This is a genomic window from Paraburkholderia sp. AV2, from assembly GCF_054968425.1.
Window position 1 is genome coordinate 1 of record NZ_JBANLK010000030.1, and the last position, 87,185, is coordinate 87,185.

Below are 87,185 nucleotides of genomic sequence, written 5' to 3' on the forward strand. Positions count from 1 at the left end.
CGAGCTGCGCGGGCGTGAGCTGCGCCATCTTGTTGTAGGCGCCGCGCAGCTTGAACGAGAACACGGGCTGGTTGTCCTCGCGCTTGAGCCAGACCGTGTTGGACAGGCGCGCCGAGAGGTTCGGCGCGCGTTCGAGTTCGGTCTCGCGCGCCACGTCGTAGACGCGCGCGGTGAGGATCTTTTTCAGGTAATCGTACTGGCCGGTGACGACCGTTTCGGTTTCGACAACGGCAAAGCCTGCTTCGGCTGACATGGATGCTCCTGGGCTAGTTCTCGTTTTGTCCAGGAGGCGGAAACAAAAAACCCGCCTCTTGGGGCGGGTTATCGTCGCTGCTGTCAGACGTGCACTAACCCACCATTCGATGAATGGTGCTAATAATCAGTGCAATACGGAAGGGACGGCAGTTCATGGACGACAGCATCGCCTGGGGAGCATGAATTTGTCAATCATCATGGCTTCGAGCGCATCGTACTGAATATCTTTATTTACGTATTAAACAATACATTTTCGCGTACAACTTGGTGATATGACGGGAAAACAATCGCTACGGCCCCCAAAAATCTTTCCGACTTGATCCGATGCTTGCCGATTCGTGAAACATTCTAGGAAATAGGCACTATCCATTTGATTTCTATGGAGAAACTTCGCATCTGAAAAGATACTGCCATGTTTCACGGATTCGACCCCGGGGACGATTTCACCGGAGTCGGCGAGCCTTGGCGAAAGGTCTCCGAGCGCGGCAGCCCTGCCCTACCGTCAAGCCCATATCAGGCGCGCTTACGCGGCTTCCGGTGCATCGATCTCGGACGCCCACTGCTCGATTGCGGCTTTTACCCGCTCGGCCAACCGCTGCTGGTCGGCAGGAGCGATACCTTTGAGACTCAGCTCCGCACGCCCGTCGCCGAATAACTTCAGCTCGCCTAGCGCAACCCCGTCCCGGCGATTGAACTGGACACGTGACTGGTAGTGCGTGCGGCGCGGGCCAATACGGCGCGCACCCGCCTCTGCGGAAGCCGCGGCCTCAAGCTTGCGAACGCTGGCCTTGCCTTCGACGACCTGCTGTAGCCAATGCTCCGCGACCGTCGCCCCGGCACGATCGAAAATAAGCTTGATGTTGTACGCGTGACCCAGACCCATGGCATCGCGATGTTGCGCCATGCGCTGAAGCAGGAACGGCGGGAGCGACGTCAGCGAAATCACCTTGCTGATGTGTTTCGGATCCTCACCGACCGCCACCCCCAACTCCACCTGGTCGACGTAAACGCCATCTTCGAGCAGTTTCTTCCACGCGAGTGCGTCGTCGAACACCGTCTGCTCTTCGCGCTCCTTGTTCGCATGGTAGGCGCGCAGATAGAGGTTCTGGTTGTCGAGGCCTTCGCGGATGTCCGCTTCGATCGTCTTGTCGCCTCGCGAACGCGCGGCCCGGATACGCCGCTCGCCGTCGACGATCACGTACTTGCCGGGAAACTCCGCAAGACGCGTGACCAGAATCGGCGTGATCTGGCCTTGCTTCTCGAAGCTGTCGGCCAACTCGTCGATCGTTTCTGCGCTATAGAAGGCGCGCGGATTATAGGGATTCGAAACGACGTCTTCGACCGCTATCTGTCGAAGCGCATGCGATGGTGCCTGCACCTCGTCGACCTCAGGCTGCGTGACCGTACCGGCGTCGCGCTGCGCGATATTGACAACGTCGGCTTCGGCTAGGCGCTCTCCGGCCGAAACACGTTCGGCCGCCATGCCCGCGCGGACCTTGCTGGTGAAATTGAGCTTAGCGGCCATCTGCAACCTCCTCTTCTTGTACGAGCGCGATGATTTCGTTGTAGACGGCGTTGATTTCGTCCTTTGCGATCTTGGTGCCGCGCACACCACGGACGTCGAAGACGGTGCGACCGAGCGCGGCGGTCTGCCGATAAAGCTCCCGCTGCTTGATCGTCGACGACAGAACACGGACATTGCTCTCCGCGAGGATGGCACTCATTTGCGTATGTAGCAGCGTCTTCGAATTCGATTTATTTAGCAAAATTGCGAACTTTCCGGCCGGATTGGCCACGCGAGTGCGCTCGACCAACTCCATCATTCCTTCGCTACTCCAGATGTCGATAGGTGAAGCGTCGGTCGGAATGACCGTTGCGTCGGCAACAGCCAGTACGCGGGCGGTGGTTAGATCGTTGATGTTTGGGGGGCAGTCGACAATGACGACGTCGTAGTCGTCAGCGAGGGCGGCGACTTCCGGCCCGATCATTTTTTCAAGCTTGTGGATGCTTCCCACCCGGAACGGTAATGGGCTTTCCGGCCCAGCCGCAGCGCACCAGCTCATGCAGGATTGCTGGCCGTCGGCGTCTGCAACATAGACTTTGTATCCTTCGGATTGAAACGCTCCGGCCAGATTCATTGTGGTGGTGGTTTTACCCACCCCACCTTTTTGGTTCGCTACGGCAATGACCAGTCCCATTCGGCTCTCCAAGACAGATGTTCCAAGAGCTGTCGTCCCTGTGTGCGCTCTCCACGTGGAGACTTCAGCGAAGCACCTCGAAGTCTAGCGGGAAGTTAAAGTAAATTCTAGGTTTTACCTCGATTTTGTTGTCTGCTCACAACCTTTTGATCAACTGGACAAGATTTTGCTCATTTCCATTACGGCTTTTTGTTAATCAAACAGCAGACACAGAGTGTTCCTCGCTCTCCACGTGGAGACTGTGAGGCCACGTCTTCTAAACCATCAATGGTGGCTAATTCCGCGTTTCTCTAATCGGGAAAAGCCTTCGGCTCGCGAATGTACGTCTGTACTCAGCCAAAGCTGATCAACAGAGATTCAACGCAGTCACGCAGAATGAACAATCGCCTCATACAGAGCTTTCTCCACGTGGAGATATGTACTCGGTGCTATCGAGTCTACGAAATATGCGGCAGCCCAAGCCACACAGGCTGGCAGCCTATGAAGCGATTCTTCGTACACACAACGTTAGAGGGAGCGAGGCTTCACAAGTCTCCACGTGGAGACTTGTGAAAGGCAAACAGCCGAACCAAGGAAGGGGAAGAAATGCCGTAAAGGTCGAAGTTTGAGATGATGTCTGCCGGTGTCGGATAACTGAAACCAGTCAGTAGAGCAGGGGGCGTGTTGCCGCATCCATGGCTCACTACAGCGTCCACCGTCGAATTATATTTTCTTGGAATAATAGATAAATTCGGCTAAATCCCGGCGTAATCCAATCTGGCAGGAATAGTTAACGACCAGCAGGGCTGGGTGCCCAACCTCTCACTCGAAACGCGCTTTCAGCGCAAGATCGACATCCGCTGCCGAAAGCGCATCGGCCGCGACCGCTCCTTGCTGTCCGTTCAGCAAAAACTCGAGAAGATCCGCCGCGGTCGGCTGTCCCCAGGTGTCCAGCACGACCCAGCGGAAGAAGTTCGTCGATGCCATCTTCGAAGGCACCTTCGTCGTCGACACCTTGAGCTTGTCCATCCCGACCGTCTCGTTGTAGCGCTTGATGAGCGCCGTTTGGTCGTCGTACTCGAGCTCGTTGAAATAGGAACGCGCCTCGGTGATCTTCGCGGCGATATAGCGATCCTTCACTTGATCCTGGCTTTCGCGTGCCTTCGCCGTTTCGGCACCCGCACCGACAGCCGCCGCATTCGCGCCCGGCAACTGGTAGCCCTGCATCAGCGCCTTGCGGAAATACGCGGCCACGTTTGCAAGCGGTGCCGCGTTCTTTTGTGCAACACGCGCTGCCGTGTAGGCCACGGCCGTCCGGATCTTCTCTTCGCCGTACTGTTTCAGCAGCCGGCGCGCCTCGGAAACCGGGATACTGAATTTCGACATCTCGCCGATCAGCACGGTCTCGTTTGCACGCAATTCCTGGGAGGAATCGGTCTCCGGCTTGCGCGTGACGCGAAACTGCAGCGAGACGACCGAGCGTCCCACCTTATGTTCGATCAATTCGAAGAGATGATCCGAGATCTCGTTGACCTCCTTGATGCACGGCACCAGCACGCGGCTCTTGAACTGCTTGTAGAGCTTGTACGACTGCGCCGACGTATCCTGGCCGAGAATCAGATCGCGCAAGGTCGCCAGCGGAAAGCGCGCTGTCATGCCGACGGCTTCGTAGCGCACGACGTTCTCCCACAAGGCAAGCGAGTGCGCCTTCCTGAACTGCCGCGTGATCCGCATGTCGATCATCGCGTAGATCTCGGGGTTCAGCAGTTCGCCGCGAATCTGTTCCGAGAACGTATAGCGCAGTACCGAGCGCTCGAGTTCGGCGCCCGCGAGCAGACCGGATGCCTTCCAGATGCTGCGCTTGTCCTGGGTGAGGTAGTCCCAGTTGACGACCGTACTGATGAGCGAGTTGATCGTCTCTTTGACGTACTCGGTGTTGTTGCTGTTCAGATCGACGTCCTGCGAGAGGGCGGAGATGGTGATTTCAAACGACGACCGGCCCGGCTCCAGCGAATCCTGACGGATGGCGTTCTTGATCAGAGAGCTGAACATCTTGCGCTGCTGGAGGCTGATCGACCCGGACTTCGGTGCGATGTGAATCGCCGGGACGGCCTTGCGGAAGAGATCAGGCGGCTGGCCTTGCTGAAATACGAGTGCGCCTTGTTTGTCGGCGTCGCCGGCATCGGCCTTCTTTCTTGCCATATGACCCACGGTGTAAGGGAACCTGATCGGTTGGTAACTGTATACCAAGCGATCAGGTGACTCAAGGGTGCATTCTATTCGGTGCTGTCACACGACAGCCGGACACGTAGCAGTTGACAGCCCCGCCTGCATCGCCCTGAACGCACCTGTCGATGCCCTCCAAGGCGATGCGCAAGTCTCCCATAGCACGGGACCTTTGGATTCCAATCACCCAACAAGACTCCCATAGATGGTGACCTGAAGAATAAGAGTGAGTGCTCACATACCAAGATGAAACACGACAATGATGGAAAGGTACCCGCTTATGGGATAAATCGCCATCAGGCAGTTGTCCACAGACCGGCGAGTCGATGACCGGAACGATATCCCATTCCCGGTGACCTTCGAGACACCCCATAACCAGCTACCTAAACACTGCGCCGCCGGCGTGAATACAGGGACCTGCCGGGCATAAAACCCCCATAATCGGTAACCTTCAATTTCTCCCATAATCAGATACCAATGAATCGGCGTGCGGGGCAAAGGGGCTCCACGAAAGGACACGGCCCTTGTCGAGCCAAGCGACCTTTCCCACGGATCCAGGTACGCTCCCATAATCGGTTACCCAGAAATACCCCCATAACCAGTGACCAAACCAGCCCGTTCATCCTTGGGCCCGGACTCCCAATCGTCCCAAATTCCCCATAAACAGGAACCTGACTAGCGTCCCATAACATGCTACCTGGAGCGAGATGGGCCATTGATCCCATACACCGAGACCTTTCTCCCATATCCACGACCTCAAATTCCCATCGTTGGCTACCGGTTTCCCATATCCACAAACCCGAACTCCCATACGAGGTAACCGGAATCCCACAAGAGGGCACCCAATCGCCCGGAAAGCCTTACCAGGCAAGGCTTTGAGCCTGCTAAAGGTTTACTAAAGTAGTTAAAGCGTTGAAGTAAACACAGAAACCCGTGTTCGAGGAGAAAGAAGTCTCCCAAAACCGGTACCCTATAGACAAGTAAGTGGTCACCAACTTCCCCGGACCCCATAGCTGGCTACCATCCCCATCCGGCGGGGGTTACGTGACCTCCTGCTTTTTGGCTTGATTACGCGAGATGCTGAGGATCTACATTCAGTTAGGTGCGCAACCCTATGATCAACTGAAGAAATGTGCTCTATGGTTGCCAGCTATGGGAGCTCGGGAAGGCAAAAGGTCACGGGTTATGGGAGAACCTGCGGCTCTTCGCGGAGTGCACCGAACTGTTGCTGCCCGCTCTCGGATCCCAAGATTCCTTGCTGAATTGAATCCATCAATCCATCGAAGGCGTGTCGCTCGCAGAGCGACAAAAAGTTTCCCATACACGGTTACCTGGCTCAGGTCACCAAACATGGGAACCAACAGGATGATCTGCTGGAGTTCGGATCCGAGGCCAGCGCCAATTCAACTGGTGCACTGCAGCGGGTGCTCAGGTGACCTTGCGCAGGTCCACCGTCCAACAGGTCCAAAATCACCCTAAGAGCATGACGTCTTCCGTCGGTGGTTACTCACAAGGTATCCCCGGCTGACCGAAAATTCGACAGACTCATGTTAGCTATTCGTAAAAAAATAACCTGGTATTCATCGTACTGATGCCGTTGCCGTCGCAAGTCCCCACTATGATTGGCCGTTAAAGGCAGTGTTACGTCCGTGAACCTGCCGTAGCACGGAACACATATAGATAAGCCTTCGGGGATCGTCATGTCAGTCAGCACCTTCGGGCCGCCGGCGCCTTGCAATGGCCGGGGGCGTCGCGTACGCCTCGCCGCGATGCGCCCGTCGGTCTCCGCAGCCCGGTGCGAGCGAGGTTTGCGATGAGTCCACCCGGCTGGGCCACTGGCAAGTCCGGCAAGTTGGTGCCCGTGCCGTCGCGGCATGTCGCCGCAACTGCGGGTGTCTCCCGCGATCGCTGGCAGACCACCACGTTTCGGTGGTTCACCGCGTACGCGGCGATCTTTTCGCTGTCGTTCATGGCGCTGCTCGGCGTGATCGAATATTCGGTGACCCGCGCGATGGAGCGCGAAACCGATAGCGGCCTGCGCTGGCAACTCCGGTACTTCGATTCGCGCCCCGACGATGCCGTCGCGGGCGCAATCGGCGAGCGTCTTAAACGCGAGGAGCACCAGCATAACTTCTATGGCCTGTTCGACGGCGCCGGCCACTGGCAGGCCGGGGATATCCGCATGCTGCCCGAGGGTCTCAAGCTGGAGCGCTACGGGCACACGTTCGAGCACAAGATCGGGCAGTCCCTGAGCGTAGACATCGGCGACGACCGGCCCGCGCTGCGCGTCATGGGCGAGATTCGTGCGAACGGATCGGTGCTCGTGGTGGCCCGCACGCTTTCGGATGTGCACCATGTGCACGACGAGCTCATGAAAGCGATCTTCGGCGGCGGCCTGCTTTGCCTTGCCGCGAGCCTCGGCGCCGGGCTCGTGCTGAGCATGCGGCAGATCCGCCGTGTGGCGGAAATCCGGCGGGTGACGGGCCGCATTGCGAGCGGCGATCTCGCCCAGCGGTTGCCGGTGGCCGGCCGCGACGAACTCGATATGCTGTCGCACCTCGTGAACCGCATGCTCGACGAAGTGGAGCGCCTGATGGGAGAGGTCAAGAGCGCCTGCGACGGCATCGCGCACGACCTGCGCACGCCGCTCACGCGTCTGCGCCTGCGCCTCTCGACGGCTGCCGACACGTTCGAACGCCGCGGCGAACCTGGCGTCGCGCAGATGCTGGTCGGCGCGCGCGACGAAGCCGATTCGGTGCTCGGCCGCTTCGCAGCGCTCCTGCGCATCTCCGAAATCGGTGCGATGCAGCGGCGCAGCGGCTTCGGGTCCGTCGCGCTGCCGGACCTCGTCGGCGAGCTCTACGAGCTTTATGCGCCGCTTGCCGAAGAGAAGTCCATCGTCCTCACCTCGTCGATCGCGCCGGCCAATCCGATCCATGCGGACCCGGAATTGCTGTTCGAGGCGTTCAGCAATCTGCTCGACAACGCGATCAAGTTTGCGCCCGAGGGCGGCCATGTGGACGTGGTCCTGCGCGCGGGAGAAGCAGGATCGCAACTGGTGGTCAGCGACGACGGGCCGGGTATCGCGCCCGACGAACGCAGCGCGGTGCTCGGCCGCTTCTACCGCAGCGAGCGCACGCGGCACCTGCCGGGCAGCGGGCTCGGTCTTGGCATCGTCCTCGCGATCGTGCGGCTGCACGATTTCGAATTGTCCATTGGCGGTGCAGACAAGGGGACGGTCGTGACGATAGACTGCTGGCCGCACCATACCTAGCCGCTCATAACAACCTGCCGATGAGAGTCCTGCTGTGCTCCTCCTCCGATACGGAGCGAGGCTACCTGCATAAAGCCCTGAGCGAGAGCCTGAACAGCGTCGAGATTGCCGACAATCTTCACGACGCGGCCTACCTTGCCTCGCAAGAGCCCTTCGACGCGATCCTCCTCTGCACGCCGGGCGCCCAGACGCCCGAGGGCCTTGCCGAGGCGCTGGCCGCGTTTGCGCAGTTGCCCGCGGCCCCGGCCATCATCGTCACCCTGATGCGAGCGACGCCGGCCGCCTGCGCGCGGCTGCTGCGCGCAGGCGCCGACGCCTGCTTCGTTCAGCCGTGGTCGATCCTCGAGATCCAGGAGCGCATGCTGGCCCTGCAGCGTGCCACCCAAACGCCGACGGCCCCCTTGCCCGTGCGCCTCGACCCGTTGACGCGCGATCTCGTCGAGGACGCCCAGCGCATCTCCCTCACCACGCGTGAATATCTGCTCATCGAATGCCTGCTGCGCTACGTCGGCGCACCGGTCGCCCGTGACCATCTGATTCGCTATGCGTGGCCCGAGAAGGGCGATGTCGAAGCCTCCAGCGTGAACCTCGTCGTCTCGCGGCTGCGCCGCAAGCTCGGCGCCGAAGGTGCGCGTACCACCATCGAGACCGTCAGTCGCTACGGCTACCAGCTCGACGTCCGGCCGCCAGAGGCGTTCGGGCCACAATCGTAAGGGCAGTGCAGGCCTTCTTCTCCGGATACGGACGCTCGTTCCGTCCGTCTGGGGACTTGCGTCCCTCAAAATTTAAATTTATTTTCATGAAAGAATCGCAGAAATCGGGCGAGGCGACGGTAAACTCGAAATTTCTGAAAGGTCGTGCGGTCGGCACGACGGAGTGCGAAACGGATGAGCCAGGTGCGCGTATTGACGGTGGAAGACGACGCCGTCACAGCCAATGAAATTGTCAGCGAACTGAAGCAGCGCGGCTACGAGGTCGACTGGGTCGACAACGGCCGCGACGGCATGGCTCGCGCGCTGAGCGACGACTACAACATCATCACGCTCGACCGCATGTTGCCGGGCGTGGATGGCCTGTCCATCGTCACGGCCATGCGCACGGTCGGCATCCAGACGCCGGTGCTGATGCTGAGCGCCTTGGGCGACGTGGATGAACGCGTGCGCGGCCTGCGCGCGGGCGGCGACGACTACCTCACCAAGCCTTTCGATCCTGAAGAACTGACGGCGCGTCTCGAAGTGCTGCTGCGGCGGCGCCAGGCGGCTACCGTCGCGCGCGAGACGGCGCTGCGCGTGGGCCCGCTCGAACTCGACCTGATTTCGCGCAAGGTGCACCGTGACGGCGAGGAGGTGACCTTGCTGCCCACCGAGTACCGCGTGCTCGAATTCATGATGCGTCACGCAGGCAAGACCATTACGCGCACGATGCTGTTCGAGGCCGTGTGGGGCTACCACTTCGATCCGGGCACCAATCTGATCGACGTGCACATGGGGCGCCTGCGCAAGAAAATCGACCCGCCGGGCGTGCCGCCACTGATCCAGACGGTGCGCGGCTCCGGCTACATCATCGGATAACGCTGCGTGGAGAGCCGCTCTTCCGCCGCGCCGCCGGTCCGTTCCGGACGGCGCTGGTACACCACGACGTTTCGCTGGCTCATCGGTTACACGGCGCTCTTCGGCATCCTGCTCATTTCGCTCGTGGGTTTCGTCGCGTGGACGGCAAACGCTTCGATCGAAGACGACACCGACTCGATTCTCAAGTGGCAACTGATCTACTTCGATTCGCTGGCCGACGAGGCCCTGCCGGGCGCGATCCGCGAGCGCCTCGAACACGAACACATGCACGCGAACTACTACGGCCTCTTCGCCCCGGATGGCCAGTACGTAGCCGGCGACATGCTGGTGCCGCCGCCCAACCTCACGTTCACGCGTACGGGCCGCACGCTTCACCACACCCTGCGGCTGCAGTCCGGCGGACCGTCGCCTATCGTGCGCGCGATGGGCGAGGTGCGGCCGAACGGTCTGCATCTCGTCGTGGCGCGCGACATGACCTATGTGCTGCGCATTCGCCAGTTCGTGATCCGCACGCTCGTGGTGGGCGGCGCGGTGGCCATGCTCGCGGCGGTGGCGAGCGGCTTCGTGCTGGGCATGCGGCAGATCCGGCGCGTGCGCGAGATTCGCAGTGCCACGCTGTCCATCGCGCGCGGCGATCTGGCTCAGCGCTTGCCCGTGGCGGGCCGCGATGAGATCGACATGCTTGCGCAGCTCGTCAATCACATGCTCGACGAAGTCGAGCGCCTGATGACCGAGGTGAAAGGGGCTTGCGACGGCATCGCGCACGACCTGCGCACGCCGCTCGTGCATCTGCACGCCCTGCTCGCACGCGTTGCCGAACGCGAGAGCATGAAGGGCGACGCGGAAGGTGCGGGGATGCTCGAACGCGCCCGCACCGAAACCGGTCAATTGCTCGAACGTTTCCGCGCGATGCTGCGCATTTCCGAAATCGGCACGCTCAAACGGCGCGGCGGGTTTGCGGCGGTGGACCTCAAACCGCTGATCGCGGACCTCGCGGACCTGTACGAACCGCTCGCGGAAAGCCGCGAGGTGTGCTGGAGCGTGAAGGTCGAGCCGGTGCCTGAAATTCACGGCGACCGTGCCTTGCTCTTCGAGGCGTTCAGCAACCTTATCGACAACGCGATCAAATTCGCGCCGCCCGGCGGCGCCGTGCGCGTGACCTTGCGCGCCACGAAGCAGGGACCGCTCGTCGAGGTGGCCGACAACGGCTCGGGCATCGCCCGCAGCGAGCGCGCGGCCGTGCTGCAACGGTTCTATCGCGGCGACACCGTGCGACATCTGGCTGGCTCGGGGCTGGGCCTTTCCATCGTCGCCGCCGTGCTGCGCGTACACGACTTCACGCTTCACATCGACGACGCACCCGACATGGACCGCGCAGGCGGCCCGGGAACGCGCATGAGCGTCGAGTGCTGGTCGAGCACGCTGGCCTGACAATCAACCGGATGCAAGTTCATGCGCATACTGCTTATTTCCCCCTTGCATGCGGAAGGGGCCTGGCTGCAGAAGGCGTTGCAGGAAAGCGCCCACAGCCTGCAGCGCGCCGAGGATCTGCGCGACGGCCTCTTTCTGGCGAGCGAAGAGCCATTCGATGCGGTGATCGTCATGGCGCTGGACAGCGCGTGGCTAACGCCGCTGCTCGACATGCTGCCGAAGCTCGTGAAGGCGACGCCCGGCGCCACGATACTCGCCGTGCTCGGTATCGAAGCCGGTGCCCACGCGCGATCCCAGGTGTTGCGCGCCGGCGCGGATGCCTGCTTTCGTTATCCGTTTTCCTTCATCGAAATGCACGAACGTTTGCTTGCACTGATGCGCACGGTGAGCGCCGCGCCCGTTTCCGCATCGGCCAAAGCGGCTACGGCGAAGAGCGCGATTCCGCAGCTCGATGCCGGCACGCGCGAGATTGTCGAGGGTACGCATCGCGTCGAGCTGACGCGTCGTGAATATCTGTTGGTGGAGTGCCTGCTGCGCCATCCCGACACGCCGGTGCCGCGCGACCAGATGATCCGCTACGCGTGGCCGGACAAGGACGAGATCGACCCGTCCACCGTCAATCTCGTTGTGTCGCGCTTGCGCCGCAAGCTCGAACGCGAAGCCTTCGAAGCGCGCATCGAAACGATCAGCCGGTACGGCTATCAACTGACGTTGCCTAAACCACATTGAGGAAGATGCGCGTGCTCAAGGTAACCGTTTGTGGGAACTGGCCAGAGGCTTTTCTCACCGAGGCGTCGGTTCGCAGAAAGCCCTTGTCTGGCCTTGTCCGACTCGCTTGAGGCTGGTACTACGCCGATCAAATGGTCGCTTGTTTTACGGCCACAGAACTTAGGCTTGCTTGGGACTTTGCTGCTTGTCGTAGAGCGTGCGAGCGGCGCGCACCAACTTGAGTATCTTCTTCGAGTCGTCAACGCAAGAAGCAACGTCGCGCGGATTGACGGGATCGGCGATCTCGTAGTCTGCGTTCTTGCGGGCTTTCTTCAGAGTGGCCAGACTTCTGGCCGCCTGTTGTGCGTCGGTACGGCCGGGTGCCGCCGCTTTTCCCCACCTTGCCAAACTATCGATGATCGCCTTGTGCGTTTCTCCGTGGCTAAGCTCGGCCTCGGTTGCTGCAAAGGGAAGCGGCACGCTATGACGACTTGCATGCAACGCGCCGTAGTATGCACGCGAGATGGCGCTTCGCCGATCAGCCTCCTTGCACGGCTCGACGAGCAAGCGCTCGGCGGTCTCGATAAATTCCTCAGGAGACACGTGCGTCCTCCCGCTCTTCAGCTACAAGGCCAATGCAAAACGACCCCAGAGGTAAATCGTCAACCGCGTCGAACAGGACAGGGGTCAATTCCTCGTCCAGCCGCTTCACTTGCTCAAGATCACCTCTGATTCTGACCATGATATAGATCGATTCCTCTCCGGGAGTCGTATCCGAATGGCAGGTCGTTCCAACCGAATGGACGCGCCGGTCATGGAGAAACGAATACAGCGCCGTGTGCAGCGTCTCAATCGTCGACAGCGAGACGCCATTGCGTTCAGCCATGGCGATGAGTTGTTTTTGCGTCTCAAGGTGAGGGAACTCTTCATCAGGAGAACGTTGTGCCAGCACGTCCGCCAGTTCAAGAGTTCGCTGCCACCGGCCTGCTTGCCAGTTGGCCCGCATTGCGAGACGCCAGATCGCGAGGTCGGTTGGGTGCGTATTTGCCGCACGCTCGTACATGTTTGCGCTTTCAATACAACGCTCCACACCGTCGAGCGTAGACGCGTAATTTTCTTCCACAGTCGCCCCCGTGTCGTAGCGCATGGCTATGCCGAACTGTTCGTCCATAGTGGCGTCATCCCACCGGATGGCCGCCACTATGCCGAGAACCTGATGGGCCAGAATGGGATCGACGGAAATGCCGTTCCTGGCGGCTCGCTCGAGGCGGGCGAGGGTAAACGGGTCGAGGGAGTCCCAATCGTTGTGCACAAGGGACGACAGTTCGTCGAATGCTTCTTCGGCGACAGATTTTGCTCGTGGAGCGACCATGAAGTAGAAATTCTTATTCCGCGCAAAGGCGCAAACGCACGTTGGATTCCGTGGATAACGCGAATACTAACATTTTCGATGAAAATCAAATCTTTTTGTGCACCCGGGCGTCTCCGCCGTTCGGCTAATCTCGAGTGCCCCACAAGCCGGAAACGGAACTTGTATAGCCTTGCGTCCCCGGTGACTTCATGCTCACCTCCAACTCGGGCACCGTCTCGACGAGCTTGCGCTGAGTCTTGCTGTCGACACATTTGCGAGCCGCGCCGATATAGCACTGCATGCTCGGCGTTGATCTCTCCGTGCGCACCGATTCCAGAAGTTGCAAGTCATAGTGACGCTCGTATCGGACAGCCGCAGATCCCTCGAGACGCATGACATCGTCGTGCTGGGTTTGCGAACTGCTACCGCGTGCCGCTTGCGGGGACGTTACAGCGCGCGGTCGAACGAGGCTTGTCGATGAATAGCACTGGAATAGCACGGTGCCTCTTCGAAGCCTTATGCAGCGGAAAAAGTAACCGTTTGTGGGAACCGGTTACCTTTTCGTCGTTTGCTATGCGTAACGTGTCCACAAAAAACTAACGGCACGCGAAGCGCATGCCGTTCTCCCTGATTGTTGTCTGTCGCTTCGCGTACTGGCCGTTCAATGCGCGTACACCGTCGAGTTCAGATACGCAAGCTGGCCATCCTGCTCGGCCTGCACGAGTTCCTGATAAACCTGCGCGCGGGTCTTCTGCGCGACCGGTTGGCCATACGGCTGCGCGGTTGCATTCGCTGCGACCTGCGTGGCCGCGGCCGGTTGGGCGAGTGGGGTGCCTGCGTTGGCGCTCTGGGCGAATGCGGACGTGGTCGTGGCGAGACCGGCGAGTGCTGCGATGATCATAAGGGTCTTCATGTTGCCTGTTCTCCAGTAACGAAATCGTTGGCCGGTAAGCGAATGCGATAAATCGCATCCCGGTATTGGAAGCATAGTGAGGCGGCACTATCGAACCGGAAGCAGGAACATGAATAAAAATTTAGAGACAAAACTGAGATCGTTCGGTGCCCGGTCAGCACGTTGCAGGCCCTGAGTTTCAAGAAGGATTACTGATTAAATCGATGCTAAAAAACGCGCCGGCAGGCGGCGCGTCCTGTTAGCCGAGCAGATAGCCCGACCCGCGTATCGTGCGGATCAGCGAGGGCTCTCCGGGCGTATCCACGCGGTTGCGCAGCCGCCCGACGTGAACGTCCACGAGGTTGGTGCCCGGATCGAAGCGGCCGCCCCACACGCCCTCGAAGATCATCGTGCGCGTGAGGACCTGGCCCGCGTGGCGCATCATGAATTCGAGCACGCGCAATTCCGTGGGCCGCAGGCGCAGGATCTTGTCGCGGCACGTCAGCTTGCGTTTGACGAGGTCGAGTTCGAGCGGGCCCACGCGCAGCACCGTTTCCGTGGAGGTAGGGCGCGAGCGGCGCCGTACGAGCGCTTCGAGGCGGGCGGACATCTCGTCGATGGAGAACGGTCGCGTGAGATAGTCGTCGCAGCCGGCGCGCAGGCCTTGGATACGTTCTTCCACGCCGCTCGTGGAGCTCATGACGAGCACGGGGGTTTCGATGCCGACGCCGCGCATCGTCGTGACGATGGTCAGACCGTCCAGGTCGGGCAGGCGCCGTTCGAGCGCGATGACGTCGTAGTCGCCGGCCATCACCATCGCGATGCCTTCGCGTCCGGTGCGGGCGACATCGACGGTAAACCCGGCGGAGGTGAGCGTAGGGATGACGCTGTGTTCGGTGACGGCGTCGTCTTCGATGGTCAGGAGTCTGGGCATGGTGATCCAGGTTTCGTGACGGTGTTACAGAGGAAAAGGCATCAGGCGACGGCGCGCAGCGGCACCGGCGAGCTTTGCGCGGGGTTCGCGCGGAACTGTTCCACGGCGAAATCGATGAAGCTGCGCACCTTCATGGTGAGGTAATTGCGGCCGGAGTACACGATCGAGATGTGCTGCAGGCCGCCGTTGACGTCGTACTGGTTGAGCACCGGCACGAGCCCGCCGCGCGCAATGTCGTCGGCCACGACGGGTAGCGGCAGCAGCGCGATGCCCATGTCGGCCAGCGCGGCCGTGCGGACCATGGCATAGCCGTTCGCCGTGAGCGGACCGTTGGCGCTCACGCGCTGCGCGCCTTCGGCATCCGAGAACTCCCATGCGCGCGGCGCGTCGGAAACCGCGAGCAGATCGTGCTGCGCGAGATCGGTGGGCGTGCGCGGCGCGCCCCGGCGCGAAAGATACGCGGGCGAGGCGACGACGATTTCCTTCACGGACGCGATCTTGCGGCTCACGAGCGAGGCGTTGACCGGCTGGCGGTCGGTGGCGAAGCAGACGTCGAAACCGCCCTCGATCATGTCGATATGCGTATCGTAGGCCGTGATGTCGAAGTCGACGCGCGGATTCGACGCGCGATAGGTGCCCAGCAGGGTAGCGAGCCCCGAATTGGCGAACACCGCCGGCGCGGCGATGCGCAGCACGCCGCTCGGATCGCGCGTGGCGCGTACGAGCTCCGATTCGACCTCGTCGAGCTTTTCGATCACGGCGCGGCAGCCGTCCAGGTACAGCCGGCCCGCCTCGGTAAGCGAAAGGCTGCGCGTCGAGCGGTTCAGCAGGCGCATGTTCAGATGCGCCTCGAGCATGCCGACGCTACGCGTGACGGCCGCCGCGGACATGCCGAGCTGCTTGCCGGCAAGGCTGAAGCTGTTTAGATCGACGACGCGTGTGAAGACGCGCATGGCTTGTAGCTGGTTCATCTGCGAGTCCGTAGTGTTGAGGCAAATGCGAGATCGAGCAGCAAGCTGGGAACTCGCCGCACCTGTCCGGGCTGCGCTCGCGTCCCATCGTGCCTCGTGCGCCGGCCTAGTTCGGCAAAGCGTGCGGATCCTGAACGGCTGCCGCCTCCTGCGCCTCGATCGCCGACTTGAGCCGTTGCATGCTTTCCGTGGGGATCGCGAATCCCGCCCAGCCGAGCCCCGTGTGGCGGAAGAACACCACGGTGCCGTCGAAGAGCGGGTTGCGCTCGGTGTACCAGCTCGGGTCCATTTCGATCACGTACTGATGCGTGCGCAATAGCTGCTCGGGCACTGCCGGACGCATTTGTGCGCGCAGCTTCCCGAGTTCTTCGATCAGGCCGTCGACATCCGCCGCATCGAGCAGCGCCGCATTGCCGTTCACATTCACGCAGACCGCGTGCTCGCCGTACTCGTTGACGAGTTCAACCGACATCGGCTTGGACATTCGCCATTCCTTGCAGTCCTGAAACTGCAAGGATTATCGACGGGCACTTGATGTCAGTGTTTTAAGATGTCGTGCGCTGAAAATGAATAATTATTTAATAAATAACAAAAATCCTTCAATTTCTTTCAAAAACTTTTCTTCTGGGTGCCTTGCGAGGCGGGGGCCAGCGGGGAGATGTAGTGCGGAGGGAGTTCGAGAAGCGCTAATTACATGAAAGGGGTTTCATGTGGCGCAAGGAAGGTATGGGCTGGATGAAAAAACGGCGAATGCCCGCGCCGTAACGCATGGCATTCGCCGTTCGTGGCGATCGGGAACGATCAGAACTTGTGGCGGATACCGACCATTGCCATGGTCTGGTTGTTGCCCACTGCGTCGTTGCCGAAGTCGCCCATCGAGGCCGTGGCCGTCGTCAGAGTAGTGAGGCCACTGGTCGAGTTGTAAGCCACCGTGTTGCCCGATGCGTGCTGGTAGCCTGCGAGCACGTAGACGTCGGTACGCTTGGACAGGAAGTAGTCGCCGCCGAGGCTGACCTGGCTGTAGGCAGCGTTGACACCGTTGCCATAGCCCTTCGTGTAGTCGTAACCGACACCGAGGATCGCAGCCGGCGTGACCTGATAGTTCAGGAATGCCTGTCCGGTGTTGAAACGGCTGGTGCCTTGAACGTTCGCACCGGTGCTGTTCGTAAAGCCGTAGTTTGCGTATTCGACGTTGCTGTACGCGATGCCGAACGTGACCGGGCCAAACACGTAGTCGCCGGCAGCACGGATGATCTGCTGCGAGTTGGCGCCGCGGAAGCCGCCAGTGATCGCCTGCGAATCGAACTGGGCGCCAGAAACGCCTGCACCCGAGTTGAACGTATCAAACGTCGAGTTGCCGCCGGCGTTGTTCGCGCGGAAGTAGCCAGCGCCGAGGCCGAGCGGACCATGGTTGTACGCAGCCGCCACAGCGATCGTCTGACCCGCGCCGGTGCTGCCAGGCACGCCGCCGAACGCGTACATTGCGCCGATCTGCAGGCCGGCGAAGTTCGGGCTCGTGTACTTGACCGAGTTGTTCGTACGATAGCTGTTATCGTAGTTGTCCATGTCGCCCGGGGTGGCGAACGTCGGACCGAACGCACCGTCGTTGGTGAGCGGCTGGATCAGGTCGATCAGCGGGTCGTACTGGCGACCCAGGGTGAAGGTACCGCCCTGGTTCGAATCAAGGCCGACATAAGCCTGGCGACCGAACAGACGGTCGCCCTGACCGCTCGCACCGGTATTGACATTGAAGCCGCTTTCGATCTTGAAGATTGCCGAGAGGCCGCTACCCAGATCTTCCGTGCCCTTCAGGCCCCAGAGGTTCGGCGAGAGGTTACCCGGCGAGAGTTGCCACGTGCCGCCCGACTTGCCGTCGGCACCCTTCTGATGGCTGAAATACGCGATCGAGTCGTCGAGCGCGCCGTAGATCGTGACGCTGCTTTGTGCATGGGCTGCAGTTGCTGCGAAAGACGCCAGCGCAGCTGCGGCGAGAGCGATTTTTTTCATTGACGGATCTTTATAGTGAGTTGCGGTTGTCAGTGAGAGCTTCATGAAATTGCGGCCCGCCCGGCGAGCCGAATTCAGCGGGATTATCCGTAGATGCCCTGGTTGGTCAAATTCTAGGACCGGAAATACTGAATTTCAAGAAACGAAATCGCTCGATTGCCCCGGCGGGCGGGGCGTGCACGCCCATGCTGCGCACGCCCTTGTTGTTTTATCGCCACGACCCGCCGGGTCATTTACATCAGAAAATCGTGCGGAGGCCACCTGCAGCGATGTAGTTGTTCGTCTGGTAGTGGTTCGTCCAGTTGCTGAACTCGGCGCCGTTGTACTTCGAGAACATGTAACCGGCATACACGTCGGTGCGGTGGCTCAGGTGGTAGTCAGCCAGAACCGAGTATTGCAGCTGGTTGCCGCCGTACTGGTTGGCATTGCCCATCTGCTGCGTGTCATAGAAGCCAACTGCCACGTCAAACGCCGGCGTGATCTTGTAGTCGCCGCCGAAGAAGTACACGTTGTTGACCGACGTGAAGCCCTGGTTCGATACCGTACCCGAGTAGCCGAAGTACGAAACCGTCGAGCCCGGAACGTCCGGATCGCTCGGCGCACTGAGGATGTAGTGCTCGTAGCCGCCCTTGACGGTGAACGGACCATACGAATACTTCGCGGCGACCATGAAGTCTTCGTCGTTGGTGAGCGTGAGCGAACCGACGTTCAGGCCGAGCGCGGCGCTGTTTGCCGCATTCGCGCCGGTCAGGCCACCAGAGTGGAGAGCATCGCGCGCCTGGTAGTACGTTGCCTGAAAGCCCATGCCGTAGGCTTCATAACCGAGGTTCGCGCCGAAGGTCGAGCCGTCGCCGAACTTGCCGGCGATGCCGCCGAAGCTGTACGAAAGGCCGAAATTAAACGGCCCGTAATGGTTCACGTACTTGATGTTGTTATCCGTCCGCGAGCCTTCCGTAATGCCGCCTGCCGAATACGAACCCGAAAAGCCGAGGGGCGAGAACAGCTGCGCCGCGAACATCGGGTCGTAGTTGGTGATGGTGTCGTAACCGAGCGTCGTCGTGCGGCCAAGCGAGATCGCACCGTATTGATCCTGCTTCAAGCCAACGTAGGCGCCACGGTTAAACAGCTGGCCGCTGAGTGCCGAGGCCACACCGACCGTGTTGTTCTGGCCGGCGAGCGAGCCTGCAGCGTTGTTGATGCTGCCGGTTGGCACGTTGATCCCCGATTCGAGGTCGAAGAACGCGCTCATTCCGCCGCCGAGGTTTTCGTTTCCGCGGATACCCCAGCGCGAATCCGAAATACCGCCGTTGAACATGCCCCAGACCGGGTTCTTGAAAGCCGTGCTGACCTTGTTGACCGGGTTCACGGTAGCCGGGAACGTGGCGCTGCCGTTTGCGCTATGCTCGACCACGCCAACCGCGACGTCCAGAATGCCGTACAGCGTCACGCTATTGCTGTCGTCGGCGTGCGCGACGCCTGCGATCGGGCCCAGGGCCAGGGCTGCTATCAGGTACTTCTTGTTCATGGAAACGATGCTCCTCGTTTTGAGTGTGGCTGAGTGAGAGAATTGCTGAGGACTATTTATTAGTGGTTGGACTGAACGAATCGCGTGGTTCGGCTGTCCGCGCCGGGGAGAACCTTCGGCGACGTGAAATATAGCCAGGGCTTTCACTGGTAAGCAGATGAAATCGACTGAAATTCAGTTTTTCTGAATTTGCGTTGTGTCACTTCTACATTGTCATATTTCTGATATGTAACAACAGGGCCCTGGAAACGTTTCCGTAAGAGGGACGTAAAGGGCTTGTCGGGCCGGTGGCGCAAACCTTTGCGCGCTTTTTGCTTGCGGCGGCAACAGCATGACCGGATACGGTTGCCGCAACCTTGACCCATCCCGACCGACCGGCGTGACGTCTCTGGAACGGCAGATTCGGAGCGATCGGGGCAACTTATGTTAGGGATTTATCAGCCGGAACTCCGTGACGCCCGGCAAGAAGGGCGCTATGACGAGGCACGCAGCATGCCGTCCTGATTCGATATGATTGTAACGACAGTTGTCACGATCGTTTCATCGGTATAGGATGAATGCAAGTAAACCAGCACGGTTTGATGTGCATTGCACAAATTCGCACTCCAGCCTATGTCAGACGTCTCAATGAACTCTCTTGTCGTGTTGCGGGGGGCGCCTGCCGGGCAACCTGCGCACATGGCGCGCAATGTCGGCGTACCGTTCGACGCCGCGTGGGTCGAGCCCCTGCGTGTCAATCTCGCCGCCGTCGAGCGGCGTACCGCCACCCTGGGCACGCGCCGCACCGTAAAGAAGGACGCGCAAGCCGCGTGGCTGCTGAAGGCCGTGACCTGCATCGACCTCACGACGCTCAATGGCGACGACACCGAAGGCCGCGTGCGGCGCCTGTGCATGAAGGCGCGCCACCCGGTGCGCGCCGATCTGCTCGAAGCGCTCGGCATGACGCCCAATAGCATTACGACGGGCGCGGTGTGCGTCTATCACCGCTTTGTGGCAGCCGCCGTGGACGCGCTGGCGGGCAGCGGCATTCCCGTCGCCGCCGTCTCGACCGGGTTTCCGGCCGGCCTGAACCCCCACGAGCTCAAGCTCCGGGAGATCGAGGCTTCGGTGGCGGATGGGGCGGACGAAATCGACATCGTCGTCACGCGCGAGCATGTGCTTACCGGCAACTGGCGCGCGCTTTACAACGAGGTGCGCGAGTTCCGCGCGGCGTGCGGCGACGCTCACCTGAAGGCGATTCTCGCCACGGGCGACATCGGCGTGCTCTCGAACGTCGCGAAGGCCTCGATGGTGTGCATGATGGCCGGTGCCGACTTCATCAAGACGTCGACCGGCAAGGAAGGCACCAACGCGACGCTCGACGTGTCGCTCGTGATGGTGCGCATGATCCGCGAGTATCGCGAGCGGACGGGCGCGCTGGTGGGCTTCAAGCCTGCTGGGGGCGTCTCGAACGCGAAGACGGCGCTCGCCTATCAGATCCTCATGAAAGAGGAGCTGGGGCGGCCCTGGCTCGAACCCGATCTCTTCCGCTTCGGCGCGTCGAGCCTGCTCGCCGACATCGAGCGCCAGCTCGAACATCACGTGAGCGGACGCTACTCCGCCTTCAACCGTCACCCCGTAGCCTGAGCAGACAACACCGATGAGCGTAGCCGAGTATTTTCGATCGATGGATTACGGTCCCGCCCCCGAGGACGATCAGCCTGTGCGCGCCTGGCTTGCGCAGCACGACGCGTCGTTCGGGCACTTCATTGACGGCGCATGGCGCGAGAGCGCCGGCGGCGCGCGCTTCGAGGCGCGCGAGCCGGCGACGGGCGAAGTGCTGGCGAGCATCGCCCAAGGCGACGCGGCGGACGTGGACGCAGCCGTTGCCGCGGCGCGCGCCGCGCAGCCCGAATGGCAGGCGCTGGGCGGCGCGGGCCGCGCACGGCACCTCTATGCGCTCTCGCGCATGGTTCAGCGCCACAGCCGGCTTTTTGCCGTGCTCGAAGCCCTCGACAACGGCAAGCCGATTCGCGAGACGCGCGACATCGACGTGCCGCTCGTGGCGCGTCACTTTCTGCATCACGCGGGATGGGCGCAGCTGCAGGACAGCGAATTTCGCGAGTGGTCGCCGCTGGGCGTGATCGGGCAGATCGTGCCCTGGAATTTCCCGCTGCTGATGCTCGCGTGGAAAGTGGCGCCCGCCATCGCGCTCGGCAACTGCGTGGTGCTCAAGCCCGCCGAATACACGCCGCTCACGGCGCTGCTCTTCGCCGAGCTCGCGCACCGCGCCGGCCTGCCGAAGGGCGTCCTCAACGTCGTGACGGGCGACGGCCGTACCGGCGCCGCGCTCGTCGAGCACCCGGACGTCGACAAGATCGCGTTCACGGGCTCGACCGAGGTGGGGCGGCAGATCCGCTCCGTTACCGCGGGCTCGGGCAAATCGCTCACGCTGGAGCTTGGCGGCAAGTCGCCGTTCATCGTCTTCGACGACGCGGACCTGGACGGCGCGGTGGAAGGCGTCGTGGACGCAATCTGGTTCAACCAGGGGCAGGTGTGCTGTGCCGGCTCGCGCCTGCTCGTGCAGGAAGGCATTGAAGAGCGGTTCCTCGCGAAACTCAAGCGCCGCATGGCGACGCTGCGCGTGGGAACCTCGCTCGACAAGGGCATCGATATTGGCGCGATCGTCGATCCGGTGCAGCTCGAGCGGATCGAAACGCTCGTCGAGGCAGGGCGGCGCGAAGGCTGCGACGTTTGGCAGCCCGAAGGGGTCGCACTGCCTGCGGGCGGCTGCTTCTACCCGCCCACGCTCGTTACGGGCATCGGGCCGGCGTCCACTCTGGCCCAGGAAGAGATTTTCGGACCCGTGCTCGCGGCCATGAGTTTTCGCACGCCCGACGAGGCCGTAGCGCTCGCGAACAACTCGCGCTACGGGCTGGCGGCGAGCGTCTGGAGCGAGACCATCGGCCGCGCGCTGGACATCGCGCCGCGTCTGGCCTGCGGCGTCGTCTGGATCAACGCGACGAACCTGTTCGACGCGGGTGTGGGTTTTGGCGGCTATCGCGAGTCCGGTTTCGGCCGCGAGGGCGGGCGCGAAGGCGTATTCGAGTATCTGAAGCCCGCGGGCTGGAGCAAGCTGCCGCTGCGCGCGGCGCCTGCGCCGCGTCCCGCAGCGGGCAGCGGCACGCGCGGAACGGCTGCGGTGGAGCGGCTCGACCGCACGGCGAAACTCTTCATCGGCGGCAAGCAGGTTCGCCCCGATAGCGGCTACTCGCACACGGTCTATACGCCGGACGGCGACTGGGCGGGCGAGGTGGGCGCGGGCAGCCGCAAGGACGTGCGCGATGCGGTCGCGGCGGCGCGCGGGGCGCTCAAGTGGACGCAGATGAGCACGCACGGCCGTGCCCAGGTGCTCTACTACCTCGCGGAGAATCTGAGCGCGCGGGCCGAAGAGTTCGCGTACCAGCTCGCGCGCCGGGCGGGGTACGACGTGCGTTCGGCGGCGCGCGAAGTGGAGATGTCCATCGAGCGCCTCTTCTACTACGCCGCCTGGGCCGACAAATACGACGGCGCCGTGCACACGCCGCCGCTGCGCGGCGTGGCGCTCGCGATGCATGAGCCGCTTGGCGTGGTCGGCATTGTTTGTCCTGACGAAGCTCCGTTGCTCGCGCTCGTTTCGCTGGCCGCACCGGCGCTCGCGATGGGCAATCGCGTGGTCGTGCTGGCGAGCGAGGCATCGCCGCTCGCGGCCACGGACTTTTATCAGGTGGTCGAAACGTCGGACGTGCCGGCGGGCGCGCTCAACATCCTGACCGGCGAGCGCGCGGCGCTGCTGCCGGCACTCGCGAAGCACGACGACGTGGACGCGCTCTGGTGCTTCGGGCAGGCGGCCGATTCGACGCTGGTGGAGCGCGAGTCGGTCGGCAACCTGAAGCGCACGTTTGTCGATTACGGCCGGCAGGTTGACTGGTTCGACCGCACGAGCGCAGGATTGCCGTTCTTGCGGCATGCAGTACAGGTGAAGAACATCTGGATACCGTACGGCGATTGAGCGGCTTCGAAACGAAGAAAGCCGTAACGCCTGAATCGGAGGAGACAACATGCTGAAGAATCTAGACCCGCTGCTGAACGCCGACGTGCTGCACGCGCTGCGCGCGATGGGGCACGGCGACGAACTCGTCGTCTGCGACGCGAACTTTCCCGCCGATTCCGTTGCCCGCGCAACGGTGCTCGGCAAGCTGCTGCGCATCGACGGCGCCGACGCGCCGCGTGCCGTGCGCGCCATCCTCTCCGTGCTGCCGCTCGACACCTTCGTCGAAGCACCCGCCATGCGCATGGAAGTGGTGGGCGAGCCCCATGCCATTCCGGCAGTGCAGCGCGAGGCGCAGGCCGAAGTCGATGTCGCCGAAGGCCGGCCCGTGCCGTTCGCGCCGATCGAGCGCCACGCGTTCTACGCCCGCGCCCGCGGGGCCTATTGCGTGATCGCCTCCGGCGAGGCGCGCGGCTATGGCTGCTTCATTTTCACGAAGGGTGTGCTGCTCGCACCGGATGCGCCAGGTGCGACGGAGCCGGGCAAATGAGCGGGCGCGTCGTCATTCTCGGCATTTACGTGACCGACCTCGCGTTTCGCGCGAGCCGCATGCCGCTGATCGGCGAGACCATCGCAGGATCGGCATTTGCCATGGGACCGGGCGGCAAGGGTTCGAACCAGGCCGTCGCGGCGGCGCGCGCCGGCGCGCAGGTGGTGTTCTGCACGCGGCTCGGCAACGACGCGTTCGGCGAGATCGCGCGCAAGACCTGGGCGGACGAGGGCATCACGGCGCGCGCGAAGGCCGTGGATCACGCGGCGACGGGCGCGGCCCACATCTTCGTGGACGAAACGACCGGCATGAATGCCATCATCGTCGCGGCGGGTGCCGCGGGCACGATGGAGGCTGCCGACGCGGACGCGATCGAGGCCGATATCGCCGCCTCGCAGGTATTCGTCACACAACTGGAGCAGCCGCTGGCGGCGGCGCGGCGCGGGCTCGAACTCGCGCGCCGGCACGGCGTAAAAACGGTGTTCAACCCGGCTCCCGCGATGTCGCTGCCCGACGACATCTTTCCGCTCTGCGATTACGTGACGCCGAACGAAACCGAAGCGACCGCGTTGACCGGCATCGAGATCCGTGACGCCGCCGCCGCGCGCCGTGCTGCCGACGTCCTGCTGCAGAAGGGCGCGGGCGCCGTGATCGTGACGCTGGGCGAAGCGGGCGCGCTCTTTCACACACGCGGGAAATCGGTACTGCTGCCGGCGTTCCGTTGCGGCGCGGTGGTGGAAACGGCCGGGGCCGGCGACGGCTTCACGGGCGGCTTTGCGGCGGCGCTGGCGCGCGGCGACGCGCCGCTGGAGGCCACCCGTTTTGGTTGCGCGCTGGCGGGCATTTCCGTGACGCGGCCGGGCACGGCGCCTTCGATGCCCACGCGCGAGGAAGTCGACGCGCTGCTCTCCCGCACGCCGGCCGCGGCGCACTGACGCCACCCAGGTCATGGCAAAGGACGACGTCTCATGAAGTCATCTTTACTCGCAAGGTGGTTCGGCGACCGGCAGTTGAACTTTCTGCTGGTCGTGAACCTGGTCGTCGTGCTCGTGGCGATCTGGCTCTCGCACGGCCTCTTCGTCGGCATCGACAATCTGCAGTCGATGGGCGCGCAGTTGCCCGAGATCGCGCTGCTCGCGCTCGGCATCATGCTCTCGATGCTTTCCGGCAACGGCGGCATCGACCTCTCGGGTGTGGGCCTCGCGAACCTCTCGGGCATGATCGCGGCGCTCGTGGTGCCGAAGCTCGTGAGCGGCGACGATTCGCCGGTGCTCTACACCGCGCTTTTCTGCGCGATTGTCCTCGGCATGGGGCTGATCGGCGGGCTGCTCAACGGCATCGTGATCGCGCGGCTCTCGCTCACGCCGATTCTCTGCACGCTCGGTACGCAACTGCTCTTCACGGGTTTCGCGGTGGCGCTCAGCAATGGCGCTTCGGTGCACGTCGACTACGTCGAGCCGCTTGCCGACATCAGCAACGGTACGTTCTTCCAGGTACCGATATCGCTCATCCTCTTCGTCGCCGTCGTCGTGCTGCTCGGGTGGCTGCTCAGGCGCACGCCTTTCGGTCTGCGTCTGTACCTGATGGGCACGAATCAGCGCGCCGCGTTCTATGCGGGCATTCCGCGCGCCCGCATGCTCATTACCACGTATACGATGTGCGGCGTGCTCGCCTCGCTCGCGGGGCTCGTGAGCGTCTCGCACACGCTGAGTGCGAAATGGGACTACGGTAACTCGTATCTGCTGATCGCGATCCTGATCGCGGTGATGGGGGGCGTGAATCCCGCAGGCGGATATGGCCGCATCATCTGCGTGTTCTTCGCGGCCACGGTCCTGCAGTTTCTGTCCAGCCTGTTTAATCTGATGAACGTTTCACAGTTCTTCGGCGACTGCGCCTGGGGTTTCCTGCTTCTGCTTTCGCTCGCGTTCGCGGGCGGCGAGCGGGTGCGCTCGATCTTCGGCCTTGCATCGGCACAGCCCGGCGCGAAGCCGCGATCGACCGGCTGAAGGCGGCGCGAGGGTTCACGCTGGCGGGCCTCGAGCCTCGGAGGCCCGCCGCCATTATTTCCGGGGCGAAAGCGAAAAAAAAGGAGACATGCGACATGAAGTTCAAACGACTCAGCGTAGCGCTTACCGCGTGCGCGCTGGCTGCGGGCCTCGCCGTCGCGGCGCACGCGGCCGACAACGTCACCATCGTGACCGTGGTGAAGGTGACCGGCATCAGCTGGTTCAATCGTATGGAAGAAGGCGTGAAGGAGTTCGGCCAGCAGAATCCCGGCGTCACGGTCTATCAGACCGGCCCCGGCCAGGCCGACGCCGCCCAGCAACTGAAGATCATCGACGACCTGATCGCGAAGAAGGTGAGCGCGATCGCCGTCGTGCCTTATGACCCGCCCACGCTCGAACCGGCGCTCAAGAAGGCGATGGATCGCGGCATCAAGGTGGTCACGCACGAGGCCGACAACGAGAAGAACACGATGGTCGACGTCGAGGCGTTCGACAACTCGGCCTACGGTGCCGCGCTCAACGACCGCCTTGCTTCCTGCATGCACAACGAAGGCAAATGGGCCACGCTCGTCGGTTCGCTCGGCAGCCGCTCGCAGGTGCAGTGGGCCGATGGCGGCATCGACAACGCGAAGAAGAAGTATCCGAAGATGGAGTTGGTCGAGAACAACCTCGAAACCAACAACGATGGCGAGCGCGCCTATGAAGTGGCGAAGGAAGTGCTGCGCAAGCATCCGGACCTGAAGGGCTTCCAGGGCTCGTCCTCGCTCGACGTGATCGGTATCGGCCGCGCCGTCGAAGAAGCCGGCCTGCAGGGCAAGATCTGCGTCTACGGTACGGGTCTGCCGACCGAGGCCGGCAAGTACCTCGAAAGCGGCGCGATCAACGGTATTGCCTTCTGGGATCCGAAGCTGGCCGGTATCGCGATGAACAAGATCGCGTTGATGCTGCTTCAGGGCAAGACCGTGGAGAACGGTGCGAATCTTGGCCTGCCGGGCTACGAGAAGGTCACGGTGACGAAGGGCCCGGGCAAGGGCATCATCGTGCGCGGCCAGGGCTGGGTGAGCGTCGACAAGTCGAACTACAAGCAGTACAACTTCTGATCGGAGAAGCGGGCGCGCGACGCGGCGTCGCGCGCCCTGTGGCAACGTCACGATGGTGAGTCAGGACATGGCTTCAGAACCGCTATTGCAGGTGCTGGGCGTGCACAAGCGTTTTACGGGCGTGCACGCGCTGCGCGGCGTCACGCTCACGTTCGAGCGCGGGCAGATCTATCACCTGCTCGGCGAGAACGGCTGCGGCAAGAGCACGCTCATCAAGATCATTTCCGGCGCGCAGCCGCCCGACGAGGGCGAGCTCGTGATCGACGGCGAGCGTCACGCGCGGCTTTCGCCGCTCGAATCGCTCGCAGCCGGCATCGAGACGGTTTATCAGGACCTCTCATTGTTACCGAACATGAGCGTGGCCGAGAACGTGGGTCTCACGACGGAGCTGGCCGAGCACGGCGGGCGCCTCGCCCGCACGTTCGATCGCCGCGAGCTCGCGCGCACGGCGGCGCGCGCATTGGGCGCCGTCGGCCTGCCGGGCGACGCCGATTTTCAGGCGACCCTCATCGAGCAGTTGCCGCTCGCGACGCGCCAGCTCGTGGCGATCGCGCGCGCCATTGCGAGCGAGGCGAAGTTCGTCATCATGGACGAGCCCACCACGTCGCTCACGCAAAAGGAAGTGACCAACCTGATCGCCGTGCTCGGCCAGTTGCGTGCCAACGGCGTGACGGTGCTGTTCGTGAGTCACAAGCTCGACGAATGCTATGCGATCGGCGGCGAGGTGATCGTGCTGCGCGACGGCCAGAAAGTCGCGCAGGGACCGATCGCCAATTACACCAAGGCGCAGCTCAGCGAAATGATGACGGGGCGCCAGTTGTCGCTGGACCGCTATCGCGTCGATGCACCCGCGGGCGAAGTGCTGCTCGACGTGCGCGGCCTCGGGCGGACGGGACAGTTTCGCGACGTCTCGTTTTCGCTGCATCGCGGCGAGATACTCGGCATCACGGGCCTGCTCGATTCGGGCCGCAACGAACTGGCGCGCGCGCTGGCGGGCGTCGCGCCGGCCGACAGCGGCAGCATCGTGCTGGATGGCCGCCCGGTCAGGCTCGCCACGCCTGGCGACGCGAAGCGCGAGCGCATCGGCTACGTGCCCGAAGACCGCCTGAACGAAGGCCTCTTTCTCGACAAGTCGATACGCGACAACGTGATCACGGCGATGATCGGGAGCCTGCGCGACCGCTTCGGCCAGGTCGACCGCGCGCGCGCCCGCGCCATGGCCGAGGACACGGTGAAGGAGTTGCAGATCGCCACGCCGAACGTGGACAAGGCCGTGCAATCGCTTTCGGGCGGCAACCAGCAGCGCGTACTGATCGGCCGGTGGCTTGCCATCGACCCGCACGTGCTGATCCTGCACGGGCCGACCGTGGGCGTGGACGTGGGGTCGAAGGACATCATCTATCGCATCATGCAAGGTCTCGCGCAGCGTGGCATCGGCATCCTGCTCGTGAGCGACGACCTGCCGGAACTGCTGCAGAACTGCGACCGCGTGCTGATGATGCGAAAAGGACGCGTTGCCGAGGAACACCGTGCCGAGAGCCTGACCGAAGCCCAGCTCTATCGCGCGCTCCTCGCCGAAGCCGCATGAAACCCGCGTTACCGTGGCAGGAACCCGTATGAGCATCAATCAGACCATGAGTTCTTCCGATACCGTCGAAGTGGCGCGCGAGGCGCCCTCGCTCAACTGGCGCGCAAAGCTCGCGCGCAATCCCGAGTGGTTCACGGCCGCGCTGATCGTGATCACCTGCGTGGTCGTCGCCTCGATCAATCCGCGCTTTCTGCAGTGGGCGACGCTCTTCGACCTGCTCCACTCGGCCACCACCACCTCGCTCTTCGCGCTCGGCACGCTCGTCGTGCTGGCTTCGGGCGGCATCGACGTGTCGTTTACGGCCATCGGCGCGCTCACGATGTACGCGATCACGAAAGCCGTGTTCGCCTGGTGGCCCGATGAGCCGTTCGTGCTGATCCTGCTGACGGGTGCGCTAGGCGGCATCCTGCTCGGCCTGATCAACGGCGTCATCGTGCACCGGCTGCAGGCGCCCTCGCTGATCGTGACGATCGGCACGCAGTATCTGTATCGCGGGATTCTGCTGACCTTCGTGGGCACGACGTTCTTCATGAACATCCCGCACAGCATGGACCATTTCGGCCGCATTCCGCTCATGGCGTACCGCACGGTCGACGGGCTGGACGCCGTGCTGCCGATGTCGGTGCTCGCGCTCCTGGCGGGCGCCGTCCTCACCTGGTGGCTGCTGAATCGCACGATGATGGGGCGCGGCGTGTACGCGATGGGCGGCAGTCCGGCGATAGCGGAGCGGCTGGGCTTCAACCTGCGCGCGATCCGGCTCTTCGTATTCGGCTATACGGGATTTCTCGCTGGCGTGGCGGGTATTCTGCATGTGTCGAACAACCGGCTCGCCAATCCGTTCGATCTGGTGGGTTCGGAGCTCGACGTGATCGCCGCCGTGATTCTGGGCGGCGCGCGCATCACGGGCGGCAGCGGCACCGTGGTCGGCACGCTGATGGGCGTCGCGCTGGTGACGCTCATCAACAACGTGCTGATTCTCGTGGGCGTGCCCAGCACCTGGCAAAAGGTGATTATCGGCGCATTCATTCTCGTGGCCGGCACGCTGTTCGCCTTGCGCCGCCGCGGCTGAGACGCCGCGCGGCTGGCCGGCAAGGATGCCGGTCACGGCCGGTAGAGAGGTGCAGCGGAGGCAGAGGGGACAGACGGGCAGCGGCTCAGGCGCTACGCTTGCGCGGCTCTTCGCCCTTCTCGGTGATGATGGAGTCGAAGTCGTTCATCTGCGAAAAGCGCCAGGCCTTCACCACGCCGTACTTGCTCGTGTCGACGACCAGATGGCGCTCGACCGCGCTTGCCATGGCGGCCTGCTTGATCGCCACTTCGTGAAAGTTCCAGCAGGTCACGCCGCGCGTGACGTCCATGCCGCCCGCCGAAATGAACGCCTTGTTGATGCCCATGCGGCGCAACATCTCCAGACTCTCCTCGCCGGAAAACGAATCCGACGACGGCACATAAACCCCGCCCATCAGAATCATGCGCACGTTGTGCATGCGGCGCAGCACCTCCGCAACGTTTAGCGAGTAGCACACGGCCGTGATCTGCAGATGCGAGGGAATGAGGCGCGCGAGCGCGGCTAGCGTGGTGCCGCAATCGATGAAGATGGTGTCGTTTTCGGCGATGAGCCGTGCCGCATGCGCCGACGCCTGGGCCTTGGCCGGCGCGAAATGGTCCTTCTCCGACTCCAGCGAGTAGCCGACGGCATTAGGCACGTCCGCGGCGCTCACGATGTAGCCGCCGAGGTAGGTGAATCGCTCGGGATTGGCGGCAATATCGCGCCGCACCGTCATTTCGGAGACGCCAAGCAACGAAGCCGCATCGCGCAGATGCATGACGTTGTGTTTGGCGAGCGCGTCGGCAAGCGCCTGCAGCCGGTTCGTTTTGGCCATGTGCGGGGTGAACGCGGCGCCCGCCTCGGACGGCTTTGCCGCAGTTTCGTTGCTGTTCCGTCGCAGTTTCGTGCGGCGTTAGATTTGTTTCGTACGCTTGATCGAATTATAACAAGCCGGACGACTTGCCGATAGTCGTGTGAACGCGCAGACGTTGCAGAACGTCTGCGCGCGAGGGGGAGGTGTGGGCCTGGTTGTGCGAACGAACCCTACTGCGATGCACGCGGCAGTCTGGACAGGAGCGAAGCGAGCACGGTGCGTAGTTCCGTCGTGCCGAAGCGGCGCTCGCTGCGGTCGCTTTCGACGTCGATCTTGCCGGTGTTGTAGACGTCATAAAGGTCGGTAATGAGGCGCGCGTGATTTTCGCTGAGTCCCGCACGCAGCAGCGTGGGTGTCCATGCTTCGCGCGGCAACGTTTGTGCCCTGATCGACTGTCCGCCGAGTTCGCTCAGCGTCGCAGCGATTTCGTTCACGCTGACGCGTCGGGGCCCCTCGATGCTCACGATGCGTAGCGGTTTGGCGCGTGGCGCATCGAGCAGCAGCCCGGCCGCGACCGTGCCCACGTCCTCGGCCGAGACGGTCGGGATCGCACGCGTGAGCGGGTGATGCAGACTCGGCAGAATGCCGGATGCCAGCGCGGCCGGCAAAATTCTTGCCCAGTTCTGCATATGTTCCGCCGAACGAAGAAGGGTCAGGTGCGGCGCGACGTGCATCAGCCGTTGTTCGAGGTAGTGATAGAGGCCCGTAATGCCGGTGTTCAGGGGGAGTTCCGCACCATAGTCCGAGATGGCGAGGACGACCGGGGGCGGGTTGGCGCGCAGTGCGCCGGCTGCGGCGTCGATCATCTGGCGCATCGTCGTTTCGGGCTGCGTATCGCCTTCCGGGACGGGGCAGAGCATTTGTACGGCGCCGGCGCCCTCAAGCGCCGCTGCGACCGATGTAGCGTCTCTCAGATCGGCGAGAGCGATTTCACAGCCCAGCGCCGCGAGACGGTCGCCTTGATGCGTGTGGCGCACGACGGCGCGCACACGCTGGCCGGTTTTGCGCAATGCGCTCGCGCTCGCATATCCCGCACGGCCCGATGCTCCGAAGATGACGAACATGATTCGATCCTTGCTGACGTGGTGTGAGTGGATCATAGAGACGCGGGATCGGTGCGGCGCGCAGGAACGGATGAAATCGCGCACGGAAGGATGGCGCGTGACGCGCGCCGCTTTCGCGTTTCGTTGCGGTAGCCGCGAGGGATCATTAGACTGGCCGCAGGCGCAGCGGCACCGTAGCCGCCGGCTTTGTACGGGACCGGAGGCAGCATGGACGCGCGGACGGCAGATTCGAACCGGGAAGCGGGCGCTCGCACGAGCCTGCGTTCCAGTTCCAGACTGGGCTGGCAAGGATTCGGCGCCGAGCTGCTGGCCATTTCGGCGGGGCAGCATCGTATTCCCGCGGCGGATCATCACCGCATCGGGGTGCATGTGGGCTCGCCCGTGCGGGCCAACTGTGCGTGCGACGGCCGGCACGTCGCGCGCCTTCAGGCGCACGGCGATGCCGACGTCGTGCCGGCCGGCCTCGACGGCGTCTGGACCGACGATGCGGACTGCACTATTCTGCGCATCTGGTTCGAGGAGCCTTTTGTCCGTACCATCGCGGAGCAACTGGACGGCCGCCGCGCTGGCGCGCAGATCTGGCCGCGTTTGCAACTGCGGGATCCTCGTCTGCAGTATCTCGCCTGGACGTTGCAGGCCGAACTGGAAGCCGGCGAGGTCTCGGACCCGCTTTTCGCCCAGAGCATAGGCACGGCGATCGTGGTGCGACTGCTCGACGGCGCATCGCTATCCCGTGGCCGGCGTTCCATGCTTGGCGCGCGCGCGGCGGCGCGCGTCACCGATTACATCGAAGCCTGCCTCGATCAGCGGCTCACGCTCGACGAACTGGCCGCGCTCGTGGATATGAGCGTGCCGCATTTCAAGGTGCTCTTTCGCGAAACGCTGGGCTTGCCGGTGCATCAGTACATCGTGCGCCGTCGCGTCGAACGCGCGCGAGCGCTTCTGGTGGAGGGCGAATTGAGCCTGAGCCAGATCGCCCTGGAAGCGGGGTTCGCGCATCAGAGCCATATGGCGCACTGGATGAATCGTCTGCTGGGTTTGACGCCGCGAGAAATCGTCAGGAATTCGAAGTAGGCGCTGCCACCGGCTTGCCCGGACCGCGAAGCCGCCTTTCACCCCTTCGGTCGAGCCGCCGGATCCCCCTTCTCCTCCGTCGCTCCATTAAACATTTCTTCATTTTGCTGCGGATTTCGCGCGAAGTGCGCCCCTCTATCCTTGCCTTACGAGATGTAACGCGATTCGGACCGGTGCCGCAAGGCCGACGGATTGATCCATGGCGCGGCCGGCTGGCCGTAGAGGAGAGTGAAATGAGAACACGCTGGAATGGAGTATGTGCTGCGCTGACGCTGTCGATGTCCGCCCTCGCGCAGGCACAGGGCGTGCCCAGTACGCCGGTTGCCGGGCAGGCCGATACGGTGCAGCAGGCCGCGGCTACCGTAACGAGCAACGGCCCGCTGACGCGGGCGCAGGTGTACCAGCAGCTTGTGCGGGCCGAGCGCGACGGGCAGCTTCAGATGCTCAACAAGACGATCTACGCGCACCACTGAGCGCGACGTTTGCATCCGTTGTGGCCAGGCGGCCGCGTGTTGCAACGGAACCCGCATTGCGGCCGTTAACCCGAGATTCGATTTCATGAAATCACGTATCGTCACTTATGTCTTGCGCGCGGCAGTTTGCGTTGCGGCAGTGGCTGCCATGTCCGGATGCGCAAACCTGAATCCGCAGCCGAACGGTCCGGGAGATTGCGTCGGGCCGCCGGACTTCTGCCAGCCGTTCTTCGGCTCGTGAGCGATCCTGAAAGTGAGGGGCGCATCGGGCGGATTCATCACGAACGAGGTGCCGCGCGTCGATGGAGGCGCTCGCCTCGTGTGAGCGGTACGCGGCGTCGAGGCTGCGCGCGCGGGTTAATGCGCGGCGGCGTGGCACACCGCCTCGACGCGATTGCCCGCAGGGTCGAACAGGAAAGCTGCGTAATAAGCGGCGTGATAATGCGGGCGCAGCCCGGGCTCGCCGTCGGAGCGGCCGCCGTTCGCGAGTCCCGCGGCGAAGAACGCATCCACCTGGGCGCGCGTCGCGGCCTTGAAGCACCAGTGCCGCTTGTTCGTGCCGATGGCGCTCGCGTCGAGATAGACGGCAAGACACGTGGACGCCGTGTCGCCCTGCGAGCAGCGTTCGCCGTAGCCCAAGGCTTGTGGGCGGTCATAGACCTTCGCGGCGTCCAATGCGCCCATGATGGCGTCGTAGAACGGCCGGGCGGCGTCGAGATCGGGCACGCCGATCGATACATGGTCGAGCAGTTGCATGGGGTGCGAGCGAGGGTAGAGGGAGTAATCCCCATTCTATCGCCGGCTATCGCACCATCGGGACGCTCAACCGGCAGTGCGCATCGCGAGACTCATGCGCGCGGTTCCGGCGCGGGCGTTAAATGCTTCCCGTACGGGGCCGGACAGGGGGGCGACGAATTCGGACGACGTCAGCGTCAGCGGGTCGACCGGCCGGTCGTTGATGCGCGTTTCGAAGTGCAGATGCGGTCCGGTTGTGGTTCCCGTGCGGCCGACATAGCCGATCAACTGGCTTTGCTCGACGCGTTGCCCAGGTTTGAGCTTGCTCGCGTACGCCGATAGATGCCCGTAGTAGGTCGAATAGCCATCGGCGTGATGCAGCACGATATGTTTGCCGTAGCCCAGCCTGTCGGTTGCCATCTCGACGGTACCGGCTGCGGCCGCGTAAATTGGCGTGCCAACCGGTGCAGTCAGATCGACGCCCTTATGAAAGCGCAGTTCGCCGTACACAGGATGCTCGCGCATGCCGAATGGCGAACTGATGCGGCGATAGTCAAGCGGCATCGCGAACCGGTTGTCGGCAAGTGGCATGCCTTCGGGCGTGTAGTACGCGCCGTGAGCCGCACCCGGAGCGGCAAACCATAACGCGTCGTACGTCTGTCCCTGGCTTCTCACTTCGATGGCTTCGATGCGCGGCTCCGCTGGGCCGTCTGGCGTGTCCATCACGATCCTGTACATGTCGCCCGCCTGCGCACGTGCGTCGACGTCGACGCGATGGCCGAAAATCCGACTAATCTGCGCGGCGACTTCGGCGGGAAAGCCGGCCTGCGCGAGTGATGCGCGTAGCGTTGAGTCAACCGGAACACCGCCTGCCCGGCCAGCATTGTTAAGCACTCCAGAACCTATGGCGCTGCTGGGCGTCGTCGTTTCCGTTGTTTGCGTGAACGCACTCGCGCCGCCCAGCGGTGTCACGCGGCCGGACCATTGATGTCCCCCGTTGGATACACCACGGTTCGCGAGCAGGCGCATCGACTCCAGGACCGAGCAAAGCGCATCGGCAGCGTGCTCGTTGGGCGATATCGGCATCCTGGATGCCGGGATTGAAGAGACTGGGCCGAATGCCGGCCTGTCATTGGACCATCGGGTAACCGGTCCGGTGCATACACCACCGCTGCCTGGTAACGATGACCAGGCGTTCTTGATGAAATCGGTCGGCCGTGTGACCGGCAACGTGCTTTGCGCGACGAGGCGCGGCTGGGCAAATCCCGTAGCCTGGCTGAACGCGTCGAATGCAGCCGCGGCCGACGCGGCTCCCGGAGCAACTGTCGCAACGATGCACAAGGCTGCCAAAGCGATAGTGCGAGGGATTGTCTTGCGCCTGATCGTCAGGGAATGATCGGTCGCGGTGGCAATCGGCTGCTGCCGGACAAGGGATGAGCTTGAACAAATCACGTCGGGATCTCGCGGTTAAAGCAACGGGTTGACGGCATGAACGGCCGGACGTGTAGCGGGCCGGAAACAGCACGTGGCGATCGAACTGGCCGAAAAGCGTTGGAGGCACGTTGATCGTTCGCCAGGTCGCCGCGGTACTCGTACGCGGGTGCGGATACATGCTCTGCCCGAGAGATCCGAAACTCAGCATGGGCGAATGCACAGGGAGCATTCGACGGACACGGTTAATACGAGACAGACATCAGGATAGCCAGCCCGGCCTGCTGCCGACATAGGACTTTATCGGGATATTGCGCGGATGCTTCGCTGCGGCAGTTCCGCGGCTTTGCTATGGGCAGGCATCCTGAAACTGGAAGCGGGAATGAGTGCGGCAGGCCGCCGCAGCCCGTGCACTTATAGGACTAGTTCGGTGTTTCTGGCGTGAACGTAAGCCTATTCTGACATCCGTCTCGAAAACAACCTTGCCGGAGAAATGCCATGAGCCCACGTTCACTGCTTGATACGTTGCGTCTGCTTCGTCGTGCTGCCGCGCAGATCGTGCCGGAAAGCTCGCTTGCCGTAAAACCCACGGACCGCCTCGTTCAGGGCGCCGCGCTGCTTTGCGGCACGCTGCTCTTCGTGCCTTTTCTGATCGGCTACTTCGTTGCGTGCAACGGCCGGTAACGTCCTTTGACTGGACCGGGGAATATCCGTGAGCCCGTATCTACTGCTTCAAATTTCCAATCTCATGAACTACCTCGATACGAAGATCAAGGCCACCGATTTCCTGGGTGCTGCAATGGTCGCTACGAAACCGGCCCGTGCCGCGACCGGGTTCATTCGACAGAACAACAGCAACCTCATGGATTTTGCCTGTGCTGTCGGGTGTGCCACGTTTTCGATGGGCGTATTCGTCGGTGTCTATTTTTTGCTCGACAGTCTCTGATCGCATTCGACGTGGGGCATCAGAACCACGTGTCCTGCATATCCAGCGTCGTACGGTCGAGCGTCGCGAGCAGATCGAATTGCGGCGCGGTCTTCGGCAGCTCCCATGCGAAGAAATACTGCGCGGCTGCGAGCTTGCCGCGATAGAAGTCCGCGTCCGGTGCGCTAGTCTGCATGAGTGCGGCGCGCGCCGCCAGTGCCTGTTCGAGCCAGATCCATGCTATCGCGACGTGGCCGAAGGCTTCCAGGTACACCGAAGCATTGGCGAGCGTCACCGTGACGTCGCCTGCCGACCACAGCGTCTGCGTGACCTCGACGAGGCGGCGCAGTGCGGCATCGAGCGCTTGCGCATGCGCGGCTTCGGTCGCCTTTCCGCCTGAGCGGGCGCGGTCGAGCGTGGCCTGCACGCGCTGCACGAACAACTTCAACGCCGCGCCGTTCTCGATGACCACCTTGCGGCCAAGCAGGTCGAGTCCCTGGATACCGTGCGTGCCTTCGTGGATCGGATTGAGACGGTTGTCGCGGTAGAACTGTTCGACGTTGTACTCGCGCGTGTAGCCATAGCCGCCGTGAATCTGGATCGCGAGGTCGTTGGCCGCGAGGCACCACTGCGACGGCCAGCTTTTCGCAATCGGCGTGAGCAGGTCGAGCAGCAACGTGTACGGCGCGCGTTCGGTGTCGTCGACTATTGCCTGCGCTTCGTCGATGAGCTTCGCGCAGTAGAGATTGAGGGCGAGCGCGCCCTCCACGTAGCTTTTCTGCGCAAGCAGCATGCGGCGCACGTCCGCGTGCTCCATGAGCTTGACCTGCGGCGACGCCGGATCTTTGCCGCCGGCGCCGAGCGGCCGCCCCTGCGGGCGGTTGCGCGCATAGTCGAGCGCATGCAGGTAGCCGGTGTAGCCCAGCATCGTCGCGCCGAGTCCCACGCCCACGCGCGCCTCATTCATCATATGGAACATGCAGGCGAGGCCCTGGTGCGGCTTGCCCACGAGATAGCCGATCGCGCCTGCACGGCCGCCCGGCGTGTACTTCGTGCCTTCGCCGAAATTCAGCAGGCAGTTGGTCGTGCCGCGATAGCCCATCTTGTGATTGAGGCCCGCAAGCACGACGTCATTGTGCTCGCCGCGCGAGCCGTCCTCGTTGACGAGGTACTTCGGTACGACGAAGAGCGAAATGCCTTTTACGCCGGGGATCAACTTGCCGTCCGGGCCGGGGATCTTCGCCAGCACCAGATGCACGATATTTTCCGAGAGCTCGTGCTCGCCGCCCGAGATCCACATCTTGTTGCCGCGCAGGCGGTATTGCGCACCGAGCGGCGATTCGCCCTCGTATTCGGCGCGTGTCGCGACGTCCGAGAGCGAGGAGCCCGCTTGCGGCTCGGAAAGGCACATGGTGCCGAAGTAGCGGCCTTCGAGCTCGGGGCGCACGAAAGTGTCGATCTGCTTCTGGCTGCCGTGGGCCAGCAGGAGGTTGGCATTGCCGATCGTGAGGAACGGGTAGGCACTCGTACCCACGTTGGCCGCCTTGAACCAGGCGAAGCCCGCTTTCTCGACGACGACCGGCAACTGCATGCCGCCGTATTCGTAATCCTGGCCGGCCGCCATCAGGCCCGCCTCGCAGAACGCCTTCAGCGCGGTTTTCACTTCGGGGATGATCGTGACGGTCTCGCCGTCGAAATGCGGTTCGTGCTGGTCGTTCTTCTTGTTGTGAGGGGCGAACAGATCGGTGGCGATTTTTTCGCAGGTGTCGAGCGCGGCGTCGAAGGTCTCGCGCGAATGATCCGCGTAGCGCGGGATGCGCGTGAGGCTTTCGACGTCCAGCCATTCGTAGAGCAGGAAATTCAGGTCACGGCGGGAAAAGATCAGCGACATGGCGCACGCTCGCAAAAATAATCGGTTCCCGCGAGCGTACACAAAATAGAACGATCGTGCTATTGGAATTTTGCCGGGGCTTCACTTCGCGGCCATGTTAGCCGGATGCGGCGCGAGCGCGGCATCGAAAAAGGTCAGTGCGCGGGCGGCGGTCGCCTCATGAACCGCTTCACGGTCGACACCCGGACCGTCCTTGCAGATCGAGGGCAGACGTTGCACCCCAGCGGGCAGGCACACGTCGATGAACGTGTAGTGCGACGCCCCCGGCAGCATCAGCAGGCTTGCTTGCGGCAGGAAGCCCGCAATCCGCTGGACGTTGGTGGCGGGTGGCGCGGTGGTGTCATTGACGCCGGCGGCGAGGGCCACCGGAATGTCGACGGTGGCGAACGAATCGGCGTCGAAGGCCTCGCCGAGCGCTGGCGCGATGGCGAAAACAGCTTTGACGCGCGGGTCGCGATACGAATCTCCGGCGTGCGCCATCGACTCCTTCATGGCGGAGGTGGGCGGCGCGCTCAGGCTTGGGCCGCCCGCTTGCCGTTTCGCTTCGGGCGGGCTGCAGATTGCGTCGGCCGCGGGCGAACTGCAGAAGGCCTCGAACGCCGCGAGATGCGTGCGGGCCCCGGCCAGTTCCAGCACCGTATAGCCGCCCAGCGAGAAGCCGAGGGCGCCGATTCTTGCCGCGTCGATGCGCGGCCCGAAGACCGGATCGGCAACCAGGCTGTCGAGCATTTCGCTCACGTCGGTGGCGCGTTCCCACCACAGCAGGAAGCCTTCGCGCGTGAGCGGCTCGAGCGCGTTGTTGCCCGGGTGGTTGACGCCCACCACGATGTAGCCGTGTGCCGCGAGCGCGGCGGCAAGCCAGTCTTCGTCGCTCGCCGTGCCCCCCGTACCGTGCGAGAGCAGGATCAGGGGATAACGCGTTTGCGCATTCGAAGGCGCGTTCGCCTGCGCGACCGGGTGGCCGCGAAAGACCGGATTGTCCGGCGGGCCGAATCCCCGGGGCGCTTCGGGCACGCTGAGGTCGACGGGGTACCAGATCGTCGTGACGAGCCGTTCGGTCTTCGCGCCACGCCAGTTGCGCGCGACAGGTGGGGTGAATGCGCGCTGTGCTTCGCCGACATGATAGGGCGCGCCGGTGTCGGGGGTGTCCGCCCGGGCCGCGTCGGGTATTCCGCCCAGCGCCGCAAACAGCATCGCCGACAAGGCGGCGAGCAGGGCCGCGACAGGCGCGAAACGGCCGTTGCTGCGGGGCATTGGTTTGCTTCGCGTACGCTGGCTTGAGTGAGTCGTGCCGTCTGAACGGTTTCTCATGTGGCTCTCAATTTTATCGATCGGTATCGGGTCTGCGCCGGGTCTGTGCAGGTGTCCGATTCTATTGAATCCGCCCCGTGTTCGGCACGGGCGCGGACAGGCTGGCGCGACTGCATGAATGCTCTACCTGTTGCGGTGCGGCTCATGCTATCGTGCAGCCGCCGCGGGGTGGCAATGACAGGGCCAATAAGGAGAGCCAACAGTGATGACCGTGCTGGGCTGCATCGTCGAGAAGCACAATCCCTGGATCGTCCTGATCGCCGTGCTGATATGCGGGGCGGGGTCGTGGGTCACCGCACGGCTTGCATTGCGCGCGTTCGTTTCCGCCGGCATGCAGCGCGCCGGCTGGATCTTCCTCGCGAGCATCTCCTCGGCCGTCGCGATCTGGTGCACGCATTTCGTCGCCATGCTCGGCTTCGAACCGGGCGTGCCCGTGGCGTTCGATCCGGTACTGACCATCGACTCGCTGTTCATCGCGCTGGCGGGCAGTTTCGCGGGCTTCGCCATCGCCACGAGCCGCTGGAGGCGAGTCGCGCCCGCTCTCGGCGGCGCGGTGCTCGGGCTCGCCGTGGCGCTCATGCACTACACCGGCATGCTGGCGTATCGCGTCGAGGGCGCCGTCGGCTGGAACTCGACGTATCTCGTCGCCTCGGTCGTGCTTTCCGTCGGCTTTGCCGCCTGGGCGCTGCAGCATGCGGCAGCGCGCGGGCCGGACTCCGCGCTTGGGGTGTCGGCGCTGCTCGGGGTTGGCATCGCCGCGCTGCACTTCACCGGCATGACCGCTTTCGAGGTCGTGCCCATGACGATTCCCGGCTCGTTCTCCAACCCGTCAGCGCTTCACGCGCTGGCGCTCGCAGTGGCCGGCATGGCGTTCATCATCGCGGGCGCGGGGCTCGTGAGCTTCCTGCTCGACGATTCCGTGCGCGCGGAGTCCGTCGAGCATCTGCGGGTGATGGCGATGAGCGACATGCTCACCGGCCTGCCCAACCGCGCGAGCTTCAACGAACGGCTCGACCTGGAACTCGCGCGTGCGCAGACGGAGCCAGGCAAGATCGCGCTGATCGGCATTGACCTGAACCGCTTCAAGGAGATCAACGACCTGCGCGGCCACCACGCGGGCGATGAAGTCCTGCGCATTCTCGCGCGGCGGCTCGCGAGTCTTGTCGGCGACGGCGAATTCGTGGCGCGCGTGGGCGGCGACGAATTCGCGGCGATCAAGCGCTTCGGCACGCGCGACGATCTGGCCGAATTCCTCGAGCGCCTGGAGACAGCGTTGTTCCGGACGATCCGCTACGACGACTGGGAAGTCGTCTCGGGCGCGAGCCTCGGCGTGGCGGTTTATCCCGATGACGCCACGACGAAGTCGGTGCTCATCAACAATGCCGACCTCGCGATGTACCGCGCGAAGGCGGACCTCACGCACGCGGTGTGCTTCTACGAGCCCGCGATGGACGAGATTGCGCGGGCGCGCCGCACGCTGGCCGCCGATCTGCGCGATGCGCTGTCACGCGACGAACTCAGCGTTCACTACCAGGTGCAGACGTCGGTTTCGAGCGGCGAGATCTGCGGCTACGAAGCGCTTCTGCGCTGGGAGCATCCGCGCCGTGGTTTCGTACCGCCCTCGGAATTCATCCCGATCGCCGAGGAGAACGGCCTGATCCTCAACATCGGCGCCTGGGTGCTGCGCGAGGCGTGTTCGCGCGCGGTGTCGTGGACGCCGCCGTACAAGGTTGCGGTGAATCTCTCGCCGGTGCAGTTCGCGCATGCGGATCTGCCGAAGCTCGTCGAGGACGTGCTGAGCGAGACCGGTCTTGCGCCCGCGCGGCTGGAACTGGAGCTGACCGAATCGACGATCTTCGCCGACCGCGAGCGTTCGCTGAAAGTGCTTCAGGAAATCAAATCGCTCGGCGTGAGCGTGGCGCTGGACGATTTCGGCACGGGCTATTCGTCGCTCGATACGCTGCGCTCGTTCCCGTTCGACAAGATCAAGCTCGACCAGTCGTTCGTGCGGGAGACCGAATCGAACCGCCAGACCACGGCGATCATTCGCGCCGTGCTGGCGCTCGGCAAGAGCCTCGGCATTCCGGTGCTGGCCGAAGGCATCGAGACCCGCGACCAGCTCGCGCTGCTTGCCGGCGAAGGTTGCGATGAAGTGCAGGGCTTCCTGCTGGGCCGGCCGGCGCCGCTCAGCCAGATCGTGGCGAGCGGCCAGCTTTCGCTCGACGTCGCGGGACTCCAGCAGGCCGCGGCGGGTTGACGAGGCGGCCGCGGCCGCGTTAGGCGCGCTACGCCCTGCGCGCCGCGCGGCACGCAGGGCAGGCCGTCAAGCCGTGATGCGCCCTTCGATGGGATAGCCGGGATCCGTATAGCCTGGCGTCGAGGCGTGCCCCGGCGGGACGAGGGCATCGACGAATCGTTCATCTGCCGCGTCGAGTTTCAGTTCGAGCGCTTCCACGTAGCTGTCCCACTGCGCCTCGGTGCGCGGCCCCGCGATGGTCGCGCTGATCAGCCTGTTGTGAAGCACCCACGCAAGGGCGAACGCAACAGATGTGGTGCCGCGCGCCGCGGCGTGAGCCATCAGCTTTTGCGCGATGACGAGCGACTCGGGACGCCATTCGGTCTGATGGATGCGCCGGTCGCCGCGGCCCGCGCGCGAATCCGCAGGCGGCGTGCGCTCACGGCACGGCCGACGATTTCTTCCGAGCGTCCCGCGTGATACACGTCGGTCGTATCGATGAAGTTGACGCCCTGATCGAACGCCTTGTCGATGATGCGTTTGGCGGTTGGCTCGTCCGTTTCGCCGCCGAACATCATGGCGCCCAGACACAGTGGCGATACCTTCAGGGCGCTGCGGTATCGATGCCGCACGGTCTGTGACTGCTCGACACCGCTCAGCCGCAATATCGCAGGGCGTCGACCATGGGATAGATGCTGGTGAAGACCTGTTGGCCTTTCATGCGTACCTGCAAACTGCGCCGACCTTTGCGGAGTTCCCACGCATGGAGATCGCCGTGCGTCGACGGACGCGGGGCGGCGGTGGCTCATTCATCAGACGTAAACCGTTACCGGGCTTGCGCCGTGGCCCCGTCATTCCGCCTATCGGCGAGGCAATTCTCTGCGCGATTGCGGGCACGTCGCACAGCGGCCTTCTCCCGAAGGCGACCTCGTGAGGGAAGTCTTCCTGTTTCGCAAACGTTTGCTGGGCGGGTATCAAGTTGACCGGGGATCGAGCCGACAACGCGCACATAGCCATGAAATCCTGGAGGGGCTGGACGTGAAACGGGCCTTGTTCTTACTCGCTCTGCTGGCCGTTACCGGCTGCGCCCAACTGCAGCAGGCCAATACGGCGCAGGCGGCCAAAACGCAGGCCTCGAACGAGATCATGCACTTCGACATTCCTGCCGACGCGCTGGGCGCACGCGATCCGCAACTGAGCGCCGTGCTCGCGAAGGCGGGCGCGCTGGCGGCTGCGCAGAAGCAGCCTACGGTGATCCGCGTGACGGCGCTGGGCCAGGACCTGCCGTACCTCAATCAGGCAATCTGGAAGGGCGTGCCGCAGCAGGAGGCGAACAGACTGACGCTTGAAAACCTGACGGCCGGTGCGAACCAGACGTACAGCGTGTCGATCAAGCCGCAGCAAGCGGGGGGCTGACGCGATGCGCCTTTCCTTCGTTTTCCTCACGGTGGCCGTTTCGTTCGCGTCGACAGTGTGTGCCGCCCAGTCGGGCACGGCAGCGACCGCTTCCGCGCAATCTGCCGCTGCTGCCGTGCCCGCTGCCACGGACAAGGTCTATCCACCCTTGCCGACGCTCGCCATGCTGCCGCCCCCCACCAGCGACGACGATGACGAGACCGCGCCGGCTACCCATCGCGCCTCGAAGCACGGGAAGAAGTCGCGCCGCCCCGAGTGCCATTGCAGTGCGCCTTCACCGCATCTCGTGGTGTCGGACGAATCGCGCGCCTATTTGCAGGACGTCGAGCGCAAGCTTGACGTCGCTCTGGCGCGATGACGCGCTCCACGGAGGGACGACCGATGCCGGTGTCCGATAACGTCAGGACACGCCGTTCGCGGCGTTGGACAGGCTACGCGCGCACCGTGTCTATGGTATGGACTGCGTGGTTGGTGCTTGGCGCTTCGCCGGCAAGCGCTGCCACGGCCGCCGACGATTGCTTCGAGAAGGCCGGCGCCTATCAGGGCGTCAATCCACTCGTGCTGCGTGCCGTGGCGTGGCGCGAATCGAAGGGCGATGCGACGGCTATCAACCGCAACGCCAACGGCTCGATCGACGTGGGGCAGTTGCAGATCAACTCGGTCCATTTTTCAGACCTCGCCCGCCAGGGCATACCAAGCCGCGCATTGACCGATCCGTGCGTGAACATCTACGTGGCCGCATGGCTGCTCAAGCAGAAAATGGTGCGCTACGGCAACACCTGGCGCGCAATCGGCGCCTACCACTCGGAATCGCCGCACGAGCGCGATGCCTACGCGCGCAGCATTCAGGCGATTCTCGTTGCCTGGGGGCTGTTGCAGCCAGCGCACTGAAGCTCACCGCAGTCTTGCGCGACGTCAGAAATAATCTGGTCATACTGCACCTGAACGGTGCGGGCCGCGTGTTGCTCAATTTACAAAATATCACCGGCAATGTTGATGAGAATGAGGATTTTATCGTTCGCTGCCTGTGAATTCTGTCAGTGCTGAATGTAGTCAGTGTAGGTAATACGATATTCAATGATCGTAATTAGTTTGATGACCGCCCCGGGTCCCAGCGCCACGCACGCGTGAAAGAAAATGGTAGTTCGGTTGGGTCGCTAATTTCGCCTCCTCTTTTAAGGGTATTTAACCATTTTTCAGGTAAATGGACTCCTAAATTTGATGTCCTCTGCCATAAAATCGTATCTCGTTAAATGGGTGCGTAATCCGCTTTAGATTGCTGCGTGGTTTAACGTCAAGGGGCCGGATATAGTTCGTCCGCGCAAGAGCGAGCATCTGATTATCCAGTGCACTACAACGGCATCGGATTAACCCGCGTGCGCTGTAGTACATCCAAATTCAGCTGCCAGATTCTGCACGAGAACGAACCATGAAAAAGAAAACCCTGATTTTTGCTGCCGCCACCGCCACCGCCGCGGTTGCAGGTAGCGCCCAGGCCCAGAGCAGCGTGACACTGTATGGCCTTGTTGACGCAGGTCTGACTTACGTAAGCAACCAGGTCAATGGCAACTCGCAGATCCAACCCGACGGGCACGTGACGGGCGGCAAGGCCATGATCGGCCTGACTGGCAGCAACGTTCAGCCGAGCCGCTGGGGCCTGCGTGGCGCCGAGGATCTTGGCGGCGGATTGAAGGCCGTCTTTACCCTCGAAAGCGGTTTCAATGTGATGAACGGCAGCACCGTGACGAGTTCGCTCTTCAACCGGCAGGCGTTCGTCGGTTTTTCGAGCAATGACTACGGCGCGCTGACGCTGGGTCGCCAGTACGATTCGATGATCGACTACGTGGCGCCTATGTCGGCTACCGGCTCGTGGGGGGGCACCTACTTCGCTCACCCGGGTGACGACGATAACCTTAACAGCACGTTCAGCATCAACAATTCGGTCAAGTACCAAAGCGCCAACTACTCCGGCTTCTCGTTCAGCGCCCTGTACGGCTTTTCCAACGATGCGGGCGGGTTTGCAGACAACCGCGCCTACAGCGTGGGTGCGGGCTACAACTATGGCGGTCTGCGCGTGGGCGCGGCCTACCTGCAACTTCAGGGCCTGAATTCCGGCAACGGCAATGGCGCTGTCCAGGACCTGCCGGCGTTTACCTCGGCCAGCCTGCCGGGCATCCAGAACCAGCGTACCTGGGGTCTCGGTGCGAGCTACGCCTTCGGTCCCGCGCTCTTCGGCGCGGTGTTCACGCAGAGCCGCTTCCAGGACAACATCGCTGACGCGTCGGTGCGTTACAACAACCTCGAAGTCAACGCGCGCTACGACTTCACGCCGGCCTTCTACGTGGGTGCCGCCTACACCTACACGCAGGCTCTGCGCAACACACCGGGAAGCAGCAGCACGAACAACCGTTCGTCGCACTGGAACCAGTTCGGTTTGCAGGCCGACTACTCGCTGTCGAAGCGCACCGACCTTTACGCGGAAAGCGTTTTCCAGATCGGGGCGTCGAACACAGCCGGTACGAACTCCACGCAAATCAACGGCACGGACCTGCCCTCGGCGAGCAAGAGCCAGGCGGTCGTGAGCACGGGTATTCGCCACCGCTTCTAAGCGGCTGCCTGGCGGTTGTCCGCGCGGGCAGGGGGCGGCGAGGCCGCCGCCCCCTGCTGTCTGCGATCCGGGACTCGCGCTGCTCGGGCCCGCTTGCAACAAGACGCTGCAAGCGGGCTGCTTCCTGCGAATACCCGTTCGGAATGGAAAATGAAATGAACGACGGGTGGAGAACGCGGGGCGCGAAGGAACGAGCCGCGACGGTATGATCGGCCCGCGCGGGATGGGTGACGGGGTCCATCGGGGGCCGGCGCTGAGTGCGTACCTCGCTTCCTCGCCATGCAGGGGGTCCAATCACCATTGGAGGTTCAACATGAATAAAGATCGTTTGCGCGGTCTATTGCTGATTTCGCTGCTGTCGCTGTTCGCGGTTTGCTCGAATGCCGTGCCGAGTGTTTCGTCGTCCTCGCCTGGTTCGCGTGGGCAACTGGTTTCGGAGGCAAGAGCATCGTTGAACTCGCTTTATGCTTCTTCGCCCAAAGCGAAGAAGCTTGCCGAGAACGCGACAGCCATCCTTGTTTTTCCGGCCGTGCTGAAGGGCGGGCTGATTGTCGGCGCCTCCGGAGGCAATGGGGTACTTTTCCGGCCAAATGGAACAGTTCTCGGTTACTACAACGTCACGTCGCTTTCCTATGGACTTCAAGCCGGGGCGCAGAACTTCTCTGAAGCGATGTTTCTGATGAAACCGACGGTCCTCCGCTATTTGAACAGCACGGAGGGTCTGTCCGTTGGCTCCGGGCCCTCTGTCGCCATCCTCGATGAAGGTATAGGCAAGGACATGTCGAGTACAACGCTGCGCTCCGACATTTATGCAGTTGTTTTCGGTCAGCGGGGTTTGATGGCCGGCATTGGCATCCAGGGCCAGAAGATCAGCAGGCTCAACGGCTGACACGGGGGCGCGCCTCCACGCGTCGACTCACATCGATTTCCGGGTTGGCATCTCTGGTATTTATTTCGTAATGCTTAATGTAATCAACAGCTTTCGCTAACTGCAATGGACTCTAACCAGATCATGCGCTGCCAACGGATACGAAACGAAATGACGATTCGACGCAGAGGCCCGGCAGTCGCCGGCGTTGCGCTAGGCCTGCTCCTTGGCATCGGTGGCTGCCACAAGGAGGCCCCGCCCGAAAGCAGGCTTATGCCTGCCATGGTCGACGTCATGGAGGTCATGCCGGGCGAGGTCCCGGTGACTTTCGATTACGTCGGCCAGACCGAGAGTTCGCAGCAGGTCGAGATTCGCGCGCGCGTGAGTGGCTTTCTGGAAAAGCGTGTCTATCAGGAGGGCTCGATGGTCCACCAGGGCGACGTGATGTTTCTGATGGACAAGAAGCCGTTCCAGGCTGCGTTTGATGCCGCGCAGGCCGAATACGCACAGCAGAAGGCGCGGCTCGACACGGCGCAGGCCAGCCTGAATCGCGTGCGTCCGCTCGCCGCGAAGAACGCGCTGAGTCAGAAGGACCTTGACGATGCGATCGGCCAGCAACAGGCCGCGGCGGCTGCCGTCGAACAGGCGCGCGCGAACGTGACGAGCGCACGGCTGAACCTCGGCTACACGACCATCACGGCGCCCGTAACAGGACTGTCTAGCTTTGCGAAGAAGCAGGAGGGCACGTATCTCGATGCCAGTAACAGCCTGCTCACTTATGTCGCGAAGCTCGATCCCATGTGGGTCAACTTCTCGCTCTCGGAAAACGAGATGCTCGACCTGCGTACCCAGACCGGGAACGGCACGCTCAAGCTGCCGGAGCGCGGCAAGCTCGAAGCCGTTTTCGTGCTCGCCGACGGGAGCGTCTATCCGCAGCGCGGTCATATCGCCTTCACCGACGCCGAGCTGAGTTCGGAGACGGGCACCTACCTGATCCGGGCAAGCGTGCCGAATACGGACGGCGCCCTGCGGCCCGGCCAGTTCGTACGGATCAAGCTCGTGGGGGCGGAGCGCCCGAATGCCATTGCCGTGCCACAGGAAGCGGTGCAGCAGGGGCCTCGCGGTGAATTTGTCTGGACCGTCGACAAAGACGACAAGGCGCAGCAGCGCGCCATCGTCACCGGCGGCTGGAACGGCAACGACTGGGTCATCCAGTCGGGATTGCATCAGGGCGATCGCGTCGTTCTCGACAATACGCTGAAACTCATGCCCGGCGTACCCGTCAAGCCCCATCTGGTGCCGGCGCCGGTTCCGGCTGCCAACCCCGGCAGTATCCCGGACGCTGCTGCTGCGAGCGCGGCAAGCGCGGTTCGGGGCGCACCGGCAGTTGGAGGCTGATCGATGAAGTTCTCCCACTTCTTTATCGACAGGCCGATCTTTGCGTCGGTGATCTCGATCATCCTCGTGGTGGCTGGACTGATTGCCATGGTGAATCTGCCGGTGGCGCAGTTTCCGGACATTGCGCCGCCGCAGATTACGGTGACTGCAAGTTATCCCGGCGCCAGCGCCGATATCGTTGCGCAGAACGTGGCCGCGCCGATCGAGCAGCAGGTGAACGGCGCCGACAACATGATGTACATGAATTCGTCCAGCTCGTCGACGGGCAACATGACGTTGACTGTGTACTTCAAGATCGGCACCGACCCGTCGCTCGCGCAGGTGGACGTGCAGAACCGCGTGAATCTCGCGCTGCCCACGCTGCCCGAAGCGGTAACCTCGCAGGGCGTTTCGGTGCAGAAGCGCTCGTCGGCGTTCATGATGGTGATTGCCGTCTATTCGCCCGATAATACCTACGATCAGGCCTACGTGGCGAACTACGCGAATGTCTACGTGCTCGATGCGCTCAAGCGCATCCCGGGCGCGAATCAGGCATCGATATTCGGTTCTGCTGATTATGCAATGCGAATCTGGCTCAAGCCCGACCGCATGGCGAAGCTAGGTATTACCGTGAGCGACGTTCAGAACGCGATCAAGGAACAGAACCAGCAATTCTCGGCGGGGCGGCTCGGGCAGTCGCCGACAGACGGTCCGGTTCTGCAGACCTTCCCTGTGACCACGCAAGGGCATCTCACCGAGCCTGCGGACTTCGACAACATCATCGTCCGCGCCGCGGCGCCTTCCGCTTCTGGCACAAACGATGTGTCGATGGTACGCATCAAGGACATCGGCCACGCCGAGCTAGGTGCGAAAGATTATTCGATGCGCGGTCGCTACAACGGCAAAACGGCTACGCTCATCGCGGTTTACCAACAGCCGGGCGCGAATGCGCTGCAGGTGGCCAAACAGGTGCGCGAGACGCTTGCACAGTTGCAGAAGAGCTTCCCGCCGGGCCTCAAGTACGAAGTAGCGCTCGACACGACCGGGTTCGTGCACGAGTCCATCGTCGAGGTCGTCAAGACGCTGCGCGATGCGGTGATTCTCGTGATCCTCGTGGTGTTCCTCTTCCTGCAGAGTTTCCGCGCGACGCTCGTGTCGATTCTTGCCGTACCCGTGTCGATCATCGGCGCGTTCATCGGCATGATGGCGTTTGGCTTTTCGATCAACATGCTGACCTTGTTCGGCATGGTGCTCGCCATCGGCATCGTGGTGGACGACGCGATCGTGGTGATCGAGAACGTCGAGCGCAACATGACGGAGTTCAAGTTGTCGCCGAAGGAAGCTGCCAAGCGCGCAATGGACGAGGTGAGCGGGCCGGTGGTGGCGATCGTGCTCGTGCTGCTGGCGGTGTTCATTCCGGTGGCGTTCCTTTCGGGCATTACAGGTCAGCTCTACAAGCAGTTCGCCGTGACGATTGCAGTTTCGGTGGTGCTTTCGGGTATCTGCGCGCTCACGCTGTCGCCGGCGCTCGCCGCGATTCTGCTCAAACCGGGCGAGCACAAGAAGAACCGGTTCTTCACCTGGTTCAACGAAAAGTTTGAAGGGCTCACCGCGGGCTACGGCAGGGGCGTGCAGAGCGCGATCCGGCGTGTGGCGCTCTCCATCGGCCTGATCCTGGTGATGGTGCTCGCCACCGGTGGACTCTTCAGGCACATTCCCACGTCGTTCGTGCCGGTGGAAGACCAGGGCTATTTGTTCGGTGCCGTCGTGCTGCCGGACGCCGCGAGCCTCGATCGCACGGGCGACCTGTCGAAGAAGGCCGAGGACTGGTTCGCCAGGCAGTCCGCGGTGAAATCCGTCGCCTCGGCAACCGGCTACAGCCTGATCGATTCGCAGTACAAGTCGAACGCGGGCACGCTCTTCATCGCGCTCAAGGACTTCAAGGAGCGCGGTGAAAACGGCACGGCACCGGACTTGATCCGCGCTGGACGCAAGCTGTTCTCGGGTTTCAAGGATGGCGTGGTCGTGCCGGTCAATCCCCCGTCCATTCCTGGCCTCGGCACGACGGGGGGCTTCCAGTTCTGGCTGCAGAGCACGGGTAGTGGTTCTCTCCAGCAGCTCGAGCAGAAGGTCTACGAGTTCGTGGCCAAGGCGCGCCAGAATCCCGCCCTCGCCGGTGTGAATTCGACGATCAACATGCGATCGCGTCAATTGCGCGTGGACGTCGACCGTGAACGGGCGAGATCGCTGGGTGTACCCGTGGAGGAAGTCTATTCCGCATTGCAAACGATGTTCGGTTCGTCATACGTGAGCCAGTTTCCGAAGGACAGCCGTCTCTTCCAGGTGATCGTGCAGGCGGAGCCGCAATACCGTACGCAGCCCGATGACATCCAGCAGCTCTACGTGCGCAATACCACCGGCCAGATGGTGCCGATCAAGGCCGTCGCGACGTTCCACTTCGTGCCGGGCGCGGACATCGTCAGCCGCTTCAATGACTTCCCCGCGGCGCAGATCACGGGCGATGCGGCACCGGGCCACAGCTCGGGTGAGGCGATCGCGGCGATGGAGGAAATCGCGCGTGAGACGCTGGGCGAAGGCTACAGCTACGGATGGAGCGGTCAGGCCTACGAAGAGAAGACGGCTGGCTCGACGGCGGCGCTCGTGTTCGCATTCGGATTGCTGATGGTGTTCCTGATCCTTGCAGCGCAATACGAGAAGTGGTCGCTGCCGGTCGGTGTGCTGCTCGCCGTGCCCTTTGCGATCTTCGGTGCACTCGTGGGGATACTGCTACGCGGCATGGAAGACGACGTGTACTTCCAGATCGGCCTGACCGTGCTGATCGCGCTGGCGGCCAAGAACGCGATCCTGATCTTCGAGTTCGCAGTGGAAATGCGGGAAAAACAAGGTATGACACCGTACCAGGCGGCAGTGGCTGCCGCAAAGCTGCGTCTGCGACCCATCGTCATGACCTCGATTGCGTTCATCCTGGGTTGCGTGCCGCTCGCCATCGCGAGCGGAGCGTCGGCGGCAAGCCGCCGCTCGCTCGGCACGGGGGTGATCTTTGGCATGCTCGGTGCGACGCTGATCGCGCTCTTCTTCATCCCCATGTTCTTCTGGGGGCTGGAGACGCTGTCGTCGCGTGGCAAGCCGCGTACCGCGTCCGATGCGGCGCGGCCTGCCACGCCGTCTTCGCAGGAGGATTGAGCGATGAAGCTTGTCATTGACAAAGGCCTCGCGTCGCTGGTCCTGAGCGGCTGTTGCGTCTGTCTCACAGCGTGTGCCGTGGGACCCGACTACCAGCGCCCGGCGGTCGATACACCGTCCACGTTCCGGTTTGCCGCGCCCAACGCCGAAGTCGTCGATAACTCGCTCAACTGGTGGAGGCAGTTCAACGACCCGGTCCTTGACGACCTCATCGTGAAGGCGCTCGCGCAGAACAAGGACCTAGGCATCGCGGCGGCGCGCGTCGAGGAGTATTACGGGCGCTATGTCATCGCGCGTGCCGGGCTGCTCCCGCAGGTCGGCGCGAACTTTGGCGCGTCGCGCAGCCGCGGTGTGCCTGCTCCCGGCTTCGCGCCCGTGGTCGGCAACCAGACGCAGCTCGAAGGTTCCGTCTCATGGGAGATCGATCTGTTCGGCCGTTTGCGGCGCCTCACCGAGGCCGCACGCGCGGACTATCTGGGCACCCAGGCCGCGCAGCAGGCCACGCGCATCGCGCTGATCGCGAATGTCGCCACGGCTTATCTCCAACTGCGCGACTATGACAATCAACTGCTCATTGCGCAGGAGACGCTCAAGAGCCGAGCGGGTTCGCTCGAATTGTTCGAAGAGCGCTTCGGCGGCGGTGTCGTTTCGAAGGTGCAACTGAGCCAGGTGCGTTCGGAGTACGAATCGGCGCAGGCCTCCGTCTACGCAATCCAGCAGCAGATCGCGCAGCAGGAAGACGCGATTTCGCTGCTGCTTGGCCAGAATCCCGGCCCGATTCCGCGTGGCAAGCCGATCGCCGAATTGAGCGCTCCGGCGATTCCGGCGGGATTGCCCTCGTCGCTGATCGAGCGGCGGCCCGACGTACTGCAGGCGGAACAGGCGCTCGTTGCGGCGAATGCGTCGATCGGCGCGGCACGCGCGCAATACTTCCCGCAGATCTCGCTCACCGGTCTCTTCGGTGCCGCGAGCACAGCGCTCACGGGGTTGTGGACGGGGCCGGCTCGGGTGTGGTCGTTCGCGGGCGCTATCTCGCAGCCGATCTTCCAGGGTGGAGCGATTGCGGGGTCGGTGCACGAGGCCGAAGCGGTGCACCAGGAGGCGTTGCTCAATTACGAGCAGACGATCCAGCAGGCGTTTGCCGACGTCGAAAATGCGCTGGTGGCCGTCGCGCAGACACGCGAGCAATTGGCTGCGACCACGCGCCAGGTGGCCGCGCTTTCGGAATATGCGTCGCTGGCCCGCGATCTTTATGAAGGCGGGTACACAAGCTATCTGGAAGTGCTCGACGCGGAACGCAGCCTCTTTTCGGCGCAGATCCAGCAATCCACCCTGCAGGACCAGGTGTTCGCACAGACGGTAAGCCTGTACAAGGCGCTCGGCTACGGATGGACACCGCCACCGCACTGACGCCAGCGGGTGGATTACGCCTGCTGGTTAGGGGCAAATAAAGCGAGAGCCTGTTTAGCTCTCCCAATAGCCTTCTCGGCGGTACAGCGCGGTATAGAAGTCGATGAACGCACGCACCTTCGACGACACCGTCTTCTTCGGCGGATAGACCGCCCAGATGGCAGGTTCGGCACGCGTGGGCCGTGCCTCCCAGTCGGGCAGCACGCGCATCAGGCGGCCTTCGCGGATTGCGGCGCCGGTTGCCCACGTGGGCAGCAGAGCAAGTCCGCGCCCGGCGACGGCAAGCTCGAGCAGTGCGTCGGTGTCGTCCACACGCAGGCGGCCTTGAAGTTGCACGATGACTTCCTGGTCCGCCCGCGCTGCTTTCGCTCGCGAGCGGTTGACGAGGAACCAGCGGTCGTCGGGCGCGAGTGCGAAGCGCAGCGCCGTGTGATGGGCGAGGTCGGCGGGTACGCGCGGCGAGCCATGCTGCGTCACATAGCCGGGGCTCGCGCAGACGATACGCCGATGCGGTGCGAGCTGGCGCGCCATCAACTGCGAATCGGGCAGCACTCCAATGCGGATTGCGAGATCGATGCCGGCATCGATCACATTGAGCACGCTTTCGGTGATCACGCAGTCGACATCGATTTTCGGGTAGCGGTCCATGAAGTCGGACAGGTGGCGCACGATGTGGCGCCGTCCGAACGCCCCCGGCATCGTTACGCGCAGGAGCCCGCGCGGCGAGCGGTTCAGCGAGGCCGCGGCTTCGCGCGCTTCGTCGAGACTGCGCACGACCCCCTGCGCGTGTTCGCGAAACACCCGGCCGCCTTCCGTGAGCACGAGGCCCCGCGTGGAGCGGTTGAAGAGGGCGATGCCAAGATCGCGTTCGAGCTCGCTGATGTGGCGCGAGACGGTGGAAGTTTTGACGCCGGTTCGCTCCGCAGCCTGACTGAAGCTGCCAAGTTCGGCCGCGTACAGAAAGGCGCGGACGGCGGAGAAGTAGTCCATGGGCAACGCTCCCTGGGAATATCGGTCGATTGTACGGGAGCGGGTGCAATGCCCTGCGCGCCGGTTATCCCATTTCTGCAAAGCTGATTTCGGCGACGGGCCGTTCTGGCCCACGCGGCTCAAACCTATAGTGGCATCCAGCGACGCCGTGCAACGATCGCACGGCGCGTACTCCCCAATCTTCGAGGAATGCTGTCATGAATCCGAACACGCACGCCGTACTCGCATTCGACGACGAGGCCGTCACGCGCGACGCTCAGTACTTCGAATACACATCGTCCGCCAATCCGATTGGCGCGAAGCTGATTTCGCGGGTGCCGTACCACACGTTTTCCAGCGCGCTATACGACAGCGGGCCCACGCGTGTCGTGCCGCTCGATCTTTCGGCAGAGCTTGGTTGTGCCTGGCCGGCTACCGGTCCGGGGCTGCTCGCGCATTTCGTGCGTATTCTGGCTGGCGAGTCGGTGCGCCTGAATCCGGAGGCGACTTCTCAGGTGTGCTATGTGATGGAAGGTTCCGGTGTCGTCACGCAGAAGGAGACGGTATTCGAGTTTGGCACGGGCGACTTCTTTGCGCTGCCCGGCGGCGCCGAGGCGCGGATTGCCGCCGCTTCGACCACACGCCTCTATTACGTCAACGACGCGCCGTTGCTCGCGTATCTGGGCGCTGGCTTCGGTCGTGCGCGCTTCGAGCCGACACTTTATCCCGCCGCGCGGGCGCGGGCCGAGCTCGACGAGGTGGCGCGCGCCCCCGGTGCTGCGCGGCGCAACCGCGTGAGCATCCTGCTCGGCAATACGCACTTTCCGCAGACGCGTACCGTGACCCACACGATGTGGGCCATGTTCGGCATGATCGCAGCCGGTACCACGCAGAAGCCGCATCGCCATCAGTCGATCGCGCTCGACTTCATTCCCGATTGCAAGCCGGGCGTCTATACGCTCGTGGGTACGGAACTGGATGCCGAGGGCAATATCGTGAACCCGCAACGGGTGGACTGGACACCGGGGATGGCATTCGTCACGCCGCCCGGTTACTGGCATGCCCACTTCAACGAGTCAGGCGAGGTCGCCCATGTGATTCCGCTGCAGGACGCGGGATTGCAGACTTATCTGCGTGCACTCGACATCCGCTTCGCGCATTAAAGGGCGGCCGGCGACGGGCCGACGCGGCCTGTCACTGCGCTTGACGTTCGCGTCGCGCGGCGACACCCGGGCGGGCCTCGGCGAACTGCCAGGCGACGAGGCCGGGCACGTAGAACAGCAGGTCGCGAACGCGCCGGGCGCCGGCCAGCGCGAGACAGGTGGGCGCATCGAAGCCGAGCAGCCCCCCGATCAGCACGAAGCCTCCTTCCTGCACGCCGAGGCCGGCGGGCACGAGAAAGGCAGCACTGCTGACGAGCTGGATCAGCGCCTCGATGACGAAGGCTTCGACGAAGGTGGCGTCCGCGCCCAGCACGTGCAGCGCGACCCATATCTCGAGCGCGAAGCCCGCGCATTGCAGTGTCTGCCAGACGAAGAGATAGCGCACGACAACGGCGGGTTGCCGCCAGATCAGCTTGATCGCCTGGTCGATGCGCGCCGATTTGCCGACGAGCTCGTAGACTTTGCCGCTCGTTACGTGATTGAGCGCCTGGGCGGCGCGCTCAAAGGGGCGCGCGTGCTGGACGACCGCGAACAGGAGCAGCACGGGGGCCAGCGCCGCGATGCCCCAGGCGAGGTGGCCGACGACGCGCGCGGTATCCGAAGAGGTCTGTTCGAGCAGATAGCCGGCCGCCGCAAGAGCGTAGAGCAACTGGCTGATGAGCGTGAGCTGCATGTCGCCGACGAGGCTCGCCGCCGCCGTGGCGGGCCGCACCCCCATGCGCGTGAGTTGCCGGAACGACACGATTTCGCCGCCCACGCGCGCCACGGGCAACAGGCCATTGATCGATTCGCGCAGCCATACGAGCCGCAGCATCGCTGCGAGCGTGGGGCGTTCGGCGGGACGGATCAGCGTGCGCCAGTCCCACGCGTTGACGAGCATCGGCAGGATGTGCACGGCCGCGGCCAGCAAGAGTCCCGCCCCGGCAGCCTGCAGCAGGCGGAAGATCGCAGCGGGATGGTCGTGCAGGACGAGCCAGATCGCGATAGCGAGGCCGACGAGGGCCGCCGCGCGTCCGAGATGTTTCATTGATGAGCCACCACCCCTTATGTACCGTTCAAACGCCGTCCGGTCGTCATTCAATCGTCGTGGAGCGGGGACAGGCGGCCGTCGCCATCGACACTGAAGCTGAAGCCGCGCCAGACCACGCGCGACGAGCCGAAGCTGGCGACGTAAATCATGAACTGCACGATATCCCATAGTGGCAGCAGCCACAATCCGCGGCAGGGTTCGCCGATGGCGCGGTCGGTCTGCCATTTGAGGCCCGCGCGGGCAGCGAGGGCGGCGAGTGCGAGCACCCACGCGGCCGGCGCGCCGCCGCAGGCGACCACGGCGGCGAGCGCGAGCGCGAACGGATGCATCAATACCGAGCCCAGGTGGCCGCTGCGGTCGGCGGCGCGAATCGTGCGGCTCCAGCGCAACTCGTGCGTGAAGAGCGCGGCGAAGGTGGTTTCCACCGACGCGTGCCGCACGGTGAACGGCGGCACGGCTACGCGCGCGCCGGTGCGGCGTACCGCGGCGCCCACCGCGTGGTCTTCGGCGAGGTGGTGGGCGAATTGCGCGAGGCCGCCGATGCCGTCGAGCGTTGCGCGCGTCATCGCAATCGTCTGGCCAAAGCAGGGGCGGGCGCGGCCGATGGCGAGCCCCGTCAGGACTCCCGGCAGGAAATGGTAGTTCGTCGAGGCGGCGGCGGCGCGGGGCCAGAAGCCCGGCGCGCACAGGCCGCGATAGACGCAGGTGACGAGTCCGACGCCCGGCTGCTGGAGCGCGCCCACGATACGGCGCAGATAGTCGCGTTCGACGCTCACGTCGCTGTCCGCGAAGCAGAGCATGTCGTGCTCGGCATGGCACAGCATGTTGACGAGGTTGGCGATCTTGCGGTTGGGGCCGTAGAGCCGCGAATCGGCGACGACGCTGACGTGCGCGTGCGGATAGCGCGCGCGCAGCGCCTCAACGGTCTGCAGCGCCGCGTCGTTCGCGTCGTGAACGCCGAACAGGTAATGCACCGGGCCCGGATAGTCCTGCTCGAAGAAACTGGCGAGGTTGTGCTCGAGATGCCATTCGTCGCCGTGCAGCGGCTTGACGATCGTGACGGCGGGGTAGCTGGTGGGCTCGTTGCAGGGCTGCGCGAAGAAGCGGCGCACGAACACGGCCGCGACACAGCAGTAAATGATGCCTAGCGCGGCGGCTGCCCCGCAGACGATGGCGAGGAACGATGACAGGGTAAACGCGACATGCAGCAGGGTCTGCGGCGCCGCCGCGGCGAGCGCGAACGCCGCGAACAGCAACGCAAGCGCGGCAACACCTGCATGCCCTCGGGTTCGCAGGGAACGCGGGACGTCCATTACGTGTTGTTTGCGCGCGCGGCGCGACGTGCGAATCCTCTATTGCCGTAACAGCAAGCCTGCAAATGCAGCCAGTTCATGCGCGGTGTCCCCCGGTCGCGTGACGCAACCAGCAGTATAGGGGGCCAGTGTTGACGGCGGTGTGACTTTAAACGGGCTTTTATGTCACGGTTCATTACGCCGCGGACGCGGGGCGGTGCTCAGGGTAGCGCCGGATCGAAGGTGCGAGGGTTCAGCCGGACGTGCAGCAGCACGAGGCGCCGCCGTGGGCACTGCGCCGAAAGGGCCACGGTGCGGCGCTCCCAGCCGACGAGGTGGGCGTGGCGGCTGGCGAGCGCGTTGCGAAACGCCTCGCGGGCGAGATGCCGAAGCCCCCACGTGATGCCCGCGATCGCGAGGACGACGCCGATGCGGAATGCCGGCGTGGCGAAGACCTCTTGCGGCACACGGAACACGAAAATAGCAATGAAAACGACAGCCTGGATCAAGATTGCCGCAAGCCCGGCGAGATACAGATACGCACGGCATTGCTCGATGATCGTCGGCTTCATGATGAGGTCGGCTCCGGTGCGCTGCGGCTGAATCGCGATTCGCTCAGGACTGCGTGGCGTTGGTCTATCTTTCGATTTGCCTGCGTTCTGCCTTCAATCATTCCGTGGACGAGGGCAGCACGGAAAGCGTTGAACACGATCGCCGGACCATGGTAGCGATCGAAGATTAAGAAATGCTGAAGCAGGCGAATGCGACGTACGCGGCGGGCGCGCAGGAGGAGAGGTGCGTCAGGCGAGCGACGCGGCGAACACGCGCCGGTAATTGCCGCCCAGCAGGAGGTCGACCTCGGGCGCCTGGAATCCGGCGGCGAGCAGTGCGTTGCCGAGCTCGGGTAATTGCTCGTAGCTGCGGAAGACCGGTGGCGAGATGAAGCCAAACATATCGGTGCCGAGGCCGACATGCTCGACGCCAACGATGTCGGCCATGCGCCGGAAGCCGTCGGCCATGCCGGGGATGTCGCGAAACGAGCCCGCGCTCGGCCATACGCCGATCACGCCGCCCGTTTCGGCCACGGCGCGCGCATGATCGGGGCTGATCAGGCGGCTACGTTCGCGCGGGTGCAGCGAGAGCGCGGTATGGGACAGCACGAGCGGCTTCGTCGTCACGGCGGCGGCGCGTTTCACGAGGTCGTAGGTGCCGTGCGCGACGTCGACGACGATGCCGAGCCGGTTGCAGCGCCGCACGACGTCGGCGCCGAAGCCGGTGAGGCCGCCGTGCACGGGCGCTTCGGTCTGGATGTCGCCGAGCTCGTTGACGCGATAGTGCGTGAGTTGCAGGTGGCGCAATTGATGCAGTGTCCAGGCCTCATCCACGCGATCGATCTGGCCTTCCAGAAAATCGGCGCCCTCGGAGGCGATGATGACGTGCGGCCCGGTCGAACCGGACACCGACGCCGAAAGCACGGCCGCGCTCGTTATGACCTGCAGTTGCTCGCGTTCGACCAGCCGCTTCGCACGGGCGAATTCCTCCTGGCTCAGGGCATAGAGTTCGCCCGGATTCGGGTCCCGCCAGGCTTCGAAGCGCTTGTGATCGAGCGAAACGCGCGTGACGACCGTATCGGTGACGATGCAGCGGTGCTGGAGAGGTCTGAAGCGGCATGATCTGCGTCGTTCGCTTGAGGTGGCGGAAATCCGTCGCTGGCCGGTGTGGCGCACCATTGCGCGCCGTTGGAATTGTGCCCGCAATTCGAGCCCACCGGCACGATCTCCTTTCATCTTTCAATTTGTCAGGTGTCCTTCGGGCTATGCCTGCTGGCGCGTTTTGTCGAAGCCGTCTAGATTGACGGTTGCAATCGCCGTCCTTCAAGCGCGGAGGATCCCGCCCGCAACGCACGAAAGCGCGCAGACCGATCCGAACAGCCAGTTGCAGTGCGACCCTGCCGGAGGAGACCATGCCTGCCCTGAACAAGATGTGGCGGCTGATTGCAGGTGCGCCGCCCGATCCCTCGCAGCCCACGGCGATCCTGCTGGTGGGCAAGCATCGCGGCGCGAGCATGCATGCGCTGCTGTGGGTGAACCGGCTCTTCCCCAATCACTTCAGGAACGTGATCTTCATTGCGGTGGGCGAAGTCGATGCGCAGAGCTACGAGGGCGCCGAGCAACTGGAGCGGCTCAAGCAAACCATGATGTCGTCGCTCGAGTTCTACATCGCGCACTGTCGCCGTCACGGCATGGCCGCCGATTACCGTATCGCGTTCGGCACGCATCTGGTGCTGGAGTTCATGCAGATCGCCGGGAAGACCATGGACGAGTATCCGAACAGCGTGTGCTTCGCGAGCAAGCTGATCTTCCGGCGCGTCAATTTCCTCACGGCCTGGCTGCATAATCAAACGCCTGTTGAAATCCAGACACGTCTGCATCTGCAGGGCAAGCAGATGGTACTGTTGCCGATGAGCGTGGGCTGAGCGCGCGGGGGCGGCGACCGTAGGGGCGGCCGCTCGGGAAATCTGCAGGAGGTCTCTCGCCTCAAGCCCCCTGTCGCATCGCGCTTATAAGCGACGGGGAAAGTTGTGCATGCGACATTCGACATGGAGTCCGCTGCGTATCGATGCAAGAATGCGGGCCGCTTCGCACACTGCGACACGTTCGCCTGCGTGAGGCACACACGTACCTGGAGGTTCCCCTCATGAAAAACCACGGCCTGTCGCGGCGGGGTTTTCTCAAGGCCAGCATGCTGGCGGGCGTGGCGGTATATGTGGCGCCCATCGGCAGCCGCGCATTCGCTGCTCTCTTCGAAGAAAAACTCCTTACGCCGGTCAAATGGGATGCCGCCACGGGCGCTCCCAGGTTCCGTATCGACGGCATTGCCAAGGTCACGGGCTCGAAAGTCTTCGCGCGCGACATCCGCGCGACCGACATGCCCCACTGGCCCCAGCAGCAGGCGCACGCGCTGATCCTGCGCGCGACCCAGGCCGATCGCCTCTACGAAGGCTTCGACCTGTCGCTGCTCGGCGAAGACCTGAAGCCGGACCGCATCGTCACGGCCGACGACCTTGCCCGCGACGGCCTCGTGTTCCCGTCGTTCTACGGCGACGACATGCTGCTGCCCGCCGGCAAGACGCCCGCCTATCTGGGCCATGCCGTTGCGATCCTCATCTATCACGACTTCGCGCGGTTCCGCTTCGCGAAGAGCGCGCTCCAGTTCCGCGACGACGTGATCCGCTACGGCGCGGCGACGGGGCCGCTCGAACGCGACCCGTGGGGCACGTTCCGCTTCGTGCGCGTGGGCGGCGGCACGCCGTTCGACGACGACGTCTATTCGAGCCTCAAGGACGCGCCGATCTTCCCGAGCATGATGCGCAAGCACGAGCCGGTATGGCCGGACGGCAAGGAGCACGGCAAGCTCGACGAACAAGGCATGTTCTACGCGGGACAGATTGCCGGCGAACTCGATCATCCTCCGGCCGACTGGCTCGTATTCGACCGCGAGTACAACACGCAGTCTATCGACACATCCGCGCTCGAACCCGATAACGCCAACGGCTGGTACGACGCGGCAACGCAGTCGCTGCATCTCGTGGTGCCCACGCAGTCGCCGCTCGAAGTGGCGGACTCTGCCGCGGGCATGGTCGCGAAGTGCCGCTTCCCGGTGAAGCAGCTCTTCCTGCACCCTTGCTACACGGTGGGCTACGGTTCCAAGGATCACTACAACGTGCCGTTCTACGGGCTCGTGTCCGCACTCTACGGCGACGGCCGCCCGGTGCGTTTCGCGAACGACCGGTACGAGCAGTTTCAGACCGCGCTCAAGCGCCACGCCTTCAAGATGCACTACCGCATTGCGGTCGATCGCAAGACGGGCCTCATGCAAGCGTTCAAGGGCGACTTCGAGGCGAACGGCGGCGGCCGCTGCAACTTCTCGCCTTCGGTGGCGATGGTGGGCGCGACAGCGGCGCAGTCGATCTACTACTTCCCGAAGAACGACTTCGCCACGGTGGCGATCGCCTCGCGTGCGATCGACGCAGGTTCGGCGCGCGGCTACGGCACGCTGCAGAGCATGGCCGCGACGGAAATGGCGGTGGACGAAATCGCCGCGCAGCTTGGCATGGATCCGATCGACTTCCGCCTGAAGAATGCGCTGCGTACGGGCATGAAGAATACCCAGGGCGCCATTCCTGCAGGCGCCGTGCGCGCGGTGGACGTGCTCGAACAGGCCCAGGCGCATCCGTTGTGGGTGCAACGTTCCCGGCGCAAGGCCGAATACGAGGCCGCCAATCCGGGCAAGCGCTATGGCGTGGGCTTCGCGTGCGTGCAGAAGGACTTCGGCACGGGCGCCGAGGCATCGCTCGCCAAAGTCGAGTTCGACGAGAACGGCACCATCACGCTGCACCATACGGGCGCCGAGATCGGCACCGGTATGTCCACCTCGCAGGCCGTGGCCGTGGCGAAGTGGCTCGGCAAGCCGGCCGCCGATATCCGCGTGGCCGTGACGGACTGGCCGGACCTGCCCGTCGTGACGAGCGGCGATCCGTACATCATGGGCCAGGCCGATCAGGATCGCCTGAGCGCGAATCCGCGCTGGACGCCCAACATCGCTTCGCCTTCGAGCGCGACGAACTCCGCGTACTACTTCACGCACAGCACGCGCGAGGCCGCGCGCGCGGTATTCCGCTATGGCCTGTGGCCGGCGGCGTTTTCGATCTGGGGGCAGGGCATTGGCGGCGGGCAGGCTGCACCGTTCATCGTGCGTATCGAGGATGCACGGTGGGTGGACGGCAAGCTCACCGCGGACGGGCTCGAACCGCTGCCGCTCGAACAGCTCGCGAAGCAGGCCCATGCGATGGGCTTGCCGACCGGCGCCGTCGTGCACGTATTCAACCGCTGGCAATGGGCCGAAGCCGAGTTCGATATCGGCGGCGGCACGATCGAACGCCTGCCCGTCGATGGCCTCTCGCTACGCTACGGCAGCGGCAACGCCGCCGACACCGGCACGGCTGCCTCGGGTCCATCGGTCGCCAGGGCGAATGCCGCGGTTTCCCCACGCGTGGCGATGGCGCCCGCAACGCTGCCGCCCACCGCGAACGGCTATCGCGTGCTGGACCGCAAGCGCGTGTTCATCCCGCCGATGAGCCGCAACAACGCAGCCGTGACTTACTACAGCGCGGTGGGCACGCTGGTCGAGCTCGCGGTGCACGAGGCGACCGGCAAGGTGGAACTGCTCACGCATCACTCGATCATGGAGTGCGGCAACCCGATGTCGCCGCAACTCGTCTCGGGGCAGTTGCAGGGCGGGCTTGCGATGGGCATCGGCCACGCGCTGCACGAGTATCTGCCGCTCTACGAAGACGGTCCCGGCAACGGCACCTGGAACTTCAACCGCTATCAACTGCCGCGCGCATCGGACGTCGCCGTATGGACGCAGACGGGCGAAGTGCTGCCGCCGCTTTCCGAAACCGATCCGCCCAAGGGCATTGCCGAAGTGGTGATGATTCCCGTGGTGGGCGCGGTCGTGAACGGCGTCGCGCACGCCATCGGCCATCGCTTCACCGACCTGCCGGTGACCCCGCAAAAAATCCTGGAGGTGCTCGCATGACGCTTGCCCAATCCGCTGCATCCGCGGCCAGCGTCAATGCCGCCGCGCCGGTAGAACGACCGCTCGTGCAATACCGCTCCAAAGCGCTGACGCTGACGATCAACGGCAAGGCCGTTGGCCCGATGCAGGTGCCCGAGGGCCTCATGATGATCGACTTCCTGCACGAGTACGCGGGCTTGACGGGCTCGCGGCTCGGTTGCGGCCAGGGCGTCTGCCACGCATGCGTCGTCATTCTCGACAAGCCCGATGGCACGAGCGAGGAGCTTCGCACTTGCATCACGGGTGCGCATTTCTTCGATGGCCGTTCGATCCGCACGATCGAAGGCCATGCGAAGCGCAACGAGGCAGGCGAGGTGATGGAGCTCTCGCCCATCCAGCAGAAGTTCCTTGAGCATTTCAGTTTCCAGTGCGGCTACTGCACGCCGGGCTTCGTCAATGCCGCGACCGTGCTGATCGAGCGGCTCAAGCGCCAGCCGATTGCGAAGGCCGAGGTGGAAAGCACGATCCTGGCCGCGCTCGACAGCCACATCTGCCGCTGCACGGGCTACGTGCGCTACTACGAGGCGGTGAAGGAGGTGGTGATGAGCACGCCCGGTCTCGTGAAGGACGCGGCATGATGCGCGCGCTCGTTAACCGTTTCGCGTACGGTGCGCTGCTGGCCGCCTGCGCGCTGACCCTCGCCGCATGCGGGCGCGATGAGTCGTCGTCGAATACGGCTGCCGCATTTACGCCGACGCCCGAACAGGTCGCGCGCGGCCGCTATCTCGTCAAGGCGGCGGACTGCGCGGCCTGCCACACCGCGAAGGACGGCGCACCGTTCGCGGGCGGTGTGAAGATCGACTCGCCGTACGGCACGTTCTACGGCTCGAACATCACACCCGACAAGGACCATGGCATCGGCAACTGGAGCGCCGACGACTTCTACGCAGCGCTGCACGACGGCAGCGCACGCGGCAAGCGGCTGTATCCTTCGATGCCCTACACATCGTACCGGCAGCTCACGCGCACCGATACCGACGCCATCTACGCGTATCTCATGACGGTGAAACCGGTCGCGGTGGCCAACCAGGCGAACGACCTCAAATTCCCGTACAGCCTGCGCTTTGGCATGGCGCTGTGGGACATGGTGTTCCTGGAGGACACGTTGCCCGATGCGTCGACGGGCCAGTCCGCCGACTGGCAGCGTGGCCGTTACCTGGCGAACGCGCTGGGACATTGCGCCGAATGCCATACGCCGCGCAACGTGTTCGGACAACTTGAGAATGCGAAGCCGCTGGCGGGCGCTGCGCTGGGACGCGTGAAAGCGCCGGCCGTCACGCCGGCCGCCCTCGCGGCGCGCGGCTGGACCGGCGCCGATCTGCAGACGTTCTTCAGCGTGGGCATTGCGCCGCAGGGCTCGGCGTTCGGCGAAATGTATCCGGTGGTCCATCTGAGCACGCAGTACCTCACGAAGGACGATCTGCGCGCGCTGTCCGTCTATCTGCTGGGCGATGCGCCGCCTGCGCCGCAGCCGGTGAAGGTTGCCGATAGCGCATCGGCCGACACGGCCCAGCTCGCGGCGGGGCGTTCCGTGTATCTCGCCGTCTGTGCGGGCTGCCATGGACTGGTGGGCGAGGGCAAGCCGCACGTCGCGGTGGCGATGAACGGCAACTCCACGCTGCGTCAGGCGGATCCGCACAATCTGCTGGTGGCGATGCTCGACGGCATCGATACGCAGAAGTTCTCGGGCCTCGAAAACATGCAGGCAATGCCGGCTTTCTCGTCCACGCTCAGCGACGACGAGCTTGCGCAACTCGCCAATTATCTGCGCGCGACGTGGGGCGGGCAGCCCGGCAACGTCACGGCGCAGGACCTGAAAGCACTGCGCTGATGCCAAACACTGCCATACTGCCGGGTTTCGACCATGGCAGTCCAGACAACGAGGAGAGCAGGAAATGGCAGGCATTTCGGACATCGTCGATATCGGCGCGAATATGGGCGAGCGGATCGAGTACCGCGTGGCGCCCGAAAAGCGGATTGCGGGCGATCCGCTGCAAACGCTTACGCAGTGCTACACGAGCCCGTGCGGGCAGTTCAGCACGGGCATTTGGGCAAGCGCGCCGGGGCACTGGCGCGTGAACTATACCGAAATGGAGTACTGCGAGATTCTCGAAGGCGTCTCCGTGATTCGCGACGAGGCGGGCAACGAGAAGACGCTGCGCGCGGGCGATCGCTTCGTCATTCCCTCGGGCTTCAAGGGCACGTGGGAAGTGGTGGAGGCCTGCCGGAAGATCTACGTCGCGTACGAGAAGGCGGCGGCGCCGGCCTGACGTCCGCCACGCGCAGCAGCAGGTCAACCGGCCAATGCGCTCGCGCTCACCGTCCAGGTGCCGGTGCTGCCACCCGAGGTCACGGTGATGACAAACGTCGACGCGTTCTGCGCGACGATGGACTCGGCCGTGTCGGACGTTGCCAACTGCAGTGTGCCAGCGCTGATCTGATTGTTCGTGACCGTAAGCGCAACCGGCGTGGACACGTTGAACGCCAGCGTTACGCCGCTCAGCACGACGCTGACCGCGCCGGCCGAAGTAAGCGTTGTGATCGAGGTGGCCGCGTCGTCGTCCGCCGTCCAGGAAAGCTCGCTGACCGATATCGAGCCGTCAAGCGTCGTACCGGACGACGACTGCTGCGTCCGCCCGATCGAGATGGCCGGGGCAGTGGCGGTCGTGGTCGTATTGCCCGTGGTCGCGTCGTAGCTGACGGCGAACGTGACGGCGCCGCTGAACGTCGTGGTTGCGGTTGGCGACGCGAGATCTAGCGCGTTGGCCGTTTCTGTCGCCGTATAGGACCAGTTCGCCGTACGGCTGCCAACGGTGCCTTGCACGGCATCGACCTCGAAGCTTACGCTGCCCGACACCGCGCTGGCCGCGGAGAGCGCCGGCACGGCGAGCTCCCCCTTGCACTGATCGAACGAAATCGTGGCCGTCTCGCCTGCGCGAACGCCGGGAGAGCCCGTATTGCTCGTGGTGGTCGCGAACGTGCCGCCCGTGGCGCAGTTCGTTGTCGTCGTGGGTCCACCGGCCAGGGTGGCGGCGAGGAATGGGCGCGCGGCCGCCATGTATAGCGCGGCGACGCCGGCGCTTGCGAGCATGCCCGATCCCGCCGCATCGACAGCGACCGGCTCGCTTTGTACGGCAGTGGACAGCTTCAGCACGTTGGCTGAGGCGCCGCTTGCCGTGGTGCTGCCTGAGCTGTTTGCCGATGGGCTGGCGGGCGTGCTCGCCGCTGTCGCGGCCGATGCCGTGCTTGCTGCTGGCGCGCTCGCCGCACCCGGAGCCGATGCTGCAGCGCCACCCTCAGTCGATATATTATGGTTTCCTGAATTTCCATTGCCGCCGCCTCCGCAAGCGCCGACGCTTATCAGGGCGAATGCGGTAGCCAGCGCGATACCTGCGTTGAGCGCGGAGGAAAATGTCATGGAGAAAGCTCCCGGAGGTGTGGTCGTGGGCGGGCCGTGTCACGGAGGCGGGGCTCATAGCCCGGCGCCGTAGTGTTGTATCGAATTTGGCGAAATGTGCCGTACTCGTTATGCAATCAAACTGCTGCGCATCCTAAAAAAGCCTTCTTCCGAGCGTCAAGACAGATGTTTCCTACGCATGTCGGATTCTGACGCGCATTGTCGAACTCGTTCGATTTGGACTGCGAAAGCCTTCTTTTTCGACGTTTGGCCGCGGGCGCCGGCGTTCTACAGTGCAACGCGTCAATCGCTATGCGGCAATGAACGGGCGATGCGAATCATGTCATGACGTCAAGGGGATGCGATGGCAGAGGGAGTATCGGCAAAGCGGATGGCGCTCCGCGCATGTGGCGCAGTGATGGCACTCGGGATCGGGATGCTGGCGGGGGGCGGCGCACATGCACAGGAGGCCTACATGACTGGAGGCACGCTCGGCGTAGGGGCAGGCGTGGCCTGGCAACTCAATTCGTACGTCGGGCTGCGAGCGGACATCGAAGGGATCGGCTTTTCGACCTCGCTGTCCGTGGACGGCGGCCGTTACGACGGACAGCTCAGGCTGCTGCAGGGGGGCGTGTATGGCGATCTGTTTCCGTTCGTTTCGAACGACTTTCGCCTGAGCGCGGGCGCGTTGATCGACGACGACGCGTTCACCGGGCATGCCGTGCCCGATGCGTTCGGCAACTACGTGATTGGCAATACCTACGTGCCGGCAGTGGGCGCGGCCCCCCAGGCGACGGTGACGCTCCCGCGCGTGTTGCCGTATCTCGGGATCGGCTATGGCCACCGGCGTCCGGTGCGAGGTTTCGGGCTCGCGGTGGATCTTGGCGTGGCTTACGGGCGGCCGCGCACGTCGTACGACGTGCCGCCGATCTATCAGATGGTCGCTTCGCCCGAAGATATCGCGCTCGAAGAGCAGCGACTCGACGAGAAGGTGAGCCGCTATCGTTTCTATCCCGTTGCCCAGATCGCTCTCACGTATCGCTTTTGACGGCAAACGGGCGCTCTCCGGCGCCGGCCGGCGGATTGTCGCGCCGCGGCGCCGCCGTGCCGCTCGGTGGGCCGGTTCGCGCTTTGTCCCGAAAGCGCCTAATCTTGGGATATCGGGCGCGTGCCCTTTTGTGCACTGTTCGGACGCTTCGATGCGCGTTCATCGTCCTCTATCTGCCGCGGCGCATCATGCGCTGCGCGCTCATCCGCATTACCCGCTGCCGGCGCGGGTTGCCCGTGCTGTCCTGTTCGCCGTGCTGCTGGCCGTCTGCGCGGCTGTGGCGGTGTCGCGCGCCGCAGCCGGCGCACCAGCCTCCATCGTCGTCATGACCGTGAACGGCGCGATCGGACCGGCGAGCGCCGATTTCGTCGTTCGCGCGCTCGAACGTGCCGCGAACCGGCACGCGCCGCTCGCGATCCTCGAACTCGATACGCCGGGCGGCCTCGACACGTCGATGCGCGAGATCATCAAGGCCATTCTCGCTTCGCCGGTGCCGGTCGCGGCATACGTCGCGCCAGGCGGCGCGCGCGCCGCGAGCGCGGGCACCTATATCGTCTACGCGAGCCATATCGCGGCGATGGCGCCGGGCACCAATCTCGGCGCGGCTTCGCCCGTGCAATCAGGCGTGGGCGGTGTGGGCGGCGGCGCAGCAGGGGGCGCGGGTGCTGCGTCGGGCGTGTCCGGCACGTCCGGCGCGCCGCCGGACAACGCGGCATCGACGGAGACCCGCAAGGTCATGCAGGACGCCGCTGCCTATATCCGCGGGCTCGCCCAGCTACGCGGCCGCAACGCGGTGTGGGCGGAGCATGCGGTGCGCGAGGCCGTCAGCCTTTCCGCCAACGAAGCGCTCGCCCAGCACATAATCGACTTGATCGCACTGGACCCCGCCGATCTCGCGCGCCAGGTCGACGGCCGCGTCGTGACGACGGCGGCCGGCACGGTGAGGCTCGAGACCGCGCACGCTCCCCTCGAAATCGTGGCGCCCGACTGGCGCGACCGCGTGCTGGCTATCGTCGCCGATCCCAACGTCGCGTTGATCCTGTTGACCGTCGGCATCTACGCGCTTTTCTTCGAATTCGCCAACCCGGGATTCGTGCTGCCCGGCGTGGCCGGCGCGATCTGCGTGCTGGTGGGCCTCTTCGCCATGCAGTTGCTTCCCGTCAACTACGCGGGCCTGGGCCTCGTGGTGTTCGGCCTCGCCTGCCTCATCGCCGAGGCGTTTTTGCCGACCTTCGGTGTGCTTGGCTTTGGCGGCATCGTGGCGTTCGCCATCGGCGCGCTCATGCTGATCGATACCGACGTGCCGGGCTACGGCATTCCGCTGCCGCTTGTCGCGGGCCTCGCGCTGGGCGGCGCGATGTTCGTGGCGCTGGTGTCGAGCGTGGCGCTGCGCGCGCGGCGGCGTCCCGTCGCGAGCGGTTCGGAGGCCATGGTCGGCAGCATCGGCGAGGTGATCGACGAGGGTGTGCAGCCCGATGGGCCGCGCGGCGCAGCCGGCCATGTGACACCGGCCACGGGCTGGGCGCGCGTTCGGGGCGAACGCTGGCGCGTGGTTTGCGACACTCCGCTCGCGGCCGGCCGCCGGGTGCGTGTGACCAGCCGCAGCGGTCTGCTGCTGACCGTGACACCGCTAGACGATAGGCCATCACGCGGAGACGCATCATGATCGGATTCACGTTCGGGTTCTCGAGCATTCTCATCGTCGCGGCGGCGATCTTCGTCGTGTCGGCGATCCGTATCTTCCGCGAGTACGAGCGCGGCGTGGTCTTCATGCTCGGCCGCTTCTGGAAGGTCAAGGGCCCGGGGCTCGTGCTGATCATTCCCGTCGTCCAGCAGGCGGTGCGGATCGACCTGCGCACGGTCGTCTTCGACGTGCCGGCGCAGGACGTAATCACGCGCGACAACGTGTCGGTGAAGGTCAACGCCGTGGTCTATTTTCGCGTCGTCGATCCGGAGAAGGCCGTGATCCAGGTCGCTCGCTATATCGATGCAACGAGCCAGCTCGCGCAGACCACCTTGCGCGCGGTGCTGGGCAAGCACGAGCTCGACACGTTGCTCGCGGAGCGAGAGCAACTGAACGCCGATATCCAGAAGACCCTCGACGCGCAGACGGACGCATGGGGGATCAAGGTATCGACGGTCGAGATCAAGCAAGTGGACCTTAACGAGTCGATGCTGCGCGCGATCGCCCGGCAGGCCGAGGCTGAGCGCGAACGCCGGGCCAAGGTGATCCACGCCGAAGGCGAACTTCAGGCCTCCGAAAAATTGCTGCAGGCCGCGCAGCGGCTTGCCTTGCAGCCCCAGGCCATGCAGTTGCGCTACCTGCAGACGCTCACGACGATCGCTGCCGACAAGAACTCGACCATCGTGTTCCCGCTGCCGATCGATTTGCTGACCGCGCTGGTGGACCGTTTCGGCGCGCCACGCGAGCGCTGAGCGGGAACCATGAAAAACGCCCTTGCGGTGGAAAACCGCAAGGGCGTTTGCAGGGGTGCCGCTGCGATTACTTCGCTGCGGTTTCGAGCGTGGCGTTGAACGTCTTGCTCGGACGCATGACTTCGGCGAGCTTCGCGAAGTCCGGCTTGTAGTAGCCGCCGATATCGACCGGCTTGCCTTGCACTGCGGCCAGTTCGGCCACGACCTTCTGCTCGTTTTCGGCCAGCGCCTTCGCGAGCGGCGCGAAGTGAGCCGCGAGGTCCGCGTCTTCCTTCTGCGCGGCCAGTTCCTGCGCCCAGTACATCGCGAGGTAGAACTGGCTGCCGCGGTTGTCGAGTTCGCCGGTCTTCGGCGACGGGCCCTTGTTGTTGTCGAGCAGCTTGCCGGTGGCGGCGTCGAGCGTTTTCGCGAGCAGCTTGGCCTTCGCGTTGTTTGTCTTGATGCCGAGATCTTCCAGCGAGACAGCCAGCGCGAGGAATTCGCCGAGCGAATCCCAGCGCAGGTGGTCTTCCTGCACGAGCTGCTGCACGTGCTTCGGCGCCGAACCGCCCGCGCCCGTTTCGTACATGCCGCCGCCCGCCATCAGCGGAACGATCGAGAGCATCTTCGCACTCGTGCCGAGTTCCATGATCGGGAACAGGTCGGTCAGGTAGTCGCGCAGGATGTTGCCGGTGACCGAGATCGTGTCGAGACCGCGGATCACGCGTTCGAGCGTGTAACGCATCGCGCGGACTTGCGACATGATCTGGATGTCGAGGCCGTTCGTGTCGTAATCCTTCAGATACGTTTCGACCTTCTTGATCAGCTCGTTTTCGTGCGGACGGTAGGGGTCGAGCCAGAACACGGCCGGCATGCCCGAGTTCTTCGCGCGCGTGACGGCGAGCTTGACCCAGTCGCGGATCGGCGCGTCCTTCACGAGGCACATGCGCCAGATATCGCCTTGCTCGACTTGCTGCGTGAGCGCTTCGATAACTTCGCCCGTGGCGTTGTCGACAACGCGCGCCGTGCCGTCTTGCGGGATCTCGTAGGTCTTGTCGTGCGAGCCGTATTCCTCAGCCTTCTGCGCCATCAGGCCGACGTTCGGCACCGTGCCCATCGTGCGCGGGTCGAATGCGCCGTTGGTCTTGCAGAAGTTGATGATTTCCTGGTAGATGCGCGCGAACGTGCTTTCCGGAATCAGGCACTTCGTGTCGGCCGGGCGGCCGTCGGCGCCCCACATCTTGCCGCCGGCGCGGATCATCGCGGGCATCGAGGCGTCGACGATCACGTCGTTCGGCGCGTGCAGGTTCGAGATGCCCTTGGCCGAGTCCACCATCGCCAGCGACGGACGGTGCTCGTGGCACGCGTGCAGGTCGCGGATCACCTCTTCGCGCTTCGATTCCGGCAGCGTCTCGATCTTCGTGTACAGATCGACCATGCCGTTGTTGACGTTCACGCCGAGCTCTTCGAAGAGCTTCGCGTGCTTCTCGAACGCGTCCTTGTAGAACACCTTCACGGCGTGGCCGAACACGATGGGGTGCGAGACCTTCATCATGGTCGCCTTCACGTGCAGCGAGAGCATGACACCGGTCTTGCGCGCGTCTTCCATCTGCTCTTCGTAGAACGCGAGCAGCGCCTTCTTGCTCATGAACATGCTGTCGGCGATCTCGCCGGCCTGGAGCGCAAGCTTCGGCTTGAGGACGATGGTTTCGCCGCTCTTCGTCACGAGTTCCATGCGCACTTCGCGCGCCTTCTCGTTCGTGATCGACTTTTCGCCATGGTAGAAGTCGCCGTGCTTCATGTGCGCGACGTGGGTGCGCGAAGCCATGCTCCACTCGGCCATGCTGTGCGGGTGCTTCTTCGCGTAGTTCTTGACGGCGAGCGGCGCGCGGCGGTCCGAGTTGCCTTCGCGCAGCACCGGGTTCACCGCCGAGCCGAGGCACTTCGAGTAGCGCTTCTGGATCGCTTTTTCTTCGTCGGTCTTCGGATCTTCAGGGAAATCGGGGACCTTGTAGCCCTTGCCCTGCAGTTCCTTGATCGCGGCGACGAGCTGCGGCACCGATGCGCTGATGTTCGGCAGCTTGATGATGTTCGTTTCCGGAAGCTGCGTGAGACGACCCAGCTCGGCCAGATTGTCCGGCACGCGCTGCTCTTCCGTCAGGAATTCCGGAAACTCGCCGAGGATACGGCTCGCCACGGAAATATCGCTGGTCTCGACGTTCACGCCGGCCGGCGCAGCGAAGGTGCGGATGATCGGCAGAAACGCGCTGGTGGCAAGCAGCGGCGCTTCATCGGTCAGGGTGTAGATGATGGTGGGTTGCTGGGTACTCATCGGCTTCTTGGCGGGGGTCAAAAAAACAGGGTGGTAACACCACCGGCTGTGCACAGTCGGCGTAAACACCCGGATTTTGCCTGATTTCGAGGCGAGACGGGGGCCGACGTGACCAGAAATTTCATATTGTGGAAATGCGTACCGCAGTTTTGCGCGCGGCCAGGCTCAACCCGCATGGTGGGGCGGGGCGGCGAGGTGCGGAAAGTCTGGCGGGGAAGGCGGTGCACGGGAGCGCCTGGCCGCGCGCGACGGGGCAGGGAGGATTGGTGCCGCGAGCGGGTAAGCGTATAGGCTCTTTTGTTTGCGATCCCGATTCTCCGTCAAGCTGGTAAGGACCCTTGTAAAAAAGGGAAGGAATGGGCCGCCAGTCGAGCAGGCGATCATCACGGTCGGCCAGCCGGCGGCGTTGTGCCCGCGGCGATTGAGGTCGTTGGGATTTGCCCTATAACGCAACTAACTGTCGGCCGCGCGCGACGCTGTCAAACCATCCTCGCGCGCGGCCAGGCTTGTCTGAGTATCCATCGCTCGATCTCGTTTCGCAGAGATGAGGGTGGGCTGGCTGTGGCAATGCGTCTCTGGAAGAATCGGACCCGCGGCCTATATTGGATTTCGTCCACGAAATCCCGAAACGACTACGACATGGCCCGCACTTTCCCGCTCTATCCGAAGCATCCCGAACGCGTCTGCTGGGGCTGCAACCGCTATTGCGCCGCCTCTTCGCTAAGCTGCGGCAACGGCGCGGAACGAACGCCGCACCCCGTGGAACTGCTGGGCGACGACTGGCTCGACTACGGCGATTGGGGCATCGAGCGGCCCGCCACGACTCCGCAGGACACCGGCGCACCGCGCGGCTGATACCTTTTCAGCCCGCCACGTTGCGCACGAACGCGGCGCATCCCGCATCCATGAGCGGCTCCACGCGCTCGCGCGCCTCATCCGGCAGAAGATCGCAAAACCAGACGAAGCGGCACTGCCCCGGGCTCACCGGGAAGATCTGGATCGACGCATGATAGTGCTCGAAACGGCCGCCGCCGATGCAATAGGCGATGCGCATGCGCGGCTCGTCGATCGCGACGATGCGCTCCTCCACTACCGCGCCGTTTGCAAACGTGACGGTGCGCACCTTGCCGTCGAAGACGGCATCGACGAGCACCCCCGCAAATGCCTTTGCCGCGTTGCCCGGATCGCGCAGCGCATCCCAGGCTCGGGCCGCATCGATATCCAGCGTGAGTTCACGGACCAGCGTAGTCATGGCGGTATCTCCTTCGCAGACCCGTGAGTTCAGCGACCTCGGTGCGAGTGCCGGTGATGCACGTCCGGGTAATGCGCGTGACTGTGGGTGAGGGGGGCGTGGTGGTGAGGATGGGTATGCGGTTCGGTGCCGTCCCAGTCGAAGTTGTGTGCGTGCTGGTGATGCGCGTCGTGACGGTGGCGATGCGTGTGGTCGAGCGGGTCGTGCGTATGCGCATGTTCGTGTCGTTCGCGAACATGCAGCCAGACGCCGATCGCCATGAGCGCGGCCGCGAGCCAGAACGTCGCCTCCGGACGCTGCGGCCACAGCAATAGCGAAATCGCGACGCCGAACAGCGGCGCGACCGAAAAGTAGGCGCCGGTGCGCGCGGTACCCAGATCGCGCAAGGCCACGACGAAAAGCACGAGACTGACACCGTAGCCCGCGAAGCCCACGGCCATCGCACCCGCCATCGTGCCGGCGGTGGGCAGGTGGGCGCCGAGCGAAAGCGCAATACCCAGGTTGACGGGGCCCGCAAAGAGTCCCTTGAGGCAGGCGATCACCATGGCGTCGTTGGTGGACACCTTGCGGGTGAGATTGTTGTCGACGGCCCAGCACAGACAGGCTGCGGCCACGAGCAGCGCGCCGGGGGCGAAGCCCGCATGCGACGCGGGCCACGACAGCAGGACGCCTCCCGCGACGATGGCGGCCATACCGAGAAAGATCTGCGTGTCGACGTTCTCGCGGAAGCAGATCCAGGCGATCAGTGCCGTGAACACGCCTTCGAGATTGAGCAGCAATGAGCTCGTGGCAGCGGGCGTGCTCGAAAGACCTAGCATCAGCAGCGCGGGACCGGCAACGCCGCCCGCGGCGATCGCGCCGGCGAGCCAGGGGATCTCGGCGGCCTTCAGCGAATTTTCGTTCCGCGAGCCGTTCGCCGCACGGCTGCCGCGCCGTAACGCAATGGCGATGGCAAGCCCCACGCCGCTGCCCAGATAGAACAGTCCGGCGACCATGAACGGCGGCAGTGTGCCGAGCAGCGCCTTGGCGAACGGTGTGGTGGCACCGAACAACGCGGCGGCGGCGAGAGCCTGGAAAATGGCGTTCTTGTGGTACGTCATGACAGTGTGCTGCAGAGGGTGATGGGCGCCATTCTACGCGCGCGCATTGTGCGGCTCGGCATCACCTCGGCCAGCGAATGGGCATGCCGCCGCGCGTCCTCGGAGGCGCGGCGCCGCCCCGTCGCCGCATTTATTGGCGCACGAGCGCCATCATCGCTCCAAAGCCGACGAACACGCCGCCGGTGAGGCGGTTGAACGCCTTCGCGACGCGCCGGCTCTTGAGCGTCGCGCGGATGCGCGTGCCGCAAGCGGCATAGACCAGGTACCAGCCGACTTCGACGACGGCGAAGGTCGCGACGAGCAGACCGAACTGTGGAAGCGTGGCGCGGCTCGCATCGATGAACTGCGGCAGCAGGGCGGCCGCGAAGAGGATGGCCTTCGGATTGCTGCCGGCGACGAGAAAGCCGTTGCGATAGAGCGCGCCTGCGTGGCGCGCGGGTACAGCGACGGCGGCTGCGTCGGCGGTGTGGGTTTCGTCCGGTAAGCGGGCACGCCAGGCTTTGATGCCGAGGTAGACGAGGTAGGCCGCGCCGATCAGGCGCAGCGCGTTGAACATGGCCGGCCACGCCTGCAGGAATACGCCGAGGCCGGCGGCGGATACCGAGAGCATCAGCACGAGGGCGGAGAGACATCCGGCCATCGTGGCGCTCGTGCGCCGCAGACCGTGCTGCGCGCCATGCGTCATGACGAGCAGCATGTTGGGACCGGGAATGGCACAGACGACGAAGACGGTGGCGAAATACAGCCACCAGGTATGCAGATTCATGGGGACGGCGGTCAGGGGTTGGCGCGAAGGAGGGGATTATGCCAGCGCCAGCGTGCCGGAGACTCCCGGTCTTGGTTGTCAACGAATCGAAATATACGAGAAAATATAGCGATAAAGTACAGGTCCACGGACAGGACCGTGCGAATACCCCTGTATGCCTGGGCACGAGGCTCTCTGTGCCATTTGCGCGGGATAACTGGAGCGATATCAGGTGAGTATCGGCAGCAAAGAGGCGGTTGGAGAAAAATTCTCGGCCGCCGCCATGGAGTACGCGCGCGCGATGACCTGGAAGGCTGTCGGGCAGATCGCGGCCGCTATCCGACCCGGTATGCGCGAATCGGAAGCCAATATCGAGGCCAGATCGATCCTGCAGCGCCTGGGCATGGACCGCATCTGGCATCCAATCCTGATCCGCGTTGGCGAAAACACGCTGCGCACTTTCAAGGAGCGCTCCGAGGGCGATCCGGTTCTGGGCGAAAACGATCTCTTCTTCGTGGATCTGGGCGTGGTCTGGAACCAGCACGAAGGCGACGCCGGAGCGACCTTCGTCACCGGCGACGATCCCGAGATGCAGCGTTGTGCCCGGGACGTGAAGACCATCTACGACGAGGTGGCCGAACACTGGCGCAGCACGGGCTGCAGCGGGATCGAACTCTACGGATATGCCGCTGCGCGAGCCAACGCGCACGGTTGGCGGTTGAATGTCGACATCAAGGGTCATCGCGTCAGTGACTTCCCGCATGCTCTCTACAAGGCCGGCAACCTCGGCGACCTCGATACCGGACCCGCGGCGGGTTTGTGGATCCTCGAAATCCAGATCGCCCATCCTGTGCGTCCATTCGGTGCGTTTTACGAGGACCTGCTTGCGTAGCCGGGTTTGTGTCCGTTCGCACTCGCCATAAACGCAGCGGAATGACCGATATGTTTCGGGTCGAACTGGTCCCGGGGCGCTCGCCGGCGTAATATACAACGGACTATATCGAGCCCCTTTAAGGCCGGATCTGGCCCGGAGACACGAGAATGGACATCGCGCCGGCCTCCGTCGAGCAGACGACCACGCTATCTCTGACCGGTAGCCTCATGCGCCCGATGGCGCTTTCGCTCGACGCGCTTCGACAGTACCCAAGCGCGACATGCGCGCCCTTCGATTTGCGCTGCTACACCACGCAGCGCTTCATTCGCACCGTGGAGTCGTATCGCGGCGTGCGCCTGACCGAATTGCTCCGGCAAGCCGGCCTGCGTAACGACGTGCACGGCGACTTCAAGCGCATGGTCTTCCTCGCGGTGGGGCACGACGGTTATTTCGTGACGTTTTCGTGGCACGAATTGTTCAATACGCCGGTGGGCGAGCAGGTGCTCGTCGCTTACGAATGTGGTGGCGCCCCGCTCGACGAGCAGGACGGCGCTCCGGTGCTGTTCTCGGGCGCCGATCTCGTGCCGGCGCCACGGCACGTGAAGCGCCTCGCGCGCATCGAGGCTCGCGTACTGGCACTCTGACGCGGCCCCGATTCACTTCCGCCTTGTGCGATGCTCGAACGTCACTCTGTCGAGCGCGTACCGGACTGAAACGTCGAGCGCGGCATGTGAGAGCGTGCATAGTCCGGATGGTCGCATCGTTATGAACCCGGCAGGATGGGCCTACCCGCCTGACCCAGGCAGTTCCCCTGAATTGACGTATCGTTGTATCGCCACGTATACATCAAAGACAGGCGTAAAACATTGGCGTAAAACGACGGCGGTTCGCATGTCCCGGGAAGTTATCGACTCCTATCTGCTGCAGGTTCTTCATACCCTCATCACCGAATCGAGCGTTTCGCGGACTGCCCGATTGCTCGGCCAGTCGCAGCCGACGATCAGCGTGGCGCTGCGCAAGCTGCGGACGATGACGGGCGATCCTCTGCTCGTGCGCAGCGGCAGCCACATGGTGCCCACGAGCCACGCGCTCACGCTGATCGAGCCGACTGCGCAGGCGCTCGCCGGTATTGCCGCCGTGCTGCACCCGACGACGGCATTCGATCCCGCGACCACGCGCCGGACCTTCCATATCGGTTCGCCCGACTACCTGGACGTGTTCTTCCTGCCGGCCGTCGTCGACGCGTTTCATACCCAGGCGCCGCGCGCGCACCTCGAATTCCAGCATCTGATGATGGTGGATGGGGGCTACGAGTACAGTCTCGAAAGCGGCGCGCTCGATCTTGTGATCGGCAACTGGCGCACGCCGCCGGAGCATCTGCATCTGCAGCCGCTGTGCAAGGACGACCTCGTGTGTCTGCTGCGCATGGAGCATCCGGTCAAACCCGGCATGCTGAGCCGGGAGGTCTATCAGGAAGCCGGGCACCTGGCGGTCGCCACGCATCACGCCTCCGGGCCAGGCACGATCGACATCGAGCTGGCACGCAGCGGGCTTTCGAGGAACGTGACGACCACGCTGCCGTATTTCGGCATGGCCCCTTACGTATTGATGCGTTCGAATCTGCTGTTCACGACGACGCGCGGACTGGCCGCGCACTACTGCAACCTGCTTCCGCTCAGGATGGAGCCCATTCCCGGCGAGCCGCAGGCACTCACTTATTACCAGCTCTGGCACGACCGCACGCATCGCAGCGCGGCGGCGATCTGGCTGCGCCATCTCGTGGCCGGTGTCGCGAAGGGGCTCGCACGCTGAAGGTCGCGGAGCGTGAGGAGGTGGGCATAAAAAAACCGCGAGCATGGCTCGCGGTATGAAAACGCCTGGCGTCGGCATCCGGTAGACAGGTAGAAACCCGACAACGACGACAGCGCGCAACAGGGGGCGGTCAGCGGAAACGGCCTGTTGTCGGATGGGCCCTGGCCGCATCCGGTTGTCGTGACTCTGCCGCGCGCCCGACTTAAGCCTCAGCGCACGCGTTCGCCGTCATCCGCTTCAACAGCGCGGCCTTGTCTGCGGTTGCGGCGCCCAGCAGGGCAAAGCCGGTCATGCGCTTCGTCTCCTTGCTTTCGCAAACGGCGCGTACCGCGTGAGGCGGATCTTGCGTGGCCAACTCGACCGTCCAGTGTCCGTCCTGCGCCGCGGGCGTTACTACCACGGCCGGCACGGCAGGGGTCTTGACGACAACGGGCATGAGCGGGAACTCGACGCGCGTCGGCGTCCCGCACAGCGTTCGGGCGAGTGCGCGCGCGGCATGCATGATTGGCAGTACATAGGGTTGCACGCGGCCCTCGATCGCCGCGCAGTCTCCGAGCGCGTAGATGTCCGGCGCGCGGGTGCGGCACCAGGCGTCCGTGCTGATGCCACCCTCGATCTGCAAGCCGGCTGCGCTTGCCAGTGCCGTTCTCGGCACGAGACCGATTGCGGACACAACGATATCGGCGTCGAGCGAAGCGCTGTCGGTCAGCGTCAGCCGATAACCGGGATCACGCCGGGAAACCGCGGTGACTCCGCAGCCAAGCCGCACGTCCACGCCCGCCTCCGATAACGCGCGGGAAAACACCGCGCCGGCTTCGGCCGGCAGCAGCCGCGGGAGCGGCGCACTGGCCGGGTCGATCAGGCTGACCGCATGGCCGCCCGCGATCAGATCGTTGGCGAATTCGCAGCCGATCAGGCCCGCGCCGAGTATGGCCACCGAACGGCACGACGTGAGCGCCTCGCGAAAGCGCGCGTAGTCGCCGAGATCGTTGATGGACAGGACGTCCCCCGCGCCGTCGCCTTCCATCGGGAGGCGCCGCGGATCCGCACCGGTGGCAAGCACCAGCGCGCGATAGCGCAGCCGTTGCCCGTCGACGACGATCGCGTGCTCGTCCGGCACGAGGCGTTCGACATGGCGATGGGTCCAGACGCGCGCGCCCAGTTGGGCGGCCATCGTCTGGGCGTCGAAGCTCGCCAGCTCGCGTGGCGCCTTCTTCATCGCGAGCGCATTCGAGAGCGCGGGCTTGGAGTAGAAGCTGCCGTCGTCGCGGCTCACGATGACGACGGGCGTTTGCGTATCGAGCTTGCGCAATTCACGCGCCACCGTATAGCCGGCGAGGCCCGTGCCGACGATCACGACGGGATCGGATCGGGTAGCAGGGTGTATGTTTTGCGTCATGCCGTCACCACCTGCATCTCGAAGTCGTGCTTGCCCGTCGCGCAGTCCGGACACATCCAGTCGTCCGGGACATCCTCCCAGCGCGTGCCCGGGGCAATCCCCTCGTCGGGCAACCCTTTGGCTTCGTCGTAGCGAAAGCCGCAAATTACGCATTCCCAGATTTTCATCGCGTCTCCTCTCTGGCCCGCATCAACGGACATACGATTGACCGAGCCCGATCTCCGCGAGCGCGCGGCGGTAGGCGCCCGAGGAACGGTCCGCGAGTATCGGCGCTTCCTGAGCGCGGTCGATCGGCAGGTCCTCGGGACACTGCAGTTCGACGATGGCCCGATCCTCCTCGAACACCTGGCGGTTGAACGCGTAGACGTCGTCGAGCGGCAAGTCCTGGTCGAAATTGCGTGCAATCGGAACGAAGAGACGCGTGAGGCGTGCCGAAACCGGGCTGGCGGCATTGAGAATCGCCAGTCGTCCGTTTTCGGGGAAATGGACCGTGAGCCTCGCGAAGAACGGCACGTCGACCTCGAATACGCGGCGCCACAGGAAGCCTTCCGGCGCGCGATGCTGCATCGACTTCGGAAAATTGCTCACCGTGCTGGCGTACTCGGCGCGCAGGCCGTTGGGGCGCCGCTCGACCGAATATTGCGGAACCACGGGATTCCTGCGGTCCGCGAAGCTGTCGTGATGGATCCAGGCAAAATGCGCGACGTCGATAAAACCCTCTGTCTGCCGTCCCGCCGAGGCGCGAATGTCGATCGAGGGCGGGAGGATCTGCTGATATCCCTCCGTGTTCCACGCCGGGAAATCGGGCAACGGCAGCTCGCCGCCGCCGAGCGAGACCCATACGAGGCCATAGGCTTCCTGCGCCGCGTACGTGGTGAGGCAAAGCCGTTCGGGAATCGGGCCTTCGGGCTGCGAGGGAATGTGGTTGCATTTGCCGCTCGCTCCGTACTCCAGGCCGTGGTACGGGCAAACGAGATTGCCGTTGTCGACCCACCCCCGGCTCAACGGCGCGCCGCGATGGGGACAAACGTCGCGCGCCGCGACAATCCGTTCTCCTGAGCGAAACAGGACGAGCGGCTCGTCGAGCAACGTGACGCCGAGCGGTTTTTCGGCCACGTCATGCGCAAAGGCGACGGGATGCCAGTAGCGGCTCAGAATCTCCCAGTCGCGGGTGTCGAAGGTGCAGTTGCGTGGCGTGGCCGGCGACCCTGAACGGGTCAGCGTGATCACCTGGGGTTGAGTCATGCGCGTCTCCTGAATCGTGTGCGTTCATCACGGCGCCCTGGTCGATGGCTTCGACCTTGCCGTGTGCACAACGATATTCAGTTGCGAGCGCTCATCCCATCCCTTACCGGTCATGTAGTCTATGTAAGGACAGGCATGGTTTCCCGGACTCGCTGCACCGTTCGGGGGCGAAAAAAAGCCCGCTGCGGGGCGGGCTTGAACCATGTCAGTGGAGACATGGAGGAGACAAAAACCAGTCTAGTCCGATGATTGACGCATCGCAACATTTCAATAGTTAAATATTGTCACGTTGTGTGAATTGTGATTGATGCGCGCGCTCCGGACGCCGAGAATGGACGCTCACGCGCGTTCAGCGAAGGCGTGCGAAGGGTAGCGGCCGGCACGGTGTAGTGAGCGTGCGGGCGAGTCTGCGGATCGAGTCAGTCATTCAAGTGGAGGATCGTATGGGCATTCTGGACGAAGTGGGTAAGGTTGCCGGCGCAGTAGCTGCCGTGGAGGCGACGGAGAAGGTCGATTCGGACGCGGGCTTCCTGACGAAGGCCGCGGCGGCCGTGGCGGGTTTTGAAGGCGCGGGCGCGCTGGAGTCGATGGTCGAAAAGAAGAAGGAAGACGAGCAACAGCCGGCAGACGACAGCGCCCAGCAGGCCGACAGTTCCGACTCGCAGGCGTGATTCCGGGCGGCCAGCTCGAGCCGGGGGGCGACGGGACGGCCGGTAGGTAGTGCATGCTGATTGGTGAAGTTTGCAATCGAGCCGCGGTCTTCGACCGCGGCTTGTTTTTTTGCGGCGCGAGATTGTCGCCGCCCGAATCGCCAGCCGGGAGGGCGTGATTTTCAATAAGGTTTCCTGATCAAATTGCAGGCTCAAGCTTTCATAGCACCATTATGGAATCCTTACACGACTGCAACGAAACTTTCACGCGGTGCCGTTACCGTAACGTTGATTGACCTCCCGTTCGTCCGAACAAGATGTTCTCAAATCCTTTACGGAGACGTTACAGATGGCCATCGCATCCCCCCGCTTTCTTCCCCGTTGCGCAACTCGCGCTTCGCTTCTTTTCCTCGCTCTCGCCAGCACCGGTGTTTTTGCCCAGATGCCGGGCCCGTTCTTCGGCGGCCCCGGCTTCCTCGTGGTAAGCCGCAGCGTGTACGACAACGTTTCGAGCAACGTGCAGACGGGCGAAGTGCTGCCGCCCAACTGCCAGAACACGCAGGCCGGTTGCTCGGCCGGTAACGGCGCGACGAATGACGGGACGTATCCTTACGTCTGGAACAACGTGCTCTACGATGCGAGCTTCGGCGTCACGGCTCGAATCTTCCTCGACACCATCACGCCTGGCGGCCAGGTCGTTCGCACGCTGGAAGTGCCGAACAATCTGCATCCGAGCGAGGGTGGCGACCAGATGGTCACGAGCTTCAGTTCGAAGTCCGAACTTGCGCTCAATCTCTCCAGCGATGGACGTTATCTGACGTTCATGGGTTATGTCGCACCGGTCAACACGATCGACGTGTCGAACGCGAACACGCCGGGTGCGAACGATCCGACGAATCCGGACGGCCAGGCGTTTTATCGTGCCGTCGCGCGGCTCGACGGCGCAGGGCATTTCACCTTCACGGAAACGAACGCCTATAGCGGCAACAACGGCCGCGCCGCGGTTCTGAACAACAGCAACGGTCAGGGCTTTTACTACACGGTCGGCAACGCGGGCAACGGTTCGAATCCGCAGCCGACGAACGTGATTCTCGGTGCCGGTTCGCAGTTCATCGAGGCGACGAATCAGCACGAGGCGCAACAGTCGCCGACCACGCCGACGCCGCTGGCGAGCTTCTCGGTCACGGAGCTCGGCGCGAAGGCCGACAAGGTGGGCAAGGACGACAACTTCCGCGGCCTGACCGTGTACAACAACGTCGTGTACTTCACGAAGGGCAGCGGCAGCAACGGCGTGAACACGGTGTACTTCGTCGACACGACGGGCACGGCATGCCCGTCGGGCGTGGGCGTACCGGTGGCGGGCGCGAAGCTGCCGACCACGCCGCTCGCCTACAACTCAGCGACGTTGCAGTCGAACGGCCTGCCGAACAACGTGTGTATCCTCGCGGGCTTCCCGTCCACGCCGAACAAGACGGCGACGACGCTTGCCTATCCGTTCGGCGTCTGGTTCGCCAACGCGACCACGCTCTATGTCGCCGACGAAGGCGACGGTTATGCGGGCGGCACCGATCTTTATACGCACGCCAGGATGCAAACCACCGCCGGCCTGCAGAAGTGGGTGTACAACGCAGGCTCGAAGTCGTGGAAGCTCGCATACACGCTGCAGAACGGGTTGGATCTCGGCGTGCCGTACACGGTGCCGGGCTATCCGACCAGCACGAACGCCGCGACGGGCCTGCCCTGGGCGCCGGCCACGGATGGCTTGCGTAACCTGACGGGTCATGTGGACCACGACGGCACGGTCACGATCTGGGCGATCACCTCCACGACGAGCGGCAACGGCGACACGGGCGCGGACCCGAACCGCCTCGTCGCGATTCGTGACGTACTGAGCAAGACGTCGACGTCCGGCACGTCGCAGGAGCACTTCGTCACGCTGCGCACCGCCGGCTTCGGCGAGGTGCTGCGCGGCGTGCAACTGGCGCCGGGCGGGTTCTTCGGCCAGCCGTTCTGAGCGTAGTCGAATGAAACGCCGATTGGGCGGAGGTTCGCCCGATTGGCGTGCAGTAATCGCGCTACCGCGTGCAGACCGTGTGGCCTTTCGTGTCCACACGCACGCTCCTCCGCTGCGCGAACCTCCTTTCCGTTTCCTCTTCCGTGCCGTGATGTGACACGTTGCTGCGTGAATTCCTCATGCGGGCGATGACGAACGCGCTCTGCCGGGGGCACGCCGGAATTCCATGAGGCGTGTGCCGTCAGGCCGGGGGGCGACTCGATCCACTTCCGGTGCCCGGGATATATTATAATTTGATTATCATGTCCGAGCGGTTCCTGATCCACGAATCTGTCGGGCCTTATCCAACTCGCGCGATGCTTGCCGGCATCCGTGACTCACCAGGTGGCGAACGCCAGGGCCTGGCACCAGGAATAACACATGAGCGCATTACCTCCCTGCCCGAAATGCAATTCTGAGTTCGTGTACGAAGATGGAAACGTCTACATCTGCCCGGAGTGCGCCCACGAATGGGCTGCGAACGGAGCCACGAACGCAACGGCCGATCCGGCTGAAACGGCCGGCAAGGTCTATCGCGATTCGGCAGGCAACATCTTGCAGGACGGCGACACCGTCACGGTCATCAAGGACCTGAAACTGAAGGGCTCGGGCGGTGTGATCAAGATGGGCACGAAGGTGAAGAACATCCGCCTCGTAGACAGCGATCACGATATCGATTGCAAGATCGATGGCTTTGGCGCGATGAGTCTGAAGTCCGAATTTGTCAGGAAGGTGTGACGAAGGCCGTCACGAGACTGGAGATTGCCTGGTGGCGGCTGTGCTGATTCCGTCGGGATGGAAAGTCTCTATTTTGTCGTTGGAAGATGAAGGTGCGGGTTTCGCTCCATGCGGTCTTGATTGATCAATATCAAGATAACACCGGCTCCGAAGCTTACATTGAGTGGCGTCCAGGTGTTGGTTCATATCCGGGAGGAAGCTCATGCAAGTATCGGACATCATGACGACGGACGTCGTCTCAGTACTTTCCACCGCGACCGTTCACGAAGCCGCGACCTTGATGGCGCAGCATCACATCAGCGGGTTGCCGGTTGTCGACGAAGACGGAAACATCGTCGGTATCCTGAGCGAGGGGGATCTGCTGCGCCGCGTCGAGACAGGAACGGGCAAGCCGCAGCGTTCGTGGCTGGCCGAGTTCCTGTTTTCGAACCGGAAGCTCGCGACAGAGTACCTGAAGGAACATGCATTGAAGGTCGGCGACCTCATGACGGAAAATGTCGTCTGCGTGATCCCGACCGCGTCGCTGGCCGAAGTCGCCGACGTGCTGGAACGTCATCGCATCAAGCGTGTGCCCGTTACCGCCGATGGGAGATTGCTCGGCATCGTGAGCCGCTCGAACCTGGTGAGCGCTCTGGCGCGCGCGGCGCAGGCCGGTCCCGAGGTTGTGGCTGCCGACGCAGCCCTACGCGAGAGCGTGCTGCATGCGCTTGGCGGCCATCGATGGGCCATGGCGGCTGAGAACGTCGTCGTGAAGGACGGCGTTGTCCACCTTTGGGGCACGGTGAATTCCGAGGAGGAGCGCAAGGCCATACGCGTTTGCGCCGAACGCGTCCCCGGCGTGAAGGGCATTGAGGATCATCTCGGCTATCCCACGTATTTCGCGCCCATGTAAAAGCCGGCGCGGGTTGGCCGCCGGGGAGCGTGCGATTCCCGGACGGCTGGCCTTCAACTCCGACGATTTGCGTTTGCCGATACGGGAAAGCGGGAACCGCGTTCATGACGGTTCAGTGCGACATCAGCACCGGAAGCGTCATCGTGGCCAGGACCGTGCGCGTCGCGCCGCCAAGCACCATTTCCTGCAGCCGCGCGTGCCCGTAGGCCCCCATCACGAGCAGGTCGTAGCCACCCTCTGCGGCGTAGCTGAGCAGGGCGTCGCCCGTGGTTTCGGGGGTGTGGCGGTCGAAGTGGGCGATGTTCACCTTCGTCGCGCCATGGCGCGCGAGCATGGCCGCCAGATCCGTGCACGAAGCCTGGGTGGGATCGGGGGTGAAGGTCGTCAAAGCGGCTGCGATCGTGACGCGTGCGGCGCGCGCGATGAAGGGAATCGCGTCGTGCACGGCGCGCGCCGCCTCGCGGCTGCCGTTCCACGCAATGAGCACGTGCTCGCCGATCAATTCGAAGTTGCCGGTATGCGGCATGACGAGCGCCGGTCCGCCGGCGCCCAGGATGACCGTCTCGGCGAAGCGGTCGGCGACGTAGGCGCCCGGATCGTTCAGATCGGCTTGTCCGAGGATCGTCAGATCGGCGGTCCGGCTGTGCTGCGTCAGGGCGGCGATCGGGTCCGCGTCGGCGGCAATCCACCCTCCCTCGACCTGCGCGCGCGCAAGCTCGGCGTGGAACAGCCGCTCGATTGCCCCGCGCTGTTCTGCCCGGAGTCTGCGGTGTTCGTCGTAGTAGCCGGCCGTGCCTGCCATGACGTAGAACTCGCGCGGCTGCGGCTCGAAGGCGGCGAACAGTCCGTTCAGATGCGCGCCGTACGTGCGCGCGAGCTTCAAGGCGAGCGAAAGCCGCGCGCTGACGCGCTTGCTCGTATCCAGATGAACCGTCAGGGTCTTGTAGGTCATGGCAGATCTCCAGCACGATAGGGGAGCGATCGCGGCCCAGCCCAACGCGGGCAACGAAGTGATATGAGTCTAGAAACGGGCAGTCCTTCACCGTTGATTCAAGTCAAGCGTCTGTTGGGGCACGAATGGCGCCGGAGCGCGGCACACAAGCCAGGACATTGAGGCAGATCAATCGGAAAAATCCGGGTGTTCTTAGATTGAATACGGCGCACGTTGCGACATGCAGCAAGCAAGGTGCAGGCACATGCCGAAAAGGTGCCTGCCGGGCCAAAGCGCCTGCAGATCGAATAAAAATCTGAAGCCATGACGGGGCGGCGGTGCGCATCGAGCGGGGGAGTCAAGAATGAGGCGTTGGGGCCAAAAATCAACGTATACGCCGGTCGTTGCGCCGTACTCGCGCATCGTTGTCCTGATGACCGGGAGCGAACATGCCGCTTCGCTGCTCGGCTACGTGGCGGGTTGGGCGCGAAGAGGCGCGCGAGTTCATATTGCAGGTCTTGTGTCCTCGCTCCCGAATGAGGACAACGAGTCCGGGAATGCCCGGTTCCTGTACAGACGGATCAGTCTGGCCGCAATTGTCGACGCCGCTTGCGAAACACTCGCGCGGCACGGAATCGAGGCGGACAACGAGATCCTTCAGGCGGAGCCTGGTGCCGCGCAGACAGAAGCGCTTGCGTGCGCAGTGCGTGGCTCCGAGGCGGAACTGGCGATCGGTTCGCCGGATAGCCTGGTCTTGCTTGCGGGCTCGACGGACTGTCCGGTACTGGCGTTGCCCACGCCTTTCGCGCGTCGATGCCAGGTGCCGCCGCGGCGCATTTTCGTCGCGAGCGACGGGAGCGCCGAGTCGGCCTTCGCCGTCCGGGAAGCCGCGCGGATTGCCACGCCGGGTGTGGCGGTCCGGGTGGCTTATCTCGCATGCGATCCGGTGGCCGCGCTGCATCCCGAAGACTTCGACGCCGTCGTCCTCGAGGCGCGGCACGACAGCGATGACGTCTCGCACGCAATCGCGGAGGCGGCACGGCGGTGGCATACCGACCTGCTGATGCTGGGGCCGCGCGGCGGCCACGCGAGCGGGCGGCAGCGCTACGGCAGCATCGCGGCCGATGTTGTGCAGCGCACGGTGTTGCCGCTGCTGCTCGTGCCACAGACGTCGCAACGCGCGGGCCCCGCGGCGGCGAACGGTGTGCATTGAGTTGATATGCGTCAACGGCCGCCCCCTGCCCGACCTTATCCTGAATTGAATTGGCAAGCAGATGGCTTGCCGTCGGCACAGGCAAGGGGGCAGGTTATGGACATTTCGTTTCCGCGGACGGTTCCCGCATACGATTCGGAGTGCTACACGCTGGTATTTCCCGCCGAGGTCGACGGCGAGCGAATCCAGTGCGGCATTACCGCCGAGGCGCTCGAAGATCATTTCGGCGCGTCATCGATCGGCGAGGCGGATCTCGTCGAGGCATTTTGCACCCATCGCCGCGCCATCGAGGAGACGGCGGCCACGCTCATCAAAGCGACGCGCGGCGCGTCGGTCTTGCTGCATAGCGGTGTTTTCAGGGTTTATGGCAGGTAGCGCGCACTTTCCGCGCACGGGACGGAGATCCGCATGATGGCACTAAGAAACGGTTTCAAAAAGAGTTCGTAGGGGCTGTTAACCCGTAACGCAACCTGTT

Annotated in this window: 77 protein-coding genes and 2 pseudogenes; 46 read left to right on the plus strand and 33 right to left on the minus strand. The window is 63.7% G+C overall.

Annotation, left to right across the window (positions count from 1 at the left end):
* From V8683_RS20065 to V8683_RS20080, 4 genes are all read right to left on the minus strand, one after another.
* A partial coding sequence (locus V8683_RS20065) for a pyridoxal-phosphate dependent enzyme (RefSeq protein ID WP_462880670.1) occupies positions 1 to 253 on the minus strand: 253 nt, incomplete at its 3' end.
* A 525-nt stretch (positions 254 to 778) separates the two neighbouring features.
* Positions 779 to 1,780, minus strand: a complete 1,002-nt coding sequence (locus tag V8683_RS20070; RefSeq protein WP_411193487.1) for a ParB/RepB/Spo0J family partition protein — start codon at positions 1,778 to 1,780, stop codon at positions 779 to 781.
* Positions 1,770 to 2,453 (minus strand): ParA family partition ATPase, encoded by a 684-nt coding sequence (parA, locus tag V8683_RS20075; protein ID WP_411193486.1) that lies wholly within the window; start codon positions 2,451 to 2,453, stop codon positions 1,770 to 1,772. Before parA ends, V8683_RS20070 begins: the two co-directional genes overlap by 11 nt.
* A gap of 801 nt (positions 2,454 to 3,254) precedes the next feature.
* Positions 3,255 to 4,634: a replication initiation protein gene (locus tag V8683_RS20080; protein WP_411193485.1), complete on the minus strand. Its 1,380-nt coding sequence runs from the start codon at positions 4,632 to 4,634 to the stop codon at positions 3,255 to 3,257.
* A 1,837-nt stretch (positions 4,635 to 6,471) separates the two neighbouring features.
* Here V8683_RS20080 and V8683_RS20085 point away from each other — a divergent pair.
* The 5 genes from V8683_RS20085 (at position 6,472) to V8683_RS20105 (ending at position 11,663) form a co-directional block, all read left to right on the plus strand.
* Positions 6,472 to 7,932, plus strand: coding sequence for a sensor histidine kinase (locus tag V8683_RS20085; RefSeq protein ID WP_411193484.1), 1,461 nt, complete (start codon positions 6,472 to 6,474; stop codon positions 7,930 to 7,932).
* A gap of 20 nt (positions 7,933 to 7,952) precedes the next feature.
* Positions 7,953 to 8,645 carry a response regulator transcription factor gene (locus V8683_RS20090; protein WP_411193483.1) on the plus strand — a complete coding sequence of 231 codons (693 nt, stop codon included), beginning with the start codon at positions 7,953 to 7,955 and terminating at the stop codon, positions 8,643 to 8,645.
* A 183-nt stretch (positions 8,646 to 8,828) separates the two neighbouring features.
* Complete coding sequence (locus tag V8683_RS20095) at positions 8,829 to 9,503, plus strand: response regulator transcription factor (protein ID WP_411193591.1); 675 nt, start codon at positions 8,829 to 8,831, stop codon at positions 9,501 to 9,503.
* Positions 9,504 to 9,509: 6 nt separating this feature from the next.
* Positions 9,510 to 10,934, plus strand: a complete 1,425-nt coding sequence (locus V8683_RS20100) for a sensor histidine kinase (protein WP_411193482.1) — start codon at positions 9,510 to 9,512, stop codon at positions 10,932 to 10,934.
* 21 nt (positions 10,935 to 10,955) lie between these two features.
* The gene (locus tag V8683_RS20105) at positions 10,956 to 11,663 is read left to right on the plus strand and encodes a response regulator transcription factor (RefSeq protein WP_411193481.1); all 708 of its coding nucleotides are present in this window, start codon (positions 10,956 to 10,958) and stop codon (positions 11,661 to 11,663) included.
* 159 nt (positions 11,664 to 11,822) lie between these two features.
* Here the strand turns inward: V8683_RS20105 and V8683_RS20110 are convergent, their stop codons facing one another.
* The 8 genes from V8683_RS20110 to V8683_RS20145 all read right to left on the minus strand — a co-directional run bounded on the left by V8683_RS20110 (position 11,823) and on the right by V8683_RS20145 (position 19,322).
* Positions 11,823 to 12,245: a hypothetical protein gene (locus V8683_RS20110; protein WP_411193480.1), complete on the minus strand. Its 423-nt coding sequence runs from the start codon at positions 12,243 to 12,245 to the stop codon at positions 11,823 to 11,825.
* Entirely contained in the window at positions 12,235 to 13,014 is a 780-nt protein-coding gene (locus V8683_RS20115) for a hypothetical protein (RefSeq protein ID WP_411193478.1), read from the minus strand. Before V8683_RS20115 ends, V8683_RS20110 begins: the two co-directional genes overlap by 11 nt.
* A gap of 640 nt (positions 13,015 to 13,654) precedes the next feature.
* Positions 13,655 to 13,906 carry a DUF4148 domain-containing protein gene (locus tag V8683_RS20120; RefSeq protein ID WP_411193476.1) on the minus strand — a complete coding sequence of 84 codons (252 nt, stop codon included), beginning with the start codon at positions 13,904 to 13,906 and terminating at the stop codon, positions 13,655 to 13,657.
* A gap of 238 nt (positions 13,907 to 14,144) precedes the next feature.
* On the minus strand, positions 14,145 to 14,819 hold the full coding sequence (locus V8683_RS20125) for a response regulator transcription factor (RefSeq protein ID WP_411193475.1): 675 nt from the start codon (positions 14,817 to 14,819) through the stop codon (positions 14,145 to 14,147).
* Positions 14,820 to 14,860: 41 nt separating this feature from the next.
* Positions 14,861 to 15,790: a LysR family transcriptional regulator gene (locus V8683_RS20130; RefSeq protein ID WP_411193474.1), complete on the minus strand. Its 930-nt coding sequence runs from the start codon at positions 15,788 to 15,790 to the stop codon at positions 14,861 to 14,863.
* A 106-nt stretch (positions 15,791 to 15,896) separates the two neighbouring features.
* A complete protein-coding gene (locus tag V8683_RS20135) occupies positions 15,897 to 16,274 on the minus strand; it encodes a hypothetical protein (protein ID WP_411193473.1) in 378 nt (125 codons plus the stop codon).
* A 317-nt stretch (positions 16,275 to 16,591) separates the two neighbouring features.
* Complete coding sequence (locus tag V8683_RS20140; protein WP_411193471.1) at positions 16,592 to 17,797, minus strand: porin; 1,206 nt, start codon at positions 17,795 to 17,797, stop codon at positions 16,592 to 16,594.
* 238 nt (positions 17,798 to 18,035) lie between these two features.
* Positions 18,036 to 19,322 carry a porin gene (locus V8683_RS20145; protein WP_411193470.1) on the minus strand — a complete coding sequence of 429 codons (1,287 nt, stop codon included), beginning with the start codon at positions 19,320 to 19,322 and terminating at the stop codon, positions 18,036 to 18,038.
* A gap of 627 nt (positions 19,323 to 19,949) precedes the next feature.
* Here V8683_RS20145 and deoC point away from each other — a divergent pair.
* From deoC to V8683_RS20185, 8 genes are all read left to right on the plus strand, one after another.
* Positions 19,950 to 20,948, plus strand: coding sequence for a deoxyribose-phosphate aldolase (deoC, locus tag V8683_RS20150; RefSeq protein WP_411193469.1), 999 nt, complete (start codon positions 19,950 to 19,952; stop codon positions 20,946 to 20,948).
* Positions 20,949 to 20,961: 13 nt separating this feature from the next.
* Positions 20,962 to 23,352 (plus strand): aldehyde dehydrogenase family protein, encoded by a 2,391-nt coding sequence (locus tag V8683_RS20155; RefSeq protein WP_411193468.1) that lies wholly within the window; start codon positions 20,962 to 20,964, stop codon positions 23,350 to 23,352.
* Positions 23,353 to 23,401: 49 nt separating this feature from the next.
* Positions 23,402 to 23,881, plus strand: coding sequence for an RbsD/FucU family protein (locus tag V8683_RS20160; RefSeq protein WP_027794928.1), 480 nt, complete (start codon positions 23,402 to 23,404; stop codon positions 23,879 to 23,881).
* Positions 23,878 to 24,816 (plus strand): ribokinase, encoded by a 939-nt coding sequence (gene rbsK / locus V8683_RS20165; RefSeq protein ID WP_411193467.1) that lies wholly within the window; start codon positions 23,878 to 23,880, stop codon positions 24,814 to 24,816. The genes V8683_RS20160 and rbsK overlap by 4 nt, the downstream gene beginning before the upstream one ends.
* Positions 24,817 to 24,849: 33 nt before the next feature.
* A complete protein-coding gene (locus V8683_RS20170; RefSeq protein ID WP_411193466.1) occupies positions 24,850 to 25,887 on the plus strand; it encodes an ABC transporter permease in 1,038 nt (345 codons plus the stop codon).
* A 95-nt stretch (positions 25,888 to 25,982) separates the two neighbouring features.
* Positions 25,983 to 26,987: an autoinducer 2 ABC transporter substrate-binding protein gene (locus V8683_RS20175; RefSeq protein WP_411193465.1), complete on the plus strand. Its 1,005-nt coding sequence runs from the start codon at positions 25,983 to 25,985 to the stop codon at positions 26,985 to 26,987.
* A gap of 67 nt (positions 26,988 to 27,054) precedes the next feature.
* Positions 27,055 to 28,575 (plus strand): sugar ABC transporter ATP-binding protein, encoded by a 1,521-nt coding sequence (locus tag V8683_RS20180; RefSeq protein ID WP_411193464.1) that lies wholly within the window; start codon positions 27,055 to 27,057, stop codon positions 28,573 to 28,575.
* A gap of 28 nt (positions 28,576 to 28,603) precedes the next feature.
* Positions 28,604 to 29,644: an ABC transporter permease gene (locus V8683_RS20185; RefSeq protein ID WP_411193463.1), complete on the plus strand. Its 1,041-nt coding sequence runs from the start codon at positions 28,604 to 28,606 to the stop codon at positions 29,642 to 29,644.
* A gap of 85 nt (positions 29,645 to 29,729) precedes the next feature.
* On the opposite strand, the gene V8683_RS20190 is transcribed toward V8683_RS20185, so the two are convergent.
* Both V8683_RS20190 and V8683_RS20195 read right to left on the minus strand, forming a co-directional pair.
* Positions 29,730 to 30,458, minus strand: coding sequence for a DeoR family transcriptional regulator (locus V8683_RS20190; protein ID WP_411193462.1), 729 nt, complete (start codon positions 30,456 to 30,458; stop codon positions 29,730 to 29,732).
* 209 nt (positions 30,459 to 30,667) lie between these two features.
* Positions 30,668 to 31,561, minus strand: a complete 894-nt coding sequence (locus V8683_RS20195) for an NmrA family NAD(P)-binding protein (RefSeq protein ID WP_411193461.1) — start codon at positions 31,559 to 31,561, stop codon at positions 30,668 to 30,670.
* 207 nt (positions 31,562 to 31,768) lie between these two features.
* Between V8683_RS20195 and V8683_RS20200 the strand changes: the two genes are divergently transcribed.
* Both V8683_RS20200 and V8683_RS20205 read left to right on the plus strand, forming a co-directional pair.
* The gene (locus V8683_RS20200; protein WP_411193460.1) at positions 31,769 to 32,635 is read left to right on the plus strand and encodes a helix-turn-helix transcriptional regulator; all 867 of its coding nucleotides are present in this window, start codon (positions 31,769 to 31,771) and stop codon (positions 32,633 to 32,635) included.
* 233 nt (positions 32,636 to 32,868) lie between these two features.
* On the plus strand, positions 32,869 to 33,108 hold the full coding sequence (locus tag V8683_RS20205) for a DUF4148 domain-containing protein (RefSeq protein ID WP_411193459.1): 240 nt from the start codon (positions 32,869 to 32,871) through the stop codon (positions 33,106 to 33,108).
* 357 nt (positions 33,109 to 33,465) lie between these two features.
* Here the strand turns inward: V8683_RS20205 and V8683_RS20210 are convergent, their stop codons facing one another.
* The gene (locus V8683_RS20210; protein ID WP_411193458.1) at positions 33,466 to 33,864 is read right to left on the minus strand and encodes a VOC family protein; all 399 of its coding nucleotides are present in this window, start codon (positions 33,862 to 33,864) and stop codon (positions 33,466 to 33,468) included.
* A gap of 66 nt (positions 33,865 to 33,930) precedes the next feature.
* The gene (locus tag V8683_RS20215) at positions 33,931 to 34,872 is read right to left on the minus strand and encodes a M23 family metallopeptidase (protein WP_411193457.1); all 942 of its coding nucleotides are present in this window, start codon (positions 34,870 to 34,872) and stop codon (positions 33,931 to 33,933) included.
* A 40-nt stretch (positions 34,873 to 34,912) separates the two neighbouring features.
* Between V8683_RS20215 and V8683_RS20220 the strand changes: the two genes are divergently transcribed.
* The 3 genes from V8683_RS20220 (at position 34,913) to V8683_RS20230 (ending at position 36,220) form a co-directional block, all read left to right on the plus strand.
* A complete protein-coding gene (locus tag V8683_RS20220) occupies positions 34,913 to 35,239 on the plus strand; it encodes a hypothetical protein (protein ID WP_411193456.1) in 327 nt (108 codons plus the stop codon).
* A 533-nt stretch (positions 35,240 to 35,772) separates the two neighbouring features.
* A complete protein-coding gene (locus tag V8683_RS20225) occupies positions 35,773 to 35,958 on the plus strand; it encodes a hypothetical protein (protein WP_411193455.1) in 186 nt (61 codons plus the stop codon).
* Between the two features lie 64 nt (positions 35,959 to 36,022).
* Positions 36,023 to 36,220 (plus strand): hypothetical protein, encoded by a 198-nt coding sequence (locus V8683_RS20230; protein WP_411193454.1) that lies wholly within the window; start codon positions 36,023 to 36,025, stop codon positions 36,218 to 36,220.
* Between the two features lie 19 nt (positions 36,221 to 36,239).
* Here the strand turns inward: V8683_RS20230 and V8683_RS20235 are convergent, their stop codons facing one another.
* Complete coding sequence (locus V8683_RS20235) at positions 36,240 to 38,090, minus strand: acyl-CoA dehydrogenase (protein ID WP_411193453.1); 1,851 nt, start codon at positions 38,088 to 38,090, stop codon at positions 36,240 to 36,242.
* Between the two features lie 81 nt (positions 38,091 to 38,171).
* Positions 38,172 to 39,344, minus strand: a complete 1,173-nt coding sequence (locus tag V8683_RS20240) for an alpha/beta hydrolase family protein (RefSeq protein ID WP_411193452.1) — start codon at positions 39,342 to 39,344, stop codon at positions 38,172 to 38,174.
* Positions 39,345 to 39,606: 262 nt separating this feature from the next.
* Here V8683_RS20240 and V8683_RS20245 point away from each other — a divergent pair, with 262 nt between their 5' ends.
* A complete protein-coding gene (locus V8683_RS20245; RefSeq protein ID WP_411193589.1) occupies positions 39,607 to 41,658 on the plus strand; it encodes a putative bifunctional diguanylate cyclase/phosphodiesterase in 2,052 nt (683 codons plus the stop codon).
* A 66-nt stretch (positions 41,659 to 41,724) separates the two neighbouring features.
* Here the strand turns inward: V8683_RS20245 and V8683_RS20250 are convergent.
* Positions 41,725 to 42,215: pseudogene (locus V8683_RS20250) on the minus strand (aldo/keto reductase).
* Positions 42,216 to 42,675: 460 nt separating this feature from the next.
* Between V8683_RS20250 and V8683_RS20255 the strand changes: the two are divergent.
* From V8683_RS20255 to V8683_RS20290, 8 genes are all read left to right on the plus strand, one after another.
* Positions 42,676 to 43,053, plus strand: a complete 378-nt coding sequence (locus V8683_RS20255; protein WP_411193451.1) for a hypothetical protein — start codon at positions 42,676 to 42,678, stop codon at positions 43,051 to 43,053.
* A 4-nt stretch (positions 43,054 to 43,057) separates the two neighbouring features.
* Positions 43,058 to 43,411, plus strand: a complete 354-nt coding sequence (locus tag V8683_RS20260; protein ID WP_411193450.1) for a hypothetical protein — start codon at positions 43,058 to 43,060, stop codon at positions 43,409 to 43,411.
* Positions 43,412 to 43,503: 92 nt separating this feature from the next.
* Positions 43,504 to 43,944: a lytic transglycosylase domain-containing protein gene (locus V8683_RS20265; protein ID WP_411193588.1), complete on the plus strand. Its 441-nt coding sequence runs from the start codon at positions 43,504 to 43,506 to the stop codon at positions 43,942 to 43,944.
* A 538-nt stretch (positions 43,945 to 44,482) separates the two neighbouring features.
* On the plus strand, positions 44,483 to 45,661 hold the full coding sequence (locus tag V8683_RS20270; RefSeq protein ID WP_411193449.1) for a porin: 1,179 nt from the start codon (positions 44,483 to 44,485) through the stop codon (positions 45,659 to 45,661).
* Between the two features lie 313 nt (positions 45,662 to 45,974).
* Complete coding sequence (locus V8683_RS20275; RefSeq protein ID WP_411193448.1) at positions 45,975 to 46,550, plus strand: lipid-binding SYLF domain-containing protein; 576 nt, start codon at positions 45,975 to 45,977, stop codon at positions 46,548 to 46,550.
* A 252-nt stretch (positions 46,551 to 46,802) separates the two neighbouring features.
* Complete coding sequence (locus tag V8683_RS20280; RefSeq protein WP_411193447.1) at positions 46,803 to 47,927, plus strand: efflux RND transporter periplasmic adaptor subunit; 1,125 nt, start codon at positions 46,803 to 46,805, stop codon at positions 47,925 to 47,927.
* Between the two features lie 3 nt (positions 47,928 to 47,930).
* The gene (locus V8683_RS20285; protein ID WP_411193446.1) at positions 47,931 to 51,110 is read left to right on the plus strand and encodes an efflux RND transporter permease subunit; all 3,180 of its coding nucleotides are present in this window, start codon (positions 47,931 to 47,933) and stop codon (positions 51,108 to 51,110) included.
* 3 nt (positions 51,111 to 51,113) lie between these two features.
* Positions 51,114 to 52,520, plus strand: coding sequence for an efflux transporter outer membrane subunit (locus V8683_RS20290; RefSeq protein ID WP_411193445.1), 1,407 nt, complete (start codon positions 51,114 to 51,116; stop codon positions 52,518 to 52,520).
* A gap of 54 nt (positions 52,521 to 52,574) precedes the next feature.
* On the opposite strand, the gene V8683_RS20295 is transcribed toward V8683_RS20290, so the two are convergent.
* A complete protein-coding gene (locus tag V8683_RS20295) occupies positions 52,575 to 53,510 on the minus strand; it encodes a LysR family transcriptional regulator (protein ID WP_411193444.1) in 936 nt (311 codons plus the stop codon).
* A 197-nt stretch (positions 53,511 to 53,707) separates the two neighbouring features.
* On the opposite strand from V8683_RS20295, the gene V8683_RS20300 reads away from it, so the two are divergent.
* The gene (locus tag V8683_RS20300) at positions 53,708 to 54,652 is read left to right on the plus strand and encodes a cupin domain-containing protein (protein ID WP_411193443.1); all 945 of its coding nucleotides are present in this window, start codon (positions 53,708 to 53,710) and stop codon (positions 54,650 to 54,652) included.
* Positions 54,653 to 54,683: 31 nt separating this feature from the next.
* Here V8683_RS20300 and V8683_RS20305 read toward each other — a convergent pair whose 3' ends face one another.
* From V8683_RS20305 to V8683_RS20320, 4 genes are all read right to left on the minus strand, one after another.
* Positions 54,684 to 55,679 carry a lysylphosphatidylglycerol synthase domain-containing protein gene (locus V8683_RS20305; protein WP_411193442.1) on the minus strand — a complete coding sequence of 332 codons (996 nt, stop codon included), beginning with the start codon at positions 55,677 to 55,679 and terminating at the stop codon, positions 54,684 to 54,686.
* A 50-nt stretch (positions 55,680 to 55,729) separates the two neighbouring features.
* Positions 55,730 to 56,995: a bacteriohopanetetrol glucosamine biosynthesis glycosyltransferase HpnI gene (gene hpnI, locus V8683_RS20310; RefSeq protein WP_411193441.1), complete on the minus strand. Its 1,266-nt coding sequence runs from the start codon at positions 56,993 to 56,995 to the stop codon at positions 55,730 to 55,732.
* A 200-nt stretch (positions 56,996 to 57,195) separates the two neighbouring features.
* Positions 57,196 to 57,546 carry a hypothetical protein gene (locus V8683_RS20315; RefSeq protein WP_411193440.1) on the minus strand — a complete coding sequence of 117 codons (351 nt, stop codon included), beginning with the start codon at positions 57,544 to 57,546 and terminating at the stop codon, positions 57,196 to 57,198.
* 228 nt (positions 57,547 to 57,774) lie between these two features.
* Complete coding sequence (locus tag V8683_RS20320; protein WP_411193439.1) at positions 57,775 to 58,704, minus strand: dipeptidase; 930 nt, start codon at positions 58,702 to 58,704, stop codon at positions 57,775 to 57,777.
* Positions 58,705 to 58,970: 266 nt separating this feature from the next.
* Between V8683_RS20320 and V8683_RS20325 the strand changes: the two are divergent.
* From V8683_RS20325 to V8683_RS20345, 5 genes and pseudogenes are all read left to right on the plus strand, one after another.
* Positions 58,971 to 59,450 (plus strand): annotated as a pseudogene (locus V8683_RS20325) (amino acid transporter); the annotation flags it as partial.
* Positions 59,451 to 59,671: 221 nt separating this feature from the next.
* Complete coding sequence (locus tag V8683_RS20330; RefSeq protein ID WP_411193438.1) at positions 59,672 to 62,575, plus strand: xanthine dehydrogenase family protein molybdopterin-binding subunit; 2,904 nt, start codon at positions 59,672 to 59,674, stop codon at positions 62,573 to 62,575.
* Positions 62,572 to 63,192: a (2Fe-2S)-binding protein gene (locus V8683_RS20335; protein WP_411193437.1), complete on the plus strand. Its 621-nt coding sequence runs from the start codon at positions 62,572 to 62,574 to the stop codon at positions 63,190 to 63,192. The genes V8683_RS20330 and V8683_RS20335 overlap by 4 nt, the downstream gene beginning before the upstream one ends.
* Positions 63,189 to 64,445, plus strand: a complete 1,257-nt coding sequence (locus V8683_RS20340; protein ID WP_411193436.1) for a c-type cytochrome — start codon at positions 63,189 to 63,191, stop codon at positions 64,443 to 64,445. The genes V8683_RS20335 and V8683_RS20340 overlap by 4 nt, the downstream gene beginning before the upstream one ends.
* A gap of 64 nt (positions 64,446 to 64,509) precedes the next feature.
* Positions 64,510 to 64,884: a cupin domain-containing protein gene (locus tag V8683_RS20345; RefSeq protein ID WP_411193435.1), complete on the plus strand. Its 375-nt coding sequence runs from the start codon at positions 64,510 to 64,512 to the stop codon at positions 64,882 to 64,884.
* A 23-nt stretch (positions 64,885 to 64,907) separates the two neighbouring features.
* On the opposite strand, the gene V8683_RS20350 is transcribed toward V8683_RS20345, so the two are convergent.
* Positions 64,908 to 65,768, minus strand: a complete 861-nt coding sequence (locus V8683_RS20350) for a hypothetical protein (RefSeq protein WP_411193434.1) — start codon at positions 65,766 to 65,768, stop codon at positions 64,908 to 64,910.
* Positions 65,769 to 66,486: 718 nt separating this feature from the next.
* On the opposite strand from V8683_RS20350, the gene V8683_RS20355 reads away from it, so the two are divergent.
* The 3 genes from V8683_RS20355 to V8683_RS20365 all read left to right on the plus strand — a co-directional run bounded on the left by V8683_RS20355 (position 66,487) and on the right by V8683_RS20365 (position 69,495).
* Positions 66,487 to 67,059, plus strand: a complete 573-nt coding sequence (locus V8683_RS20355; RefSeq protein ID WP_411193433.1) for a hypothetical protein — start codon at positions 66,487 to 66,489, stop codon at positions 67,057 to 67,059.
* A gap of 151 nt (positions 67,060 to 67,210) precedes the next feature.
* The gene (locus tag V8683_RS20360; protein WP_411193432.1) at positions 67,211 to 68,725 is read left to right on the plus strand and encodes an NfeD family protein; all 1,515 of its coding nucleotides are present in this window, start codon (positions 67,211 to 67,213) and stop codon (positions 68,723 to 68,725) included.
* Entirely contained in the window at positions 68,722 to 69,495 is a 774-nt protein-coding gene (locus tag V8683_RS20365; protein WP_411193431.1) for a slipin family protein, read from the plus strand. The genes V8683_RS20360 and V8683_RS20365 overlap by 4 nt, the downstream gene beginning before the upstream one ends.
* Positions 69,496 to 69,562: 67 nt before the next feature.
* Here the strand turns inward: V8683_RS20365 and V8683_RS20370 are convergent, their stop codons facing one another.
* On the minus strand, positions 69,563 to 71,806 hold the full coding sequence (locus V8683_RS20370) for an NADP-dependent isocitrate dehydrogenase (RefSeq protein WP_411193430.1): 2,244 nt from the start codon (positions 71,804 to 71,806) through the stop codon (positions 69,563 to 69,565).
* A gap of 639 nt (positions 71,807 to 72,445) precedes the next feature.
* Here V8683_RS20370 and V8683_RS20375 point away from each other — a divergent pair.
* Complete coding sequence (locus V8683_RS20375) at positions 72,446 to 72,661, plus strand: DUF3079 domain-containing protein (protein WP_411193429.1); 216 nt, start codon at positions 72,446 to 72,448, stop codon at positions 72,659 to 72,661.
* Between the two features lie 7 nt (positions 72,662 to 72,668).
* On the opposite strand, the gene V8683_RS20380 is transcribed toward V8683_RS20375, so the two are convergent.
* The 3 genes from V8683_RS20380 to V8683_RS20390 all read right to left on the minus strand — a co-directional run bounded on the left by V8683_RS20380 (position 72,669) and on the right by V8683_RS20390 (position 74,924).
* Positions 72,669 to 73,058 carry an SRPBCC family protein gene (locus V8683_RS20380; RefSeq protein WP_411193428.1) on the minus strand — a complete coding sequence of 130 codons (390 nt, stop codon included), beginning with the start codon at positions 73,056 to 73,058 and terminating at the stop codon, positions 72,669 to 72,671.
* A 29-nt stretch (positions 73,059 to 73,087) separates the two neighbouring features.
* Positions 73,088 to 74,158 (minus strand): DMT family transporter, encoded by a 1,071-nt coding sequence (locus tag V8683_RS20385; protein ID WP_411193427.1) that lies wholly within the window; start codon positions 74,156 to 74,158, stop codon positions 73,088 to 73,090.
* A 130-nt stretch (positions 74,159 to 74,288) separates the two neighbouring features.
* Positions 74,289 to 74,924: a LysE family translocator gene (locus V8683_RS20390; RefSeq protein ID WP_411193426.1), complete on the minus strand. Its 636-nt coding sequence runs from the start codon at positions 74,922 to 74,924 to the stop codon at positions 74,289 to 74,291.
* A gap of 262 nt (positions 74,925 to 75,186) precedes the next feature.
* Between V8683_RS20390 and V8683_RS20395 the strand changes: the two genes are divergently transcribed.
* The 3 genes from V8683_RS20395 to V8683_RS20405 all read left to right on the plus strand — a co-directional run bounded on the left by V8683_RS20395 (position 75,187) and on the right by V8683_RS20405 (position 77,589).
* Positions 75,187 to 75,795: a M24 family metallopeptidase gene (locus tag V8683_RS20395; protein ID WP_411193586.1), complete on the plus strand. Its 609-nt coding sequence runs from the start codon at positions 75,187 to 75,189 to the stop codon at positions 75,793 to 75,795.
* A gap of 149 nt (positions 75,796 to 75,944) precedes the next feature.
* Positions 75,945 to 76,421 carry a molybdopterin-dependent oxidoreductase gene (locus V8683_RS20400; RefSeq protein WP_411193425.1) on the plus strand — a complete coding sequence of 159 codons (477 nt, stop codon included), beginning with the start codon at positions 75,945 to 75,947 and terminating at the stop codon, positions 76,419 to 76,421.
* 247 nt (positions 76,422 to 76,668) lie between these two features.
* A complete protein-coding gene (locus tag V8683_RS20405; protein WP_411193424.1) occupies positions 76,669 to 77,589 on the plus strand; it encodes a LysR family transcriptional regulator in 921 nt (306 codons plus the stop codon).
* A gap of 202 nt (positions 77,590 to 77,791) precedes the next feature.
* Here V8683_RS20405 and V8683_RS20410 read toward each other — a convergent pair whose 3' ends face one another.
* Genes V8683_RS20410 through V8683_RS20420 form a run of 3 tightly spaced genes read right to left on the minus strand, consistent with a single transcriptional unit; the run spans position 77,792 to position 80,233 of the window.
* Entirely contained in the window at positions 77,792 to 78,988 is a 1,197-nt protein-coding gene (locus tag V8683_RS20410) for an NAD(P)/FAD-dependent oxidoreductase (protein ID WP_411193423.1), read from the minus strand.
* Positions 78,985 to 79,155 (minus strand): rubredoxin, encoded by a 171-nt coding sequence (locus tag V8683_RS20415; protein WP_411193422.1) that lies wholly within the window; start codon positions 79,153 to 79,155, stop codon positions 78,985 to 78,987. Before V8683_RS20415 ends, V8683_RS20410 begins: the two co-directional genes overlap by 4 nt.
* Positions 79,156 to 79,177: 22 nt before the next feature.
* Positions 79,178 to 80,233 carry a Rieske 2Fe-2S domain-containing protein gene (locus V8683_RS20420; RefSeq protein WP_411193421.1) on the minus strand — a complete coding sequence of 352 codons (1,056 nt, stop codon included), beginning with the start codon at positions 80,231 to 80,233 and terminating at the stop codon, positions 79,178 to 79,180.
* Between the two features lie 443 nt (positions 80,234 to 80,676).
* Between V8683_RS20420 and V8683_RS20425 the strand changes: the two genes are divergently transcribed.
* The 4 genes from V8683_RS20425 to V8683_RS20440 all read left to right on the plus strand — a co-directional run bounded on the left by V8683_RS20425 (position 80,677) and on the right by V8683_RS20440 (position 84,566).
* Positions 80,677 to 80,904, plus strand: a complete 228-nt coding sequence (locus V8683_RS20425) for a hypothetical protein (protein WP_411193420.1) — start codon at positions 80,677 to 80,679, stop codon at positions 80,902 to 80,904.
* Between the two features lie 328 nt (positions 80,905 to 81,232).
* A complete protein-coding gene (locus tag V8683_RS20430; RefSeq protein ID WP_411193419.1) occupies positions 81,233 to 82,897 on the plus strand; it encodes a hypothetical protein in 1,665 nt (554 codons plus the stop codon).
* Positions 82,898 to 83,317: 420 nt separating this feature from the next.
* Entirely contained in the window at positions 83,318 to 83,674 is a 357-nt protein-coding gene (locus tag V8683_RS20435) for a zinc ribbon domain-containing protein YjdM (RefSeq protein ID WP_411193418.1), read from the plus strand.
* A gap of 202 nt (positions 83,675 to 83,876) precedes the next feature.
* Positions 83,877 to 84,566, plus strand: coding sequence for a CBS domain-containing protein (locus tag V8683_RS20440; protein WP_411193417.1), 690 nt, complete (start codon positions 83,877 to 83,879; stop codon positions 84,564 to 84,566).
* Positions 84,567 to 84,678: 112 nt separating this feature from the next.
* On the opposite strand, the gene V8683_RS20445 is transcribed toward V8683_RS20440, so the two are convergent.
* Positions 84,679 to 85,518, minus strand: coding sequence for a universal stress protein (locus V8683_RS20445; RefSeq protein ID WP_411193416.1), 840 nt, complete (start codon positions 85,516 to 85,518; stop codon positions 84,679 to 84,681).
* 499 nt (positions 85,519 to 86,017) lie between these two features.
* Between V8683_RS20445 and V8683_RS20450 the strand changes: the two genes are divergently transcribed.
* Together V8683_RS20450 and V8683_RS20455 are read left to right on the plus strand one after the other, a co-directional pair.
* On the plus strand, positions 86,018 to 86,710 hold the full coding sequence (locus tag V8683_RS20450) for a universal stress protein (RefSeq protein WP_411193415.1): 693 nt from the start codon (positions 86,018 to 86,020) through the stop codon (positions 86,708 to 86,710).
* Positions 86,711 to 86,806: 96 nt separating this feature from the next.
* A complete protein-coding gene (locus V8683_RS20455; protein ID WP_411193584.1) occupies positions 86,807 to 87,085 on the plus strand; it encodes a DUF1488 family protein in 279 nt (92 codons plus the stop codon).
* Positions 87,086 to 87,185: the final 100 nt, after the last annotated feature.

Coding starts and splice junctions, on each gene's coding strand:
- V8683_RS20105 (WP_411193481.1), top strand. CDS start 10,956: ATGCGCATACTGCTTATTTCCCCCTTGCATGCGGAAGGGGCCTGGCTG.
- V8683_RS20235 (WP_411193453.1), bottom strand. CDS start 38,090: ATGTCGCTGATCTTTTCCCGCCGTGACCTGAATTTCCTGCTCTACGAA.
- V8683_RS20315 (WP_411193440.1), bottom strand. CDS start 57,546: ATGAAGCCGACGATCATCGAGCAATGCCGTGCGTATCTGTATCTCGCC.
- V8683_RS20290 (WP_411193445.1), top strand. CDS start 51,114: ATGAAGCTTGTCATTGACAAAGGCCTCGCGTCGCTGGTCCTGAGCGGC.
- V8683_RS20225 (WP_411193455.1), top strand. CDS start 35,773: ATGAGCCCACGTTCACTGCTTGATACGTTGCGTCTGCTTCGTCGTGCT.
- V8683_RS20300 (WP_411193443.1), top strand. CDS start 53,708: ATGAATCCGAACACGCACGCCGTACTCGCATTCGACGACGAGGCCGTC.
- V8683_RS20270 (WP_411193449.1), top strand. CDS start 44,483: ATGAAAAAGAAAACCCTGATTTTTGCTGCCGCCACCGCCACCGCCGCG.
- V8683_RS20390 (WP_411193426.1), bottom strand. CDS start 74,924: ATGAATCTGCATACCTGGTGGCTGTATTTCGCCACCGTCTTCGTCGTC.
- V8683_RS20425 (WP_411193420.1), top strand. CDS start 80,677: ATGGGCATTCTGGACGAAGTGGGTAAGGTTGCCGGCGCAGTAGCTGCC.
- parA (WP_411193486.1), bottom strand. CDS start 2,453: ATGGGACTGGTCATTGCCGTAGCGAACCAAAAAGGTGGGGTGGGTAAA.
- V8683_RS20145 (WP_411193470.1), bottom strand. CDS start 19,322: ATGAACAAGAAGTACCTGATAGCAGCCCTGGCCCTGGGCCCGATCGCA.
- V8683_RS20230 (WP_411193454.1), top strand. CDS start 36,023: ATGAACTACCTCGATACGAAGATCAAGGCCACCGATTTCCTGGGTGCT.
- V8683_RS20345 (WP_411193435.1), top strand. CDS start 64,510: ATGGCAGGCATTTCGGACATCGTCGATATCGGCGCGAATATGGGCGAG.
- V8683_RS20140 (WP_411193471.1), bottom strand. CDS start 17,797: ATGAAAAAAATCGCTCTCGCCGCAGCTGCGCTGGCGTCTTTCGCAGCA.
- V8683_RS20190 (WP_411193462.1), bottom strand. CDS start 30,458: ATGGCCAAAACGAACCGGCTGCAGGCGCTTGCCGACGCGCTCGCCAAA.
- V8683_RS20380 (WP_411193428.1), bottom strand. CDS start 73,058: ATGACTACGCTGGTCCGTGAACTCACGCTGGATATCGATGCGGCCCGA.
- V8683_RS20070 (WP_411193487.1), bottom strand. CDS start 1,780: ATGGCCGCTAAGCTCAATTTCACCAGCAAGGTCCGCGCGGGCATGGCG.
- V8683_RS20405 (WP_411193424.1), top strand. CDS start 76,669: ATGTCCCGGGAAGTTATCGACTCCTATCTGCTGCAGGTTCTTCATACC.
- V8683_RS20115 (WP_411193478.1), bottom strand. CDS start 13,014: ATGGTCGCTCCACGAGCAAAATCTGTCGCCGAAGAAGCATTCGACGAA.
- V8683_RS20280 (WP_411193447.1), top strand. CDS start 46,803: ATGCCTGCCATGGTCGACGTCATGGAGGTCATGCCGGGCGAGGTCCCG.
- V8683_RS20090 (WP_411193483.1), top strand. CDS start 7,953: ATGAGAGTCCTGCTGTGCTCCTCCTCCGATACGGAGCGAGGCTACCTG.
- V8683_RS20430 (WP_411193419.1), top strand. CDS start 81,233: ATGGCCATCGCATCCCCCCGCTTTCTTCCCCGTTGCGCAACTCGCGCT.
- V8683_RS20175 (WP_411193465.1), top strand. CDS start 25,983: ATGAAGTTCAAACGACTCAGCGTAGCGCTTACCGCGTGCGCGCTGGCT.
- V8683_RS20260 (WP_411193450.1), top strand. CDS start 43,058: ATGCGCCTTTCCTTCGTTTTCCTCACGGTGGCCGTTTCGTTCGCGTCG.
- V8683_RS20285 (WP_411193446.1), top strand. CDS start 47,931: ATGAAGTTCTCCCACTTCTTTATCGACAGGCCGATCTTTGCGTCGGTG.
- V8683_RS20205 (WP_411193459.1), top strand. CDS start 32,869: ATGAGAACACGCTGGAATGGAGTATGTGCTGCGCTGACGCTGTCGATG.
- V8683_RS20375 (WP_411193429.1), top strand. CDS start 72,446: ATGGCCCGCACTTTCCCGCTCTATCCGAAGCATCCCGAACGCGTCTGC.
- V8683_RS20330 (WP_411193438.1), top strand. CDS start 59,672: ATGAAAAACCACGGCCTGTCGCGGCGGGGTTTTCTCAAGGCCAGCATG.
- V8683_RS20385 (WP_411193427.1), bottom strand. CDS start 74,158: ATGACGTACCACAAGAACGCCATTTTCCAGGCTCTCGCCGCCGCCGCG.
- V8683_RS20245 (WP_411193589.1), top strand. CDS start 39,607: ATGACCGTGCTGGGCTGCATCGTCGAGAAGCACAATCCCTGGATCGTC.
- V8683_RS20265 (WP_411193588.1), top strand. CDS start 43,504: ATGGTATGGACTGCGTGGTTGGTGCTTGGCGCTTCGCCGGCAAGCGCT.
- hpnI (WP_411193441.1), bottom strand. CDS start 56,995: ATGGACGTCCCGCGTTCCCTGCGAACCCGAGGGCATGCAGGTGTTGCC.
- V8683_RS20135 (WP_411193473.1), bottom strand. CDS start 16,274: ATGTCCAAGCCGATGTCGGTTGAACTCGTCAACGAGTACGGCGAGCAC.
- V8683_RS20275 (WP_411193448.1), top strand. CDS start 45,975: ATGAATAAAGATCGTTTGCGCGGTCTATTGCTGATTTCGCTGCTGTCG.
- V8683_RS20335 (WP_411193437.1), top strand. CDS start 62,572: ATGACGCTTGCCCAATCCGCTGCATCCGCGGCCAGCGTCAATGCCGCC.
- V8683_RS20365 (WP_411193431.1), top strand. CDS start 68,722: ATGATCGGATTCACGTTCGGGTTCTCGAGCATTCTCATCGTCGCGGCG.
- V8683_RS20085 (WP_411193484.1), top strand. CDS start 6,472: ATGAGTCCACCCGGCTGGGCCACTGGCAAGTCCGGCAAGTTGGTGCCC.
- deoC (WP_411193469.1), top strand. CDS start 19,950: ATGAACTCTCTTGTCGTGTTGCGGGGGGCGCCTGCCGGGCAACCTGCG.
- V8683_RS20395 (WP_411193586.1), top strand. CDS start 75,187: ATGGAGTACGCGCGCGCGATGACCTGGAAGGCTGTCGGGCAGATCGCG.
- V8683_RS20340 (WP_411193436.1), top strand. CDS start 63,189: ATGATGCGCGCGCTCGTTAACCGTTTCGCGTACGGTGCGCTGCTGGCC.
- V8683_RS20440 (WP_411193417.1), top strand. CDS start 83,877: ATGCAAGTATCGGACATCATGACGACGGACGTCGTCTCAGTACTTTCC.
- rbsK (WP_411193467.1), top strand. CDS start 23,878: ATGAGCGGGCGCGTCGTCATTCTCGGCATTTACGTGACCGACCTCGCG.
- V8683_RS20400 (WP_411193425.1), top strand. CDS start 75,945: ATGGACATCGCGCCGGCCTCCGTCGAGCAGACGACCACGCTATCTCTG.
- V8683_RS20210 (WP_411193458.1), bottom strand. CDS start 33,864: ATGCAACTGCTCGACCATGTATCGATCGGCGTGCCCGATCTCGACGCC.
- V8683_RS20305 (WP_411193442.1), bottom strand. CDS start 55,679: ATGAAACATCTCGGACGCGCGGCGGCCCTCGTCGGCCTCGCTATCGCG.
- V8683_RS20160 (WP_027794928.1), top strand. CDS start 23,402: ATGCTGAAGAATCTAGACCCGCTGCTGAACGCCGACGTGCTGCACGCG.
- V8683_RS20360 (WP_411193432.1), top strand. CDS start 67,211: ATGCGCGTTCATCGTCCTCTATCTGCCGCGGCGCATCATGCGCTGCGC.
- V8683_RS20125 (WP_411193475.1), bottom strand. CDS start 14,819: ATGCCCAGACTCCTGACCATCGAAGACGACGCCGTCACCGAACACAGC.
- V8683_RS20215 (WP_411193457.1), bottom strand. CDS start 34,872: ATGCGCCTGCTCGCGAACCGTGGTGTATCCAACGGGGGACATCAATGG.
- V8683_RS20180 (WP_411193464.1), top strand. CDS start 27,055: ATGGCTTCAGAACCGCTATTGCAGGTGCTGGGCGTGCACAAGCGTTTT.
- V8683_RS20420 (WP_411193421.1), bottom strand. CDS start 80,233: ATGACTCAACCCCAGGTGATCACGCTGACCCGTTCAGGGTCGCCGGCC.
- V8683_RS20195 (WP_411193461.1), bottom strand. CDS start 31,561: ATGTTCGTCATCTTCGGAGCATCGGGCCGTGCGGGATATGCGAGCGCG.
- V8683_RS20410 (WP_411193423.1), bottom strand. CDS start 78,988: ATGACGCAAAACATACACCCTGCTACCCGATCCGATCCCGTCGTGATC.
- V8683_RS20295 (WP_411193444.1), bottom strand. CDS start 53,510: ATGGACTACTTCTCCGCCGTCCGCGCCTTTCTGTACGCGGCCGAACTT.
- V8683_RS20200 (WP_411193460.1), top strand. CDS start 31,769: ATGGACGCGCGGACGGCAGATTCGAACCGGGAAGCGGGCGCTCGCACG.
- V8683_RS20170 (WP_411193466.1), top strand. CDS start 24,850: ATGAAGTCATCTTTACTCGCAAGGTGGTTCGGCGACCGGCAGTTGAAC.
- V8683_RS20415 (WP_411193422.1), bottom strand. CDS start 79,155: ATGAAAATCTGGGAATGCGTAATTTGCGGCTTTCGCTACGACGAAGCC.
- V8683_RS20435 (WP_411193418.1), top strand. CDS start 83,318: ATGAGCGCATTACCTCCCTGCCCGAAATGCAATTCTGAGTTCGTGTAC.
- V8683_RS20320 (WP_411193439.1), bottom strand. CDS start 58,704: ATGGTGCGCCACACCGGCCAGCGACGGATTTCCGCCACCTCAAGCGAA.
- V8683_RS20445 (WP_411193416.1), bottom strand. CDS start 85,518: ATGACCTACAAGACCCTGACGGTTCATCTGGATACGAGCAAGCGCGTC.
- V8683_RS20155 (WP_411193468.1), top strand. CDS start 20,962: ATGAGCGTAGCCGAGTATTTTCGATCGATGGATTACGGTCCCGCCCCC.
- V8683_RS20370 (WP_411193430.1), bottom strand. CDS start 71,806: ATGAGTACCCAGCAACCCACCATCATCTACACCCTGACCGATGAAGCG.
- V8683_RS20130 (WP_411193474.1), bottom strand. CDS start 15,790: ATGAACCAGCTACAAGCCATGCGCGTCTTCACACGCGTCGTCGATCTA.
- V8683_RS20185 (WP_411193463.1), top strand. CDS start 28,604: ATGAGCATCAATCAGACCATGAGTTCTTCCGATACCGTCGAAGTGGCG.
- V8683_RS20240 (WP_411193452.1), bottom strand. CDS start 39,344: ATGCCCCGCAGCAACGGCCGTTTCGCGCCTGTCGCGGCCCTGCTCGCC.
- V8683_RS20355 (WP_411193433.1), top strand. CDS start 66,487: ATGACTGGAGGCACGCTCGGCGTAGGGGCAGGCGTGGCCTGGCAACTC.
- V8683_RS20120 (WP_411193476.1), bottom strand. CDS start 13,906: ATGAAGACCCTTATGATCATCGCAGCACTCGCCGGTCTCGCCACGACC.
- V8683_RS20455 (WP_411193584.1), top strand. CDS start 86,807: ATGGACATTTCGTTTCCGCGGACGGTTCCCGCATACGATTCGGAGTGC.
- V8683_RS20080 (WP_411193485.1), bottom strand. CDS start 4,634: ATGGCAAGAAAGAAGGCCGATGCCGGCGACGCCGACAAACAAGGCGCA.